The sequence below is a fragment of the Sphingopyxis sp. sgz302558 genome (genome assembly GCF_057220455.1).
Genome location: NZ_JBXPUZ010000001.1, coordinates 973,998 through 1,067,609, shown reverse-complemented (window position 1 = coordinate 1,067,609; position 93,612 = coordinate 973,998). Strand labels below are relative to the sequence as shown.

At 60.6% G+C, this 93,612-nt stretch carries 91 protein-coding genes (1 of these 91 cut by a window edge); 28 read left to right on the top strand and 63 right to left on the bottom strand.

Going from position 1 to position 93,612, the window contains the following annotated elements:
• Nucleotides 1-1,010: 1,010 nt before the first annotated feature.
• From AC2TC0_RS05320 to AC2TC0_RS05290, 7 genes are all read right to left on the bottom strand, one after another.
• Nucleotides 1,011-2,123 carry a GGDEF domain-containing protein gene (locus AC2TC0_RS05320; RefSeq protein WP_484716443.1) on the bottom strand — a complete coding sequence of 371 codons (1,113 nt, stop codon included), beginning with the start codon at nt 2,121-2,123 and terminating at the stop codon, nt 1,011-1,013.
• Nucleotides 2,124-2,175: 52 nt separating this feature from the next.
• Nucleotides 2,176-2,913 (bottom strand): sigma-70 family RNA polymerase sigma factor, encoded by a 738-nt coding sequence (locus AC2TC0_RS05315; protein WP_484716442.1) that lies wholly within the window; start codon nt 2,911-2,913, stop codon nt 2,176-2,178.
• Nucleotides 2,903-5,020 (bottom strand): flagellar biosynthesis protein FlhA, encoded by a 2,118-nt coding sequence (locus AC2TC0_RS05310; RefSeq protein ID WP_484716441.1) that lies wholly within the window; start codon nt 5,018-5,020, stop codon nt 2,903-2,905. Before AC2TC0_RS05310 ends, AC2TC0_RS05315 begins: the two co-directional genes overlap by 11 nt.
• Complete coding sequence (locus AC2TC0_RS05305) at nt 5,017-5,847, bottom strand: transglycosylase SLT domain-containing protein (RefSeq protein ID WP_484716440.1); 831 nt, start codon at nt 5,845-5,847, stop codon at nt 5,017-5,019. Before AC2TC0_RS05305 ends, AC2TC0_RS05310 begins: the two co-directional genes overlap by 4 nt.
• Nucleotides 5,848-5,927: 80 nt before the next feature.
• Nucleotides 5,928-6,230: a hypothetical protein gene (locus AC2TC0_RS05300; RefSeq protein ID WP_484716439.1), complete on the bottom strand. Its 303-nt coding sequence runs from the start codon at nt 6,228-6,230 to the stop codon at nt 5,928-5,930.
• Nucleotides 6,227-6,532 carry a flagellar biosynthesis anti-sigma factor FlgM gene (locus AC2TC0_RS05295; RefSeq protein WP_484716438.1) on the bottom strand — a complete coding sequence of 102 codons (306 nt, stop codon included), beginning with the start codon at nt 6,530-6,532 and terminating at the stop codon, nt 6,227-6,229. The genes AC2TC0_RS05300 and AC2TC0_RS05295 overlap by 4 nt, the downstream gene beginning before the upstream one ends.
• Nucleotides 6,533-6,652: 120 nt before the next feature.
• Entirely contained in the window at nt 6,653-7,144 is a 492-nt protein-coding gene (locus AC2TC0_RS05290; protein WP_484716437.1) for a flagella basal body P-ring formation protein FlgA, read from the bottom strand.
• Between the two features lie 299 nt (nt 7,145-7,443).
• Between AC2TC0_RS05290 and AC2TC0_RS05285 the strand changes: the two genes are divergently transcribed.
• The 14 genes from AC2TC0_RS05285 (at nt 7,444) to AC2TC0_RS05220 (ending at nt 18,220) form a co-directional block, all read left to right on the top strand.
• Nucleotides 7,444-7,782 (top strand): flagellar basal body rod protein FlgB, encoded by a 339-nt coding sequence (locus tag AC2TC0_RS05285; RefSeq protein WP_484716436.1) that lies wholly within the window; start codon nt 7,444-7,446, stop codon nt 7,780-7,782.
• Between the two features lie 2 nt (nt 7,783-7,784).
• On the top strand, nt 7,785-8,189 hold the full coding sequence (gene flgC / locus AC2TC0_RS05280; protein ID WP_484716435.1) for a flagellar basal body rod protein FlgC: 405 nt from the start codon (nt 7,785-7,787) through the stop codon (nt 8,187-8,189).
• A 1-nt stretch (nt 8,190) separates the two neighbouring features.
• Nucleotides 8,191-8,523, top strand: a complete 333-nt coding sequence (locus AC2TC0_RS05275) for a flagellar hook assembly protein FlgD (protein ID WP_484716434.1) — start codon at nt 8,191-8,193, stop codon at nt 8,521-8,523.
• Between the two features lie 4 nt (nt 8,524-8,527).
• Nucleotides 8,528-9,355, top strand: a complete 828-nt coding sequence (locus AC2TC0_RS05270; protein ID WP_484716433.1) for a flagellar hook-basal body complex protein — start codon at nt 8,528-8,530, stop codon at nt 9,353-9,355.
• 33 nt (nt 9,356-9,388) lie between these two features.
• Nucleotides 9,389-10,132: a flagellar basal body rod protein FlgF gene (locus AC2TC0_RS05265; RefSeq protein ID WP_484716432.1), complete on the top strand. Its 744-nt coding sequence runs from the start codon at nt 9,389-9,391 to the stop codon at nt 10,130-10,132.
• Between the two features lie 12 nt (nt 10,133-10,144).
• Complete coding sequence (gene flgG, locus AC2TC0_RS05260; RefSeq protein WP_484716431.1) at nt 10,145-10,933, top strand: flagellar basal-body rod protein FlgG; 789 nt, start codon at nt 10,145-10,147, stop codon at nt 10,931-10,933.
• Complete coding sequence (locus AC2TC0_RS05255) at nt 10,914-11,591, top strand: flagellar basal body L-ring protein FlgH (RefSeq protein WP_484716430.1); 678 nt, start codon at nt 10,914-10,916, stop codon at nt 11,589-11,591. The genes flgG and AC2TC0_RS05255 overlap by 20 nt, the downstream gene beginning before the upstream one ends.
• A gap of 13 nt (nt 11,592-11,604) precedes the next feature.
• Nucleotides 11,605-12,717, top strand: a complete 1,113-nt coding sequence (locus tag AC2TC0_RS05250) for a flagellar basal body P-ring protein FlgI (protein ID WP_484716429.1) — start codon at nt 11,605-11,607, stop codon at nt 12,715-12,717.
• Entirely contained in the window at nt 12,714-13,022 is a 309-nt protein-coding gene (locus tag AC2TC0_RS05245) for a rod-binding protein (RefSeq protein WP_484716428.1), read from the top strand. Before AC2TC0_RS05250 ends, AC2TC0_RS05245 begins: the two co-directional genes overlap by 4 nt.
• Nucleotides 13,019-14,347: a flagellar hook-associated protein FlgK gene (flgK, locus tag AC2TC0_RS05240; RefSeq protein WP_484716427.1), complete on the top strand. Its 1,329-nt coding sequence runs from the start codon at nt 13,019-13,021 to the stop codon at nt 14,345-14,347. Before AC2TC0_RS05245 ends, flgK begins: the two co-directional genes overlap by 4 nt.
• 11 nt (nt 14,348-14,358) lie before the next feature.
• Nucleotides 14,359-15,189 carry a flagellin gene (locus AC2TC0_RS05235; protein ID WP_484716426.1) on the top strand — a complete coding sequence of 277 codons (831 nt, stop codon included), beginning with the start codon at nt 14,359-14,361 and terminating at the stop codon, nt 15,187-15,189.
• 88 nt (nt 15,190-15,277) lie between these two features.
• Nucleotides 15,278-16,141 carry a flagellar motor stator protein MotA gene (gene motA / locus AC2TC0_RS05230; RefSeq protein ID WP_484716425.1) on the top strand — a complete coding sequence of 288 codons (864 nt, stop codon included), beginning with the start codon at nt 15,278-15,280 and terminating at the stop codon, nt 16,139-16,141.
• Nucleotides 16,141-17,004 (top strand): flagellar motor protein MotB, encoded by an 864-nt coding sequence (locus AC2TC0_RS05225; protein WP_484716424.1) that lies wholly within the window; start codon nt 16,141-16,143, stop codon nt 17,002-17,004. The genes motA and AC2TC0_RS05225 overlap by 1 nt, the downstream gene beginning before the upstream one ends.
• Before the next feature lie 151 nt (nt 17,005-17,155).
• Nucleotides 17,156-18,220: a sigma-54 interaction domain-containing protein gene (locus AC2TC0_RS05220; protein WP_484716423.1), complete on the top strand. Its 1,065-nt coding sequence runs from the start codon at nt 17,156-17,158 to the stop codon at nt 18,218-18,220.
• Nucleotides 18,221-18,232: 12 nt separating this feature from the next.
• Here AC2TC0_RS05220 and AC2TC0_RS05215 read toward each other — a convergent pair whose 3' ends face one another.
• From AC2TC0_RS05215 to fliE, 17 genes are read right to left on the bottom strand one after another with little or no spacing between them, the layout of a single operon-like run.
• Nucleotides 18,233-18,634, bottom strand: a complete 402-nt coding sequence (locus AC2TC0_RS05215) for a flagellar export chaperone FliS (protein WP_484716422.1) — start codon at nt 18,632-18,634, stop codon at nt 18,233-18,235.
• Nucleotides 18,635-18,646: 12 nt separating this feature from the next.
• The gene (gene fliD, locus AC2TC0_RS05210) at nt 18,647-20,017 is read right to left on the bottom strand and encodes a flagellar filament capping protein FliD (protein ID WP_484716421.1); all 1,371 of its coding nucleotides are present in this window, start codon (nt 20,015-20,017) and stop codon (nt 18,647-18,649) included.
• A gap of 43 nt (nt 20,018-20,060) precedes the next feature.
• Nucleotides 20,061-21,197 (bottom strand): EscU/YscU/HrcU family type III secretion system export apparatus switch protein, encoded by a 1,137-nt coding sequence (locus AC2TC0_RS05205; RefSeq protein ID WP_484716420.1) that lies wholly within the window; start codon nt 21,195-21,197, stop codon nt 20,061-20,063.
• A gap of 2 nt (nt 21,198-21,199) precedes the next feature.
• Nucleotides 21,200-21,979 carry a flagellar biosynthetic protein FliR gene (gene fliR / locus AC2TC0_RS05200; protein ID WP_484716419.1) on the bottom strand — a complete coding sequence of 260 codons (780 nt, stop codon included), beginning with the start codon at nt 21,977-21,979 and terminating at the stop codon, nt 21,200-21,202.
• Between the two features lie 8 nt (nt 21,980-21,987).
• Nucleotides 21,988-22,257, bottom strand: a complete 270-nt coding sequence (locus tag AC2TC0_RS05195) for a flagellar biosynthetic protein FliQ (RefSeq protein WP_484716418.1) — start codon at nt 22,255-22,257, stop codon at nt 21,988-21,990.
• 6 nt (nt 22,258-22,263) lie between these two features.
• Nucleotides 22,264-23,037, bottom strand: a complete 774-nt coding sequence (gene fliP / locus AC2TC0_RS05190; protein WP_484716417.1) for a flagellar type III secretion system pore protein FliP — start codon at nt 23,035-23,037, stop codon at nt 22,264-22,266.
• Nucleotides 23,027-23,302 (bottom strand): flagellar biosynthetic protein FliO, encoded by a 276-nt coding sequence (locus AC2TC0_RS05185; RefSeq protein WP_484716416.1) that lies wholly within the window; start codon nt 23,300-23,302, stop codon nt 23,027-23,029. Before AC2TC0_RS05185 ends, fliP begins: the two co-directional genes overlap by 11 nt.
• Complete coding sequence (gene fliN / locus AC2TC0_RS05180; protein WP_484716415.1) at nt 23,302-23,640, bottom strand: flagellar motor switch protein FliN; 339 nt, start codon at nt 23,638-23,640, stop codon at nt 23,302-23,304. Before fliN ends, AC2TC0_RS05185 begins: the two co-directional genes overlap by 1 nt.
• Nucleotides 23,640-24,557: a FliM/FliN family flagellar motor switch protein gene (locus AC2TC0_RS05175; protein WP_484716414.1), complete on the bottom strand. Its 918-nt coding sequence runs from the start codon at nt 24,555-24,557 to the stop codon at nt 23,640-23,642. The genes fliN and AC2TC0_RS05175 overlap by 1 nt, the downstream gene beginning before the upstream one ends.
• Nucleotides 24,558-24,562: 5 nt before the next feature.
• Nucleotides 24,563-25,168, bottom strand: coding sequence for a flagellar basal body-associated FliL family protein (locus AC2TC0_RS05170; protein ID WP_484716413.1), 606 nt, complete (start codon nt 25,166-25,168; stop codon nt 24,563-24,565).
• 15 nt (nt 25,169-25,183) lie between these two features.
• A complete protein-coding gene (locus AC2TC0_RS05165) occupies nt 25,184-26,533 on the bottom strand; it encodes a flagellar hook-length control protein FliK (protein ID WP_484716412.1) in 1,350 nt (449 codons plus the stop codon).
• Nucleotides 26,533-26,976 carry a hypothetical protein gene (locus tag AC2TC0_RS05160; protein WP_484716411.1) on the bottom strand — a complete coding sequence of 148 codons (444 nt, stop codon included), beginning with the start codon at nt 26,974-26,976 and terminating at the stop codon, nt 26,533-26,535. Before AC2TC0_RS05160 ends, AC2TC0_RS05165 begins: the two co-directional genes overlap by 1 nt.
• Complete coding sequence (locus tag AC2TC0_RS05155; protein WP_484716410.1) at nt 26,973-28,304, bottom strand: FliI/YscN family ATPase; 1,332 nt, start codon at nt 28,302-28,304, stop codon at nt 26,973-26,975. Before AC2TC0_RS05155 ends, AC2TC0_RS05160 begins: the two co-directional genes overlap by 4 nt.
• Nucleotides 28,301-28,894 (bottom strand): FliH/SctL family protein, encoded by a 594-nt coding sequence (locus tag AC2TC0_RS05150; protein ID WP_484716409.1) that lies wholly within the window; start codon nt 28,892-28,894, stop codon nt 28,301-28,303. Before AC2TC0_RS05150 ends, AC2TC0_RS05155 begins: the two co-directional genes overlap by 4 nt.
• Nucleotides 28,887-29,927 carry a flagellar motor switch protein FliG gene (fliG, locus tag AC2TC0_RS05145; RefSeq protein WP_484716408.1) on the bottom strand — a complete coding sequence of 347 codons (1,041 nt, stop codon included), beginning with the start codon at nt 29,925-29,927 and terminating at the stop codon, nt 28,887-28,889. The genes AC2TC0_RS05150 and fliG overlap by 8 nt, the downstream gene beginning before the upstream one ends.
• Nucleotides 29,920-31,563 (bottom strand): flagellar basal-body MS-ring/collar protein FliF, encoded by a 1,644-nt coding sequence (gene fliF, locus AC2TC0_RS05140; RefSeq protein ID WP_484716407.1) that lies wholly within the window; start codon nt 31,561-31,563, stop codon nt 29,920-29,922. Before fliF ends, fliG begins: the two co-directional genes overlap by 8 nt.
• A 22-nt stretch (nt 31,564-31,585) precedes the next feature.
• Nucleotides 31,586-31,927 carry a flagellar hook-basal body complex protein FliE gene (gene fliE, locus AC2TC0_RS05135; protein ID WP_484716406.1) on the bottom strand — a complete coding sequence of 114 codons (342 nt, stop codon included), beginning with the start codon at nt 31,925-31,927 and terminating at the stop codon, nt 31,586-31,588.
• Nucleotides 31,928-32,173: 246 nt separating this feature from the next.
• Between fliE and AC2TC0_RS05130 the strand changes: the two genes are divergently transcribed.
• Nucleotides 32,174-32,986, top strand: a complete 813-nt coding sequence (locus AC2TC0_RS05130) for a flagellin N-terminal helical domain-containing protein (RefSeq protein WP_484716405.1) — start codon at nt 32,174-32,176, stop codon at nt 32,984-32,986.
• A 273-nt stretch (nt 32,987-33,259) separates the two neighbouring features.
• On the opposite strand, the gene AC2TC0_RS05125 is transcribed toward AC2TC0_RS05130, so the two are convergent.
• From AC2TC0_RS05125 to AC2TC0_RS05090, 8 genes are all read right to left on the bottom strand, one after another.
• Nucleotides 33,260-33,418: a hypothetical protein gene (locus tag AC2TC0_RS05125; protein WP_484716404.1), complete on the bottom strand. Its 159-nt coding sequence runs from the start codon at nt 33,416-33,418 to the stop codon at nt 33,260-33,262.
• Nucleotides 33,419-33,420: 2 nt separating this feature from the next.
• Complete coding sequence (locus AC2TC0_RS05120) at nt 33,421-37,572, bottom strand: translocation/assembly module TamB domain-containing protein (protein ID WP_484716403.1); 4,152 nt, start codon at nt 37,570-37,572, stop codon at nt 33,421-33,423.
• Between the two features lie 8 nt (nt 37,573-37,580).
• On the bottom strand, nt 37,581-39,701 hold the full coding sequence (locus tag AC2TC0_RS05115; RefSeq protein ID WP_484716402.1) for an autotransporter assembly complex protein TamA: 2,121 nt from the start codon (nt 39,699-39,701) through the stop codon (nt 37,581-37,583).
• 189 nt (nt 39,702-39,890) lie between these two features.
• A complete protein-coding gene (gene rfbB / locus AC2TC0_RS05110; protein WP_484716401.1) occupies nt 39,891-40,943 on the bottom strand; it encodes a dTDP-glucose 4,6-dehydratase in 1,053 nt (350 codons plus the stop codon).
• Nucleotides 40,936-41,793, bottom strand: a complete 858-nt coding sequence (rfbD, locus tag AC2TC0_RS05105; protein WP_484716400.1) for a dTDP-4-dehydrorhamnose reductase — start codon at nt 41,791-41,793, stop codon at nt 40,936-40,938. Before rfbD ends, rfbB begins: the two co-directional genes overlap by 8 nt.
• A complete protein-coding gene (rfbC, locus tag AC2TC0_RS05100; RefSeq protein ID WP_484716399.1) occupies nt 41,790-42,335 on the bottom strand; it encodes a dTDP-4-dehydrorhamnose 3,5-epimerase in 546 nt (181 codons plus the stop codon). The genes rfbD and rfbC overlap by 4 nt, the downstream gene beginning before the upstream one ends.
• Nucleotides 42,332-43,204 carry a glucose-1-phosphate thymidylyltransferase RfbA gene (gene rfbA / locus AC2TC0_RS05095; protein WP_484716398.1) on the bottom strand — a complete coding sequence of 291 codons (873 nt, stop codon included), beginning with the start codon at nt 43,202-43,204 and terminating at the stop codon, nt 42,332-42,334. Before rfbA ends, rfbC begins: the two co-directional genes overlap by 4 nt.
• A gap of 9 nt (nt 43,205-43,213) precedes the next feature.
• Nucleotides 43,214-44,419 carry a nucleotide sugar dehydrogenase gene (locus AC2TC0_RS05090; RefSeq protein ID WP_484716397.1) on the bottom strand — a complete coding sequence of 402 codons (1,206 nt, stop codon included), beginning with the start codon at nt 44,417-44,419 and terminating at the stop codon, nt 43,214-43,216.
• Nucleotides 44,420-44,570: 151 nt separating this feature from the next.
• Between AC2TC0_RS05090 and galE the strand changes: the two genes are divergently transcribed.
• Both galE and AC2TC0_RS05080 read left to right on the top strand, forming a co-directional pair.
• Nucleotides 44,571-45,611: a UDP-glucose 4-epimerase GalE gene (galE, locus tag AC2TC0_RS05085; protein WP_484716396.1), complete on the top strand. Its 1,041-nt coding sequence runs from the start codon at nt 44,571-44,573 to the stop codon at nt 45,609-45,611.
• A gap of 321 nt (nt 45,612-45,932) precedes the next feature.
• Complete coding sequence (locus tag AC2TC0_RS05080) at nt 45,933-47,150, top strand: sugar transferase (RefSeq protein WP_484716395.1); 1,218 nt, start codon at nt 45,933-45,935, stop codon at nt 47,148-47,150.
• Between the two features lie 23 nt (nt 47,151-47,173).
• On the opposite strand, the gene AC2TC0_RS05075 is transcribed toward AC2TC0_RS05080, so the two are convergent.
• Nucleotides 47,174-48,661 carry a hypothetical protein gene (locus AC2TC0_RS05075; RefSeq protein WP_484716394.1) on the bottom strand — a complete coding sequence of 496 codons (1,488 nt, stop codon included), beginning with the start codon at nt 48,659-48,661 and terminating at the stop codon, nt 47,174-47,176.
• Between AC2TC0_RS05075 and AC2TC0_RS05070 the strand changes: the two genes are divergently transcribed.
• Nucleotides 48,650-49,804 (top strand): glycosyltransferase family 4 protein, encoded by a 1,155-nt coding sequence (locus AC2TC0_RS05070; protein WP_484716393.1) that lies wholly within the window; start codon nt 48,650-48,652, stop codon nt 49,802-49,804. The two genes, AC2TC0_RS05075 and AC2TC0_RS05070, sit on opposite strands and share 12 nt — an antisense overlap.
• Here AC2TC0_RS05070 and asnB read toward each other — a convergent pair.
• From asnB to AC2TC0_RS05055, 3 genes are read right to left on the bottom strand one after another with little or no spacing between them, the layout of a single operon-like run.
• Nucleotides 49,801-51,744, bottom strand: a complete 1,944-nt coding sequence (gene asnB, locus AC2TC0_RS05065; protein ID WP_484716392.1) for an asparagine synthase (glutamine-hydrolyzing) — start codon at nt 51,742-51,744, stop codon at nt 49,801-49,803. The genes AC2TC0_RS05070 and asnB overlap by 4 nt on opposite strands.
• 12 nt (nt 51,745-51,756) lie before the next feature.
• Nucleotides 51,757-52,881: a glycosyltransferase gene (locus AC2TC0_RS05060; protein ID WP_484716391.1), complete on the bottom strand. Its 1,125-nt coding sequence runs from the start codon at nt 52,879-52,881 to the stop codon at nt 51,757-51,759.
• Nucleotides 52,882-52,888: 7 nt separating this feature from the next.
• Entirely contained in the window at nt 52,889-53,917 is a 1,029-nt protein-coding gene (locus tag AC2TC0_RS05055; protein WP_484716390.1) for a hypothetical protein, read from the bottom strand.
• Between the two features lie 48 nt (nt 53,918-53,965).
• Here AC2TC0_RS05055 and AC2TC0_RS05050 point away from each other — a divergent pair, with 48 nt between their 5' ends.
• Nucleotides 53,966-55,102, top strand: coding sequence for a glycosyltransferase family 4 protein (locus tag AC2TC0_RS05050; RefSeq protein ID WP_484716389.1), 1,137 nt, complete (start codon nt 53,966-53,968; stop codon nt 55,100-55,102).
• Here AC2TC0_RS05050 and AC2TC0_RS05045 read toward each other — a convergent pair.
• From AC2TC0_RS05045 to AC2TC0_RS05005, 9 genes are all read right to left on the bottom strand, one after another.
• Nucleotides 55,072-56,001, bottom strand: coding sequence for a glycosyltransferase family 2 protein (locus AC2TC0_RS05045; RefSeq protein ID WP_484716388.1), 930 nt, complete (start codon nt 55,999-56,001; stop codon nt 55,072-55,074). The genes AC2TC0_RS05050 and AC2TC0_RS05045 overlap by 31 nt on opposite strands.
• Nucleotides 55,998-56,834 carry an FkbM family methyltransferase gene (locus tag AC2TC0_RS05040; protein WP_484716387.1) on the bottom strand — a complete coding sequence of 279 codons (837 nt, stop codon included), beginning with the start codon at nt 56,832-56,834 and terminating at the stop codon, nt 55,998-56,000. Before AC2TC0_RS05040 ends, AC2TC0_RS05045 begins: the two co-directional genes overlap by 4 nt.
• Nucleotides 56,834-58,162, bottom strand: coding sequence for a lipopolysaccharide biosynthesis protein (locus tag AC2TC0_RS05035; protein WP_484716386.1), 1,329 nt, complete (start codon nt 58,160-58,162; stop codon nt 56,834-56,836). Before AC2TC0_RS05035 ends, AC2TC0_RS05040 begins: the two co-directional genes overlap by 1 nt.
• A 30-nt stretch (nt 58,163-58,192) precedes the next feature.
• Nucleotides 58,193-59,491 (bottom strand): Vi polysaccharide biosynthesis UDP-N-acetylglucosamine C-6 dehydrogenase TviB, encoded by a 1,299-nt coding sequence (tviB, locus tag AC2TC0_RS05030; RefSeq protein ID WP_484716385.1) that lies wholly within the window; start codon nt 59,489-59,491, stop codon nt 58,193-58,195.
• The gene (locus tag AC2TC0_RS05025; RefSeq protein ID WP_484716384.1) at nt 59,488-60,510 is read right to left on the bottom strand and encodes an NAD-dependent epimerase/dehydratase family protein; all 1,023 of its coding nucleotides are present in this window, start codon (nt 60,508-60,510) and stop codon (nt 59,488-59,490) included. The genes tviB and AC2TC0_RS05025 overlap by 4 nt, the downstream gene beginning before the upstream one ends.
• Nucleotides 60,507-61,772: a tetratricopeptide repeat protein gene (locus AC2TC0_RS05020; protein ID WP_484716383.1), complete on the bottom strand. Its 1,266-nt coding sequence runs from the start codon at nt 61,770-61,772 to the stop codon at nt 60,507-60,509. The genes AC2TC0_RS05025 and AC2TC0_RS05020 overlap by 4 nt, the downstream gene beginning before the upstream one ends.
• Nucleotides 61,773-61,794: 22 nt before the next feature.
• Complete coding sequence (locus tag AC2TC0_RS05015) at nt 61,795-64,002, bottom strand: GumC family protein (RefSeq protein WP_484716382.1); 2,208 nt, start codon at nt 64,000-64,002, stop codon at nt 61,795-61,797.
• Between the two features lie 13 nt (nt 64,003-64,015).
• On the bottom strand, nt 64,016-64,756 hold the full coding sequence (locus AC2TC0_RS05010; RefSeq protein WP_484716381.1) for a polysaccharide biosynthesis/export family protein: 741 nt from the start codon (nt 64,754-64,756) through the stop codon (nt 64,016-64,018).
• Nucleotides 64,757-64,828: 72 nt separating this feature from the next.
• A complete protein-coding gene (locus tag AC2TC0_RS05005) occupies nt 64,829-66,283 on the bottom strand; it encodes an O-antigen ligase family protein (protein ID WP_484716380.1) in 1,455 nt (484 codons plus the stop codon).
• Nucleotides 66,284-66,475: 192 nt separating this feature from the next.
• On the opposite strand from AC2TC0_RS05005, the gene wecB reads away from it, so the two are divergent.
• Together wecB and wecC are read left to right on the top strand one after the other, a co-directional pair.
• Complete coding sequence (gene wecB / locus AC2TC0_RS05000; protein ID WP_484716379.1) at nt 66,476-67,603, top strand: non-hydrolyzing UDP-N-acetylglucosamine 2-epimerase; 1,128 nt, start codon at nt 66,476-66,478, stop codon at nt 67,601-67,603.
• Nucleotides 67,587-68,882 (top strand): UDP-N-acetyl-D-mannosamine dehydrogenase, encoded by a 1,296-nt coding sequence (gene wecC / locus AC2TC0_RS04995; RefSeq protein ID WP_484716378.1) that lies wholly within the window; start codon nt 67,587-67,589, stop codon nt 68,880-68,882. The genes wecB and wecC overlap by 17 nt, the downstream gene beginning before the upstream one ends.
• A 5-nt stretch (nt 68,883-68,887) precedes the next feature.
• Here the strand turns inward: wecC and AC2TC0_RS04990 are convergent, their stop codons facing one another.
• Genes AC2TC0_RS04990 through AC2TC0_RS04965 form a run of 6 tightly spaced genes read right to left on the bottom strand, consistent with a single transcriptional unit; the run spans nt 68,888 to nt 74,741 of the window.
• Nucleotides 68,888-69,646 carry a metallophosphoesterase gene (locus tag AC2TC0_RS04990; protein WP_484716377.1) on the bottom strand — a complete coding sequence of 253 codons (759 nt, stop codon included), beginning with the start codon at nt 69,644-69,646 and terminating at the stop codon, nt 68,888-68,890.
• A 4-nt stretch (nt 69,647-69,650) separates the two neighbouring features.
• Nucleotides 69,651-70,532: a 3-hydroxyisobutyrate dehydrogenase gene (mmsB, locus tag AC2TC0_RS04985; RefSeq protein WP_484716376.1), complete on the bottom strand. Its 882-nt coding sequence runs from the start codon at nt 70,530-70,532 to the stop codon at nt 69,651-69,653.
• Nucleotides 70,533-70,535: 3 nt separating this feature from the next.
• A complete protein-coding gene (locus AC2TC0_RS04980) occupies nt 70,536-71,318 on the bottom strand; it encodes an enoyl-CoA hydratase-related protein (protein WP_484716375.1) in 783 nt (260 codons plus the stop codon).
• Nucleotides 71,315-72,355 (bottom strand): enoyl-CoA hydratase/isomerase family protein, encoded by a 1,041-nt coding sequence (locus AC2TC0_RS04975; RefSeq protein WP_484716374.1) that lies wholly within the window; start codon nt 72,353-72,355, stop codon nt 71,315-71,317. The genes AC2TC0_RS04980 and AC2TC0_RS04975 overlap by 4 nt, the downstream gene beginning before the upstream one ends.
• Entirely contained in the window at nt 72,352-73,497 is a 1,146-nt protein-coding gene (locus AC2TC0_RS04970) for an acyl-CoA dehydrogenase family protein (protein ID WP_484716373.1), read from the bottom strand. The genes AC2TC0_RS04975 and AC2TC0_RS04970 overlap by 4 nt, the downstream gene beginning before the upstream one ends.
• Nucleotides 73,494-74,741: an NAD(P)/FAD-dependent oxidoreductase gene (locus AC2TC0_RS04965; protein ID WP_484716372.1), complete on the bottom strand. Its 1,248-nt coding sequence runs from the start codon at nt 74,739-74,741 to the stop codon at nt 73,494-73,496. Before AC2TC0_RS04965 ends, AC2TC0_RS04970 begins: the two co-directional genes overlap by 4 nt.
• A gap of 106 nt (nt 74,742-74,847) precedes the next feature.
• On the opposite strand from AC2TC0_RS04965, the gene pgmG reads away from it, so the two are divergent.
• From pgmG to AC2TC0_RS04950, 3 genes are read left to right on the top strand one after another with little or no spacing between them, the layout of a single operon-like run.
• Nucleotides 74,848-76,230: a phosphoglucomutase/phosphomannomutase PgmG gene (pgmG, locus tag AC2TC0_RS04960; protein ID WP_484716371.1), complete on the top strand. Its 1,383-nt coding sequence runs from the start codon at nt 74,848-74,850 to the stop codon at nt 76,228-76,230.
• Nucleotides 76,230-77,027 (top strand): class I mannose-6-phosphate isomerase, encoded by a 798-nt coding sequence (locus AC2TC0_RS04955; RefSeq protein ID WP_484716370.1) that lies wholly within the window; start codon nt 76,230-76,232, stop codon nt 77,025-77,027. The genes pgmG and AC2TC0_RS04955 overlap by 1 nt, the downstream gene beginning before the upstream one ends.
• 11 nt (nt 77,028-77,038) lie before the next feature.
• Nucleotides 77,039-78,100, top strand: a complete 1,062-nt coding sequence (locus AC2TC0_RS04950) for a mannose-1-phosphate guanylyltransferase/mannose-6-phosphate isomerase (protein WP_484716369.1) — start codon at nt 77,039-77,041, stop codon at nt 78,098-78,100.
• Nucleotides 78,101-78,312: 212 nt separating this feature from the next.
• On the opposite strand, the gene AC2TC0_RS04945 is transcribed toward AC2TC0_RS04950, so the two are convergent.
• From AC2TC0_RS04945 to AC2TC0_RS04920, 6 genes are all read right to left on the bottom strand, one after another.
• A complete protein-coding gene (locus tag AC2TC0_RS04945) occupies nt 78,313-78,696 on the bottom strand; it encodes a hypothetical protein (protein ID WP_484716368.1) in 384 nt (127 codons plus the stop codon).
• 69 nt (nt 78,697-78,765) lie between these two features.
• Complete coding sequence (locus tag AC2TC0_RS04940) at nt 78,766-79,059, bottom strand: helix-turn-helix domain-containing protein (protein WP_484716367.1); 294 nt, start codon at nt 79,057-79,059, stop codon at nt 78,766-78,768.
• On the bottom strand, nt 79,056-79,397 hold the full coding sequence (locus AC2TC0_RS04935) for a type II toxin-antitoxin system RelE/ParE family toxin (protein WP_484716366.1): 342 nt from the start codon (nt 79,395-79,397) through the stop codon (nt 79,056-79,058). Before AC2TC0_RS04935 ends, AC2TC0_RS04940 begins: the two co-directional genes overlap by 4 nt.
• Nucleotides 79,398-79,561: 164 nt before the next feature.
• Complete coding sequence (locus AC2TC0_RS04930; RefSeq protein WP_484716365.1) at nt 79,562-79,933, bottom strand: hypothetical protein; 372 nt, start codon at nt 79,931-79,933, stop codon at nt 79,562-79,564.
• Nucleotides 79,934-80,057: 124 nt separating this feature from the next.
• Nucleotides 80,058-81,557: a CoA-acylating methylmalonate-semialdehyde dehydrogenase gene (locus AC2TC0_RS04925; RefSeq protein ID WP_484716364.1), complete on the bottom strand. Its 1,500-nt coding sequence runs from the start codon at nt 81,555-81,557 to the stop codon at nt 80,058-80,060.
• A 57-nt stretch (nt 81,558-81,614) separates the two neighbouring features.
• Nucleotides 81,615-82,367, bottom strand: a complete 753-nt coding sequence (locus AC2TC0_RS04920; RefSeq protein WP_484716363.1) for a hypothetical protein — start codon at nt 82,365-82,367, stop codon at nt 81,615-81,617.
• 1,012 nt (nt 82,368-83,379) lie between these two features.
• On the opposite strand from AC2TC0_RS04920, the gene AC2TC0_RS04915 reads away from it, so the two are divergent.
• Both AC2TC0_RS04915 and AC2TC0_RS04910 read left to right on the top strand, forming a co-directional pair.
• The gene (locus AC2TC0_RS04915; RefSeq protein WP_484716362.1) at nt 83,380-84,291 is read left to right on the top strand and encodes a DUF1838 family protein; all 912 of its coding nucleotides are present in this window, start codon (nt 83,380-83,382) and stop codon (nt 84,289-84,291) included.
• A gap of 4 nt (nt 84,292-84,295) precedes the next feature.
• A complete protein-coding gene (locus AC2TC0_RS04910) occupies nt 84,296-85,708 on the top strand; it encodes a flavin monoamine oxidase family protein (RefSeq protein ID WP_484716361.1) in 1,413 nt (470 codons plus the stop codon).
• 163 nt (nt 85,709-85,871) lie between these two features.
• On the opposite strand, the gene AC2TC0_RS04905 is transcribed toward AC2TC0_RS04910, so the two are convergent.
• Nucleotides 85,872-88,448, bottom strand: a complete 2,577-nt coding sequence (locus AC2TC0_RS04905; RefSeq protein WP_484716360.1) for a TonB-dependent receptor — start codon at nt 88,446-88,448, stop codon at nt 85,872-85,874.
• A gap of 185 nt (nt 88,449-88,633) precedes the next feature.
• Between AC2TC0_RS04905 and AC2TC0_RS04900 the strand changes: the two genes are divergently transcribed.
• Together AC2TC0_RS04900 and AC2TC0_RS04895 are read left to right on the top strand one after the other, a co-directional pair.
• The gene (locus tag AC2TC0_RS04900) at nt 88,634-88,930 is read left to right on the top strand and encodes a DUF1330 domain-containing protein (protein WP_484716359.1); all 297 of its coding nucleotides are present in this window, start codon (nt 88,634-88,636) and stop codon (nt 88,928-88,930) included.
• A gap of 13 nt (nt 88,931-88,943) precedes the next feature.
• The gene (locus AC2TC0_RS04895; protein ID WP_484716358.1) at nt 88,944-89,918 is read left to right on the top strand and encodes a quinone oxidoreductase family protein; all 975 of its coding nucleotides are present in this window, start codon (nt 88,944-88,946) and stop codon (nt 89,916-89,918) included.
• Nucleotides 89,919-90,041: 123 nt separating this feature from the next.
• Here AC2TC0_RS04895 and AC2TC0_RS04890 read toward each other — a convergent pair whose 3' ends face one another.
• The 5 genes in view from AC2TC0_RS04890 to AC2TC0_RS04870 are tightly spaced (each overlapping or abutting the next) and all read right to left on the bottom strand, a layout consistent with a single transcriptional unit that may run on beyond the window.
• Entirely contained in the window at nt 90,042-90,938 is an 897-nt protein-coding gene (locus tag AC2TC0_RS04890; protein WP_484716357.1) for a VOC family protein, read from the bottom strand.
• Complete coding sequence (locus AC2TC0_RS04885) at nt 90,935-91,690, bottom strand: enoyl-CoA hydratase/isomerase family protein (RefSeq protein ID WP_484716356.1); 756 nt, start codon at nt 91,688-91,690, stop codon at nt 90,935-90,937. The genes AC2TC0_RS04890 and AC2TC0_RS04885 overlap by 4 nt, the downstream gene beginning before the upstream one ends.
• A complete protein-coding gene (locus tag AC2TC0_RS04880) occupies nt 91,687-92,553 on the bottom strand; it encodes a polysaccharide deacetylase family protein (protein WP_484716355.1) in 867 nt (288 codons plus the stop codon). The genes AC2TC0_RS04885 and AC2TC0_RS04880 overlap by 4 nt, the downstream gene beginning before the upstream one ends.
• The gene (locus tag AC2TC0_RS04875; RefSeq protein WP_484716354.1) at nt 92,553-93,347 is read right to left on the bottom strand and encodes an SDR family NAD(P)-dependent oxidoreductase; all 795 of its coding nucleotides are present in this window, start codon (nt 93,345-93,347) and stop codon (nt 92,553-92,555) included. Before AC2TC0_RS04875 ends, AC2TC0_RS04880 begins: the two co-directional genes overlap by 1 nt.
• Nucleotides 93,347-93,612, bottom strand: partial view of an REDY-like protein HapK gene (locus AC2TC0_RS04870; RefSeq protein ID WP_484716353.1) — the 3' portion only. It continues 40 nt past the right edge of the window; 266 of the gene's 306 nt are visible here — the last part of the coding sequence; its start codon lies off the right edge, out of view — the gene reads right to left on this strand; it ends in the stop codon at nt 93,347-93,349. The genes AC2TC0_RS04875 and AC2TC0_RS04870 overlap by 1 nt, the downstream gene beginning before the upstream one ends.

Below are 93,612 nucleotides of genomic sequence, written 5' to 3'. Positions count from 1 at the left end.
TGCAGAATCCCTGTACAACAGGGAAATGGCACACAGAGACCCGTGCGCCACGGACTGCGTGGCGCACCAGTCTTTCAGCAGGCAAATATAGCGGGTTAAGCGGAACGGCCATTCGGCCGGGAACGCCGCTTGGGTCCTGTTTGGGGCGGTTCGGGAACGGAAATGGGCTGGACCCCCTGCCCTCTCCCAGTCAAACGGCGTCACGTTACGTTTGGTCTGACAGCACCTTTTCAAGCTATAAAGTGATAGCCTGCTCACCCAGTTGCACTCTGATCCCGAGGTCGAGCAGCGTGTTCCCCGTCAGCACCATTCTATTGCGTGGTCTTACTGGCCAGCGCCTTTTGTATAACTGCCTGCAGTTTCTCACCGGCATCAGCAGCCACGGTCTGGACGGTTCGCTTGCCGGTTACCGGGTCGGTCATGGACATCCGCAACCTCTCCGGATGGTTGCGGACGACCGACTGAAATGCAAACTCGGCTGTCCGCCACCGGACCAATCGCAGCCCTGTCGGTGCAAACGAGATGCTGTACCTTGGCATTCTGCCTTGGCACCATTCTGCCTGGACGCTGCCAGTCAGCAGTCAGGCACAACAATGTGTTGAGGAGGCGTCAGCTTCGGGGTGGGAAGGGGACGGTCGTAAAGCTTATTTGTTGAGCCAATCTCTGATGATCAGCGCGGCACCGTAAAGAGGCACCCCGACAAGAATGAGTATGGCCAATCCGAAGAAGAAAAGAGCGAACCATCCGAAAGGACCTTCAGTTCCCATTGGTATCGCTTCCCCTGTTCACAGCCTCAACATCGCTCAGTGAAAAGGCGTCCGCAATGCGGTCGGTAACTGAAAGTCGGCTTTCCCAGCTTTCTCAGTTGAAAGCCGTCAGTCAGCAATCGATCTGTTATCAGCTATTCGCGTCAAGGCAGCCATGCACCTTTATGTCGGACATTCATTCTCGCCGCGCCGGCGGATCAGAATGCGGTCTTCGATTGTGTTGCTCGCCAAACGGCCGCATGGTCAGTTTAACGCATCACCACACAGGACTTGGTTTTTACCCGCGCGTTTGGCGAGGTACATCGCCTTGTCAGCGGCGCTGAGTGCATCGCGTGGGTTGGCGTAGCCCATTACGTCGACCACCCCAGCAGAAAACGTGATGCAGCCAATGCTTTCACCATTGGTTCGGTTGCAAAGCGGCGTTGAACCGAGGCGCGTCCGGACATCATCCAAGCGCTTCTTGGCAGCTGCGACATTCAACTGGGAAAAGAGAACAACGAATTCCTCGCCGCCGTGACGCGAAACGAAGCTGCTTGTCGAAGCAAGACTCGCCAGTTCCGAGCCAACCTTGCGCAGAACGCGATCACCTGCATCATGACCATGCACATCATTGACGCGCTTGAAGTTATCGATGTCGCAAAAGGCCACGCACAAGGGATATCCTCCCTTTCGCGCGCGCTGGATCTGGCGCCCAAAGTGTTCCTCGAACGCCCGTCGGTTCGGCAGGCCGGTCAACGTATCGGTTTCCGAGGCAAGCTTAGCCTGTTCGAGGCGCTGTTGCAGCCCCTGGGTATATTGTTCGCTGCTCTTCATGGTCAGCACGAGGTCGCGCGTCTGTTCAACCATCTGCTGGGCCAGGCGAGCCAAGCCTTCAGGCGACGTTGCCTTGCCATGTTTGCCCGCTGCCACATCGGTCAATTTGGTTTCATACCCCTCTGCAGCAAGCCGGGTGTCGCGCGCGTTGGTAGCGAACTGACCGACCTGACATTCGAATTCGGCCATTAATTGGTCAAGCTGCGAGCGATTTTGCTGGGCAAAATCAATGTCAATCTGGTCCAGCCACTGGTCATTTACGGGAAGGCCCGACTGTTTACGTTCGGCGTACCGATCATTTAGCCAACTATCGCGCCCATCGAGCAACTCATGCACCAACATCAGACGGCGACCATTGAGGTGCAGGTCGTGCGCCGAAAAAAAGCCGCTGATAGCTTCCAGCAACAATTGTCGAGCCTGTGCGGCCAGTCCGCTGCGATTGTTGGTTGGGTCGACCGCAACTGCAGTGCCGTCGGCATGACGTTGACCATGCCCGAACAGTCGCTTAGCACTTGTTATGAAAAAGGATTCTGCAGTTGACATTTTGCGGGTCGCCTTCTTTACAAAATTATGGTTCTGTCTGAGGCGTAGCGCGTCAACCTGCTGCGTCCATTTGGGCACTCAACTTGGTTAACGCGGCTGACTTGATCTGACAGACGCGAGCGGAGCTCACCCCAAGAACGGCTCCAATTTCGGCAAGATTAAGCTCTTCGTAAAAGAAAAGCTGGAGCACGAGCTGTTCGCGCGTGTTTAGCGCGGCTAGTGATTGTTCGAGCAGGGCAACCAAATCAGCTTTTTCCAAGCTGGCGTCGGCCCCAAGCTGATCCGTGTCAACAAGCTGTGCGGCCAGCCCATCGGTATCGTCGAGCGACGAGGGAGATGTGCGGCTGCCTAACTGTTCAAAAGCGAGGAAGTCGTGCGCTGTCATGCCCAATTCTTCGGCGATTTCGCTGGTCGCTGGCGCACGGTGCAACATCTGTTCCAGCCGTTGGCGCGCCAGTCCTAGACGCCGCGCCGCCGACACTGCCGCGCGTCCCACGGGCGTTTCGCGCCGCGCATGATCGACCATCGCCCCGCGCACCCGGATTGTGGCGTAGGTTGCAAAGCTGTGACCCTGGTCCTGATAGGTCCGGCTCGCCTCGATCAGCGCGATCATTCCGACTTGGATCAGATCGTCCAATTCAGCCGATCGAACCGCGCGGCCATGCACCAGCCAAGCTAGCTTGCGTACCAGCGCCCGATGCGTACGCACCAAGTCCTCCGCGCATGCGCCATATGCCGACCGTAGCCCGGCTTCGGCATGCCGATATTGTTCGGCAGTTTCATGTTTCATCATGCATGCTCCCGGCGTGCGAGGATTCTTGCGGCAGAAGATGACGCTCTGCCGTACCGATCGTCGCGACGATTTCGGTGGGTTTTGATGGCGGCAATTCGAGGTAGGAAAGCACCGTCACTTCGTGAAATGCGGACCGGACCAGCCGCGCCAATGCGGCCCGGCAAAGCGGCGACACCACCACCGCAAAGCTACCTGTGGACACCATCAAGGGCGCCACCGCTTGACCAATCTGGTCGATGATGCGGCGCGCGAGTTCAGGTTCGAACGGTGTTTCAGCGCCCGCATTGGTGCGCACTCCCTGAACCAGCAGCATTTCGAGTTCAGGCTGAAGCGTGACGACCGGCAGTGGCAAGCGCGAAGGCACGATCGTCTGTACAATCAAGGCCCCGATGCGTTGCCGCACCGCTTCCACCAGTTCGCCGTCGGCAAGGGGGACGCCTGCGACGGCAACCATAGCTTCGGCAATCTGGCGGAAATCGCGCAGCGGGACCCGTTCGGCGAGCAACGCACGACACAGGGCGGCGATGCGCGGCAAACTATAGGCTTGCGGCGTCAAGGCTTGGGCGAGTTGTGGATAAGAGGTTTTGAGATGATCAACCAGCGCCTGCGCATCGTCTATGCCGAAGAGTTCTTCAGCCGCACGGGTGATGCAATGGTTGAGGTGTGTGGCCACCACCGTTGCAGGATCGACCACCGTGTAGCCTGCCGCTATCGCCTCGCTCTGGGCGCTCCGCGCGATCCACAACGCGTCGATACCAAAGGTCGGATCCTTGCACGGCCGACCATCAATCGGGCCAGTTGCGGCACCAGAATCAAGTGCCAGCAGCTCGCCGGCAAAAACTTCATCTTCACCGATCACGACCCCGCCAACGGAAATGCGATAGCCGTTGCCCGGCAGCGCAAGATCATCAGCGACGCGTACTGGGGGCACCACGAAGCCAAGGGCTTTGGACAGTTGACGGCGAATGCCGGTCACGCGCGCCATCAATGGCGCACCCTTGCGCTCATCAATCAAAGGAACAAGTGCATAGCCAACGTCAAGCTGGCACGGAGCCGCCGCACTGACTTCGTCCCAAGCGATCAGATGCGGATTTTCGGGAGGCAAAACTTCTTCGGCCACCGGTTCGGGAGCGTTGGCCAGGCGGCGGCAATGCCAACCCAACGCCAGTGAGGTAGCGGCGGCAGGCAACATGACCGTTTGCGGCATCGCCGGGATCATGGCGAGCAGCAGGAAGATGCCCCCTACCGCGAACCACACTTGCGCCGACGCGAACTGGCGGCCGATCTGGCCACCAAGATCGAATGGCGAGGCCACGCGTGTTACAATAGATGCCGCCGCAATAGAGAGCAGCAACGCCGGGATCTGGGCCGCCAGCGCGTCGCCGATTGCCAGCGTGATGTAAGCACTGCCAGCTTCGGAAAGCGAAAGGCCGTGGCTGAAAATCCCAAGGAGCAAGCCGCCGATGATGTTGACGAACAATATCAGCACCCCAGCGATGGCATCGCCCTTCACAAATTTGGAAGCACCGTCCATCGACCCATAAAAATCGGCCTCAGTCGCGACGTCCTGGCGTCGCGCTTTGGCTTCGTCGGCCGTGAGCAGGCCTGCAGCAAGTTCGCTGTCGATCGCCATTTGCTTGCCTGGCAAGGCATCGAGCGTGAAGCGGGCAGACACTTCGGACACGCGCCCGGCGCCTTTGGCAATGACGATCAGATTGATGATCATCAGTACGAAGAACACGAACAGGCCGACAATGTAATCGCCGCCAATCAGCACTTCGCCAAAGGCCTCGATCACATGGCCCGCGGCTGCCGTGCCTTCATGCCCATGCATCAACACGACTCTGGTCGAGGCCACATTGAGAGCGAGACGGAACAAAGTCGCAAGCAACAGCACCGTTGGGAAGGCGGAGAAGTCGAGTGGACGTGCCGCCGACAACGCGACCATCAGCACCGCTAGGCTGATCATAATGTTGGCGACAAAACCGATATCCAAAATGGTCGGCGACACCGGCACGACCATCAGGCCGACCAAAAACAACATGGCGGCAGGCAACAGCAGCATGCTGGCCATGCGGCCGCCAGAGAGATCGGCGGGCATCATACCGAGCGACCCGTTGGGCCAAGCGCCGCCAACCGTCGGTACGTATCAGCGGCAAAGGCGAGCGACAGTTTTTCCGGCATCGGCCGCATTTCGAGCAGCGGGAGCGTTGCCCGGTCGTTGGCCGGCATGTTGCGACGTGCCGCGCTGTGGGCAAATGCCGGAGCCGACATCGCAGTCCCGCCCGGCAGGGATGCGGCGTTGCCGTCATCAAGTTTTTGGCGAAAAAGTTCACGGATTTCGCCCAGACTGCGCGGGACGCCGACGGCAGAATAGAAAATGCTGCGATTGGCCCCCGCTGCGTCGGGTAGCAAGGGCGCCGCTGCCTGGTCCGGATTGTCCTGCCATGCCTGGATGAATTTGACAGCACCCGCCCCCCCCAAAAAATGGGCGAGATAAAGATCGACGTTCTCTGGCGTGGTCCCGGTACGAGCCGTCAGTAGGTCACGGTTATCAGCCGTCAGCATGGCCGCCATGCTGGCGGAGGCTGCCGGGTCTCCGCGCAGAGCGAGGACCGACGCACGCATTGCAGGGTCTGCAATGTCGTAGCGACCTGCGGCATTGCGCTGAATGGAGTCGGCCGCCCAGCCATAGCCGTGGGCAGCTCCGTGCCGGTGCAGCGTCGCTAGCCAGGTCTGGTTGGTGAACTGATAGAGCCCGTGGGCCGAACTGGTCCGCGCTTGTGCAGATGGATCGAAATTGCTTTCCACGCGGGCAACATCGATCAGGAAGTCAAATTCGACGCCGGTGCGGCTCGCGACATCGGCTACAATCGAAGCGACCGGGGGGAGCCTGTTGGCAGAAGTAATGGGCAACGCAAGGTTCGACATTGATAGGTTTTCCACGGTTGTGGCAAACCACCAGCAATCATCGTGCCAAATCGCGCTCCATCACTTATTTGTTCATATTTTCAACAATATAGACCTGACTTGAGGTGACGCTGGCCCCGCAAATCGGCCAGACTGTCAATACGCTGACGCGTCCATTGGCTGTGAAGATTGACCTCCATCGAGAGGGTTTGCAGTCGCGCGATGAAATCGGCGAGCTTATCACGGTCAGGGCGGCCCAGCCGGTCTACGAAAGCGCCATCTATACCACTAACAGCAACCGCGAGGGCTTCGCTGGCGGCATGAATGGCCGGCGCATCAAATGTGCGAATAGCCGTGGCGAGCCCTTCCAACGCCGTTTCCATTGCCGGTAAGTGCGGGTTCATGCTTCGTCCGGATCTACGAGTACATTTGCAATTGCCAGCGCGGTGGCCGCAACCATGATGGAATAGTCACCATTGGCGATCTTTTCGCGCAGCGCCGCGACCCGAGCGGCATCGACTGGCGGTGCCTCACTGGCAATACTGGCTGCCATTGCCAGCACATCGGATTGCGGAACAGCGACTTCCTTCGTGTCGGCGGCCACGGCTGCGACGCGCGCGCCAGCCGCCAACGCCGGGGCGGCAGTTTGCCTTACCGTTCTGCCGACCGGGCTTAAAGCATCTATCCTGGCGTTCTTTTCCAACATCGCAGGCCTCCATCGCGTATGGGACGAACAAACGCCCATCATCATGGCAACCATTAACGACTTCTAAAGCGATTGATTAAGCGCTCGCGGTCAAAAATCTTTCCGGACGCGGGTGCAAGCCTATTCGGCCAGCATTGCTTGTCCCGGCCCGAGCAGCTTCACCTGCAGCATTGCCTTGCTGCCTTCAGCCCGGGCGAAGATCATGTCGCCGACCCGGCCGTTGGCCGCCGCCACCACATCATAGATCAGCACAAAGCCATCGCGCTGCACACGCAGACGCAGGGGATCTCCTCGTTTGATCACTGCCGCAGCCGGCGAGGCAACGGTGCGGTCCGGACCTTCAGCTGGAGCGAGCGCAATGCGCATGCGCCAGCCGAGCGGCAGGCAACGCGCGGCAATTGCATGGCGGTCCTGCGGTTCAATTATGGCCAACTCAGGACATCGCGGCAATTTTATGCGGTGATCTACTGCTATCGCCTGCTGGCCAAGCGTTGCTGCCAAAGTGGCCGCACGCTGGTTCAGCAAATCGAGATTTTCAAATTCCTGTCCATTTGCGGGAGTCGCAGTCAGCGCAAGCCCTATAAATAGACCCATCATGATGTCGGTTCGCATAGCCATGCCCCTACTCCGATTTCCCGGAAGCAGCTTTCGGCCACCGGGTCACCAAATCGCAAAGCAGGAACTGTGCCAATCGGCCGTTTCACAGGCGGTCCCGCGAGCCTGACTTTATCGGCGTCAAATTTTTGGCAGTGCGCCATTCCGTGAAGGACCTGCGCCAATCCAACCGTGTTAACGGTATGAATATAGACATTTTACTCCAAATGGCACGATAACTGCATCGCACACCCTGTCGTATGTTCAACCCGCCTGACGCTGCCGCCGGCATCGAGGACGGGAGAAAGGAGAGCGACATGGGATTTGACCGTGCTTTGGGCATTCATGCCACCGCATTGCAGCTGCGCAACCAGCGTATGATGCTGCTTGCCTCCAACATCGCCAATGCAGCAACGCCAGGATTCAAGGCGCGTGACCTCGATTTCTCGGCTGCACTTGCAGCAGCGGAAAGCGGTCGGCCGATCGAAGCAGCGGTTCGGTATCGCATTCCGGTTCAACCCTCGCTGGACGGAAACACGGTCGAAATGGGGACCGAGCAAACCGCCTATGCCGAGAACGCGATGGGGTACCGCGCCAGCCTGTCCTTCCTGAATGGCCGCATCAACACGCTGAGCCGCGCGATCAAGGGAGAATGAGGATGCAGGCCGGATACTCTGTTTTCGACATCAGTGGCCGCGCCATGGCGGCGCAGATGGTGCGATTGAACACCACCGCTTCCAACCTCGCCAACGCAGGTTCGGTTTCGGGCAGTGAAGCCAGCGCCTATCGCTCCATGAAGCCCGTGTTCCGGACGCTGGTGGACCAACAGGGCCGCGCAACCGTTGGCATTGATCAAGTAGTCCATTCGCGCATGGCCCCCTCCAAACGCCATGACCCCACCAGTCCGATGGCCGATGCCGAGGGCAATGTATGGGTCGCCGCAGTCGATACCGCCGCTGAACTCGTCGAGATGGTCGAAACGGCACAGCACTACCGCAGCAATGTCCAGGCGCTCGAAACCGCCAAGGGCTTGATCAACGAAACCTTGAGAATGGGACAGTGACATGGAACTTCGTTCATCCACCGCTATCAACCTTGCCACCGCGCCGCTGGCCACAAAAACCGAAGGCACACAGCTTGGCCAGGGAGATTTCCTGCGCCTCATGACTGCTCAGTTGGCGCAGCAGGACCCGTTCAACCCGGTCGATAATCAGGAAATGGTAGCCCAGATGGCACAGTTTTCCAGCCTCGCCGGCGTATCCGAAACCAACGACAAGTTGAGTGCCATCGGCGACCAGTTGCAGGCGCAGACCGACCTGCTCAAGCAGCTCAGCGAACTAGCCGCCAGCTTTGCCGCCGGAGCGGCCAAATCTACTTCCGACCAAGCGAAAGGATAAGATCATGACTTTCTACACTTCCCTATCGGGCCTGAAGGGCGCGCAGACCGACATGTCGGTCATTTCGAACAATATCGCGAACGCAGGCTCGACCGGCTTCAAGCGCAGCCGCGCCCAGTTTGGCGATCTGTTCGCCGCTTCGCCTACCCAGTCCACCAAGACGATCGCGGGACAGGGCCAGCGGCTGATCGGCATCAACCAACAGTTCACCCAAGGCACGCCTGAGGCGAGTGACCGCACATTGGACATGGCGATCGCCGGCGAAGGCATGTTCATCGTCAAGGGCGATCCGCCGCGCGATGCTGTGTCCTATACCCGCAACGGGTCCTTTTCCGTCAACCCGGCACGCGAGGTGCTCGATTCAACGGGCGCAAAGCTTCAGCTGCTGCCGGTCGATGCCAATGGCAATGTGACCGACCGGACGCTGGGCGGTATGTACGACCTGGTCCTGCCAGTCGCTTCGCCGACCGACCCCACTGCGGCCATGGTCAATATCTCGATCAATCTCGAAGGGCTGGTTGTCGCAACCTTTGCCGACGGAACCGATCAGACGTTGGGCAAGGTGGCGCTGGCCACCTTTCCCGCGATGGAAGGGCTGCGGCCGGTAGGCGATGCCCATTGGCAGTCGACTGGCGACAGCGGGCCTCCGACCATTGACGGTGCCACCAATGGCCCCATGGGCGCCATCCGGTCGGGCGCACTGGAGCGATCAAACGTGGACATAACGGAAGAGTTGGTCCTGCTGATCGCCGCCCAGCGCAATTTCCAGGCCAATGCCAAGGCGATCGAAAGCGCGTCGAACATTACCCAAAGCATCATCAACATTAACTGATGACGGGGTGCGACCGTTAACGAAAGGGTGATCATGGACCGCCTTATCTATACCAGTCTGACGGCAATGCGCGGCAGCATGGCGCGCCAAACCGCCGTCGCCAACAATTTGGCCAATGCCCAAACCACCGGTTTCCGCAGCGAAATCGCGCGGGCACAAGCGTTGTGGCTGGATGGTACCGGATTGGACAGCCGCGCCTTTGGCGTCGAGGAAGTGGTCGGTGCCGACATGCGCCCTGGTACCGTGACAGCCACTGGACGGGAACTGGACATCGCGCTGCGGGGCGATGCACTGCTGGCGGTGCAGGCACCTGACGGATCCGATGCCTACACGCGGCGCGGCGACCTCCAGCTATCGCCAAGCGGCCTGCTCACCACGGGCGACGGCCACCCGGTTCAGGGGGATGGCGGTCCTATCACTCTGCCCCCGGCCGACAGCATATCGATCGAGGCCGATGGCCGCATTCTGGTCGTTCCGACCGGCGGCGATCCATCGCAGCCGCAGGAAGCGGCTCGCCTGCGATTGGTGAGCGGGGCGGGGCTGGAGATTTTGAAGGGGTTGGATGGCCTGTTTCGCGCTGGCGGGGGCGGCGTGTTGCCCGATGACCCCGATGCCCGGCTGGTCGCGCGATCGTTGGAAGGATCCAACGTCAACCCAACGTCGGCGCTGGTCGAAATGATCGAGGCCAGCAAAGCGTGGGACACGCAGTTGAAACTGATCGGCAGCGCGCGCGACCTCGATAACGCCAGCGCCAGCCTGATGCAGCTGCCAAGTTAAAGGAGCAAAATCATGACCTTCGGAGCATTGCACGTCGCACGCACCGGGCTCGATGCCCAAAATTTCCGCATGCAGGTGATTGCCAACAATCTGGCCAACGTGAACACCACAGGATTCAAGCGGGACCGCGCGAGTTTCGAGACGCTGGGCTATCAGTTGATGACCCAGCCCGGTGCGTCGGCATCGGCCGAAAACCGCTATGCCACTGGTCTGAACCTCGGAACCGGGGTGCGAATTGCCGGCACATCGCGCATCGAAACCCAAGGGACGATCAATCCCACCGGCAGCGCATTGGACCTAGCCATCGATGGCGCCGGATTTTTCCAAGTGCAGCTGCCTGACGGCCGTATCGGTTATACCCGTGCTGGCAATTTCAGTCGTTCGGCCGAAGGCGTGATGGTGACCGGTGACGGCAAGCCGCTGGAGCCTGCGATCCAGATCCCCGACGACGCCACCAATGTATCCATCGCGCCGGACGGCACGGTTTCGGTGACGGTGGCGGGCCAGGCCGAGGCGACCGAAGCGGGCCGGATCGAGCTGGCGCGTTTCACCAACCCGTCGGGTTTGCTGGCAGTCGGCGACAATATCCTCGTCGAAACCGCCGCTTCAGGCGCGCCGCAAGTTGGCGTCGCCGGCGAGGAGGGCCGCGGATTGCTGCGTTCCGGGATGCTTGAAGGATCGAACGTCAATGTCGTCGAAGAGCTGGTCGACATGATCGAGACGCAGCGCGCCTACGAAGTGAACAGCAAGATGATTCAGGCCGCAGACGAGATGATGAGCAATGCGACACAGACGCTCTGACGCGGCCGGCGGGGCCATTGCTGCGCTGGCCGCACTGGCGCTGTCTGCTGCACCCGCAGCGGCGAAGGACAAGGTCGCTCCGGATGCTTTCGCGCCAAGCGCGCCGCCGCTGCCAACCGCCGCGCCGGCCAGTGGCAGCATTTTCAGTGGCAGTTACACGCCGCTGACTTCGGGCGGCCGTGCCAGTCAGGTCGGCGACATATTGACCATCCAGCTGGTCGAGCGCACCGCTGCAAGCAAAAGCAGCGGGTCGGCAACCCAGCGCGAAGGCGATATCAGCCTGACGCCGCCTGCCACGGGCCCACTGTCCTTTTTCAACCCGTCCGACATTGGCATGGGCGGCGGACAGCAATTCAATGGCCAAGGCAACGCCGCCCAGGCCAACAGCCTGTCGGGCGAAATTACGGTCACCGTGGCCGCCGTATATCCCAATGGCACGATGCTGGTGCGCGGCGAAAAGCAACTGACGCTGAATCGCGGCGACGAGTGGGTGCAGATTTCGGGACTGGTCCGCGCCATCGATATTGGCCCCGACAACCGCATTGCTTCGACCCGCATCGCCGATGCCACCATCCGCTTCACTGGTAAGGGCGATGTTGCCCGCGCCAGCCGACCAGGCTGGTTGCAGCGCTTTTTCTCCATGATCAGCCCGTTTTGAACGGAATTTTGCCATGAACCGCTTTGTCCTGTTTCGCCTGTGCCTGATACTGCTGCTGGGATTAACCTGGGTCCCGTCGTCGGCCAATGCCGCGCGCATCAAAGACATGGGGCAAATCGAGGGGATCAGAACCAACCAGCTGACCGGCTATGGCCTGGTGGTCGGTCTGGCCGGAACCGGCGACGATAGTCTGGACTATTCAACATTGGGTATGCGCGGCGCCATATCCCGCTTTGGATTGACGCTTCCCCCGGGCGTTAATCCCTCGCTCAAAAACGCTGCGGCCGTGCTGATCACTGCCGAGCTGCCACCGTTCGCAAAGCCCGGGCAACGGCTGGACATAACGGTATCGGCGATTGGAAAAGCGAAATCGCTGCGCGGCGGCACATTGGTGCTGGCCCCGCTTTATGGAGCGGATGGCCAGATCTATGCGATGGCGCAGGGCAACCTAGCGATCGGCGGATTGGGCGTCGATGCTGCCGATGGCTCAAAGCTGACCGTCAATGTCCCGTCAAGCGGCCGGATCGCTGGGGGAGCTACGGTGGAGCGGGCTGTCAGCAATGGTCTGGCATCGGCCAGCGAGTTGATGTTCAACCTGCACCAGTTCGATGTTACCAATGCACAGCGCGTTGCCGATACGATTAATCGGTCCGTTGCCCCCGGCCTCGCCCGCATGGTCGATGGCACCAGCATCGCAATTCAGGTGAGCGGCGATAGCGATACACGCATGCGATTGCTGTCGCGCATCGAGAACCTGGAAATCCAGCGCGCCGACCCACCCGCGCGGGTGGTCGTCAACGCGCGCACCGGCACGGTGGTCATTAATGGCAAAGTGCAGGTGGGTGCTGCGGCTATCACTCAAGGCAAGCTGACGGTTTCCATCAAGGAAAGCGAGACCATCGTCCAGCCAGCGCCCTTCAGTCGCGGCGAAACGGCAGTGGAACGCGATAGCAGCATCGCCGTCGATGAAGCTCAGGCGCAGGTCGCGCTGGTCAAGCCGACCGCATCGCTGGCCGAGTTGGTCGATGCGATCAACCGGCTTGGCGTACCGCCTGGTGACCTGGTCGCGATTCTGGAGGCCCTGCATCAGGCAGGAGCGCTGACTGCAGAGTTGGTGGTGATATGACGCCCGCCCTGCCCCCGGTCACCGCAGCCACGGCCCCGCCGCTCGCGCCATCGACAGCGGCAACGGCAAATGATGCCCAAGTGCGAGAGGCCGCAGAGGCATTTGAGGCAATTATCCTGCGTCAGATGCTCGCCGCAGTCCGGCAAGGCCGGCTTGCCGACGATGTGTTCGGTTCCAGCGCGACCGACAATTTCCGCGAGGTGGCCGATGCCAGGCTTGCCGACACTTTGGCCGCGCGGCGTAGCTTCGGGATTGCCGATATGGTCGAGCGCCAGTTGCGTACTGGCCAAGGGAGCAAGCCATGAGCGACATTCTAGGCATCGGCGCCAGCGGTCTGCGGGCCTATTCTCGGGCGCTGGCAACCGTGGGCGACAACATCGCCAACGCCCAGACCCCCGGCTATGCGCGGCGCACTTTGGCGCTGCAGGAAACGATTGGCGCGGGCGACACTTTGCTGACGCGCAGCCATGTTCGTCCCGGCGGGGTCGAAGTGGTGGGCGTGGTACGCGCTACCGACCAATGGCTGGCCGAAGAGGCCCGACTGGCGACATCCGATGGTGAACGCAGCCGACTGGTGTTTGATGCCATGCAGGGCATCGAAACGGCACTTGCCGATAGCAACAATGGTGTCGCAACGGCAATAACCGCGCTGCTTGGCACCGCCGATGCCCTGACCATAGACCCCGCGAATCCAGCTCTACGCAGTCAGTTTCTGGATAATGTTGGCGCCGTCGCCGGGGGATTTCGGACAGCGGGCGAACAGCTTGAACGGGTGGGCAGCGCCAATCTTGCGGCTGCCAATGACGATGTCAGCCAGTTTAACACGGACCTGCAGGCGCTGGAAAAGGCAAATGCGGGGCTGCGCCGGGCGCGCCCGGGGTCGAGCAACGAAGCCGCGTTATTGGATGAACGCGACCGGTTGTTGGAGCAACTAGCATCACGTCTGGATATCGCCGCCAGCTTTGGCAATCGCGGCACCGTGACACTGCGCGCGGCAAGCAGCGGTGATCTGTTGGTCGGTGGCGGGGCCTTTCAAACGGTCAGCATGACCGCCGATGCCAATGGCCGCATATCCTATACGGTGGCAGGACAAGCATTGGTGGCGGGCAGCGGGGCCTTGGCTGGCCGCGCCGATGCCGCCGACCGCATCGCCAGCGAACGGACTGCCCTAGATACCGCGGCCACGACCATTGCAGGCACCCTCAACACCACCCATCAGGCCGGCTTCGACGCGAATGGCGCGGCGGGCAGCGCGCTGTTTACCGGAACGGCACGCGCCATCACCTTGACTGCGGCGCCGCTGACGCCTGACGCCGTAGCGGCCGCCGATGGGACCGGGTCCAGCGGCAACATGATTCGCTTTGGCCAATTGCGTACCAGTGCAGGCCCCGAAGCCATCTGGGCCGATTTGCAATCGCGGCAAGGGCAAGCAACGGCAAGCGCCAAGGCGCAGAGCATTGCCGGATCGTCACGCCGCGAAGCCGCGCTCGCCGCGCGTGACGCGGTCAGCGAAGTCGATCTTGATCGCGAGGCGGCCGACCTGTTGCGGTTCCAACAGGCCTATACGGCTGCCGCGCAAACCATTCAGGTGGCGCGCGAAACGATGCAAGCCCTGTTCAACGCGATTTAGGGGAGCATGACATGATCAATGCAGTCGGCAACCGGCTATCCCGTGAAATTAATCGCCAGTCGCGACTGGCCGATCAATTGGAGCAAACCCAAATCCAGGTTTCAACCGGCCAGCGTATCCAGCGCCGTTCGGACGACCCTTCCGGTTTTGCGCGGGCGTCACGCCTTGAACAGGAAAAAACGGCCGTTGCAGTATGGAACCGGAATGTGGACCAGGCGATGTCGCGCGTGGCCCAAGCCGATAGCGTGATGGAATCCTCAAGCGATTTGTTGGCGCGCGTTGGTGAACTTGTTCTGGCGGCCGGTGGCCCCGTCAACGCCGCTGATCGCAATACGATTGCAAACGAGATCAGTGCGATAGCGGACGAGCTGGCCAGTCTGGGTGCAACGACCGCTCCCAATGGCGAACCGCTGTTTCTGCCAGGCAGCAACGGCCGCATGGCGCGGTTCGGCAGTGATACAGTTTTTGCGGCGCTGCCAGGACGCGATACGGCCATGGCCGTCGGCGGGCGCAGTATCGCAGTGATTGTGGCTGATGCCGCCGCTGCGGTCCGCGGCGGCGACGCTGCGCTCATCGCCGCTGCAGGCAATGAGGCCAACGGGGCGATCGCCCACCTTGCCGATCAGCGCGCCCAGCTGGGCCTTGCTGGCGCGCGGCTCGAACGGATCGGCGAGGCGCTTGCCACGCGCGATATCGAACTGGCGGCGGAACGATCTGAGCTGATGGACACGAATTTGTCCGAAGCGATTGCCCGGTTGAATGCGCAAACATTGACGCTGGAAGCGGCGCAAGCAGCCTTCGCCCGGATTAACCGGCAGACCTTGTTCGATTTATTGCGCTAACGCCCCTTTAGGCATCGCGCTGTGGACCGTTAATCATACTGCATGGGCAGCGCGGTGCCCCACTGCCAAAAAAGTGAGACACTAACGCATGCTGCCGGTTATCGGAATCATCCTGCTGATCGTTTTGGTGTTCGGGGGCTTTGCGCTGACCGGCGGCAATCTTGAGCCCGTCTTGCATGCCATGCCGCACGAAATGCTCATCATCGGCGGTGCGGCGCTGGGTTCGCTGGTGATCGGCAATTCGGTCAGCGAACTCAAATCGCTCGGCGGCGGAATGAGCAAGGTGTTCAAGGGCCCGTCCTATGGCAAGCAGGATTATCTGGATTGCATCGTGTTGGTGTCGACCTTGATGAAAATCATGCGCACCGACGGGCCGGTGGCGCTTGAGCCACATATTGAACAGCCCGAGAGCTCGGCGCTGTTCCAGCAATATCCGAAGCTGCTGAAGGACCAAACGCTGGTTCACCTGATTTGCGACACGCTGCGCCTGGTCGTGGTATCGTCGGGAACGCTTGACCCGCATGCGGTGGAAGAGGTGATGGATAATGCCGTCAAAACCCACCATCATCACGCCATCAAGCCCGCCGAGGGCTTGCAGGGGCTCGCCGATGCGTTGCCGGCACTGGGCATCGTCGCGGCCGTGCTGGGGGTCGTCAAAACGATGGGGTCGATTGACAAGCCCCCCGAAATTTTGGGCGGGATGATTGGTTCGGCACTGGTCGGGACATTCCTGGGCGTTTTGCTGGCCTATGGTCTGGTCGGGCCGTTCGCCAACCGCGCCAAACAGATCGCCGAGGCGGACGGGGCGATTTACCACACGGTTAAACAATTGATCATCGCATCGTTGCACGGCCATCCCCAGCCGCTGGTCATCGAGGCAGCGCGTTCAGGCATTGCGCACAGCAACCAGCCGAGCTTTTCGGAAGTCTTTGATGCAGCGAGAGGCCGCTGATGGCGCAACTGTCAAACCAGCCGGTTCGCCCCATCATCGTCAAAAAGATCACCGTCGCCGGACATGGTGGTCACCATGGCGGCGCGTGGAAAGTCGCCTATGCCGACTTTGTCACGGCCATGATGGCGTTTTTCCTGCTCATGTGGCTGCTGGGTGCCACCACCGAAAAACAGCGCAAGGCACTGGCGGACTATTTCGCCCCGACGATCGTCAAAACGAAACAGGAAAGCGCTGGGTCGAATGGGATGTTTGGCGGCGATTCTATCGTGTCAGCCGACAATTATCCGCACCGGGCCGGTCAAACCGGCACGCGGTCAATCACCATTCCGCGCGACGTGACGGGGGGACCAAAAGAAGCGTCGGGCCGCGAGCGCGAAATGGAACGCGAAAAATTCAGGATTGTTGCCAAAAACATGGTGGCGAGTGTCGGCAAGCGCGACGAGCTGCGCCGACTTGCCCGTAACCTGCGCTTTACCGAGACCAGCGAAGGACTGCGAATCGATATCGTTGATGACGCCGAGTTTGCCATGTTCACCAGCGGCAGCAGCCAGTTGACCGCCAGCGGCGCGCGCCTGTTCCAAACTGTCGCCGAAGTGGTTGCGCAGGTTCCCAACCAGATCATCATCCGCGGCCACACCGATGCCACGCCCTTTTCAACGGCGTCAGGAACAAATAATTGGCGCTTGTCCGCCGAACGCGCCGAAGTCACCCGGGCGCTGCTCGAATATCGCGGCATAGCGCCGCGCCGGTTCCAGCGCATCGAGGGTGCGGCAGAACTTGAACCTTTTGTACCGGGGGACAAATTCGACCCGCGCAATCGGCGAATGTCGATCACATTGGGTTGGCAATATTCTGGGAATTGACCCCGCGATCGCGGCGGCTGACTGGCGGTTCCTTTTGCGCGTTCTGCGGTCTAGCCCTTAGGGCTTTCACTTACCCTTGCCTTATCCGCCATTTACCATCCTTGCCCGATATCTGCTGGCGTTCGGGTATGGAAACCAGCAGGGGCCGGAAATGCAAAGTTCGTCGATCAGCGATGTGGATGTGCGGGTGGAGGCAGCTCTGATTGGCCAAAGTGAAGCAATGCAACGCTTGCGCTCAATGATTGTGCGGGTGGCGCGGACCAATGCCTCGGTGTTGCTGACCGGACCTTCGGGGTCGGGCAAGGAATTGGTGGCGCGTGCCATCCATGATGCCAGCTCCAGAGCAAAGAATAATTTCTCTGCTGTCAATTGTGGCGCAATTCCCGCCGAGCTGATTGAATCCGAGTTATTTGGACATGAAAAGGGCGCGTTTACCGGCGCCATTGCCCGCCGCACCGGTCATTTCGAAGCCAGCAATGGGGGCAGCATCTTTCTAGATGAGATCGGTGACATGCGTTATGACATGCAGGTCAAACTGCTGCGCGTGCTAGAGGAACGCCATATCACACGCGTCGGCAGCAGCGAAACGCGCGCAGTTGATGTGCGGGTGATCTCGGCCACGCATCAGGATTTGCCTGATGCCATTGCTGCTGGCCGGTTTCGCGAGGATCTGTTTTTCCGTCTTGCCGTCGTTGTGCTCCGGGTACCTGCGCTAGCAAGCCGCATTTCGGACATCCCCGCGCTGATCCGCCATTTTCAGCGCAATGTCGACCCGGCGGCCAAATGCCGCTTCGCCCCCGACGCTATGGAGTTGCTGATGGAGCACGACTGGCCAGGCAATGTGCGCGAGCTGCGCAATCTGGTCGAACGCGCCAATACCCTGCATCCCGGCGAGACTATCGGCCCGCGCGACACCCGCATCCTGCTCAATCCGGCGGCCTCACTGGCCGAAGAATTTGCCGATGATTGTGCACAAATCGAAGACAACGCCGTCTCCGCGCGCACCGAGCGGTCAACGGGCCCTGCACGCACGCCACAGCCGGGCCGGCCAATTGACCTGAAGCGCGAGATTGAAGCCATCGAACTGGAACAAATCCATGCAGCGCTCGACCTTGCCGACGGAATCATTGCCGACGCGGCGCGGCTGCTAACGCTGAAGCGCACGACTCTCATCGAAAAAATGCGCAAATATGGTCTGCAGCAGCAGGCCGCCTGACCAAGAAACGGCTCAGCCAGCGGGGCGCCCAATTTGATCCCACGCGGCGCGAAGCGACGCGACGCCATCGGCAATTTCGGTAAGGCCGGCGATATCATTGATGGCGGCAACGGCATCAAAACGACGGCGCATGCTGTTGTAGATCTGTGATAGCGACTGTGCCAACGTGCCGCCGGCGGCATGATCCAGCCCCGCGTCCAACGCAATAAGCACCATCCGCACACGGTGCGCCGGATCGGTCGTCGCGATCGGCTGGCGTTGCTTGGCAAGGACCAGAAGCACGCCCAGTGCGGTTTCCAGTTCCTCATACAACATTGCCACCAATTCCACTGGATCGGCCGCAGCAGCACGGCTTTCATGCTGGACTTGGCGATAGGCGCTGGAGGCGCGCACAGAGACAGCGTTCAGGGGCATGGATGGTCAGGATCAATTGCTGTTGTTGTTGTTCCAGATGTCGATTTGCTGCTCCAGATAGGCTTGGGTTGCCCGGAACGCGCCCACCTGAATGTCCAGTCTGGCATATTGCCGTTCGAGCCGCGCAGCGTAGGCGGCCTCGCGCTCTTCGACCCGCGCCAGACTTTCTTCCAGCTGTCTGCGACGGTTTTCGAGCGATTTCGCCACGCGGTCGATCGCCCCGTCAGTGCCAACGGCGCGGTCCCGCAATGCATCCATTACCCCAGCCAAGCCAGGATCGGTCGATGCGGTTTGGGTGGCGCTGCGCGGCGGGTTGAACAGTGCCTCGACAGCTTCCGGATCAAGCGCGATGGCGGCTTCCAGTTTGGCATTGTCGAGCAGCAATGTGCCGTCGCGCGTGGTGCTGATGCCAACGTCGCTCAGCCGGTTGATGGTGGGGTGGCTGGTCAGTGCGGTCCCGGCAATTGCCTGAAGTTGGCTGCCCAGCTGACGCAGGTCTGAACCGGTTCCCGATAACCGCGCGGCCGCCGTGACGTTGTTCTTTAGCTGATTGAATACCGAAACAAAGTCGCCCAGCGCTTGGCGAATGGCGGCCGTCGGGCGGCTAGCACCGATGCCGACATTTTCGCCTGCCGCCGCCTTTTTGAGGTTCAAGGTGATACCGGGCAGGATATCGGTGATTGTGTTGCTGGCGCGCGCAAAGGTAACCCCGTCGATCCGCACACTGGCGTCGCTGGCTGTTTGGGCAATGGCAAGTCCGCCACCCGTGGTAAAGGCCGCCAAAGCTGGATCGGCGCCTGCGCCTAGCGCAACGGTGAAGCTGTTGGCCGCACCGGTTTCGCCCTTTACGATGAGGCGAAAACCGCCGGCGTCGCCGACAATTGACGCGCGCAAGCCGCGGCCCGCAGCATTGATTGCAGTGGCCAGGCCATCAAGGCTGTCATTGGTTGCATCGATGGTCACTGCAAAACTGGTCGCGCCGACGACGATGTCGAGCGTACCCTGCCCGACGGGTGCGGTGCGCGACGCAACTACCCCCGATGCCGCGCTTTGTGCGCGCGCCAGTTCGATGACTTCGACCGTCGCTGCAAATGCAGATGCGCTGGTACCTGGGCTGGCCACGGCATCCAATATGCTGGTGTTGGACACCGTCGGAGCGCTACGCAGCGTTCCGTCGCTGACAATTTCGGCGAGCGAGTTGGCAAGACCGTCGAGATCGGAACGCGCCTGGGCGACCGCACTGATGCGCGCCTGATTCTGTTCGGCTAACGCCGTAATGCGACCTACCTTGGGTTCGCGCGATGCCGCCGCAAGATCGCGCACGAGTTGCGGCACGTTGAGGCCGGACCCAGCGCCCAAACTGGAGACGATGTTATTTTGCATATTGGCTCCGATCCCTGTTCATAACGGTCGCGATTGAGCGACTTTAAGCCTCGCGCCGCCCATGAGCGTCAAACCGATGCGACGGCGGAACATCGACCGGCGGCGGTGACGCGTCGGCAGCTTGCGCATCCAGCCGGAAGACGAACGCCAGTACCATCGCCACGGCAACGAAAAGCTCCTCAGGAATCGTCCGTCCTGCCCGTACGCTGAAGTAGAGCGCGCGGGCCAGTTGGGGATATTCCAGCACGGTAACATTGGCATGCGCCGCAAGCTGACGGATCGCCAGCGCAGTTTCGCCGCGACCGCGGGCAACAACAAGCGGAACCGCATCAATCCCCGGGCGATAGCGCAGTGCCACGGCGAAATGGGTCGGGTTGGTGAGCACCACGGCGGCCTCGGACACTGCCCGCCGCGCCGATCCGGTCAAAATCTCGCGCTGCCGGGCGCGCTGGTGCCCCTTCACTTCAGGGGAGCCGTCGTTCTCGCGCGTTTCCCGGCGTAGCTCATCGACGGTCATCATCAGGCGGCGACGGCGTTGCTGCCACTGCGCGGGCACGTCGATCAACGCAATGGCCACCAGTCCGACCGATAGAGCAAACAGGGCATTGATAACGGCCGTCCCGGCCATGCGGCTGGCACCGACGACGTCAGCGGCCGCCAAGCCCATAATCGCCGGCAACTGGCCGGCCAAAAAGACATAGCCAATCGTGCCGAGTAACAGGACCTTAGCCACTGCCTTGCCCAGTTCCACCCAGGCGTGCGTTCCGAACATGCGCTTGACGCCTGCCACCGGGCTCAACCGGTTGGCCTTGAACTGAAATGCCTTGTTCCGCCAGCCGAGCGAGCCCAGCGCTGCCGTGCCGAGGATGCTGACCAACAGCGTGGCGCAGAACAACAACAGCATCGGGAGGCCCAGCTCGGCCAATTCGCGGGTCAACGCACTTGCCGGGGCAAACTCTTCGATGTCGGGGCGAGAGAAATTCAACCCCTTGAGCAGCAATTGGCGGCATGCATGGATAAGCCAGCTGCCCGCCCCAGCCAACCAGAAGGCACCGGCGAGCACCGCCAGCGCCGTCATAAGCTCACGCGACAACAGCACGTCACCTTCCTCGACCGCCTTGGCAATTTTTTGGGCAGTCGGTTGCTGGGTTTTCTGGCTCTGGTCGCTGTCCTGCGCCATGGTCAGGGGACCGCTACCGAGCGAGCGAGTGCAAGGGCATCACCCAAGATCAAGGCAATGGCATCAGCCATCGTAGGAACCGCCATGGCCATCAGCACCGTGCCAAACAGCAAGGTAGCGGGCAAGCCGACGGAAAACAGGTTAAGTGCCGGTGCCGACCGGCCAATGACCCCCATCACCAGCTGGACCAGCACAAGCGCAAAACCGACGGGCAAAGCGATGGCAAGGCCCGCTTGAAACATGGCGCTGCCAAAGGCGATGATCGCGCCTATGGCATCGCGGGCAGGCCAGGCATTGCCCACGGGAAAGGCCGTGTAGCTCTGAGCAATGGAAGCGATGAGCATCAAGTGTCCGTCTGCGGCAAGGAAAAGCGCCGTAGCCAACAGCGCCAGAAACTGGCCAACGGCGGTATTCATGCGCCCACTGTATGGATCGACCATCATCGCAAAACCGAGGCCCATGGTGTTGCTGATCGTTTCTCCGGCGATCAGCGCCGCACCGAGCGCCATTTGCAGCGTGAAGCCGATGGCGAGGCCCAGCACAATTTCACCGCCAATCAGGAAGAAGCCCGTCCAGCTGATCAGGCCGTCGGCGGGCAGCCCCACCGTCCCGGTGCCGGTCATCGGCAGGCCGATGGCCACTGCGAGCAGGAGGCGCAACTGAACCGGGATATTGGCCGATCCGAACACCGGCGCAGCGAGAAGCGCAGCACCGGGTCGCAGCGCTGCCAGCAGTACGAGCTGCAACATGGCCTCGACATTGGGCGGGACGAGCGTGTCCATGCGCCGGCTCAACGCACCAGCAGCGGGATTTGGGCAAACAGGTCGCGGGTGAAATCCGTCAGCAAAACCAGCATGCTGGTGCCAAACAGTGCCAGGCACACCGCCGCAATCACCAGTTTAGGCACAAAAGTTAGCGTCTGTTCATTAATTGAGGTTGCGGCCTGGACCATGCCAAGCAGCACGCCGGTTACGAGTATGGGCAGCAGGATCGGGGCTGCAGCTAGGCATAACACCCACAAGCCGCTTTGCGCGATGCCAATAAAGAAATCCGCCTCCATGACCGCCTATCCTGCAAAAGAGGCGGCAAGCGAGCCCATCGCCAGTGCCCAGCCGTCAACAAGCACGAACAGCAACAATTTGAATGGCATAGAAATGATCGTCGGCGACAGCATCATCATGCCCAGCGACATCAATGCGGACGCTATAATCAAATCGATAATCAGAAACGGCAGAAAGATCAGGAATCCAATCTGGAAGGCCGTCTTGAGCTCGCTCGTCACAAATGCTGGCAACAAGATGGAAAAGGGCGTGTCCTGCGGCCTCGCGATCGGCGGCGCCTTGGCGATTTCTGCAAACATGGCCAGATCGGATTTGCGCGTCTGTTTCAACATGAAACCGTGCATGACGACACCAGCGCGTTCGACCGCTTCCGTCAGTTCAATTTGTTCGCTGCCATAGGGTTCGACGGCAACCCGGTTAATTTCAGTCAGCGCGGGTTGCATCACGAACAGTGACAAAAACAGGCTAAGGCCCACCAGCACCTGGTTGGGCGGGGTTTGTTGCAGCCCTAGCGCATGGCGCAAGATCGATAGGACAATGATTATCCGGGTAAAGCTGGTCATCATCAGCAGCAGCGACGGCAAAACCGTCAGCAAGCTCATCATCAGCAATATCTGTAGCGAAAGCGACAAGGGCTGACCGGAGCCGCCCAGTTCGCCGAGCGCCCGATCGAGCCCTCCACCAGTTTGCGCCGCCACCGCCGGGGCAATGCCAAGCGCCAGCACCATCGCAACAGAAGCTACCGCGAGGCGCCGCACGGCGCGCCGTTCAATCAACATGGAACTCTCCCTGTGCATCGGAGGCGATCCGGCTGATGCCCTGGCGCGAAACGGCGACCAGAATTTGTTGTCCGGCAAATTCGACAACCGCCAGCTTGGCAGCTGGCCCGAGCGGCAGGACGCTGACCAGATCGACTGCGCGCGGCCGTTTGGGACCAACGAGCGGTGTGCCTTCCTGAAGACGCTTCCAGAACCACAGGCTGCCCCAAGCCATGGCGCCAAGCAGCGGCAACAGAATGAACAGGCGGAGGATATATTCGCCCATCACGCCCTCCGCTCAAGGCCAGCAAGACGGCGTTCGGCGGCAACGATTTCGGCAATCTTGATACCATAATTGTCACCCACGCTGACCACTTCGCCGCGCGCGACCAAAGTACCGTTGGCCAATATGTCGAACAGGTCAGAGACGTTGCGATCGAGCTCGACGACCGACCCTTCGCCCAGCGTCAACAGTTCGGCGAGCGGCAGCGCGGTCGTGCCAACCTCCACCGAAACCCGCATGGGCACGTTCGCAAGCAGGTCAAAATTGGGGGTGGTGCGCAAATCGGTTTCCGGACCGGCCTGCCGCGGCGCGCCCTTTGGCATGTTGCTCATATCACTCATCACATATTCCTTTGCCCAAGAGTTTCGATGTTGATGGCGACGCGGCCATCGACCTCGCCAAGCGTTCCGGTGGCCAGCGTCCGGCCGGCCACAACCACCGGCACCTGGCGCGGTAAGGTGAAGGGGATGATGTCACCGACGGACAGCGTCAGCATACGACCGACGCTAATTTCGGGGCGGGCTAGCACCGACGAAACGGGCAACGACACATTGCCCAGCGCATGGTGCAGCGCGTTAAGCCAGCGCCGGTCCATTGGCGGTGACGCTGGTTCAGAGGCATTTTCGCTGGTTCCGGTACCGTCCGTCATGCAGTCGGAATGACAGGCAAGCAACAGCGTCGCATTTCCGAACGGCGCGCCGGAAAGCACCAGCGGCTGCACCAGTACACCGCTATCGCCGTCGGATGCGAGCGGATTGCGCGCAACCAGAAATTGCGACGTCAGCGGCGCCGCAGTCTGCGCTGCGTCGCGCCATGCAAAGGCGAGCAACTTTGCCAGCTCTTCGCCATAGCGGTGGGCAAAGCGGTCTTCTGCGAAGGACAATTCCTTGTTCATTTGGACGCGCGCGCCCGTTCCGCCATAAAAAATGTCCACCAGCTGGCCCAGCAGCGCGGGCACCATAGCCAGCGCCATTGGCGATGATCGTCCAACGTGCGAAAACTTCCACAAGAGGTGGCCTCCAGCAGCCTCGCCCCAGCCCAGCGAGGTCATCGCATCCACTGGCTTGGCGGAAACATTGCACTGTGCGGCGCCCATCTGGCGCAGATGTTTCTGCAAATCGGCGGCCAGGCGTAGGCCGATGCCTTGCAGCAATGCAGCCGCTTTACCGTCATTGGCGCTGCGCAGCAGCAATGGACCATCGACGGATGGCACCGACGCATCAGTTGCGGCCATTTTGGGCGGGTCCGACGCGTTCATCACAGTCACTGGATCACCAGGCTGGTGAAGTAGACATTGTCGATGCCGCCGAAGCCCTCCTTGCTGCGCAACACATCGTTAATTGCAGCGGTCAATTGGCTTTGCAGCCGCTGCTTGCCCTGCGAAGTGGACAAATAGGCCGGGTCCTGCTCGGCCAGAACCATCAGTACAGCCGAACGGATCGGCACGGATTGCCGCTTGATGTTGGTGATGACCTGGTCATCATAATAGGTTGAAAGGCTGATCCCGACCTGAAGGAAGCCGGATCCGTCGGCCAAATTGGTGGTGAAGTTTTCGCCAATGGCATGATAGGCCACCGCATATTTTTTCGGATCGGGTTTCAGCCGGTCATTGGGGACACTCACCGTTCCGACACGGGGCGCCTCCTTGCCCTCTTCACCTTCGCTGTCCTCTGCACCCTCGGAACGCAGAACGAGCTTGGGGTTGTGATTTTGCTCCTTGGGCTCAGCGCCCATCACGTTGACGCCAAAATAGAGCCCCGCACCGGCACCACCGCCGACCAGCACCAACATAAGGCCGCCGAACACCATCAAGCGTTTCAGCTTCGAGGGTTTTTTGGCCTCCTCGACGGGTTGTTTTTCCTTGGTCATCGCTTAGCTCCTGTTTCAGGCTAGTCGGTCCGTGCCCGACCCACGGGTGCGCAACGGCACCGGGTCGGCCGCATGGCCGGTTTCAACAAAACTCCACCGCTGGTCTGGATGTGACCGGTCGTTATCGCGGCGATCATTGGTCCAGCCCTGGGCCTGCATGCCGACTTCAGCCGCAGCAATCCGCACCCCATTATTGCGCAGATCATCAACGAGACGAGCCTGGGCACCCGCCAGCATCGACTGCGCTGCAGCACTCTCCGCAGCGACGCGAACCGATATACCTTCGCTGCCAGTCTGCACCGACACTTCGAGCCGGCCCAAATGACGCGGCAGCAGCTGGAACCGCAGCAAGCCATCTTCGTCCTGCAGGGCGGCAATATCCTTTGCCAGTGAAGCGATCCAACGGTCGTCAGCGCCAAGATCAATTAACCTAAGCGGCACATCGCCAGCCAAAGAGGCGGACTGGGTTGTCATCACGGGCGAGGATGACAGGGCCGCCGATGCCTGCGGAAGCATCAATTCCGTAGTCCCTCCGGCCTGGTCGACACCCGTGCTGTCGGAGACCAGCAAGGGGCTGGTCAAGGGCACCGCCGCAATCGGGGCTTCGACTGCTTTTGTCGGTGCGAGATCGTCGGGCGACGCGGCAAGGTTGCGCCGCAGCGCGGGATGATCTGCAGACACGGCAGCCGCGGCAGCTGTGATCACGGCCGGTGGGCGCGCCGCGATTGCAACATCGGAAACATCGGCCGTAGCGGCGCGTGCTGCATCCAAAGCCGCGGGAACCGGCGTGTCGGGTTGCGTTGTTTGTAACGCGGCGACATCCAGCACTGGCTGGTCAATCTGGCCCAACGCTGCGGCGTCCCCGGCGGCTGGACCAGCCGCAGCGGAATCGAGTCGGACGTCGGTCGGCGCGGCCGCGGGCAGCATGACATGACCTGGCGCGTCGGCTGGCGTAGCTTTGCCTGACCAGGAAGCGCGCGACGGAAGCCGGGCGGCGGTCGGCACAGAGGAGGTGTCCAGCGCCACCGGGGGCGTAGCGAGAACGGCCGCTGATGTCACGGCAGGCGCCGCAGCAATGACCGGCGCGCCGCCATTCGGCATCGGCAGCGGAACCGACGCCGCGCCAGCCAACTGTCCTGGGACCGAGGGCATCAGGGTCATGTCACCCTGGCCGGTCGTTGCCGTCGTCGCCGTCGCCGACGGCAACAGCGAGGGGACGGCGGCAGCCCCTTCCGCGGCGACCTCCGGGGCAAGGCTTGAGGCGTCCAGAAGCCCGGCGAACTCGGTCGGCGTTACGGTCGGCGATAGCAGCGGCAACGGCCGCGCCAGCCCGCGCATGTCGTTCAGCCCGGATGCCGCGGTCATCATTGCGCACCCCCGGCAATCAAGCGCAGCCGCATACCGGCGGGGCGGTGGATGCGGTTGGCGTCGCGAAATTGCTCCGCCGCGCTCGCGGCCTGTTGTTCCTCCAGAGCGAGTTGGCGTGTGGCAGCATCTTCGCGCGCGGCCGCAATTCCAGTGTCCCGCGCCAGCATTGCGTGCAAATCTGCGGCCGCCTGCACCGGTTGCTCCAGCGCCGCACGGGCGAGATCGAGCCGATCTGCCATTTCACCAACCATCCTGAAATCACTGCCCACTGCCTGATGTTCGGAGACGGCAAGTTCCCGGCGCAACCGGTCCAGACGCGCGGACAGGTCGATCAGCCGCGACAGGTCGGATTGCGCCTGCGCCAACCGCGCTTGGGTGCGCCGATGCTCGCAGCCGCGCAGCCGAACGAGTTGCTGTTTTCGGCTTATCCGGTTTGTCATGCGCTGAATCCTTGCTGAAGTTCGTCAATCGAGTTGGTGAGCGGTACCAAAGCGTCGGCGGCTTGGCCGATGAACGCCCGCTGTTCAGGGTGCCGGGCTATCGCTTCGTCAATTTCGGCGTCGTTGCCGGGCACATAGGCACCCATCAGCATCAGATCGCGATTTTCCTCGTAAAGCGACCAGAGCCGCCGAAAGCGGGTTGCGGCTTTGCGATGTTCTGGCGTCGCACAATCCGTCATGGTGCGCGACAGCGAGCGCGAAAGGTCAATGGCCGGAAAGACACCTTGTTCGGCCATCGACCGCGCCAGAATGATATGGCCATCGACGATGGCCCGTGCGGCATCGACCACCGGGTCGTTCATATCGCCGCCATCGGCCAACACCGTGTACAGAGCTGTAATCGATCCGCCTGTCGTGCGGTCAATGCCAGCCCGTTCGACCAATGCAGGGATGAGGCCGAAAACCGACGGCGGATAGCCTTTCATCGTTGGCGGTTCACCCAACGCCAGCCCAATTTCGCGCTGGGCATGCGCCACGCGGGTCAGGCTGTCGATCAGCAGTAGAACGCGGCGACCCTCGGCGCGGAAAGCCTCGGCAATGGCCGTGGCGCGGCGGGCGGCACGCAGCCGCAGGACCGGAGCATGATCGCCCGGAACCGCGACGACCACGGCCTTGCGCCGGACCGCGGCCGGGAGGCGGGTTTCGACAAAATCCGACACCTCGCGGCTGCGCTCGCCGATTAGGCCTACGACGATGACATCGCATTCGGCCCCCGCCATCATTTGGCCCATCAGGACCGATTTGCCGACGCCCGACCCGGCGACAATGGCGACGCGCTGGCCCTCGCCAATTGTCAGAAGCGCGTTAATCGCACGCACGCCAACATCGAACGGCCGCGTGACCCGGCCGCGCGTTAGGGGATTAGCAGGCTTTCCTCCCAGCGGCCAATGGCGGCTGGCTGTAGCCGCTGGCCCGCCGTCGAGTGGATCGCCGTTGGCATCAATGATCCTGCCGAGCAGTTGCTCGCCAACGGCGACCTGGTTGGTGTCGGCTTTGGGGCGAACTGGTGCGCCGGTCGCCAGAGAGGCGTCGTTGGCAAAAGGCAGCACCAAACAGCGATTGTCGCGGAATCCGACCACTTCGCCGGCCATAGCGCTGCCATGCGCCAAATCGATGCTGACCCCTGCACCTACCGCGAGCGGTGGCCCGGAAACTTCCAGCATCAAACCCTCGCTGGCAATAACTTTACCCAACTGGCGCGGCGCGATTTGCGCCAGCGCTGCATTGCCAAGCACGGCTTCGGCCGTTGCCAAGAGTCGGTTGCTCATGCTGCACCGCCCACCGGATTCAAGGCCTGGTGCAGCGCGTCGAGATAAACGGGCCGACCGTGCTCAACCCAACCTTCGCCAGCCGCAATGCGCAAGCCACCGCGCGGGATTTGCGGGTCGCTGCGTAGCTTCATGCCAAGATCCACGCCCGCGATGCTGGCGAGGTCGGCGGGGTTCAAAAACAGAATGCGATCGCGGTCGGCATCAGCCAGAATGGCGCTCGCTTCGGTTACCCGAAGTTGTAACCACGCCGGGTCGACCGGAACGTCGCCAACAATTTGACGGACCAGATTCTCGACGGTTGTCGAAATCAGCTGACCGAGCTGCGGACACGGTTCAGCCTGCAGCACCTCGGCGCTTGCTAACAGCCGCAACAGGGCCTGGCGTTCGGTATCGAAGCTGATCCGGGCCAGTCTCTCGCCCTCGGCAAGACCCCGCTCATAGGCCGTTTCGACCGATTCACCGGCAATTGCAGCCGAATGACTTCGGCCAGCATTGACCGGCAAGTGCGGACGAAAGGCCGTGTCGCGCTGCATTGCTGTGGCGAGGTCAACATGCTTGGCTGTCCGTGGCTCAGCTGTGTCAAACATATTCGCCGCTCCCACCGGCGGTCGCGATTTCGCCGCTCGCCACCATGCGCCGAACGACCAGCATGATGCTGCGCTGTGCCTCTTCGACGTCGCTGCGTTTGACGCGCTGCATTTCGGCCATTTCGTCGGCAATGGTCTCCGCCGCACGCTTCGACATGGTCCCAAGGCACATCTGCACCATATCCTCGTCGGCACCTTTCAGCGCCAAGCCCAGCGTCTGTGCGTCAACGCTGCGCAACACATTACCAAGCGTACGCGCATCGAGTTCGCGCAGATTTTCGAAGACAAACATTTCTTCCTCGATCGCATCGGCAAGCCGTTTGTCCATTTTGCGCAGTGCGCGGATGGTCTGTTCCGAAAGCGGTTTGGGCATTAACTTGATAATCTTGGCAACTTCACCCGGGCCACCAAGGGCGTGGCGGGGCGTTTGCGGCGCGGCCAAGGTTGCGGCCGCCAGCACCGCTTCCAGGTCCTCAATGGCCGCCGCCGCAACACCGTCCAACTGCGCGGCGCGCATCATCAGATCAGCCTGTTTCCGGCTCTCCAGCGGGGCTACCGCTTCGGCAGCGACCTCCGGGACCAGAACCGACAGGATCAGAGCGCTCACCTGAGGATGTTCCGTCACCAGAATTTCGCTGATCTGGGCGACGTCCATCCACCGTAAAATGGCGAGCGACGTCGCGCTCTTTTGCGGGGCCAGTTCCGCGAGAATATTGTCGGCACGGACATTGCCGAGCGCCTGATGCATAACGGTGCGTATGCGCGCATCCGCGCCCACCGCCAGTGCGCTAACGTTGCGGCTTTGGCCGACGAATTGTTCGAGCGCCATTTCCACGGCGTGCTCGTCGGCATCTGCGGCACCGTACATCGCTTTCGCCAGCCTGCGCACCTCATCCTGGTCCAGATCGCGGACGACCGCAGCGGCGTCGGCCTCATCCAGCAGCATCAGCAGGATCGCGGCAGCGTCAGCACCGTCGGGCTGGCGAAAGCTGCGCACCGGACTTGTTGTTTCGGGAACCGTCGCATCAGCCATTGGTGCGTTCCTGCATCAACTGGCGGATGACCAGTGTGGCACGGGCCGGGTCCTGACGGACGAAATCGCGGACAAGATTGGCGCGGGCTTCGTAGCTGGGGGCCGCCTCGATCATATCGATGGTTATCGGGCCGTAAGCGGCGGGACGCGGCCGACCCGCGCCGTCGCCGGTCACCGCGAGCAATTCTTCTGTTAGTGCTTCTTCGCGCGCAGCGCGGGCCGCCGCGCGCGCTTTGGCTGCGCGGATCAGCGGCCGCCCAATAAACAGGAACGCCAGCAGTGCCGCGAGCAGTCCGCCTACTTGCTGTGCGAGCGGTAGGAACCACGGCTGTTCCCAGAAAGCCAGCTCGGCCTGCTCGGGTTTGGCGAACGGTCTCTGGCTGATCGCAACCTGATCACCGCGTTCGACGTTGAAGCCAATGGCGCCTTTAACCAGCCCTTCAAATTTGGCGAGGTCGGCTTGGGTAAACGCTTTCTTGCCCTGATTGAGCGCGACTGCAACTGACACGCGGCGCAGCGAACCTTGCGGCTGGTGCGTGACAGAGATTTCACGGCCAATTTCATAGGACCGGGTCATGTTTTCGTTGCTCTGGCTCGCGCCAGCCGACGGCGCGCCCGGCACCGGTGTTGGCGCGGTGTTGGTCACTACGGCGGGTGCGGGCGGCGTGTTGGAAGTTGCTCCGGGAATGCCGGCGGCAGCAGGGCTGCCAGCCTGTCCACTGGTCGAGCGTTCCACTTGTTCGCTGCGCAGGGCGCGGTCGGCTTCGGGAAAGCTCTCCCGTGTAGCCTGCGATTCGGACATATCCACGTCCGCGCGGACCTCGACCGTATAGTTGCCCTGACCAAGCATCGGACTGATGAGGCGATCAATCGACGCGCGCAGTCGATCTTCGATGCGCGACTGGAGCTGGAATATCGCCAGATCGGCATCGGCAGCTGTTTCGGACAGCAAGGCACCACGCTGGTCGATAACCGAAACATTTGCCGCATCGAGTCCGGGGACCGACGACGCAACCAGAAAGCGGATCGCCTGGACTTGCCCGTCGGTCAGGCTGCGACCGCCTTCCAGCGTCAGCATGACGGATGCGGTTGCTGGTCGGCTTTCCTGGACAAAGGGCGACGGTTCTGGCGTGCCAACATGCACTTTGGCAACCTGAACAGCATCAATGGCTTCAATGGTCCGGGCAAGCTCGGTTTCACGAACGGCGCGCAGCGTTTCTCCTTCAACCGCGCGACTGGCTCCCATCGGCAGTTCGGCCATCAGCGAATTTCCGCTTGGCTGGGCTTTGGGCAGTCCTTGTCCGGCCAGAGCGATCCGCGCCTGGTGCACCTGATCCTGCGCTACGTTTATTGATCCGCTTTGCGGATCTATCGAATAGGCAATACCTGCAGCCTGCAAAGCCTCACTGATCGCTGCCTTGTCGGTCTCGGCCAAGCCGGCGTAGAGCGGCGTTTGGGCGGGACTGCTGAAAACCATGTAAGTGCCGCCAGCTAGTGCCAGCGCAGCTATGATGGCCAGCGCCGGCATCGCGCGCTGGACCGCCGGCTGCTGCAGCACACCGCCAAGGTTGGCGACGCGGTCGCGCAGCGGCGTGACACCGGTGGCGGGGTGCGGATCCGTCGCTGGTACGGTCAAGGCTCGGCTATCGGCCATCGGATCAAACCGGCATGTTCATGATGTCGCGGTAGGCGGTCAGCAGTTTGTTGCGGACCTGCAGCGTCATTTCGAAGCCCAGCGACGCTTTCTGCCGCTCGATCATTACGCTGACGATGTCATGCGTTTCGCCGCGCTCATAGGCCTCGCTCCCTGCGCTGGCCTTGGCCTGCTGCGCGCTGACCTGTTGCAATGCCGACTGGATAGCCGCCGTGAAGTCTGTCGCGCCATGCGGCGTGGATGTCAGCGAGTCCGCTGATCGCCCGGCTGCGCGCTGCAGCGCCTGATTCTGGTCGACGATCGCACTGCGCATTTCCAGCAACCGGTTCTGACTGATCGTGTTCATTGCGGCATACCCTGTTCAGCAACATGTCATTTGTTGTCGTCGCAGGAAGTTCAGCAAAGACCGTGCCAAAATCATATGCTATTGTTTTATATAGAATTATCCTCCGTTCGCCGTGGTCATTGAACCGATCCGCCAAGTTTCTGACGCATCTTTGCTTAATCCAGCTGCGCGACGGTCGTTAACGATGTCGTGGCCGCTCGCCGTGCCATCCCAAGTCACAGGCCGGTTGGCCGGAAAGGATTGAAAATGACTGTTATCAACACCAATGTGAGCGCGCTTCGCGCCCAGAACAGCTCGCGCACTGCCAACAAGATGCAGGCCATGGCGATGGAACGCCTTGCCAGCGGCAAGCGCATCAACTCCGCCAAAGACGATGCCGCCGGCCTGGCCATTGCCACCCGCATGGATGCCAAGGTGCGCGGCTTGAACCAAGCCGTTCGCAATGCCAACGACGGTCTGTCGCTTGCGCAGACCGCTGAAGGCGCGATGGGCGAAATCTCGAACATTCTGGTGCGGATGCGCGAACTGGCCGTCCAGTCGGCCAACGGCACCAACGCAGCGTCGGATCGCACTGCGATCCAGACCGAAGTCACGGCGCTGATTGGTCAGATTAACGACATCGCCGGTCGCACCGACTTTAACGGCGTGAACCTGTTTGACGCAGCAACGACGTTTTCGATCCAGACGGGCGTTGATACCGGCCAGACCGTTTCCATCGCCTTCACGTCGCTCAACGCAACGGGCCTTTCGGTCGGCACCGTCGATCTGTCGACCGCAGCAGGCGCATCGAGCGCGCTGGCGGTGGTCAGCACCGCAATTGACACGGTTGCAACGCAGCGCGCCAACGTTGGTGCGGCGCAGAGCCGCCTGGAAGCCACGGTCAACAATCTGACGTCGACTGCTACCAATTTGTCGGAAGCCAAGTCGCGCATCCAGGATGCTGACTTCTCGGCGGAATCGACCAAGCTTGCGGCGGCCCAGATCCTGTCGCAGGCCTCGACCGCGATGCTCGCCCAGGCCAACCAGAGCCAGCAGGGCGTTCTGAACCTGCTGCGTTAAGCAGTCCGAGTGGTGGCTACCAACGCCGCCACTTGCGCCGCGCGGCAACACCGATTGCCCCGGTCGAACGGTCGACCGGGGCAATCTTTCTGTATGGCGTTGGTAGAGCGGATGCACTGCGCGTAAATGGGGTGGTCCACAACAAGGGCTTCAACCAATTGCAGTGGCAACGCATAACCCGGGCCCTGCCCCCAAGGTGACGATCAATGGCGAGAGCGGCCACCGGTGTTCGTTCGCTCGATGCCGGGAGACCTAGCCATCATCCTTGGCAGATCAATCCGCGCCCGGCTCCTTTGCGGCCTCGGCCGCCATTTCGCGGTCCAGCCGCTCGGCATCGGCCTTCAGCTGCTTTTCGGTATCGGCATATTGCTCGTCAAAGCTGGGCGCACAGGCGGCCAGCGCAAAGATCAGCAGCAGCGAAATGGAGCGCATAGTCAATAATCCTTGCGGTAGCGCACGTTGAAGTTCGACCCGCCCAGTGAGCTGACTTGGCTAAGCAGTGACAACGCCGGCGTCAGGCTGATTTCGATCTGGCTAGCGGTATAGCCGCGCGCGTCCGTGATAATTTCAACATAGACATCGTTGGTGATATATTCGCCAAGCGCTACGGCAATCCCACGCCCATTGTCCTCGTCCGCGCCAAGGACACGCAGCCGGTCGATTCCGGCCGCCGATTGCAGCACGCCGACCGGATCGAGCCCGCCAGCGCCGCCGCGCAGGCTGTTCAGTGATGCGGCCAGTTGCACCGCCTGGAGCGCCGATAGTTCAGCCACCGAATTGCCGAAAAGGATCCTCGCCAGAATTTCGTCCTGCGGCAGCGCGGGGGTGGAGGCAAAGGTGACTTCGGGTCGCTCGCCCGTCCCTTCGAGCAGCACGCGGACGGTGGTTCCGTCAACGACGCTTGCCGCCGCGATGCGGAGTGAGGGGTTGGTCGTTGCACCGCCGTTGAAATTCAGCCGCCCGCTTTCCAGCGCGAAAGATCGACCGGCAAACCCCAACGTACCGCGCACCAGCACCATGTCGCCTGAAATCCGCGGCGCACTCGAGGTGCCGGTAATACGCAGATCGGCACGCCATTCAGACTCCAACCCCATGCCGCTGACATATAGCTCGTCGTCGGCCTGCAACCGGATGTCGAGCTTCCAATTGCTCGGCAGCGTGTTGATTGGGTCGGCATCGCCGGTTTCGCGCGGCCGCCCCGCCGGGCTTTTGCGCCGCACCCCGGTCAGCGTCCTGACCTCTACCGCTTGCTGGCGGATCAGCTTGAAACGTGTCCGCGGCAGTTGCAGCGTTCCGCTGACCACCGCATCGCCGCCGGGAGTGTTGGTTACGCTGATCTGCCCGGTCGCGGCGGTGTCGATCATCTCGCTGCGGGCAATGCGCGCGCGATCGAGATCAAGATTGAGCTGCACTGGAAAGCCCCTGGCCGAGCTCAAATTGACGAAGCCGCTGCCGCTGATGGTCCCGTCGCCTGCGCGCGCAGTCATTTCGCTGACATCGAGGTGATCGTTGGTAAACTGGCCGCGCAGCCGGATCTGAGTCAACCGCGTGCCGTATTTTTCATTCTCATAAATCAGGTCGTTGGCGCGCACCACGCCGGTAAGCTGCGGACTGTCGAGTCGTCCGGCAAAGTCGGCCGCCACCCCGATATTTCCCGTCAGGCTCTGGTCGGGCAGCGCTGCCAGCGAAAACAGCATTTCAGCGGGACCATTATAGCGCAGACCACCTGACAGCGGCGCGCCCATCAACCGCTCGGTCCAGTTCGCCGCGCCCGGCGGTAGCGGTTTCAGCTCAACCTGCAGCCGCCCCAACGTTGCCCCGCGCCGCTGCACCACCGCGCGCACGCTGCCACCTTCGGGCAACAGGCGCCCGACGAGGCTGACATCGACCGGCTGCGACATTTGCCCCACGCTGGTGCGGGTAAAGCGCGTTATGCTGAGCCGCGCTTCGGCGCGCGGAAGTGCAGCCAACGACGGCTGCTCCCAATCCAGACTGCCGCTGGCGCGCCCGCCTAGCCCCAGCCCCGGCAGCAGTGGGTTCAGCACCGCCAGATTGACCCGGTTGAGGCGCGTTTCCAGGGTGAGCCCTTCGCCATAGCGGCCCGCCAGCTGCACCCGGCCATCGGCCACCGCGATTGCGCCCGGCATTATCTGATAGCCCGCCTGCTCTGGCACGATGCGCAGCGGCTCGACAGTGGCAAAATCAATGCCATTGGCGCGACCGCGCGCGGTGAAGCGCCACAACGCTGGCGTCAGCGCGCCGCTGGCTGCCACGCGGAACGGTGTGTCTGCGGCGCGACCCTCGGCCAACAGCTGCACCGTGCCGTTGCCCCCGCGGTAAGCAATTTTGCCGCGTCCGGCGACAATCTCGGTCGTCGCCAGCAGAGCATTTTCCAGCTGCACATCGGCGGTTATCTGCGGCTCGTCGAACAGGATGATGTCGGCATCAACGATGCCACGTCCGACCGCCAGCCGCTGGTTGCCCTCCAATACCATATTGGTGGCGGTCGCCGCGACGATAGCGCGCTGATATTGCCCTTCTGCCGACAGCGCGATCGTGCCGTTGAACCCGGCCCCATCCGCTTTCAGTGTCCCGGCAAAGGGCCCGGCCGCCGCCTGCCGCACGCGTCCGGCAACGCCGATACCGGCCATGTCGCCGCGCAAAATGTCGATGGTGAGCGGCCCGTCGCCCGCCAATATGTCAAGGTCTCCGCGCACCGGGCCGTAATCGGTCTCGCCGGTAAAGCCCACGGCATAGCCAGTGCGGCTGCGCCGGACGTCCGCGATAACATTGGCGAGGCCGACACCAAAGCCGGGCCGCGCGGCGGTGATACGCGCGCGGGGTTGGTCAAGGCTGCCCGTCAGCGCGACTGTCAGCGGGCCATAGGCATTCGAAAAGCCGCTGCCGTCGAACACCACCCGCCCGCTGCCCAGGACATAGGTGCCGCTACCGCGGTTCAGCCGGAACTGCGACGCGACGACATCGGCGTTGCGAATGCGCAGCACGCCGTCGGTGCCATAGGTGATAGCAGCGGTCGCAAACAACTGCCCGCCCAGGAAATTCTTTACCCCCGGGCTAAACAAGCGGGTTGATCGGCCCCGCACCGTCCCGTCCAGCACGAAGCCGCGCGACTGCGACCTGAGTGCAACGTCGGCGTCGATATTGAACAGCCCGACCGATTCGACGCGGTACGCCCCGACACGTCCCTTTAAGCCGCCGGAATACACCCCGGTAGAAAAATCACCGACCAACACTGCCGTCGCGTCGATACGGTCCGATTTGACTTTCAGATTGTCCGACAGCACTCGACCATTTGCATAAGCGAGATCTCCATTGAGCCGCACATTTGTGAGCAGCTCGCCAAAGGCGGAATTTATGCCGGATACCCGGCGCGCGCGCGCGTTTACCGGAATGATCATGCGGTCAGCACGGCTGCGCGTTTTGCCGCTCGCCTCCAGTCCCTCCAGGATCGTCGCGTCAAAGGCGAGGCGCGCGGCGTTCAGATTATAGCGCACCACTGGAGCGGAGAAATCGCCATTGAGCAGCAGCCGCGCCCGCACGTCGCGGCCACTGACATTGGGTGCCAGCACGGCGGGCCGCGCGACACGCATATCCAGCGCCAGATCGCCAAACCGGCCCTTGCCCAGATCAATGACCCCGTCAGCGCCCACGACGAAGACGGACGAAGCGAGGCTGCCTTTGACATCGGCCACGCGTCCCGCCAGCGCGGCGGTCAAATCAATGTCGGTGCGCGCGCCGAACATCCGCACGCCCGCCCCCTCTGCCATGATCGGTGCCGCCGTGACAAAACCCTTCGCCGAAAACTGCCCGGTGCGCGCAGTAAGCGCGACATCGGCTATCGGCTCAGTTCCCGCACGTCCGGTCAGCCGCCCGTCCCAGCGCTGCCAGGTGCCGTTGCCACTCAACTGCGCCGTCATCGGCACCGCGCGCCCGCTCAGCCCTGCAATCAGGCCGTCGGCTGGGGCGTTGACGGCAAGGGCCAGGTCGAATTGATCATCGTCGGGTACCGCGTCGAGCTTTAGCAATAAGCGGTCGCCGCGATCGGACAGCAGCGCAGCATCGACCACCGCGCGCCGGTCGGCAAGATGCGCTGTCCCCGTCAGCCGCGCGACGCGCTCTTCGCCTGCTATACCCGCAGCCAACACAATGCGCTCGATGGCAAGCTCGCCGATGCGGATATCGAGATCAGGGAGCAATGGCTCGCCACGGTCGGGCACAATCCTGAGTTCGGGCAGCCGCTGAACGCGCATCTCGCGCGCCGTCAGCCGGTTTACTGCGACAATGCCGCGCAAATAGCGCAGCGGATGCCAGTCAAGCTCAACCTCTGGAAGCCGGGCAAACACACCCTGTGGATCGCGGATGCGCACATCCTTTAGCGTTGCTGCGCGGTAGAGGGACCCGTCGATCCGCCCCACCTCAAAGCGCAGACCATTTTCCAGCTCATAACCGCTGATCTGCCGCGCCACAAATGCCCGGCCAGAGGTGCTGTCGAGCCACATATAGGCCGCGCCGAGCAGCATCAACACTGTCGCTGCGAGCGCCGTGACCCATTTGATAAGGCGCACAGATACGCTCAAAAGGCCTGGCCCAACGAGACATAGACGGTGAAGCGCGATTCGCCTGGTTGGCGGTTGATCGGCGTCGCCACATCAAGCCGCATCGGCCCAAAATTGGTGTAAAAGCGGCCACCAACGCCGACGCCAAAGCGCCAATTGTCAAAGCGCGGCAGGCTGCTGGCATAAACCTGCCCGGCATCGACAAAGCCCGCGACACCAAAATTGCCGAAGCGATAGCGCACCTCGGCGGCCGCCTCGTTCAGGCTGCGTCCGCCAAGCGGATTGCCCTCGATATCGCGCGGACCCAGCTGCTGATAGCCAAAACCACGCACCGATCCGCCGCCGCCGCCATAGTAGCGGCGCGATGGCGGCAGCGACGCGCGCGTTGTCCCGCTGATGGCCCCGACCCGCGCTCGACCTGCCAGTACGATATTGTCACCAATGGGCTGATAATAGCTGCCTTCCATCAGCCCGCGCAGATAAAAGCGCGAACCGTCGCCAAGCGCGGTTTCGGGCGACAGGCGCAGCGTCAGACGATAACCGCGCTTGGGATCAAGCAGATCGTCAGAGGTATCAAAGCCCCCTTGCAACGGAAGCGCCGCGACATAGTAAAGTTGGCGGTCGCGTGCCGCCCGCTGCACATCGAACCGCGTCTCCGATGATGCGAGCAATTCAAAGCCATAGGCATAGGTGATGCGCTTCTGCCAGATGGGCGTCGAAACCCGCGAAATCATGCCACTAAGTCGCCCGGTGTAGGCGTTGAAGGCATCAAAATCGCTCCGCTCGGCGGCCAAAGTCAGCTCGACAATGCGGTCGCGGCTGCCGGCATTGTTGCGCCGGAAGGTGCCCGACAGCGACTGTTCCTGTGTGCCGACCACCATCGCTGCCGTCAGCGCGCCTTCGGGCGGAAACAGGTTGCGGTGCGTCCAGCTCCCTTCCAGCCGCAACCCCTGCCCGGTACTGTATCCCGCGCTCGCCGCCAGCGTGCGCGGCGGCCCGGCCTCCTGCCGCACGCGAAGGTCAGCATAGGGTGTGCCGTCGGGCGCAACGCGACTGCTCGGGACTGGCTCGACCGATGCTGACGACAACAGCCCGGTGGCGATCATCGCCGCGCGCAGATCATCAATCTTGCGCGCATCATAGAGCTCGCCGGTGCGGAAGCGGCGCAACAGCGCGACATGTTCGGTATCGAACGCCAGATTGCCCTCGGCTATAATCTCGCCGAAATAACTGCGCGGCCCTGTGTTGACCGGCAACATATAATCACCAAGCCCGGTGGCTTCGTCGAGTTCGATATCGCGCTCGCCTACCGCCGCAAAGGGATAGCCATTTTCAGGCAGCCTCAGCGAAAGATTGGCTTCCGCCGCGATCACATCGTCGGCGATGATCGGATCGCCCGATGCCAGCGGAAAATGGCGCCGGATGAGGTCACTCGGTATGGTCGACGCGGCAATGAAGGCAATTTCGCCGAGGAAATAACGCCGCCCGGGCACGGCCGCCAACACAATGTCGATTGTCTCGCCGGCCGCCGCGTCACGGTTGAAGCGCACCTCAACGCCCGCATCGAAAAACCCCTCGCTGATCAGCACGTCGATGAGCAGTTGGCGATCACCGCGGGTCGCCCCGGCCAGATCGGCACGGCTTTCGGCACGGCCGTTGCGATTACTCAATGCGGACAGGGCTCGGAACCGGCGCTGCACCCGCCCCAGCGCGTTGCCGGTGTCACCCTCGCCGGACAGCCCTTCAACCCGAAACGAAAAGCGGACCTGCTGCGCCGCCGCGTCAACGCTGTCGTCGGCGCTGGCCGGGGGTGGTTCAACATTAAACTCGCCGATGGGCGGAAGCGGTTGTTCCAGCAATGGGTCGAGTGCCGGCGCATCGGTCAGCCGGTTTGTGGCGTCGGGCGTCGGCAGCGCGGCATCGCGTGCATCCTCGGCAGCCGTCCAGTCGGCGATGCTTTCCAGCGGCGGCGCGTCGAGCGACGGCACTTCGCGGGCAAATTCTTCGTCGGTGATGATCGATTCGCCGGCTGCCGGCGAGGCAGATCCGCTAGCTGGCAGCTCTTGTGCCAGCGCGGGTTGTGCAGTCAGGACACAGACCGGCAGAACAGCAAAGATGCACATAAACCGCAACGTCATACAATCGGCATAACCAAGCGCGCGCGCTATTGCTCCAAGATAATGGATAGCCTGCGGTTGAACGTTCCGGCGTTACGGCGAGGGCAGTGGCTACTCCCAATAAGCAGGAGACGGTTAAGCCACGGCGTCCAGTAAGTGGGGAATCTGACAATGGCGAACCACGCTGGCTCTGCCAAGCTCCGCTTACCATCAACCCTTCATCAATGGTCGCCACCAGCCCTCGTTCGCCAAATACCAGGCGAGCGTTTGCGCAAAGCCTTCGGTGAAGTTGCGTGTGGGCGCATAGCCCAGCTCTTCGCGCGACTTGGTTTCGTCGATGGCGTAGCGGCGGTCATGGCCCTTGCGGTCTTCGACAAAGGTTTTGAGAGATGCCGTGGGCTGGCCTTTAGCAGCAGGCGCGTCGGGATAGCGCTGCGCCAAGTCTGGGTCAGCGGCGAAGGCGGCGTCGACGCCCTTGCAGATCTCTTCAATGACCATAAGGTTGGGCAGCTCTTGCCCGCCGCCGATATTATAGGTCTCACCCGCGCGGCCGCGCGCGATGACGGCTTCGATCCCGCAGCAATGATCCTCGACATGCAACCAATCGCGCACGTTCATGCCGTCGCCGTAAATCGGAAGCGCCTTGCCCGACAGGGCGTTGATCAAAAACAGCGGGATCAGCTTTTCAGGATATTGATAGGGCCCATAATTGTTTGAACAATTGCTGGTCGTGACGTTGAGCCCAAAGGTGTGGTGATAGGCGCGGACCAAATGGTCCGACCCTGCCTTTGAGGCCGAATAGGGGCTGTTGGGGGCGTAAGCGGTGGTTTCGCTGAACGCCGGATCATTGGGGCCCAGCGAGCCATAGACCTCATCGGTCGAAACATGGTGGAAGCGGTGCGACCGCCCCGACCCATCAAGCCACACGCTCCGCGCCGCCTTGAGCAAGCTGTGGGTGCCCACGACATTGGTTTCGATAAAGGCATCTGGGGCGCTAATCGAGCGGTCGACATGGCTTTCGGCAGCGAAGTGGACGAGGGTATCGATGTCGTGTTCGCGCAGTAGCCGCTCAACCAGCGGCGTATCGCAAATGTTGCCAACGACCAGCTCAACCCCTTGTACTTCGGCAATGGTCGACCGGTTGCCCGCGTAAGTGAGCGCATCGAGTATAATCAACCGGTCGCCCGGATGACGTGCCCGCCAATAGTGCATAAAATTGCCGCCGATAAAGCCAGCGCCCCCGGTCACGAGCAAATTAGCCAAGCGTCTGTTCCTCTTTCAGCATGGTGCGGAGATTGACGCGCCAGTGCGGCGGCGCGTCGCCCAATAGCGCGCGCGTCGCACTATCGTCGAGGAGTGAAAAGGCCGGGCGCCGTGCCGGAACGGGATAAGCGCTCGATGGGATTGGGCAGATGGGAATGGCGCGGGTCAGCATTCCCAGCGCTAGGGCCTCTTCCTGGATGGCGACGGCAAAGTCATACCAGCTCGCCACCCCGGCATCGCGGTGGTGGAAAATGCCCGTCGCTCCCTGCCCCGCAAGCGCCCAGATGGCCGCGGCCAGCCCGCTGGCCAGCGTCGGCGCGCCAATCTGGTCGTGCACGACATTCAGCGCATCGCGCTCGCGCATCAGCCGCAGCATGGTACGGACGAAATTGCTGCCGCCCGCCGCATAAACCCAGCTGGTGCGGACGATGAGCGCGCCATCGCCGGCCGCGTCCTCACCTGCCGCTTTGCTAAGGCCATAGGTCGACAGCGGATTGCGCCGCGCGTCGGGGGCATAGGCGCGGCTGGCATTACCATCGAACACAAAGTCGGTGGAGATTTGGACGAGGCGGCCGCCTTGCCTTGCCAGGGCCTCGCGCATCACCATCAGGGCTTCGCCATTTACCCGCATCGCGAGATCAACTTCGGCCTCGGCGCGGTCAACCGCGGTATAGGCGGCGGCGTTGATAAGCAGGTCAGGACGGTGGGCAGTGACCGCCGCAGTGATGGCGGCGGGGTCGCTAAGGTCGCATTCGATTCGGCTCAGCGCGGCTACTTGTGCATCAGCGGGCGCAGCAGTGACCAGAGCCCGGCCCAGCTGTCCCCCTGCCCCGGTGATGACCACCTTCATGCAAAGGCCCCGACTTCGCCCAATCGCACGCCCGCCACATCTTTGGCCGACAGTATCGGCGCGATCCCATCCAGCGGCCAAACAATTCCGACATCGGGATCGTCCCAGGCGAGCGCCTGTTCATACTCGGGCGCATAGCGGCTGGTGCATTTGTAGAGGAAATCGGTGCCGTCCTCGAGCGTTAGAAATCCATGGGCAAAGCCTTCGGGTACCCAGAACATGCGCCTGTTGGCCGCAGAAAGTTCAACCCCGACCCAGTTTCCGAAATGCGGCGAGGTGCGACGCAGATCGACCACGACATCGTACACCGCGCCGCTGACCACGCGCACCAGCTTGCCCTGTGGTTCGGGGTTCTGGAAGTGCAACCCGCGCAGCACCCCGCGCTGCGAGCGGCTGTGGTTATCCTGAACAAAATTGAAGTCGAGTCCCGCCGCACGAAATGTGGCCGCATTCCAGCTTTCCATGAAAAAGCCGCGATCATCGCCAAAGACCTTGGGCTCGATAATCAGTGGCCCGGGAATCGCGCATTCGATGATATTCATGCGCGCTCCAGCAGCCGCATCAGATAATCGCCATAGCCCGATTTGACGAGCGGCGCGGCGATGCGTTCCAATCCGACATCATCAATAAAGCCCTGCCGCCAGGCAATTTCTTCGGGGCAGCAGATTTTCAGACCCTGTCTTTCCTCGGTAATGCGGACATAGGTGCCCGCATCAAGCAGCGAGCCATGGGTTCCGGTATCGAGCCAGGCAAATCCGCGCCCCATCATCTCGACGCCAAGCGCGCCGTCATCGAGATAGAGCCGGTTGAGATCCGTAATTTCGAGCTCTCCGCGCGCTGAGGGCTTGAGGTCGCGGGCTCGCTCCACCACCGTCTCATCATAGAAATAAAGGCCGGTGACCGCATAGTTGGAGCGCGGCACCTTGGGCTTTTCTTCCAGCGTCTCGGCTCGGCCCTGCGCGTCAAAGGATACCACGCCATAGTCGCCCGGGTTGCGCACCTGATAGGCAAAAACCGTGGCGCCGCTTTGGCGCGCATCTGCGCTAATGAGTAGTTCGGGTAAGCCGTGCCCGTAAAAGATGTTATCGCCCAGTATCAGCGCGCTAGGTCCACCGCGTACGAAATCGGCGCCAATGTGAAAGGCTTGTGCCAGACCATCCGGATTGGGCTGTACCGCATAATCGAGATGCATGCCCCAGTCCGCTCCGTCGCCCAGCACCGCTTGGAAGGCCGCCTGATCCTGCGGCGTGGTGATGATCAGCACCTCGCGGATGCCCGCCAACATCAGCGTAGCCAGCGGGTAATAGATCATCGGCTTGTCGTAGACGGGCATTAGCTGTTTCGAAACCCCGCGCGTCAGCGGGTAGAGCCGCGTGCCCGAGCCGCCGGCCAATATGATCCCCTTGCGCATGATTTGCCCCTAACCATCCCCGCCAAAAAGATCGCGGGTGTATACCTTGTCCGCAACATCGGCGATCTCATCCGACATGCGGTTAGCAATGATGACATCGGCCTCGGCCTTGAACGCGGCAAGGTCGCGGATCACGCGCGAACGGAACAATTCTTCGTCCGCTATACCGGGTTCATAGACGATAACTTCGATCCCTTTGGCCTTCACCCGCTTCATAATGCCCAGGATACTGCTGGCGCGGAAATTGTCCGACCCTGCCTTCATGGCCAGCCGGTGGATGCCGACCACGCGCGGATTGCGCTTGACGATTTCAGAGGCGACGAAATCCTTGCGCGTCGTGTTCGATTCCACAATCGCGTGGATCAGATTTTGCGGTACGTCGCGGTAATTCGCCAGCATCTGCTTGGTATCTTTGGGCAAGCAATAGCCGCCATAACCGAAGGACGGATTATTATAGAAATGGCCGATGCGCGGGTCGAGGCACACACCTTCGATAATCGGTTTGGGGTCGATGCCGTGCGTGGCGGCATAGGTGTCTAGTTCATTGAAATAGGCCACCCGCATGGCAAGGAAGGTGTTTGCGAACAGCTTGATCGCCTCCGCCTCGGTATTGCCGGTTAGCAGCACCTGCACCTCTGGCTTCAGCGAACCCGCCACGAGCAACGCCGCGAAGTCCGCAGCGTGGGGGTGGGTGTTGCCGACAACAATGCGCGAGGGATGTAAATTGTCGGCAAGCGCGCGCCCTTCGCGCAAGAATTCGGGCGAGAACACAATATTATTGCTGCCATGTTCGGCGCGCATGCGGTCGGTGAAACCCACCGGTACGGTCGATTTGACCACGATCAGCGCATCGGGAGCCAGCACAAGGGCATCGGCAATCACCGATTCGACGCTACGCGTGTCGAAATAATTGGTGTCGGGATCATAATCGGTCGGCGTCGCCACCAGCACAAATTCGGCCCCAGCATAGGAAGCCGTCTTGTCCGTTGTCGCCGTCAGCATCAGCGGTCGGTTGGCCAGATAATCCTGAACTTCGGCGTCTTCGATCGGTGACTGGCGACTATTCAGCTTGGCGACCTTCGCCGGATCAATGTCCAGCGCCACCACCTGATTGTGCTGCGCCATCAGAACAGCGTTGGAAATGCCGACATATCCGGTGCCAACCACTGTAATGCGGCGGGCTTTGGTCGATGTGGCAAGTGCGGAATCGGTCACGCAGAAACTCGCTGAACAGCACGGGGTCGCCGCCCCCTAGCAATGCATGTCGGCGCGAACAAGGCAGACGCACTCGGTCCCCGCGCCCGCCGCTGGCAATTCTGGGATTAGTTCATCGACCTGCAACCCTTTTGGCGCTAGGCGTCCGGCAATGGGACAAGAAAGCGGCATGCGGGTGCTCGTCACCGGAGGAGCAGGCTACATAGGTAGCCACACCGTGCTCAAATTGCTGGCTGCCGGGCACGACGTTTGCGTATTCGACAATTTCGTCAACAGCTCGCCTATCGCGCTCGATCGTGTTCGCGCGCTATCCAATCGCGATCTGCGCTCAGTCACTGGAGACATCCGCAGCCAGCCTGATCTCGAGCGCGTGTTTGCCGATTTCCGCCCCGACGCGGTCATTCACTTTGCCGGGCTTAAGGCAGTGGGCGAATCGAGCGAAAAGCCGCTGCTCTACTACGACGTCAATGTCGCCGGATCAGCGCGCTTGCTGGAAGCAATGGACCAAGCCGGCTGCCGCCGCATCGTCTTTTCATCGTCCGCGACCGTTTACGGCGAGCCTCAATATCTGCCCTTTGACGAGGCGCATCCAATCGCGCCCACCAACCCCTATGGCCGCACCAAGGCGATGGTCGAGGCGATGATTGCTGACTGGTGTGCTGCAACGCCGGGTACGTCAGCGGTGTTGCTGCGCTATTTCAACCCGGTCGGCGCGAATGATTCAGGGCAGATCGGCGAAGACCCACGCGGCGTGCCCAACAATCTCATGCCCTTTGTGGCGCAGGTCGCTGTTGGGCGTCGGCCCAAACTGGCGATCTATGGCGACGACTATCCGACACGCGATGGCACCGGCGAGCGCGACTATATCCACGTCGAGGATCTGGCTGCGGCGCACCTCGCCGCGCTGGACTTTTCAGCGGCAAACAACGGCTGCGAAGCAATCAATGTCGGCACCGGCGCCGGAACGACCGTGAAGGAATTGGTCGCCGCCTTTGAGCGCGCGAGCGGACGGACGATCCCTGCTGAAATTGTGGCGCGCCGCCCAGGCGATGTCGCCAGCAGCTATGCCGCCACCGACAAGGCAGCCAAGCTGCTGGGATGGACCGCGCGATTGAACATTGACGCCATGTGCGCATCAAGCTGGGCGTGGCAGAGCGCCAATCCGGAGGGATATTGCCAAGTGTCCGGATGATGCAAACACTTGCACAACGCCATAAACAGGAAAATAGGCTCAAATGACGCGTTCATATGTTAGCCCGTAGGGAAATGATCATCGACAAGGTTGCAATATCACATGGCCGACCTATTGACGTCATCCACAGCAGTATCGGACAGCGCGGATTGGCAGATTCGATGTCACCTCCGCTGACTGCGACAGATTATTTTAGAGTTAAACATAATCGATTTGTAATCGGAAGCGCTGGGAAAATAACTGGAGATGCTTCAGGCAAGATCAGCGAGCACTGGCTATAGCGCTGGCATAGCCGTAGAATCCGCATGGGTGCAATTTTTCGTGACGCTGGTTTTTGGTATTGGTCTGCCAACTGTAACAGCTCATTTCCTGACCGAGCATGTCAACATTTTCAATCAGAATGAACAGAATTCGCTCACTGCAGCTGTAGTAGCCCTTGCGTCAGGGACCTATCTCTTGGTGCGCATGGTAAGCTACCCTGGCGTTAATCGGGCGGCAACAATCCTGCCTGTCTTCGCATCAACTTTCGGCTTGACGGTAGCATTCATTCTCTTGATCCGCACTGAATATAGCAACTCAACGTTTATTCTGGCTTTTCTCGGAACGATCGCCATGCAGTTTATGATTGCTTCGCGGTTGGCAGATAGGGACGAGCGTCTGCATTATCTGGTGCCGGGCGGAAGGATCGAACAGTTGATCCCCGCGCTGCGCAACAAGTTTTCGCTGTGGCTAAACCCCAATACCCCGCTGACGCCCAATGCCATAGTCGTGGCCGACTTGCACCATGATCATAGCCTTGAATGGGAAAGGCGCCTCGCCGAAGCTGTGCTGGAGGGGATCCCGGTCTACCATTACAAACAGGTCAAACAGAGCCTCACAGGCCGGGTGGAGATCGACCATCTTTCCGAGAATGATTTTGGTTCACTGCTCCCCAGCTTTTCATACGCCCGCCTAAAGAGGATGATTGATTTAACGGCAGCTTTTTTGCTGTCGCCCCTTTTGGTGCCACTGTTTGTTGTCACGGCCATCGCGGTAAAACTGGACTCTCCAGGGCCGGTGTTCTTCACGCAATGGCGGGTCGGATTTCGCGGACATGCCTTCAAGGTCGTGAAGTTCCGAACGATGGCTCACTGCACCGGCGCTCAAGATTCAGCCTGCCGTGCGGCGTCGATGACTGGGCAGGATGACCCCCGCATCACGCGCGTAGGCCGATTTTTGAGGCGCAGTCGGATAGATGAACTGCCGCAGGTCTATAACATCATCCGCGGCGAAATGAGCTGGATCGGGCCACGCCCTGAAGCGATGCCTTTGTCTGAGTGGTACGCAAAGGAAATCCCTTTTTACGCTTATCGGCACATCGTCCGCCCCGGGATTACCGGATGGGCACAGGTCAATCAGGGCCATGTCACCGATCTCGGCGATATCAACACCAAGCTGCAGTTCGATTTTTTCTACATCCGCAATTTTTCATACTGGATCGACGCAATTGTGGCGTTTCGGACAATTGGGGTCATGATTAGTGGGTTTGGTTCAAAGTAACGCATCGAACAAGCCGTGGTTCGCTAAGCTGCCCTCTCCTGAGCGATAGGGGCGCCATCTGGCCAGCTTAGTCCAAAATGTGCCGCTACGCGGGATGGCAAATTCCGCAGCTCAACACGGCGGCGCGAACTTGAAGCTTTTTCGTCGGTATCGATTAAGTAGCCGATACCGTCATGTTCGCCATTTTTGAGCGCGACAAATGCAACGTGCTGCCTCAGTCCTGGAAAATGTTCATTGCCGATCTGAACGGAAGCCTCATTTCCAATATCATTGGGGTACACGAACATAACGAACAGGTCGCAGCCGCGGTTGTCGACTTCAAACAGCGATATACCATCGGAGCAGCGTGCTGCAGCCAGACGCTTCGCGATTGCTGCGGCATTGGCAACAGAACCGGTCTCCACGACGAAGTCGCGGGACATGCGCGGCGAGACCTTAAAATCTTCGCATCCGATCATCTTCAAAAAAGCAGAGTGGTCCTTGAGTCGCCAATAGTAACATTGGAAAGGATAAGGGTTCTGGTGCAACCCAGTGGCAATAACCAAACGATATTGAGGCAGATTCGACAATATCTGAGCAGCAATCATGTCATACTGACGGTAGACATCAAGCACCGGGTCCGCACCACGGTCGATTAGCCACGATGGATTGCAATGCGGTCCATTATAGACCCCTGCATTGAACATGTAATGATGCTGAATATGGGCGCCAGCATTCAGAAACAGCGACACGAAATCAGGACGTTTTGCCAATGTTTCGTGCAGTGTCACGGCCCATAGCAGCTCTTCGAGTATCATCGGCCTTGACCAGGATTTGCCGGATGCTGCTTGCGCGCCCAGCATGGCTATCCGCAACCAGCTTGATGTTCTGCCATAACGCAATGCCCCACGCGCCAATGCGGTCGCGGACTTGGGCGTTAGCCGTGCAGTGGCGTTTTCATTCACAGCTTGCGAAACGGCGTAAGCTAACGCCTTGATTGTCGCGTTGCCAGTAACAGCCGTGTCCGTCCAAGGGTCGGGCACAAAAAATGCTGCATCCTTCGTTCGGTTGCTTGCGTTCATTGGGCTGGTTGCTGCCACAGTTATCCCGCGTTGTTCCAGCCATTCCCAGATTTGCTCGTAATCATGTTCAATGATGTCGCCCAACCGGAACACGCCATGTTGTGCAAAGGTGAGGCCAGTGTGGGCCGTCACCCACTGAATCCACGGCTCCAGCTCTTCATAGCGCTCTTCGGACGTGGTCTCGTTCAGTCCATGCTTACGGATGAGCGCGTTGAGCGTTGGTAGCTGTCCTTGCCGACCATATTGTTCGACGAAATCGAAATTGATCTCGTTAAGCTCCAGCAAAAAAAATTTTTGGCGGGCAGACATCGGGTAATCCTCGTGCGCAATTGCAGCGGGCTTGCAGCATGGCAATGGCAGGCGAAACATTGCTTGCCAACGGCTTGGATGAGGGTAGTTAGCCCGCTCTAACCATCGCTTCAAGGTAATGAAATCCGCATGCTCAACCATGACGCCCGCGTCACACCCGGTCCTGTCGTGTTCATCACAAGCTACGCTGAATCGCTTCACAACTTCCGTGGAGATCTAATCCGCGAGATACTGGCCCGTGGCCACCCGGTTTGGGCACTCGCGCCTGATTATTCTCCTGCCAGCCGTGCGGCGGTTGAGGCGCTCGGAGCGGTGCCCATCGACATTGGTATGGAGCGAAACGGGGTCAGCATCGTCGCAGATCTGCGGACGATATTTCAGCTGCGGTCGTTGCTCAAAAGCATCAAGCCTTCAATATCATTCAGCTATTTCATGAAGCCAGTGATCTATGGGACGATTGCAGCCTGGCTAGCGCGCGTCCCAATGCGCTTGGCGGTGATTGAAGGTCTAGGTTATGTCTTTACCGAGTCCGCCGAAGAACTCAGCCCTTTTCGAAAGCTGATCAAGGCAATTGTCCTCAGTCTGTACAGCATTGCGTTCCGGCTGAGCCAGCAGGTCGTAGTTATCAACCGAGATGACCGGGAATATCTGTTCCATAACAGCAGTCTCAACCCAAAAAAGACCGAACTTGTCGATGGTTGCGGCGTGAACTTGGAACGCTTCACGCCTAATTCGGAAAATCTTCCCAGGCCGCTGACGTTCATTTGGACCGGGCGGCTGCTCAAAGAAAAGGGACTGTTCGAGCTGGTTGAGGCCGCCCGCATCGTGCAAGCTGAACATCCGGAAATACGCGTGCTCATTCTTGGCGGGGTCGATGCCAACCCGGGGTCGCTCGACGAAGACCAGATGCGACGGTGGGTGGATGAAGGAGTCATCCAATGGCCGGGTAAGGTGGCCAACGTGCGTCCCTATTTGGCCGCTGCAGATGTTTTCATCCTGCCATCCTATCGTGAAGGCATTCCGCGTAGCACGCAGGAAGCGATGGCAATGGGGCTGGCCGTCATCACCACGGATGTGCCGGGGTGCCGCGAGACAGTTGAAGAGGGCCGGAACGGGTTCATGGTGCCAGCCCGTTCAGTTCCGGAACTGGCGCAGGCAATGCTGCGCTATGCGCGCAATCCCGCGCTGGCGCGCAGCCACGGGCAAACCAGCCGCAGTATGGCAGAATCGCGTTTCGACGTACGCGTTATCAATGCGAAGATGCTTGAGTTAATGCGGCTTTAGTGCCGCGTGCCTTGGGCATCAAGCCAAGCTTGAAACATCAAAATGTCCCAGACATGATAGTGCCAGCGCCGCGCGCCTGACCGTGTTTCCTGCCATAGCATCTGTACTGCTTCGACGGCGAAGTAGCCTTCGCGGCGCAGCCTGTCAGCCGAGAGCAGATCGTCTGCCCAATCACGAAGCGGGCCTTTCAGCCAGGACTCTATCGGGACTCCGAAGCCCATCTTCGGCCGTTCAATCAATGCACGCGGAACATGCCGAAACAGCAACTGGCGCAATACCCACTTGGATTGACCGTCCCGCAGTTTGTAGCGCAACGGCAATGCCAAGGCCTGTTCAACGACGCGATGATCGAGCAACGGAACGCGCGACTCTAAGCTGACTGCCATGCTCGCGCGGTCAACCTTGACCAGAATATCGTCGGGCAAATAGGTCAACATATCAAGGAACATCATTTTGTCCCTGACATCACTGAATATGCCGTCCCCGCTCCCGTCGGTCAGCGCGGTCGGCGGTTCGCTACCGCCAAGCACCAATTGTTCCGGCCACTTTGCGTGCGAGACAAATCCACGGTAAAAATCGCTTTCGGACTGGCTGGCCATAAGATCCGCAAACTTATGCGCGCGGTCACCGACTGCCATCGTGCGCAAGCTCGAAGGGCCAAGCCCCGCCACCGCGTCAAATACCGACGGGGGTACTGCCCGAACGAGCGCGCCAAGACCCGAGCGAACGGGGCGCGGAACAGAGCCAAGACGCCGCCATAGCGCCTCTGCCTGCATATAGCGCGTGTACCCGCAAAAAAGTTCATCGCCGCCATCGCCCGACAGGCTGACCGTCACCCCCGACCGCGCGAGCTTGCTGACCAGATAGGTGGGAATCTGAGACGAATCCGCAAAAGGCTCGTCCCAGATTTGCGGCAATTGCGGAATTACGGCCAGCGCGTCAGCAGGTGTAACATAAAGCTCGCTATGGTCGGTTCCGAGATGATCGGCGACACGCTTTGCATGTTCCGCCTCGTTAAATGCGTCTTCGGAAAAGCCGATTGAGTATGTTTTCACCGGCCTTGGCGACTGGCTTTGCATCAACGCAACCACAGCGCTGGAATCGACCCCGCCGGACAGGAAGGCACCAAGCGGAACATCGGCGGCCATGCGGATTTTCACCGCATCCTTCAGTAGCGCTTCGAGTGCGTCGATCGCTTCCGAAGGGGAGCCCGCAAAGGGAGATGCCTGACCCGCACGCGCCTTGGCGGCAATATCCCAATAGACCGTGGGGTTACCGACCGTTTGCCCGCCGTTTTCAATGACCAGATAATGCGCTGGCAGCAGCTTGGCGACGCCATCATAGATGGAATGACTGCCCGGCACATAATTATGCCTGAGAAACAGGGTAAGCGCATCGCGATTGATGCGCCCCTGCCAAGCCGGATGCGCGGTCAGTGCCTTCAGTTCCGACCCAAACACAAAGGCGCCGCCTTGTCGGCCAAAATAGAGCGGCTTTTCCCCCATGCGATCGCGAGCAAGATAAAGTTTGCGGTCAGCTTGATCCCACAGGGCGATCGCGAACATGCCGTTCAACCGCTCCAACGTGGCCACGAAACCCCACTGGCTGAAGGCAGCAAGCAATGTTTCGGTATCGGAATGGCCGCGCCATTCCGACCAGCCGCTGGCCGCAAGCTCTGTACGGAGGTCGAGGTGGTTATAAATTTCGCCGTTATAGCTCAGGACGTATCGCCCGTCGCGACTGACCATTGGCTGCTGCCCCGCGGGCGATAGGTCGATGATGGCAAGGCGGCGGTGGCCAAGGGCGATCCCGGTCTCTGCATCAAGCCAAAATCCATCGCTGTCGGGCCCCCGATGCGCAATGCGATCCGTCATGGCCGTAATGACAGCTTCGGCCTTTGAAAAATTCGTGCCGTCCCAGAAGCCTACAATACCGCACATACAAAATCTCGTTCAAGTTAGGGAGGTGTAGAGCGCCCGATAGGAATCGATGGTCGCTGTCATACTATATTGCTGCTGGATCCGGCTGCGTGCCGCCGCACCCAGCGTCCATCTGGCGGCATCAGGCGATCGAACCATCGCGAGCAATTCATCGGCCAATGCCTGTGTTTCGCCCGGCGGTACAATGCTGCCACATCCATCCAGCAGCAGTCGGCAATCGCCTACATCGGTGGCAACACATGGCAGCCCGCATGCCATCGCCTCGCCCAGCACATTGGGAAAGGCTTCGCTGTCTGACGACAATGCAAAAATGTCAAAGGCCGGCATCACCGCCTCGATATCCTTGCGCTGGCCCAACAGGTGCGCACGGCCCTTTGGCAAGGCAGCGATCAGGGAAGCAAGTTCACGATTCGACGGCAAAATCCCCTCGCCAGCGACCATTAAATGGGCGCGCGGTTCCTGTTCCAGAACAATTCGGACAGCGGACAGGAGGCTGGGAACGTTCTTGATCGGGTGATAACGGCCAACATAGCCGATTACTATGGCGTCGTCGGCGATGGCGAATTGCTGGCGCAGCGCTGCGCGCGCATTGCTATCGGGCCGCCACCGGTTCGTGTCGAAGCCATTGGGAACAACATGGCCGACGCCGACCGGGAACCCGAACAATTCATGCGCAGCGCGGGCGCGATGACTGTTATAAATGATCGCGCGGGGCCTGCCGGGTATCCAGGGCAGCGCGCGAATGACCATTCGGGTACCACGCTTTTCACGATCCAGTTCCGTCAAAGTATGGCGGATGTTCCATGCCAATGCCGGTCGGCGGTGCACCCGCAGCGTGACCGCTGACGCTGCCAGGCTGCCGTGATACATCCAGCCATGAACGATCGAAGGGGAAATTTCGTTCACCAGACGCCGCAGCCGGACATAAGCCGTGCGCAGACCCTGACCAGTGCCGATATTGAGCGCTGTCACGGGGATAGCGGCATCCATCAATTCGGGACCATATCTTCCTAGCCCGGCGAGCGAGACAATGTGGTGGCGGAACTGGCCCGACCGTTCCATCAGGGCCAGATTGGCAAGCGAACGCTCCGCCCCTCCGGTCTCAAGGCCGGTGATGATGTGAAGGATATTCGTCAATGCCGGTTCAAACGCTAGTCAAGTTCATTATTGAATACCACCACTGAGCCAGCGCATAAAGTACAAAAACACTCAATATAAAGTATTTACGAGAGGTGTTGTAATTATAGATCGCCACAATGATAAATGGCATCGACAATGCTATCAAGCGAATTGAGTAAGCAGAGCTGAATACATTAACAAATAGAATAGATAGCATGAATATCGAAAAACAACCTTCCAACGAATTAACCGTGTAGCGAAAATTAATCAGCATGAAGCCCAATAGTGCGACCCAAAATGACAGGTAAAGAAAGGAGCTGGACAAATCTGCATATTCGGCACGCCGATCGCCAACGGCGGACAAGACTGCCTCGCGCAATGGCCCGATCAGGATGCCGACAAATAGGCCAGCACCAACAACAGCCAGCGCCTTGGCAGCTGGCGAAAAACGCGAAAACATTGACTCCGGACTGGAGAGCAGCTGTGCGAGGATATAGCCGGCAATCAAAATGATCGATGCGGTATGAATTGAGCATGCGATAACCAACCCAAGCAAGACCCAAAGATTCACCCGGCGGGCCGTAAGATACAGCAGATTAAGAATAACTAGGGCCAAAGCTGATCGGAGCTGAGAGTAGAGGAGATCCAAAATAATTGGATTGAAGAGCAATATAAATGAAAAATAGCTGCGGGTTCTGGCGACTACTAGCGCCATGCTCACAAGACAAGAAGTTGTTATTATTTGAAAAAACTGCTCATAATCCAGTGGAATGAAATTATTTGATAGACTCCATTGCGACAATTCCCATACATACTCATTCGAAAAGAATGAAACTACGGAATCTAAATATCCATAATTCAACCAATGATTGTTTGTAACAATTTTTTCAATATAGACTTCCCTATCCCAGAAAACATCTCTGAAATAGTCCCAATATATGTCTGGCCACGGAATGAAAGAAACTGCAAAGGCAGTAATTGCAAACAATAAGCAACGAATGAAGTCTGAGTTAAAATATGTTCTTTTTTTTGGGAGGCTGACCGTTTTGTACATTATATTTCAAACTCTAAACAAATGGCCAAGTTGCACTGATTGTTAGTCATGCGAATTCTATTTCTAGTTTCCTCAATGGCGGGCGGGGGTGCCGAGCGGATCGCGTCGCTGCTATGCAACAGGTGGGCGCACGAGGGCCACGATGTTCGCTTGATTCCCACATTTTCACAGCGCGGCACCGTCGCTTATCCGCTGGCCGAGCGGGTTGAATTGCGATTCCTGTCGGACCAAGTCGGCGTCAATGCAAGCAGAATTTCCCGCCTGCGCGGCCTGCGGCAACAGGTTCGCGATTGGGAGCCGGGCGTCATGATATCCTTTCTGCCGCATGTGAACGTGGCGGCAATCGCGGCCGCGAGCGGCACAGCTGTGCCGGTGATCGTGAGTGAACGGATCCACCCACCCCTAATGGCTCTACCGCTTGGTTACCGCATCCAACGGCGCATCGTCTATCCCTTTGCCGATACAATCGTCGCCCAGACCGAAACGACGGCATCGTGGCTGCGGGCGCGATCCGGCGGCGCACCGGTCATCGTAATTCCCAACCCGGTTGATTATCCGCTCGTCGCCGCCGAACCGATTGTCGATCCCGCTCGCTTCGTCGCGCCAGCACAGAAGCTGTTGCTATGGGCTGGCCGGCTCGACCCGCAAAAGCGCCCGGATATCATGATCGACAGCTTTGCCCAGATGGCGTCGGCATTCCCCGACTGGGATCTGGCGATGATTGGCGAAGGCGCTCTGCGCGCTGAACTGGAGTTGCGAATTGCCGCACACGGGCTGTCCAGCCGCATCCATTTGCCCGGCTTTGCAGGCAATTTGGGGGATTGGTATGCCCGCGCCGATATCTATGTGATGACATCGGCCTTTGAAGGTTTTCCCAACACTTTGCTGGAAGCGATGGCGCACGGCGTGGCGTGCGTGGCGTTTGACGTGCCGACCGGGCCGGCGGAACTTGGCCAAAGTGGTGGCCGGCTTTGCCTGTTGCCAGACCACGACCATGTGCCGGTTTTGTCGGCAGAACTTGCAAAGCTAATGCGCAATCCGCGAAGCCGCGAGTTACTTGCGCAGGGCGGCCTGGCCGTGCGCGACGATTATGCACTGCCTGTCATCGCTGCGCGTTGGACTGACGCCATGGAGGAAGCCATTGCACGAAAGCATCAGCGCCGGGGAAAGAAACATTCGTCGTAAAGGATTGCGGCGAGCGCGAGCGGCGCGAACAATAGTTTCAATGTCCACCCGGGCAAGGTCTGTGGGTTGTGACGGACCGCGCGGCCACTACGCCGCAGATGCCAAGCAAAGCGGGTATGGTTCGCAGCAATTTTGGCAACCGCAACTGGCGCGGTGCCCAACCAGCGCCAATCATGATCGAGAAAATCGGCGCAGGCATAGCATTGGCCCTCTGCCACGCCGCGCATCTTCGCCACCGTCTTGCGGCTATGGATGATCGAGTCGGTTTCCACAAAGTAGACGCGCACCACATCATTCACATATCGCGTCCGATACTTCCGGGCGATGCGGTTCCAGATCAGGCCTTCGCCGACCAGTCCGTCGATGAATTCAGGAAAGGGAAAGTCGCGCAGCACGGCCGTGCGCTGGAACCCCCATTTTTCTCCGCCGATCCCGTTGCGCAACGTTGAGCTGAGTGTATCGCTGTCATAGGGGCTGGTCGGGTAGCGATCGCCTACAGTCATCCCCCTTTCGTCCACACACAAGCCGGTCACCCCAACATAAGCGCCGTGCTGCTCTTCGGGAATGGCGAGCCAGTGATCGCGGAAAATCTGCAGGGCGTTCGCCGGTGCGGTATCATCGCTGTCCCAGCATAGAAACAACTCACCTCGCGCCTCGCGCACGCCGCGGTTGAAAGCTGTTTTTTTGTGCCCGTTGGGTTGATAGAAATAGCGAATAGGGAAGTCAGCTTGGGCCATCCACCCCTGCACCAGCGCAGCCGTATTGTCGGTCGAACCGTCATCAACCACCACCCATTCGAAATCGCGAAAAGTTTGCGCCGCAATGCTGGCGTAAACACGCGGTAGAGTATGAGCGCGATTGTAGCTGGGCGTAAAAATGGTGAAGAGGGGGGGCGTCATTGTGACAGAATAAAGGATGGAAGGTCGCCTTCTCGAGCGGCAACGATGTTCTGGACTTTTGAAAACAATCGCGAGCGATCGTCCACACGGCTCCAGCGCTGGCCCGTATCTGAACCATCCTGCGCAAAAATTGCAAATCCATGTGAGGTCAACAGATCATGTACATCCGCATAGCGATAACCGAACTGCTCAAAGTGCACGTCACCAACTTCGATGAACAAGAAACGAGTGCGGTCCATGACAGTTTCCAGACCCTGTAAGACAAACAGCTCAAAGCCCTCCACGTCGACCTTGACCAGGTCGATCTCATTCGGTGGCAACAGCCTGTCCGCGGGAATCGTAGGAACGACGATCTCTCCCATACCAATTTTGTTCATATCGTCGGAACGCTCATCGCTGAATCGAGCCCAACCAAATGTCGCTCCGCAGGCTGCATTGACGGGGTAAATGTTACTCAGTGCATTCAACTGGAGATTCTCTCTCATGAGAGCAAAAATTCGTGGGTGCGCCTCAAAAGCAAAAACTTTGCCGGTCGCCCCAACGGCCACCGCCCCGGCGAGCGCCAAATCGCCGATGTTGGCCCCAATATCCACATAGGTGCCGCCTTCCCGCAGCATCGCACTGATGATTTCCACGTCGTCCGATCGCTCATTTGCATTGAGCCAAAGCGTCATAGACATCGCAGTGTTGAAAAATCGAAGATCATAGCCCCTGCGCCTGATTTTCAGACCAAGGCGCTCCGCTATCCCCGAACGTGCGAGCAGGCGCGACGCGACGAACCGCAGCGGCTTTTCCTCCTCGGCTATTCTAGCAAACATGTGGCCAATCTTCATCACCGATCCGTAACATTATCTATTGAAGCACCTGACGATGCGGGTAACGTTCGCGACCATATTGCGCAGTTCACACCCAACGCTTGTCGAACCGCGCGATAGGCAAGAAATCGATAAATAATGAGCGCCACTGACGCCGCTATGGCCGCGCCAGACGGCCCCAATAATGGCACCAGCGCGAAGCTCAGCACCATTGACACGAGGAGGCCGATCATTGCCAACAATGTAACGCGATTATGGTGGCCGGTCATGTTGAGCAAGAATACAGGATCGCCGAACAAGAAAGTAACGAGATGACCTGCCGCAAGTATCGACAATGCAGCTGAAGCACCAGAAAATTCGTTTCCAAATACAAAAACAATAATAGATTCGGAGAATATAATTAATGGAAATGCCGTTATCGCTCCAGCCAACATTATCATTCGACTGGATTGGCAAACAAGCTCTTGGAGGGCAGCACGGTCGTTTGTCGCATTCAGACGCGCATATTCCGGAGCAAGGACAACTGTCGCGGCGCCATAGGCGAAAGCGACAAGGAGCCCGCCTTCCACAGCGACGCGATAGAGGCCTATCGTCTCGTCACTTGAAAAAGCCCCCAGCACCAACAGATCGACCCGCATAAGTGCCATGTAGACGAAGGCGTTAATCATGAAGGTAAAGCCTTGTCCAATGAGTTGACCCGATCTCACCTCGCTTTTGCCGCCGCCTACGATCATTTCTCTCAACAAGCTCAGTAGATGCAGACAGGCGATTAGGAGGACCAACCCCACTGCTGCCATACGCAGCTGAATGGAGATAACGGCATCAAATCGTTGCATGATGAGCATCCCTGCCAGCCCGATACCAAGCGTGAGCAGCGATAAAAGCAAAGTACCATATAGCTGGAATGTCGACGTTCGGCCGAGGCCTCTTAGCGCGCCAAGGGCTAAATCAAGCAGTGCGACGGGGATAATCAGCCACAACCCTAGCTGCAATGCGGTCGTCAATTTATTCTCTGGAAGCCATTGGAGAATCGCCTGAGCCGCTGCAACGATGGTCAAGGCCGCCGCAAAAATTAGAAACGCACTCTTCCACAGCTGACCACTGAAATCGTTGATAGACCCGTTACTGCGGGATGCAGCAAGATCTCGCGTCACAAGCTCTGGCAAACCCAAACGGGCTGGAAGCATGAGCAAACCGACAAGCGCAATGACATACGAGTAGATACCGAACTCACTGGCCCCGAGCCACCGAGCAAAGACTATGCCGGTTGCCACGGCAACCGCACGATCAACCAGACTGATAGCCCCAACGCTTGCTACTTGTCGGAGGAAGGTCCTTGGCTGCATGAGTTTGATTGGAACGCGCGTCAGCTCGGGTCAGAGCCGCAGGTCGCTGTCGGACTTCGGCAATACGCCCTTAACGTCGACCAATATTGCCCCTTGGCGCCCATAGCTGCGGAGGGCCGCACCCCCGGCCTCAACAAATTCCCGGTGCGATACCGCAAATATGATTGCATCGTAGCTATTCCGTGTGGGACTGACCATGGCAATGTCATATTCGCGCATTGCCTCGGCCGCGTCGACCCATGGGTCATAAACGTCCACCTGTGCTCCATATTCACGCAAGGCCGAGATCACATCTACCACACGCGTGTTGCGCAGGTCGGGACAATTTTCCTTGAACGCCAGGCCCAACATCAAAACCTTGGCCCCCTGAATCGACAAGCCGCGCCGGATCATCAACCGCACGGTCTGACTCGCGATATATTGCCCCATGCCGTCGTTGACCCGCCGTCCAGCCAGTATCACTTCTGGATGATAGCCAACCGCCTGCGCCTTGTGGGTCAGATAGTAGGGATCGACACCAATGCAGTGCCCCCCCACCAGTCCCGGCGTGAACTTCAGGAAATTCCATTTGGTTCCCGCTGCAGCAAGGACACTGTGGGTATCGATGCCCATCCGCCCAAAAATTATGCACAATTCGTTCATGAGAGCGATGTTGAGATCGCGCTGCGTATTCTCGATAACCTTTGCCGCTTCGGCAACCTTGATGCTGTCCGCCTTGAACGTCCCGGCCGTAATAATCTGGCCATAAAATGCATCGACCCAGTTGGCTACGTCCGGCGTAGAGCCGCTTGTAACTTTCAGGATCATTGGCAGGCGGTGATCCTTATCGCCAGGATTGATCCGCTCCGGACTGTATCCACAGAAGAAATCATGGTTGAAGCGAAGGCCACTGGCCCGCTCGAGCACGGGCACACAATCCTCCTCGGTACACCCGGGATAGACAGTGCTTTCATAAATCACGATGTCGCCGCGCTTCAAGACACATCCGACTGTTTGCGACGCCATGAGCAGCGGCCTGAGGTCTGGACGTTTATACTGGTCAATGGGAGTCGGTACGGTGACAATGAAAACCCGGGCGTGCGCAAGGTCGGCGGCATCGTGGGTGAAATGCAATTGCGAAGCCGCGGCAAGTTCCTCTGCTGACGTTTCGAGCGTCTCATCAAGGCCACTGCGCAGCGCTTCAATTCGCGCAGTGCTTATATCAAAGCCTGTTACTTGCCTGCGCCTTCCAAATTCAACGGCCAAAGGAAGGCCAACATAGCCCAAGCCAATGACCGCGACCGGCGCGACGTCGAGGTCGGGCAACTGAGCAAGGCCGACCGCCGTCATTTCTGGTAATACTCTCTATACCAAGCCACAAATTGTCCAACGCCGACTCTGAAATCGGTAATGGGTTTGTATCCCGTCAGGCGTTCAAGCAAATCGGCGTTGGCCCAGGTAGCGGGCACGTCGCCCATTTGCATTGGCAACAAATTGCGTCTGGCTTGTTTGCCAAGCACCTCTTCAATAGCTGAAACGAAATCCAGCAGACTGACTTTGTTGTTGTTGCCGATGTTGACCACGCGAAACGGAGCGACAGGTGACAAGCTGTCTCCCTGTGCGATGGCCGACGCATTTTCAGGTCGCTGTGGCACTGCATCGATCAACAGTCGGACCGCCCTGACCAGATCGTCGACATAAGTGAAATCGCGATACATATCTCCGCTATTGTAGAGATCGATAGGCCGGTCAGACAGGATTGCATCAACGAACTTATAAAGGGCCATGTCCGGGCGCCCCCACGGGCCATAAACAGTAAAGAAGCGAAACATTGTGGTCGGCAAATTCCACAAATGAGCGTGGGCATGCGCCATCGACTCGGTGGCCTTTTTGGTCGCTGCGTAAATCGTCAGCTGCGTGTCTGCCTTTTCAGTTTCCAAAAATGGCATTTCGTCGTTGGCGCCATAAACCGATGACGTTGATGCCATGAGCAGGTGGCTCACCCCGTTGCGGCGAGCAGCTTCCATAACATTGAAGGTGCCAACGACATTGGAGGAGATATAGGCGTGCGGATTCTCTAGCGAATAGCGTACCCCGGCCTGAGCAGCGAGATGGACGATGACATCGGGCTGAAACGCATTGATAGCATCATCAATTGTCTCCCGAGCCTCAAGCATTGCCTCAATGGCACGAAAATATTGGTTTTGCAGCAGAATTTGATGGCGCTGTCGCTTAAGATTGACGTCGTAATAGTCTGTCATCCCGTCGAGACCGACGACTTCAAAGCCCTCCGCCAAAAGCAGCCGCGCCAGATGAAATCCGATGAACCCTGCAGTCCCGGTAACGAATACCCTGCGGCGATTACTCATCTTTCGATAACCGCATTGCTAGGAGACGGATTGGCTCCTTCAGTCCGCCTCCCAATCGAAGCAAGACTCAGTTTCCTGACAACCAAATCAATGCCACTGCTGCGCTGCTGCGTGTCCACTTCCAGTGAAGCCCAATACCAGCGGCAGGGTGACCTCGATACTGCCAACTCGGCAGTGGTCGTACCGGCGCCAAGTCCAACAGGAGCAGGCGATGCGCCCCCCATCCCAGACTGGGCGCAGCGCAGCCGAAACCGCAAAGGCGACGCTTCGCCTGAAAATTCGCCGTCCAGCGTAGAGACCAAACGATACCGGCCCGCAGGCAGCGAGATTAACTGCTGCGCCACGGTGCCGCTCGCATTCGGGAGGGAAGAGATCAGCAACCTACGACCTTTAGGCTCGATAAATGCGCCGAATTCGCCCGTCGAGATCAACTGCCAGTCAAAGGGAGCAAAGCGTGGATTGCGTGAAAAAGCCCCGTTTGTCAGCAAATCACTGCTGCTGCTTTCTCTACCCAATAGAAAAGCAAGATCATTGGCAAGATCAAATTCTCGGATTTCCGCGAGCTTCAAAATGAGCGAAAAGTCCGTCTCTGTTGGCAAGCGCTGGTTCCATGGCGGCCCAGCAAGAGCCGCACGGAGGCGCGCGCCTTCTACATGCGCCGAGCTTGCCTGCAAGACCTCCGACCAATAGCTTGGTGCCCATTCTGGGTTGCGGCCCAGCAAAGGGGCCAGTGCCCGACCTGCTTCTGGGCGAGCTGTCGCAACAGCAAGCTGTCGCATGTAAATAGACCGCGTATCGTTGCTGATGGAAACTGCCCGTCCGAGCGCGACAATGGCGGCATCTTCGTCGCCCTGACGCAGGTGCTGCTCGATCAACATTGAGTTCATCATGACATTGCGGCGGCTTAATTCTGCCGCTGTCAGCTGAAGCGCCTGAGCTTTTTTGTTCAGCTGGTCGCCAGACAGGCTACGGGCGATCACTGGCAATGCCGCTATAGCGAGCGGCTCAACCGCAACCGCTTCGCGTGCGAGCCTAACCATCTTTGCTGTCGGCTTTGCGTTTGGGGCACGCGCCAATTGAGCAGCAAATTGATTTTGAGCAAATGCTGCTTTTGCCCAGCCCTGGGGATATAGACCCAAGGCAAGCGAACGTGAGGGCGCCCGAGTCTGGTTGACGATCCCAAACGATGCCAATGCCACAAGAATTGCGAGCGCGATACTGGCAACCGCGATAATCCATGTGCGGATGGTGAGTTTAAACATGGGTGTTTACCAACCGCCAAGCTTAGGCTTGGTCGGCTCCTTCCCGACCATAGCCATATCCATAGCCATAGCCATAGCCATAGCCATAGCCATATATCTCATTTCTTCGGCCGACCTTGGTCACGATGGCTCCAAACAGATGCGAATCGGATTGGCGAAGGCGTGCAATTGCATTGGTGATTGCTCGGGCGCTGTTGCTCGACGCATCAATGGCAAAAATAACTCCTTCCACCTTGCGGGCAAGGAGGGGGGAATCTGCCAGCCCCAAGACAGGCGGTGCGTCAATGACCACATGGTCATAATCGCGCAGCAGCCGCTCTATCAATCGCGACATTCGGTCGGATCCGAATAGCTCCGCAGCATTTGGCGGGGTCGGCCCGGCCAATACATAGGAAAAGCCAAATTCGCTCGAGAGATTAACCAACTGCTCCAGATCATCGGCGCCGGCGAGGAAGTTGCTTAGTCCCGGTGCGTTAGGGATCCCGAGCATCACGTTGAGCGACGGGCTGCGAATGTCTGCATCGACAAGCACAGTTCGCTTGCCCATCGCCGCAAATACCGTGGCCAGACTGAGAGCTGAGCTGCTCTTGCCTTCTGCTGGCCGTGTCGAAGTCAGAAGCATGCTGCGAGGCGCCCCATGCTCTGTGAGGAAGGTCAGATTTGACTGGGTTGCCAGGTAGGCCTCATAAACTTGAGATTTTTTGTCGAGCAAAAGGTCGAAGAACTCCTCAGGTTCGACCTCGGGTATCGAACCAAGCAACGGCAAGCCAAAACGTGTGGATACTTCGTTTGGATCACGGATCGAATGGTCAAGCTGTTCTAGCGTGAAGACGATCGCTGCCGACGCAATCGAGCCGGCAATCAACGCCAAAAGCAGATTGAGCACGACGCGCGGGCTTGATGGAGCTTCGGCAGGGATCGCTGCGTCAACGATCGAAATATTGTTCGTGCCTACCCCTGCAACCCCAATCTCTTTATAGCGCTGAAGCAACCCGTCATAGAGTTGACGATTTGTATCAACCTCGCGCTGCAATATTGCATATTCAATCGAGCGTCTTTGCTGGTCGTTGTATTCGGCTGTCTTACGGCTGAGCTCCGCCCTCAGCACACGCTCACGGTTGGCGGCACTCTCAACCGCCTCGCGGTTGACGCTCGAGGCAAAGCGCGTTTCGCTCGAAATGTCCCGATCGAGCGACGCAAGCTGCTCGCGCTTGGCGATCAGCGCAGGGTAATCCTCACCAAAATTCGCTCGCAACTGAGCAATTTCGGCCGCAAGTTCGGCACGACGTTGCCTCATGCTGGCGCGCGCCGAGGTTCCAACAAGATCCAGCTGCGAAGTGCTGTTACGAAGCTGGCTTTCGGCAATTATGCGGGCTTCCCGGGCTTTGGCAACGCCCAGCACCAATTCCTCGATATCAGCAGAGACCAACGTCCTCTCGGCCCGGGTTCGGCCATCAGCGTCCACCTGCTTTGACAGAGTAATGATATCGTTCGCGGTGCCGTAAGTGATCAGGGCACGCTCAGAGTCTTCCAGGTTAGTGCGCAAGGTTTCGATACGCTTTTCTAGGAACTGCCTGGCATCGGTTGTTGCAGCAAAACGGCGATCCAAGCTCGCAGCAACAAACTGTCGTACCCACAAATTGGTCAATCGCGCAGAAAGATTGGCAGATGGAGTAGATAACCTTACGTCAATGAGGCTGGACGTTCGAACCGGTGCGATTTCCACGGCATCGAGAAGAATCTTCACGGCCTGATCATTTGCTCGCTGTTTGGCATTGCTGCTCAGCGCCGGACCCTCACTGGATTCATCTAAACCATAAACTTCAACAAACTCTCGATCATTTAGCAGATTTCCAGCGCGAACCACGCGTTCGGCCAATGACCGCGATGCCAAAAGGCTATACTGTGTGTTGAAAAAGGCGACCTCGTTGGTCACCAATTTCTCTCGAGCTCCTTCCACCGTTGTTTCTACCGGCGACTCTGGCAGCACTTCTATTCTTGCCGAGCTGGTAAAGTGCGGGGTCATAAGAAAATTGACCATTACACCGAGAATAAGTGAAACAAGTAATGTGCCTATTACCCAATTGCGGTGATTAAGCAGGGCATAAAATGCTTTCTCTAGCAGATGCATGTCGAACAAACCGCGATCGGTATGATGTTCAGACGCATGATCGCCCAAAGGCTGGAGCGATGTATCGCGATCGGCACGCGCAGAAAACGGCAGATTCATAAAACTACGCCGATCAAATGTTGTTGCCGAGGATGATGAGAGGCGTCGTCAAGAGCGGCGATGCCTGCAGAATATCCTTGAACCGGCGACGCGCCGGACTGTCGCCAACGATAACCACATCGTTGGGATAAACTTCGGGATCGGCATAGTTACCACGCCGAATAGCTCCAAGGTTATACATCCCTACGTATTGCTGGCCCGCCACCCTGCGAAAAATGAGGACATCATCCTGTTTCGCAAACTCGGTCAGCCCGCCAGCCAGCGCAACGGCACGCATCAATGTCACCTTGCCCACTACCGGATATTGACCGGCCCGCAGCACTTCACCATCGACAGCAACCGCTTGGGACTGAAGCAACAAGGGTGACTCCGAGGCCTTGAAATTCGCCGTCACATTGGGATTCTTGACAAATCTGCCGCGCAGACGTTCTTCAATCTCGGTTGCGATTTCCTCTGGCGTTCGACCCGCAGCCTTGACTACGCCGATCAGGGGATAAGCAAAATCCCCTTGCCCATCGGTCAATATTTCTCGGGACAAATCCGGTATGCCGAACACTTCGACGGCTAACTCGGTGAACGGCCCAATAAAGGAAGCGCGCGCGCCCTGTTGCACGTCGATACCGGTAGGTGCGGGAAGTTCGTTCAATTTCGTCACGCCGCTGGCCGGGTTTATGCCAACCGGTTGCAGCTTACCGCCGCAGCTCGCCAAGGAAATCGCGAGGAAGCACACACTGATTGTTCCAATTAATCTCATTCACCGATAACCTGTCGATCTTAGCTGCTATGCCTGCCGAATAGAGGGCGTTCGCCCTCTCTACAAGTTATGTTATGGCTTCGACGGCACGCTATCATAGCTATTGCTGTCGCGATCATTTACGGTCTGCAGCATGACTGCCAAAAGCACGGCGACCATCGCAAGTGATGGCGTGCGCAAAGGGTAATCCACCGCACTGGCAAGAACGAACACCAAAAGGCCGGCGGCAATTGTCCTGCGCTCGGCGGTTTGGAAAATGTTCGGAGCAGCAGAGTGGCCCCGGTGCCTCACGAACGTCCACACCAACCAAGCCAAGCCTGCTAAAAGTAAAAGTACCGCCGGAACCCCGCCTTCAATGGGAAACTGGAGCCAGTCATTGTGCGCATGGTTGAGGTAGGTGGGGCTTAGCATCGAATCAGGCTCCACAATCTGAAAAATTCGTGGGAAGGTTCCGAAACCGGCTCCCAGAAACCCATATGTCGTCAACAAATCCAGGATTTGTGGCAAAGCCTGCAAACGCACTTCGTCGTCAGCCTTTTCGTTGACGAGGCGGCTCAGCGAATTCGCGCGCTCTGAAAAATAAAACATAATAGTCAATAAGGTGAGCATGATGACGGGCAGCCCAGCTCGCAGTAGCAGCGGGCTACCGCCAGAGGTTAGCTGACGTTTGGGTGGTGGCAGAGCTTTGGTCGTCTGGCGCGGCCGCTTTGGCGGACGCCGTTCATATCCGGCCATGAAGAGCGCATATCCCACGAAAAATCCAACGATACCGCAGATAAAGCCCAAGCGGGATCCGATCGCTAGAATGATCAACAAGAATGTTAGCACGCTGGCAGCCAAGGCAAACAAAACTCCAGTTCGCCGTTTAGGTGACTGTAACTCGACAAAAGCCAGCCAGCCACTGGACATGAGGGCAATGGACAGCAGTACGGCGTTATGGTTGCGGTTGGAGAACAGACCAACCAAGGACGTACCGTTGGTAATCCGGTACAGATAGGCGGCGCTGCCTGGCCCTGCGACAAACTGCATCAAGCTGAGCACAGCCGATGCAATCCCGAAAAACCAGATGATCCACCAGAACATCTTGCGCTGCGGCACAGGCACCGTCACCGCCGTTAGCAAAGCTGCAATCGGCACTACCAGCGCAAACATGCTGTTGGCGGTATGCGACGGGGCCAGACTTATCGAACGCCACTGGTCAACCATTCCCAGCCGCTGGTCCAGCGCCTGAATCAGCTCGCGCCCGGCGAGACTTTGCCACACCGCAGGAGGCATCGGCAATTGCTGGATCGCCATCCATCCGGCAAGCAAAAGGAATATCAACAATGGAAGCCGATACGGGCGCAAAGCGGCAGGCGGCATGGTAGCGAGGGCGAAGCCTGCGAAAACAACTGCCAATCCCCGAAGCAACGGCAAAGAACTGATATCGCTTCGAGAGCCACCACCCATGAGCGCCACAATCGCGACAAATAGAGCAAAGCACAGAATGCCGACGTTGATCTCTCGGGCCGGAGCCTTTCTGGCCAATCGCGTTGATCTCATGCGCGTGTAAAACCTGTGTTGGGCGGCAGCACCGCCTTTGATGGCGAGTGCGCATATGCGCGCCGCTGGTCAATAACAAGTCAGTCAGTCACAATATGCGTTAAACAGAGTGAAAGCAGGGCAGGCTAATACATCTCATCACTCGTGCGACCGAAAAGCCACATGCCCCAAACCGCCATGCCAACCAACATCGCCATCATCTTCGGTACCCGCCCGGAAGCCATCAAAATGTTTCCCGTCGTCCACGCCCTGCGCGCAACTCCTAATGTCGAAACGCGCGTCATCGTCACGGCGCAGCATCGCGAAATGCTTGACCAAGTTCTCGCCATCGCGGGCATCACGCCCGACATCGACCTCGACGTCATGACGCCGAACCAGTCGCTCGACGCGCTACTCGCGCGGCTGGTGACAGGGCTGGGCGAAGTGTTTGATCGCGACCGGCCAGCGCGGGTGCTCGTCCACGGCGACACGCTGACCACCATGGCGGCGACGCTGGCCGCCTATTTTCGCAAGATTCCGGTCGGGCATGTCGAGGCGGGATTGCGCAGCGGCAATATCTACCACCCCTGGCCCGAAGAGGTGAATCGCAAAGTCGCGGGCGCAGTGGCCGATCTGCATTTTGCTCCGACCGAAACGGCGGCGGCGGCCTTGCGGGCAGAAAATGTGCCTGACGAACGAATCTATGTCACCGGCAATACGGTGATCGACGCGTTGCTCGCCACGACCGCGCGCCTGAAGGACGAACCCGCGCTTGCCGCCGGGCTCGATTCCTTGGCCGCGCGCTTTGCGGGTAAGCGCATCATCGCCGTCACTTCGCACCGGCGCGAAAATTTTGGCGGCGGGATGGAGGCGATTGCCGCCGCGATCGCGGCTATCGCCGCGCGCGAGGATGTTGCCGTGATCTTCCCCGTCCACCCCAACCCGCAGGTGCGCGCGGCGATGGAGCCCGTGTTGGGCGATCTCGCCAACGTCGCCCTCATTGACCCGCTTGATTACCCCCACTTCGTCCGGCTGCTGGGCATGAGCACGCTAGTGCTGACCGACAGCGGCGGGGTGCAGGAAGAGGCGCCTTCGCTGGGCAAACCGGTACTGGTGATGCGCGAGACGACCGAACGGCCCGAGGGGATCGAGGCGGGCACGGCGCGGCTCGTCGGCACCGACCGCGCACGTATCGTTACCGAAATTTTCAGCCTTTTGGACGACAAGAGCGCCTACGAAGCCATGGCGCGCGCCCATAATCCCTTTGGCGACGGCACGGCTGCCCAACGGATTGCGGAGATTGTCGCGCGTGCCCACCGATGTTGAACAGCGGGTTGCTGTCCTTGGCCTTGGCTATATCGGCCTGCCGACCGCTGCGCTGATCGCGCGATCGGGCTGCCGCGTCACCGGCGTCGATGTCAGCCAGAGCGTCGTCGACACCGTCAACAGCGGCAAGGTGCATATTGAAGAGGTCGACCTCGACGGGTTGGTGCAGGGTGTGGTTGCCCGCGGGACGTTGACGGCGTCGACCAATGTCGCGCCTGCCGATTGCTTTGTCATTGCCGTCCCGACACCACACGATGCCGAGCATCGGCCCGATATCAGCCACGTTCTGGCCGCCGCGCGCGCGATTGCGCCGGTGTTGGCTGCGGGCAATCTGGTGATCCTCGAATCCACCTCGCCCGTGGGCACGACCGAAAAAGTGGCGGCACTGCTCGCTGAGTTGCGCCCCGACCTCAAAGTCCCTGGCCATTGTGCCGGGGCCGCCGATATTTTCGTCGCCTATTGCCCCGAACGCGTTTTGCCGGGGCGCATTTTGGTCGAGTTGGTCGACAATGACCGCTGCATCGGGGGCATCACCCCCCGCTGTGCGCGCCGTGCCATGACATTCTACCGCCAGTTTGTGCGCGGGGCATGCGTCACCACCACCGCGCGCGCGGCCGAAATGGTGAAGCTGGTCGAGAACAGCTACCGCGACGTCAACATTGCCTTTGCCAACGAGCTGTCGATGATTGCCGACGAAATGAAGGTCGATGTGTGGGACGTCATCGCGCTCGCCAACCGCCACCCGCGCGTGAATATTCTCCAGCCCGGCCCAGGCGTCGGTGGCCATTGCATTGCAGTCGACCCCTGGTTCCTAGTGCATGGCGCGCCCCAGCAGAGCCGTTTGATCCGCACTGCGCGGGAAGTGAATCTGTCCAAAACGGCGCACGTCATCGCCGCAGCGGAGGCATTGGTCGCCGCCCACCCCGGCGCGGCGGTCGCCTGTCTGGGCCTCGCCTTCAAACCCAATATCGATGATTTCCGCGAAAGCCCTGCCGTCGAGGTTGCTGCTGCACTGGCTCGCAAGTTTGGGCCGCAGATCCGTGTTGTGGAACCCTATGCTCGGGGGCTGCCGATGGAATTTGCCGGGACGGGCGCGGCGCTGGTCGATCTTGATACTGCGCTTACCGAATGCGAAATTCTGATCGTGTTGGTCGATCACGAGCTATTCAAATCGATCCCGCTGGACGAGCGCGCCGACAAGCGCGTCTATGACACGCGCGGACTATGGCCCGACCAGCCCGCACCAGCGAACGGCCCGGCGCTGATCCGCGCCGCATAACCTGCTCAGGTCGTAAGATACCAGCGACTGGTCCCTTCCAGCCCGATGGCCGTCAGCCGACCCGAGGCATAAGCGCCCGTATCGATACCGATGCGGTTGGGATGTTCGTCGACGGCTTCGGTGATGGTGTGACCGTGAATGACCATCGCGCCGTGCCAGCGCGGGTCCAACAGGAATGGTTCGCGAATCCAGCGCAGGTCTGATGGCTTTTGTGCACCCAACTCTACGCCGGGTTTGATCCCAGCGTGGACAAACAGATAATCGCCGATCTCCACAAATTCCTCGGCCCCCTCCAACAGCGCGCGGTGGTGCTCGGGTACCGCGGCTTGCAGCGCGGGCATGAGTTCCTCGAACGACATGGCGCGATAGGCATCACCCCTGATGCCATAGCTCCAAATGGTCTCCTCGCCGCCAATGCGGCAGAAAAGGCGCAAGGATTCGAGACTTCCGCCCAAAGCCTTCAAGAACACTTCCTCATGGTTGGCGGTGAGCAGCCGGATCTTGCGGTGCCGGGCGAGCGCGTGCGCGCGCTCGACGACTGCTGCTGAATCGGGGCCGCGATCGATCAAATCGCCCAGCAGCACGATGGTCGTATCCGCATCGCCTCGGGCAACGTCATCGGCTTCAATCCGCTCGATTAGCGTCGCAAACAAATTGTCACAGCCGTGGATATCGCCGATCGCATAGACGCGCTGGCCCTCCGGCACGGCGGGGACGGGATATTTGGGGGCAGGAGCACCCCGGCGGAGCAAAGCACGCAGCATGGGTTCAGTCCAAGGCGTCCAGCGCCAGAATGATCGCTGAAAAATCATGGCCGTCGATATCGGCAGCGACATACGCCTCATACAATTCGCGCGCGCGGTTGCCCATCGGCACATTGGCATCGACGCTGGCGGCGGCTTCCATTGCGAGGCGCAGATCCTTAAGCATCAACGCGGCAGCAAATCCGCCCCTGTAATCATTGTCGGCGGGCGAGGTCGGCCCGACTCCCGGCAGCGGGCAATAGCTGGTCAGCGACCAATTCTGCCCCGAGCTGACCGAGGCAATGTCGTAAAATCGCTGCGGGTCGAGGCCGAGTTTCTGCGCCAGCGCAAGTGTTTCGCAGGTCGCGACCATCGACGCGCCAAGCAGCATATTGTTGCAAATCTTGGCCGCCTGCCCCGCCCCGCTGTCGCCTGCGTGGATGACAGCCTTGCCCATCGCGGCGAGGATCGGCTCGGCACGTGCGAACGCTGCCTCGCTACCGCCGACCATGAAGGTTAGCGTGCCCGCGTTTGCCGCCGCAATGCCGCCCGACACGGGGGCATCCACTGCCACCAGCCCCTGCGCTGCTGCTGCGCTGGCGTTGCTGCGCGCGGTGGCGACGTCGATGGTCGAACAGTCGATCAGCAGCGTATCGGGCGCGGCGTTGCCGAACACATCATCGGTATAAACCGCCGCCACATGCTTGCCTGCGGGCAGCATGGTGACGACCACCTCTGCTCCGCCAACGGCTTCGGAGGCGCTGGCCGCGCGCGCGCAGCCGGCGGCTTCGGCACGGTCGAGCGCCTCGTCGCTGAGGTCGAAAGCACGAACCTCATGCCCGGCCTTCGCCAGATTGGCAGCCATCCCGCCGCCCATATTGCCAAGACCGATGAAGGCGATTTTCATGGCTTACCGTCCTGTCCAGACGCTAGGGCGCTTCTCGATAAACGCCGCCATCCCTTCGGCCTTGTCCGCCGTTGCAGTCAGCACTTGGAAGATGCGCCGTTCCATCATCAGCCCTTGATCGAGCGTCGTTTCAAAGGCGGCGTTGACCATTTCCTTGTTCGCGATCGCCGCAAGCGGCGGCATGGCGGCGATATCGGTCGCGGTCTTGATCGCTTCGTCCACCAACGAGGCCAGCGGGACGACGCGCACGACAAGGCCGCTACGTTCGGCTTCTTCCGCGCCCATCATCCGCCCAGTCAGGCACATTTCCATCGCTTTCGCCTTGCCGATGGCGCGGGTCAGGCGCTGCGATCCGCCCATGCCGGGGGCGACGCCCAGCTTGATTTCGGGCTGGCCGAAACGCGCGCTGTCCGCCGCAATGATAAAATCGGCCATCATCGCAAGCTCGCACCCGCCGCCCAGCGCAAAGCCGTTAACGGCCGCAATCCACGGCTTTCGCACCGCCTTCACCAAATGGCTGGTCCAGCGGCTGAAGAAATCATCGGCGTAGAAATCGGACGTCGGCTTGTCGGCCATTTCCTTGATATCGGCGCCCGCCGCAAAGGCCTTTTCACCCGCACCGGTCAACACCGCGCAGCGCTGGCCGGGGTCAGCCTCGAAAGCCGCAAAGGCGCTGATGAGTTCTTCGAGGACGTGGCTATTGAGCGCGTTCAGCGATTGGGGTCGGTTGAGCGTAATCAGCGTCACCGCGCCGCGCGTTTCGGTGAGGATGGTTTCGTAGGTCACAGGGGCTTCCATTCTTCGTTGTCGGGCAGCGGCGCAAAGATGGCGTCGAGCAGTTCGTCGGTCACACCCTCTGCCGTAGCCGGATTCCATTGCGGCGCATTGTCCTTGTCGACAATCACCGCGCGCACGCCTTCGGCGAAATCGGGCCGAGTGAGGACGCGCGAAGCAATCCGATACTCCATCGCCATATTGGCGGCAAAGTCGGACAGACCCACGCTGGTCGCCAACTGGCGCAGTGCGACCTTGCAAGTCTGCGGGCTCTTGGTGCGCAAGGTTGCCAGCTCTTTGGTGGCCCATTCGCCGCCATTGGCTTCCAGTGCAGCGAAGATGTCCTCCAGCTGGTCACTGGCAAACAGGCGGTCGATGTCCGCGCGATTGGACAGGATGCGCGCGGGCGGCGGTTCCACTACCATATTGTCCAGCACTGCCCCCACTTGCTCACCAGCGGCAATGCGCGCCTTGGCATCCGCCAGCGCGGCGGAAGGCAAATAATGAGTGGCGAGGCCCACAGCGAAACATTCGGCGCCATCAAGCCGCGCGCCGGTCAGCGCCAGAAATGCACCAATCCGTCCCGGCATCCGCGAGAGATACCAACCGCCGCCGACATCAGGGAACAGTCCGATCCCTGTTTCAGGCATGGCGAGCCGGGTGTTTTCGGTGGCCACACGGAATCGCGCGGGCTGCGAAATGCCAACCCCGCCGCCCATGGTGATGCCATCCATGAAGGCGACCACCGGCTTGGGATAGGTGAACAGCAGATGGTTGAGCTGATATTCGTCGTGGAAGAATTTGCGGCCTGACGCGCCGCCGTCGTTCAGCGCGCTCCTGCGCAGGAAAGCAATATCGCCGCCCGCGCAGAATCCGCGTCCCTCGGCGTGGTCAATGACGATGGTCTGAACCGATGCGTCGTTGCGCCATCCAAGCAACGCGGCAGTCATGGCGTGGACCATGTCGAGGTTGAGGGCATGGAGCGCGCTCGGACGGTTCAGGCTGATGTGGCCCGCCACGCCGTCTACGCGAGTCAGAATTTCGGTCATTGACGCAGCAAATCCCGGCCCACGATCATCCGCATCACCTGATTGGTGCCTTCCAATATCGAATGTACGCGAAGGTCGCGCCAAAAGCGTTCGATTGGATAATCCTTCAGATAGCCGTAGCCGCCAAACAGCTGCAGCGCCTTATTGACCACCTCGCTGCCGTTGTCGGTCGAAAGGCGCTTGGCCATCGCCGAAAAGCGCGATTTGTCGGGCGCATTCGCATTGACCTTGGCTGCAGCGAGGTAAAGCAGCGCGCGGGCCGCCTCTAGATCGGTAGCCATGTCGGCGAGCATGAACTGGGTGTTCTGGAAATCGGCAACCGGCTGGCCGAATTGCTGGCGTTCCTTGGTGTACTTGATTGCCTCATCGAGGCAGCGCTGCGCTCCCCCCAGACTGCACGCGCCGATGTTGAGGCGGCCACCATCTAGGCCAGCCATGGCAAAGCGGAAGCCGTCGCCCTCTGCGCCGACCCGGTTGGCCACCGGCACGCGACAGTCCTCGAAAATCACTTGCGCGGTGGGCGACGCGTTCCAGCCAAGCTTCTTTTCGGGCGCGCCGAACGACAGGCCGGGTGTGCCCTTTTCAACAACCAGGCAACTGATGCCCTTTGCCCCCGCATCGCCGGTGCGCACCATCACGACATAGACGTCGTTCACCCCGGCGCCCGAGATAAACTGTTTGGTGCCGTTCAAAACATAGTCGTCACCATCGCGCCGCGCGGTCGTTTTGAGCGCGGCGGCGTCGGAGCCCGAACCGGGTTCGGTCAGGCAATAGCTGGCGATTTTTTCCATGCTGACCAGACTGGGCAGGAAACGCGCCTTGAGTTCGGCCGAGCCGAAGCAATCGATCATCCACGCCGCCATATTGTGGATGGAAATATAGGAAGAGGTGGCGGGGCAACCATAGGCCATGGCTTCCATGATCAATGCCGCCTCCAGCCGCCCTAGCCCGATGCCACCGCTGGCTTCGCTCACATAAATGGAGCCGAACCCGAGCTGGCCCGCCGCCTTCCAAACATCTACGGGGTAGTGGCTTTTTTCGTCCCACTCGCCGGCAAAAGGCGTGATGCGATCAGCAGTGAACTTGCGCGCCATATCCTGAATGGCGAGCTGATCGTCGGTCAGGGCGAACTGGTCGGTCATTGCTTGTCCTCGGCCATTGCGGCCATCAATTCTTTGAGCGGTACGCTGGCGTCGGCCAAGCGAGCGGGATCGATTCGCGCCCGCGCCAGCACCAGCGCGCGGCCCTGCACATAATCTTTTGTTGCGTTGACGCAATCGAGCGCCATCACCCGACCCTGCTTCAAATAGACTACCGAAAAGCTGCGCGTTGCCGGATCGCCGCGCATGATGCAATCGTCGAAGCCCGCCGACAGGCCGACCGTTTGCAGTTTCAAATCATATTGGTTCGACCAGAACCATGGCACGGCGTCATAGGCGGCGCTCTCCACCCCTACGATATGTTTCGCCGCCACTGTCGCCTGATCATTAGCGTTCTGCACCGATTCGAGCCGGACCGCAGCACCGCCCACAAAATTGTTATGGTGCAGCGCACAATCACCGACCGCATAGATATCGGGCAGGTTGGTGCGCTGCTGGGCGTCAACCAGGACGCCATTGTCCCCTTGGGCGCCCGCCGTACGAAGTGGCTCCACCGCCGGGGAAATACCTATGCCGACGATGACAAGGTCGACTGGGATCATGCTGCCATCATCAAGACGCACGCCGGTCACGCGCTCGTCGCCTTCAATCGCGGCAATCCGCACACCCAGGCGCAAATCGACCCCGTGGGCGCGATGCTCGGCCTCGAAAAAGCGTGACAACGGTTCGCCCGCCACGCGGGCCAGGACGCGGTCCAGCGCTTCGAGCAGCACTACGGGCTTGCCCGCTTTGCGCAGCACTGCTGCCGCCTCCAGCCCGATATAGCCACCGCCGATTACGACAATATTCCGCGCCGTAGCCGCTGCTGCGATCATCGCGTCGGCATCAGCACGCGTGCGTACGCCCTGAACCCCAGGTAAATCGCCGCCGGGCAACGGCAGCGCGCGCGCATGCCCGCCCGCTGCCCAAATCAGCTTGCCATAATGGATGGTGACGCCGCGGCTGGTGCTGACGGTGTGCGCCGCCGGGTCCACCGCGTCGACGCGCTCGCCCAGTCGCATGGCAACTGCGCGATCGTCCCAGAAATGGGGTGGGCGCAGCAGCAAACGAGCAAAGTCCTTTTCGCCGGCGAAATATTCCTTGGACAGCGGGGGGCGTTCATAGGGCAGTTCGGATTCTTCGCTCACAATCGCGATGGTGCCGTCAAATTTTGCCATCCTGAGTGCAATGGCCGCCTGCGCCCCGGCATGACCACCGCCGACAATCAGGACATCGAAGGATTCCATGAATTAACCCCTGCCAACCGTCATACTTCCGCTATAGACGCGGCGCGCGCAGAGCCGCCATAGCGGCATTGCGGAACAATGCCATTTTCAGGAACGTTTACCCACCATGCATCAATTTCATTCCACGTCGCTCCGGGAATATGACATCCGTGGGATTGTCGGCGATACGCTTGGCGAGGCCGACGCCTATGCCATTGGGCGCGGCTTTGCGACGCTGATCGGGCGGGCGGGCGGCAATACAGTCGCAGTGGGCTATGACGGGCGGGTAAGTTCGCCAAGCCTTGCCGAGGCCTTGGTGCGCGGGTTGAACGACAGTGGCTGTAATGCCGTCATCATCGGCATGGGGCCAACGCCGATGCTTTATTATGCCGAAGCAGTGATGGACGAAGTCGACGGCGGCATCATGATTACCGGCAGCCACAACCCCGCCAATTACAATGGCTTTAAAATGGTGTTTCAGGGGCGGCCCTTCTTTGGTGCTGACATCCGCAAGCTGGGCGACATGGCGGCGGAAGGCGACTGGACGCAGGGCAATGGGACGTCGCGGACAATCGACATCATGGATCGCTATATCGACCGGCTGGTCGAGGATTTTGGCGGCACTGCTGCCCGTGTCGGCTGGGACTGCGGCAATGGCGCAGCGGGCGAGGTGGTGGCGCGGCTGGTCAAGCGGTTGCCAGGCGAGCATTTCGTGTTGTTCCCGGAAATTGACGGGAATTTCCCCAATCACCACCCCGATCCGACCGAGGAAAAGAATCTTGCCGACCTGAAGGCGCTGGTCGCCGAGAAGAACCTGGATTTCGGCGTCGCGTTCGATGGCGACGGCGACCGGATCGGCGCAATCGACGGCAAGGGCCGAGTGATCTGGGGCGACCAGCTGTTGCAAATCTATGCTGCTTGCGTGCTGAAAGATCTGCCTGGAGCCACGATCATTGCCGACGTTAAGGCTAGCCAAGCCCTGTTCGACCGCGTCGCCGAACTGGGCGGTCAGCCGTTGATGTGGAAAACCGGGCACAGCCTGATCAAGGCGAAGATGAAGGACACGGGATCGCCGCTCGCGGGCGAGATGAGCGGGCATGTGTTTTTCAAGCACCGTTATTTTGGCTTTGACGATGCCATCTATGCCGCGCTGCGCTTGATCGAGGCCCAGACGGTGCTGGGCCAGAGCGTGACGGCATTGCGCAGCGGCATGGCGGAGATGATCAACACCCCCGAAATGCGCTTTCAGGTCGACGAAAGCCGCAAATTTGCGGTGGTTGAAGAGATCCTCGAACGGCTGGCCGCCGAGGGCGCCGACGTCAACGCCACTGACGGGGCCCGGGTGAACACGCCCGATGGCTGGTGGCTGCTGCGGGCGTCGAACACGCAGGATGTGCTGGTCGCACGCGCCGAAGCGTCGAGCGATGCGGGGCTGGCGCGGCTGATGGACCAGATTGACGCGCAGCTCGCTCTTTCGGGCCTGAAGCGCGGCGAAAGCGTGGGCCATTGATGGGCGCGCGCCTGCTTGGGGTCCGGCAGGTCGCCAAGCCTTGGGGGCGCACGGAGCTGCCTGCGCCGTTCAGCAACGACGGGCACGAACCGGTAGGCGAAATCTGGTTTGCAGATGAAGACGCCGCGCCCCTGCCCCTGCTCGCCAAATATCTCTTCACGTCCGAAAAGCTGTCGATCCAGCTGCACCCCAATGACGCCCAGGCGCGCTCGCGCGGCCTCGACAGCGGCAAGGAAGAGTGCTGGTTGGTGATCGATGCTGGTCCGGACGCGGTGTTGGGCATCGGCACGCTGCACCCCCTGTCTGCCGACGAACTGCGCCGCGCCGCGCTAGATGGCAGCATCGAGGCGCTGATGGACTGGAAGCCCGTGCAACGCGGCGATTTTTTCTATGTGCCGGCGGGCACCGTGCACGCCATTGGCGCGGGCGTCAGCCTGATCGAGGTGCAACAAAACGCCGATGTCACCTATCGCCTTTATGATTATGGACGTCCGCGCGAATTGCATCTGGACGATGGCGTCGCGGTGGCCGATGCGCGGCCTTATGCCGATCCGCGCGCCACGCGGGTCGATTTTGCCGAGGACCGTTTGCTGGTCGATGGCCCGGTTTTCCGCGTCATGCTGGGCGGCGACCAGTGCGATCTGGCGGGCAGCGGCGCGACCCTGATCCTGCCGCTGGCGGGCCGCGCCTTTGCGGGCGCGACCAGTGCGGGCGCGGGCGACTGTCTGGCGGTTGACGAAGGCACGGCATGGCATGCCGATCCGGATGCGCGCTTGCTGATCGCGCGGATGGTGTGAGAACAAAGCGCATGACCAAAATCACCCCCGTCATCTTGTCCGGCGGATCGGGCACGCGGCTCTGGCCGCTGTCGACCGAGGCGCGGCCCAAGCAATTCCTGCCGCTCGCCGGGCCGGAGACGATGTTTGCTGCGACGCTGGCGCGGTGCGATGATGGCGCACGCTTTACGGCGCCGATGATTGTCGGGGCGGAGCGACATGCCGAGTTGCTGGCCGCAGAAGCTCCGGCGAACGCGCGGGTCATTCTCGAGCCGGTGGCGCGCAACACTGCACCAGCGATCGCGCTCGCTGCGCTCGCGGCGGGCGAGAAGGCTATGCTGCTGGTGATGCCGAGCGACCATGTGATTGCTGACCTGCCCGCCTTTCTGGCTGCCATTGATATCGCATTGCCCGCGGCAGAGGCCGGGTGGCTCGTCACTTTCGGGATTACTCCGACGGGACCCGAGACCGGCTTTGGCTATATCGCCATGGGCGATGCCCTGCCCGACGCCGCCGGGGTGCGGCGCGCGGCGCGCTTCATCGAAAAGCCCGCGCAAGACCGCGCCGAGGCGATGCTGGCGGCGGGCGACCATGTGTGGAACGCGGGCATTTTCCTGCTGCGCGCTGACCGGCTGCTGGCCGAGCTGGACCAGCATGCCCCGGCCATGCGCGCGGCGTGCGAGGCCGCCATGGCAGGCGCGGTGCATGACGGCGCGCTGGTACGGCCCGACGCGGCGGCCTTTGCCGATTGCCCCAGCGACAGCATCGATTATGCCGTGATGGAGCGCGCGGCCCAGGTGGTGGTGGTGCCGGTCAGCTGCGGCTGGAGCGACGTCGGCAGCTGGGACGCGCTGGCCGAACTGGGGCCACATGACGAAGGCGGCAACCGGCTGGGCGGCGATGTGATCGCGCTCGACAGCGCGGACAATCTGGTGCTGGCCGACGGGGTCAGGGTGACGCTGAGCGGCGTCGCGAACATGATCGTGGTGGCGACGGCGGGCGAAGTGATGATCGTGCCGCGCGGACGCGCCCAAGATGTGAAACGCATCGTCGAGGCGGTGAAGGCGCGGGCAGCGGCGTCCAAATTTCAGTAAACTTCACCGATAAGTCCAACTTTCGCAGCATGGGTGGCGGGGCGGCCGCGCGGTCGGCGCTGCGCGAAAGCCGCAGAAAACTGCGCAACTTCACACTATATTGCATGCGCGCGCGGGGCGCGGACGGGGTGAGAGATTGACTGCTGCTCATCCGACAGGGTGAAGCAAATTGGCGGCTTGTAGGAAAGCAAAAAGCCCCCCGCGCCGCGCGCTTAGCGGCAGGGGTATTTCTTGATGAACATGTCGGCGAACGCGGTTTTCATGCTGATCGATGGGCGCTGCGCCGCCGGATAGCTGCGCAGGTGCGCGAGCAGCTGGTCCGAATCGACCTTGGTGCCCTTGGGCGGGCAGCTGCTGGGATTGCCCGCGGCGCGTTCGCGGTCGAGCCGGGCGCGATAGGCCTTGCCGGCGGCCTGCCCTTCGGCCTTCAGCACTTTTAAGTCAGACGAAAACATCGCCATCGCGCCCTTGGCCTTGAGCGCATCGGCCTTGGCGAGGAAGGCCGCAACACTCATGTCGCCAGCGGCCGCAAGCGCCGGGGCGGCGAGCGTGAGGGCGGCGAGAGCGGCGGTAAGGGTTAGGGTTTTGGGGGGCATAGGGATTCCTGTTAAATTGGCTTGGACGCCATAGAGTAAGTCAGCACCGCACCTTGGGATGGATGCGCACTATTGCTGCAACAGCTCGCTAACCACCGACGGCTTGCGCGCTATCATGGCGAGCAGCACTTGCGCAGGGCCAGTGGGATGGCGGCGACCATGTTCCCAGTTGAGCAATGTGCCCTTCGCGACGCCGATACTCTTGGCAAAAGCGCTTTGTGAGAGGCCGGTCTGCGCGCGGACCTTGGCGACGTCGATAACCGGGACTGCGATCTGGTGCACGCGCGCGCCGGTATCCTTGCCCTTAGCGTGGGCGATGGCTTCGTTGAGGCCTTCGATCAGGCTGTCATAGACTTCGCTCATTCGCTTTCCCCGTAACTTGCGACCAATATTTTGCTGAGCTGGACAGCGTGCGCCAGTTCGGCCTTGGTCAAATTATCCTTCTCATTCTTGGCGAACACCGTCACCAGGATGACCGGCATGTGGGTGCCGCCGAACACATAAATTGTCCGGTAACCACCACTCTTGCCACCGCCCGCGCGCGGCACGCGAACCTTACGCAATCCGCCGCCAAGCGCCACTCCGGCTTCTGGATTAGCCGCCAGATAGGCGACGATCTCCATGCGTTCGTCATCCGACATGATCGCCTTTGCGCGCTTCAAAAAAGTGTCGAGTTCGATCACGGTTTGAAGTCGCGTCATCAGGCTTTATTATACGCCAATGGCGTATATGTCAATGGCACACATCAGGTGGAGTCTGTGCGACGACGCGCAGCCGGGCCTGGTCCACTCCAACGCATCGCCCCGCCTTTGAGGTGGGACTTGACCTCATTGAACTGTGTCACAGAATCAAGCCCAACCCCTTGTCAAGCACGGGGTGAAGAAGGGACTTGAAGATCCCGTCCAGCGTTACTGTGTCTCCATTGACTAGCGGAGCCAACTGCAAGTCCGTAAGTGGCTGCCAGCAAGTTCGCGGCCATCCATGTAAAATAGCCTGGCAGAAATACCACATGACCGTAGAATTGCGGTTGGAGCGCTAGATCGAACGTTGCCAGACTGCACAAGACCAGCAGCACCGAATTCACAGTATGAAAACGGCGGCCAATCGAGGTTGACGTAGCACCGAGCAAGACGCCGATCAGAAAGATATTGGCAAACCAACCGGGCTGAAAATGGGCGAGCGCAACAAAGCCGGACAAAAGAATTTGACCCCCAAACAGCGTGATGGGCTCGTTCAACGGAACAAACACTGTACGTAAAGCAGGGAGAGCAAGGCTCAAAAGCCACAATGCCGCCAATGCCCCTGCTACCGCGAACCGCGCTTTGGGTGTTGCCAATCGGTCAAGCACCGCCTGCACGGTGCTAGCCCATCGTCGGAATGACAAACGCATTGGCTCCATCACCGACCCCGCCATCGGGCCATTTGGCGGTCACCGTTTTCACCTTGGTCCAGAATTTGACGCCTTCCATCCCGTGCTGGTTGGTGTCGCCGAAGGCTGAGCGTTTCCAGCCGCCGAAGCTGTGATAGGCGACCGGTACCGGGATCGGCACGTTGATGCCGACCATGCCGACGTTGACGCGCGCGGCGAATTCGCGCGCGGCGTGGCCGTTGCGCGTGAAGATGGCGACGCCGTTGCCATATTGGTGGCGGCTGGGCAGCGCGAGCGCCTCTTCAAAGTCCTTCGCGCGGACGATTTGTAGGACAGGGCCGAAGATTTCTTCCTTATAGCTCGTCATGTCGGTGGTGACATGGTCGAACAGCGTGGGGCCGATGAAGGCGCCTTCCTCATGCCCCTGCAAGCGGAACCCGCGGCCGTCGATGACCAGCTCGGCGCCTTCGTCAACGCAGGTCTGGATCCAGCCTTCGACCCGCGCCTTGTGCGCATGGTTGATAACGGGGCCGTAATGGGCATCGGGATCGGTCGACACGCCGACGCGCAGCGCTGCGATAGCGGGGATCAGCTTGGCCTTGAGCCGTTCGGCGGTGTCTTCGCCCACCGGCACGACCACCGGGAGCGCCATGCAGCGTTCGCCCGCGCTGCCGAAGGCGGCTCCGGACAGGTCGGCGACCACCTGATCAAGATCGGCATCGGGCATGACGATGCCGTGGTTCTTGGCCCCGCCCATCGCCTGCACACGCTTGCCCGCCGCGACTCCGCGCTGATAGACATAGTGAGCAATGTCGCTGCTGCCGACGAAGCTGACCGCGCTGATCGCGGGGTGATCGAGGATCGCATCCACCATCATCTTGTCGCCGTGGACGACCTGAAAAATCCCGGCGGGCATACCGGCTTCGAGCATCAGTTCGGCGAGGCGGCCCGGCAGGCTGGGGTCGCGTTCGCTGGGCTTCAGGATGAAAGCATTGCCGACGGAAGTGCACACCGCGCCCATCCACAGCGGGATCATCGCGGGGAAATTGAAGGGCGTGATGCCGACGCCGATGCCGAGCGGCTGGCGCATCGAGAAAACGTCGATGCCGGGGCCGGCACCTTGCGTATATTCGCCCTTCAAGAGGTGCGGGATGCCGCAGCAGAATTCGACCACCTCCAGCCCGCGCTGGATGTCGCCCTTCGAATCGGCGATCACCTTGCCATGTTCGATGCTGAGCATGTGCGCGAGCTCGTCCATATGCGCTTCGACCAGCGCCTTGAAATTGAACATCACGCGCGCGCGGCGCTGGGGGTTGGTGGCGGCCCATGCCGGCTGCGCGGCTTGGGCTGCGGCGACGGCGGCCTCGAGAACAGCGGCATCGCCCAAGGCCACGCGCGCCTGCACGCCGCCATTGTTGGGATCGAATACGTCGCCAAAGCGCGTCGCGGGGCCGGGCGCGCCGCCGGCGATGAAATGGTCGATGGTGCGCATGTGAAAGCTCCCGCTGCGGCGTTGTAATATAATTGCGAGGCTAGCGGGAAATTGGCGTCAGGGAAAGGGCGGCGCGAAGAGTTTGTCGTCGATGGGCTGGTTCACTTTCACTTGGCGCCAGTGAATCTCGTTCTGCTTGAGGCCGTTATAGGTGAGTGTGACCTTGCCCGCCTGGAGCCACCAGGGCGCTTCGGCGGGCCGGAAGAAATTGTCGTAAGTGCGTACATGCCAGCCGCGCGGGGTGGCGAATCCAACCATACGGACGGCGGAGGTCTTCTGGTCGATGCCGAAAAGGCTGTCGCTGCCCGCCGGATCGGTCAGGCGCACCATATAGACGGGGTGGCCATCGACATTGCTGTCGGCGAGGCGGGTGGCGGTAAAGCCGGGTTTCAGCGCGTGGCGGATGATGCCGAAGCCGAAATTGCTGGCCCAATAGGCGTCGGCCTCGGCCTTGGGGACGACACCCTTGTCGTTCCATGTGGTTTCGCCATCGAACCCGACCGTGAAAACGGACCGGCCCTTGTCGGTGACTTCGATGCGCAGCTTGCCCTCTGCCCCGTGCGCGGCGGTGCGATCGGGATCGAATGCGCGGTGCATGACATAGCTGTCGGGCGCGGAAGTGGGCGCGGCACCGCTTTTGCCCCAGAACACCGCGCTGCCGTGGAGTTCCAGCGTGCGCACCTGCGCCCAGCGTTCGCCGCCATGCGCCTCGGTCGCGCGCGCGAGGACGGTGCGGCCGTCGGGGTCATCCTGTGCCAATGCGGGGGCGGTGAGGAGCAGCGCAAGTATAGTGAGCAGGTAACGGAGCATGACGAGGTCCTAACGCAGCTGATTTGTCCGGACAACTTGCGATTCGCGGTAGGGTAGGTTAGCTCCTTGCCAAAGGCATCGTCATCCTGAACTAGTTTCAGGATACCGAGCGATGGCCCGTTGTGCTGAAACAAGTTCAGCACGACGAAAGCGGGGGAAGTGGGTTGCGCCAGATATCTGCTTTAGCCGGATTATCCCTGCTTGCCTTGGCAACGCCGCTCGGCGCACAGGACGCCCCCGCCGCCGCCACGCTGATCTATTCGAACGAAGAGCAGGTGTATTTCGCCAAGGAGGCGAAGCGCGACGCGCCGAACCTGGTCTATCTGAAGGTCGAAAAATATCCGGGGGGCAAGGACGAGGTGGCGGTGGCCGCCATGGACGCCTTTGGCGCGCCGACCAGCGCCGACAGCGCAATGCTCGAGGAAGCGACGCGGTCGCTGTATTTTGCCAAGGAGCGCGACATCGCGGCCTTTACGGCGCAGGGTGCCAGTGGCCTGAAATATGAGCTGCGCCGCGCCCGGCCTGTGACCTGCTGGGTTGCGATACTAAAGGACAAGCCCAAGGCCGACGGGGCGCCCGACTGGCACTTTGTGCAGAATGTGAAATTGCACGATCAAGGTGGGCGCGCGCTGGTCGGCGATGATGTGGCCGACACGCAGCCGCTGGTCATCCGCATGCGCAATGTTGTGTGGCCCAACAATGCCGACGGCACGCCCAATCGTAACAAGCCCAGCATCGTCCTGTATGTCCACCGCACTGACAAGCCAGACAGCGCGGAAAGCTATGCCTGGGCCGACCCCGGAGCGGCGCGCGTGGGCATGAATCTGCGCTGGATGCAGGNTCCACCGCACTGACAAGCCAGACAGCGCGGAAAGCTATGCCTGGGCCGACCCCGGAGCGGCGCGCGTGGGCATGAATCTGCGCTGGATGCAGGCCAGCTGCGGCATCGACGGGATGGAGCAATCATCGGCGGTGGCCGCCGCCAGTTTTCGCGGATGAGGGAGAAAATGGAATGAAGCGTTTGATGTTGACCGTGGCCGCATTGGCCATCGCCGGGGCCGCGCAAGCCAAGGAAAAGCCGCGCATGCTTGATGTAAGCAAGCCCGAAGATGCACTGGAGGTGGCCAAGCGTGCGCAGTGCGGCGCGGCCGATGGCGTGCCCGCCGTCTATCACTGGGCGGGCAATGTCTATTCGCGCGTTACCGGCGAACCCGACCGCCTGTTGTTCAAGGGCGAGGGGATGAACATCCGCACCTGTGTGACCATCGAGGATCCCAAGCGCGGCAAGGGATGGCGGCTGGTGAGCCGCGAGATCATGCTCTACCTCGACCCCAAGACCGGCGAAGTGCTGCGCACCTGGGACAATCCCTGGACCGGCGAGAAGGTGAATGTGATGCACATCGCCAATGATCCGGTGAACCAGCGCCCGCAATTCGCCTATGGTGCCGATGGCAGCCCGTACCAGTTCCGCGGTCGCCGTGAGGGACGCTGGATTTTCGCGCCGTTCGAGGCACCGCTGTTTTACCACAATGTGCTGGCGGGCGAGTATCAGGACTATGTCGGCGGCAAATATCACGCGATGGAAATTTTCGATTTCGCCTATGATGCCGAGGAAATCCTGAACACCAAGAACCCGACGGCCTATCCAATCGTCAGCTGGGTGCGCATTTCGGACTGGATGCCGTGGATGAAGATGCGCGGCCGCCAGGGGCAGATGGTGTTCAACGCGATGGGCAACAAGCTGAAGAGCTTTGACGAGCTGCCCAAGGTGCTGAAGGACGAAATCGCGCTCAACTATCCCGCCTATACGACGCCCCCGCCCGGCGATGATGCGCGGCCGAACGAAACGACCTGGACGGTGTTCAAGAAGATGGTCGATGCCGAGCGGGCAAAGTCGGGCGAGAAGCCTGCAACGGGGCATTGACGCCATGACGCCGACGCGGCGCGGGTTTCTGGCCGGGGGCGGCAGCGCCGCGATCCTGGCCGGAGCCGCGCCGCGCCGAGCCTGGGGACGCACCAGCCATGATGTCATTATCATTGGCGCGGGGCTGGCGGGGCTGGCGGCGACGAAACGGCTGGAAGATGCCGGCCTCAAATGCATGATCGTCGAGGGCGAAGGGCGCGTTGGCGGTCGGCTGCACACGCTGAAGGACTTGCCCGGCGCGCCCGAGGCGGGGGGGATTCAGGTCGGGCGCGGGTATAAGCTGCTGCGCGGCATTGCCGACACGCTGAAAGTGCCAATTATCGAAGGTGGCGGCGCGGGCGCGGGGGCGGCGGAAAGCCGCAGCGCACTGTTCCACATCAGCGGCCAGACGGTGCGCGCAGCCGACTGGGCGACGTCGCCCGCGAACCGGCTGGGCGAGGGCGAGCGCGGCGTGCTACCGCTGGCGCTGGCCATGCACCATGCGCGGGCCTTGCCCCAATTGGCGTCGCCCGAAGCTTGGCTCGACGCGCCTCGCGCGTGGGACGTCAGCTACGCCGCCGCTTTGCGCGAGCATGGCGCGAGTGAAGAGGCGCTGCGGCTGATCGAGGCCAATGTGAACGGCAACACGCTGGCGGGCATGTCGGCGCTGTCGATCGCGCGCACCATTGCGATTTTCCGCGCCGGACCGGGGCCGACCGCAACCATCGGCGGCGGGTCGCAAGCGCTTCCGCAAGCGATGTGGAAGTCGCTCGATACCGCCGTGCTGTTCGACAACCGCGTCGTCGCGATTTCGGAAGAGGCCGACGGCGTCAGTGTGTGGACCAACCGCCTGAAACTGCGCGCGCGCCAGGTGCTGTGCACCATCCCCTTTGCGGCGCTGCGCGAGACGCCAGTGATGGGCCCACTCGCGCCGAGCATCGCGACGCTGATCCCTAGCCTTGCCTATACGCGTGCCAGTTTTGCCTATCTGTCGGCGACGACACCCTTTTGGAAGGAGGATGGCGCGCCCGAAACTTTGTGGACCGATGATCCGCTGATCGGGCGCGTCTTTGTGCTGGGCGACGACCCGCCGATGCTGAAGCTGTGGACTGTGGGCGCAGGCGCCGACCTGCTCGACCGGATGAGCCCCGCTGCCGCCAGCGCGACCATTATTGCGCGGATCGAGGCGATGCGCCCCGCCGCCAAGGGCAAGCTGAAGGTTGAGCGCCTTTTCAGTTGGCAGAAACAAAGCGGGGCGCGCGGTATCTATCATCATATCGGTACCGGCCAGGCCGCGACCTTGGCCGCCGCGACGCGGCATGTGGGGTCGCGCCTGCATTTCGCGGGCGAGCACCTGGCGCAGGCCAGTTCAGGGATGGAAGGTGCGCTCGAAAGCGGGCTACGGGCCGCCGAACACATCATGGCACGGGCCACCTAGAACCCCCGTCATCGTCGTCCCGGACTTGATCCGGGACAACGAGCGCACGGTAGTTTGTTGTCCCGGATCAAGTCCGGGACGACGAAATTGCAGTTCATGGGCCGCAAAGAAAAAAGGGGGCCGGTCGCCCAGCCCCCCTTCTTAGTTTCACCAATGTTGCCGTTCAGAAGTTGAACGTGCCTTCGATGCCGAAGGTCCGGCCCTTGCGCAGATTGGCAAAGAAGCCGCGCGGGCTGCCCGTTTCGATCTGCGCCGGGCGACCATCGAAGGTAACACCGGCGGCCGGCGGCAGGCCGGTGGTGCCCGCGCCATAGCGCAGGTCGAACCAGCGCGTCGCCAGCGTGATCGAATCTTCGTCGGTCAGGTTGCGGCCGAACAGCGCGACCGACCAATTGTCGTGCCGGAAACCAAGGCGCGCGTTGACCAAGAAGGTGTCGCCGGTTTCCGCCAGATTGTCGACCTGGACATATTTGGATGCTTCGTAGCTGAAGTTACCGATGGCAAAGGCCTTGATGCCCCCCATGCCGGTGTCGGCTTCCCAGTTGGCGGTGCCGTTGACCAGCCAGGGGCTGCCCAGCGGCAGGCGGCGGCCTTCGATGTTGCACAGCGCGAGCCCCGCCGGGGTCGGATTGCGCGTGTCGAAATTGGGCCGCAGCCCGCCCGAATTGAGGATGAATTCATCCGCATCGCAGCCGCGCGTGAATTTGGCGTCGACATAGGAGACGCCCAGATTGAGCGTAAGGTCGTCAACCGGTGCGGCGGTGAGTTCGAGTTCAAACCCTTTGGTTTCGGCATCACCCGACGTGGTGACGACCGAGGTCAGTGCGCCCGTGCCATTGGGGTTGGGAATGGCCGACGTCAGCTGGACATTGGTGAGTTCATTGTAAAAGCCCGTCAGGGCCACGCGTACGCGGCGGTCGAGCGCGTCGAACTTCACGCCGATTTCGCCGCCCTTTGACTTTTCGGGCAAGTAATTGATGAAATCCTGACCCGTCTGCTGCGTCGCGGTGACCCCGGCAGTGCCATTGAAGCCGCCCGGTTTGCGACCGGTAGCGAACACGCCGTAAATCAGCATACCCCCGTCGGTGGTATAATTTATTGTGATGCGCGGATCGGTGCCGGTGAATTTTCCAGCGGCTTGGCAGGGGACCGTGGTTCCGGCGGGAAGGCCGCCGCTGAACTGGGCGATCCGGCCGGATTCGCCGGCGCAGAAAATGCCCGTTGCAACGCCAGCCGCCACCGCCGCGCTGGCGCGGTCAATGGTCGTTTTGGTCTCCTCGGCGTGGCGCACCTCGGCGGTGATGTTGAGCTGGTCGGTGATGTCCCATTCGACCATGCCGAACACCGCCTGGTTTTCGATGGTGGCATATTGCGAGGTGTTGGTGCCCAGCGCGAGGCCGGCGGTGCCGCTGCCAAAGGTGATGTCGACCGACTGGAATTTCTGTTTGAAGAAGTAACCGCCGGCGAGAATGCGGATGGGTTTGTCGCGCGGGCTGCTGATCCGGGCCTCGACGCTCAGATCCTCCTGATCGTCGCGGTTGGTATTAGCAAAGGCCGGTTCGGTGCCCAGCGTCGAAGCTGCGGTTCCGGCGAAATAGACAAAGGCGTCGCTATGGTCGCTGTCGGTGCCGAACAGATTGACATTGTCGCGCCAGCCGACGGCGGCGTGGAATACCCAGCCCGAACCCCCAATATCCCAGTCGAAGATATTGTTGACCGAGGTTTGCGTGTTGCGCACCCCGTCAAAGGCGGTGCCGTCGCGCAAACCCAGCGTCGGATTGATGTTCAGCCCTTCGGTGTTCAACCGAACACCATTTGGCTGTGGCCGGATCACCCCGCAATAAAATTGATTGTTGTTGGTCGACACCAAGGTCGCCGGTGACAGCGGCACAAAGGGCGAACCCGTGCGGAAGCGAGCCGAACGGAAGCCTGGTTTGCAATTGTTATCAACCGCACCCTGCAGGAACAAAGGCAGCGGGCCATCATCATCGCGCTGCCAGCTGATGCGGGTGCGCAGCTTGAGCTGGTCCGAGGGTTCGAGCTGAAGCGTCAGATAGGCCGATGCCGATTCTTCGTCACCGACGCGTTTGCCCGTGAGCTGATTGCGATATTGACCGCCATATTCATAATAGCGCGCGCCCGCACGGAAGCCCAGAATGTCACCGAAAAGCGGACCGCTGATCGATGCCGCCGCTTCGCGCTCGGCATATTCAGCAAGGCGGGCGCGGCCCGACACTTCAATCTCGTCGCTCGGATCCTTGGTGATATAGTTGATCGCGCCGGCATAGGTGTTGCGGCCATAGAGCGCCGATTGCGGCCCTTTGATAATTTCCACGCGCTCGATGGCGTTGGGGTCAAACCCCTGAATATCGCCCTGATAGTAAATGCCATCGACGAAATAGGCAGCGCCGGTTTCCACCCCCGCCTGCACCCCGGCGAGCACGTTGGATTGGCCGCGGATCACCGGGCGGTCGGTCGAACGGCCAAAGGCCTGGCTGAAGCTGATGCCCGTGGCATTGCGGGCGAAATCGTCGATCGAATTGAGCCCCAGCTGCTCAATCTGCTGCGCGCCGACGACGGATACCGACACGGGCGCATCGGACAGCGATTCCGCCGTCTTGCGCGCGGTGACCACGATTTCGGCGAGCGGCCCCTCGCTCTCTGTCGCGTCCTGCGCAAATGCCGCAACCGGCGTCAAAGCGGTGACCATCAGCGCGGCCATTTTGACAGAAAATTTCATTCAAACCCCCCAAGGTTGGCAAGACTGTTACAAAGCTGCTTGTGCCACCATCCACTTTGCGTCAAATTTGTCCAGACAAATTCTGCGCCGTACCGATGAGCGGTTGCCAGTGTCGCATAATCGCAACACAGATGGATAAGCGCCCACATGCCGCCACACTCAGGAAGCGTCTTATGCCAGCCTATATGATCATCACCGCCCAGGTTTCCGATCGCGCGGCGTTTATGGCGGGCTATGCCCCCACAGCCGCAAAACTGGTCGCGCAATTTGGCGGCAAATACGTGCTGCGTGCCCCCGGTGCGCAGCTGCTGGAAGGCGATTTCGGCGACGCAGCATCGGTGGTTATCAGCGAGTGGCCCGACCGAGACGCCGCGCTCGCCTTTTGGCACTCGCCCGAATATGCCGAAGCGAAGACGTTACGCGAAGGCATAGCCGAGGTGCAGCTTCTGTTGGTCGAAGCACCGCCAATCAGCGGCGCATGAAAGGGTATCATTTATGACATTGACGGCGCGCATCACCGCCCATGGCGGCCCCGAGGTGATCGAATGGGACGAGGTCGACCTGCCCTCGCCCGGACCGGGCGAGGTCCGGATGCGGAGCACGGCCGTAGGCCTGAACTTCATCGACACCTATCACCGGCGCGGCATCTATCCGATCGCCTTGCCAAGCGGGCTGGGAATGGAGGCAGCGGGCATCGTCGAGGCCATTGGCGAGGGCGTGACTGACTTCGCCGTCGGCCAGCGTGTCTGCACCTTTGGTCCGCTGATCGGCGCCTATGCGGCTGCGCGCAACATCCCCGCGGCGATGCTGTTCGCAACCCCCGACGACATCAGCGACGAAGTCGCGGCGGCGGCGCTGCTGAAGGCATGCACAACCGAATTTCTGGTCGAGCGCTGCGCGCGCGTCGAGGCGGGGTGGCCGGTGCTGGTCCACGCGGCCGCAGGCGGGGTCGGATTGCTGCTGGTACAATGGTTGAAGCATGTTGGCGCGACGGTGATCGGCACCGTCAGCACCGAGGCCAAAGCCGAGGCCGCGCGCGGCGCCGGGGCGGACCATATCATCCTGTACACTAGCGAGCCGGTTGCGCCGCGGGTGCGCGAACTGACCGATGGCAAAGGTGTGCGCGTGACCTTTGACGGCGTTGGCATGGCCACATGGGAAGCCAGTCTCGATTCGACGGGTCGTCGGGGATTGATCGTCAATTATGGCAATGCTGACGCGCCGGTCGGCGGCGTGAATCTGGGCATTTTGGCCCAGAAAGGGTCGCTTTATAATACCCGCCCGACGCTGTTCGATTATTATGCCGAAGCCGCTGAACGATCGGCGGGTGTGGCAAGGATGTGGCAGCTCATCCGCTCAGGCGTGCTGAGTGTGACCATTGGCCAGCGCTATGCGCTGAAGGATGCCGCGCAGGCGCATGCCGATCTGGAAGGGCGCAAGACACAGGGATCGACAGTGTTGGTGGTTTGAAAACGCACTAAAAACTCCGCCTACCCCTGAGCTTGTCGAAGGGCTGTCCTTTTCTGATCACCATCGAAGGAAAGAACAGTCCTTCGACAAGCTCGGGACAGACGGGTAAGGGGGAAAGGGCAGTTACCCTACTTCCACCAATTCCAGCAGCTCGCCCGCCGGCCCGCGCAGCGTGCCGACGCGGCGGCCGCCGTAGAGCGGGCCTTGGCGCACCACCGGCGGCACAATCCAGTCGAGACCCGGCCGATCGAGCTTATCAACCGCCAGCGTCACCAGAGCATTGCCCGGCGGCAGCGTGCCCGGCGGGTGCACGCGCTGCGTGGCTGCGGCGGGATAGGCGTCAACCTCGGCGATAGGCGTGCGACCGGCCTGCACCATGGTCAGCGTGTGCTGGGTGCCGCCGGGCAGCGCGAACGCCTTGTTCAGCATCGTATATTCGATGGTGTAGGTACCGCCTTCGTCCAGCGCCAAGGTTTGCATATACCAAGCGACGGTGCCGGGCAGATCGGGGGTCGCGAGGATACAGATGAAGATTTTGTCGACCGGCGAGGTCGCCTTGGGCAGGTCAGACGAGGGCGTGTTTTCGCGCACTTCGTTCAAATAGAGCATTTCGCGCCCGCGCCCGGTGACCTGCATGGGGATGAAATAGGGCAGGCCTTCAATCTCCTTGGGCGGGCCAACGATTTCAAAGCCGCTGCCCGCAAGGCGATCGGGCCAGCCATAGACGTCCTGCACGCTGAATTCATAAGCGGCCCAGCCAAAGGTGCGCGTGGGGCGGAAATCGGCCGGCATCGCTTGTTCAACCAGCCGCAGGAAACAGGGTGCGCCGCTGCCAGGTTGCAGCACCGCCATCGGTGCGCCCGCGTTGGCGGGGCAGCCCCAGCTAGCGGCAAGTTCGGCAGTGAGCGCGCCCTGTTCGATCAGGGTCAGTCCCAAGGTTCCGCGGTAATCGGCAAGCGCGGCGTCGAGATCGGGCGTGGTGACAAGGCCCCCGATGATGGTGCCATGGGGGATGGTCATGTTTTGAACTCCGGCTTGCGCTTCTGCACAAACGCCTGCGTCCCTTCCAGAAAATCTGGACCGGTGAAGGCCTGCGCAAACACAGCCAGCGTGTCGCCATCGTCATCGACCTGACCATCCAATATCCGCCGGACAAAGACTTTTATTTCGCGGCAGCTGTGCGGCGAGGCGGCGGCAATATTGTCAGCCATTTCATTGGGACCATCACCGATCACATCGACCAGCCCAATCCGAAGCGCCTCATCTGCGTCCAGCAATGCGCCGGTGAAAAGCATGCGTTTGGCCTGTCCCGGTCCAACCAGATCGACGAGCAACTTGGTATCGTGCAGCGGATAGACAAGACCCAGTTTCGCCGGGGTAATCCCCAGCCGCGCGCGCGGCGTGGCGATGCGGATGTCGCACGCCAGCGCCAGCCCGCAGCCGCCGCCGACACAGTCCCCGTCAATGAAGGCCATGGTCGGTTTGGCGGCGCGCGCGAGGACGTGCTGGGCGCGGTTGATCGCGGTCTGATTGGCGGCGCGCCAGGCGGCATCGTCCTTGTTGGCGAGCAATTCGCCAATGTCGGCGCCCGCGCAGAAAATGCCGTCGGCGCCCGATTGCAGGATGATGAGCCGCACCGCGGGATCGGCGACGGCTTGTGTGATCAGGGCGGGCAGTGCGTCCCACATCGCCTGGTTGAAAGCGTTTCGCTTGTCGGGGCGGTTGATCGCGAGGCGCGCGATAGGACCGCAGGTGGTTAGCGAGAGGGTCATGCTGGATGCGTGCCCGCAAAATGCTCGGCAATCGCGCGCCGCGTGGTCACCCACACCCCGTCGTGCGCGCGGACGTGGCGGAAAAACTCCTCAAGCGCCCAGATGCGGCCCGGGCGGCCAATGATCCGCAGATGGAGGCCAAGGCTCATCATCTTCGGGTTGCCTTCCACGCCCTCGCAATACACCTGATCAAAGTTGCGCTTTGCATAAGCGAGCCATTGTTCGGGGGTCATCGCCGGGTCGGTCCACATTTTCATGTCATTGTTGTCGAGCTGATAGGGGACGATGACCATCGGTTTACCGGGCACCGTATCGCGATCCCAGAAAGGCACATCGCCCGAATAATCATCCATATGGTAGGTGAAGCCCTCCTCGATCAGCAAGCGGCGGGTGTTGTCGGTGAGCATATAGCGCGACAGCCAGCCATAGGGGCGCACCCCGCAGGTCGCCTCGATGCTGGAGACGGCTTTGCGGATGAATTCGCGTTCCTGCACTTCGTCAAACTTGAACTGATGGACCCAGCGCCAGCCGTGGCTCACGGGTTCATGGCCAAGGTCAACAATCGCACGCGCGATTTCGGGATGATTTTCAAGGCTGAGCGCGGCGACGGTCCAGCTCGCTTTAATGTCGAATTCGCGCAGCAATTTGACGATGCGTGGCGCACCCGCCTTTATGCCATAAAGATAGTTGCTCTCGTTGGCATAGTTGCGGATCGGCGCCTTGATGAAGATGCCGAGCTCGTCAACCGGCTCCATCCCCCGGTCACCGCGCGCGATGCTCTGTTCACTGCCTTCCTCGACATTGACGACGACCGACAGCGCCATTTTGGCACCATTCGGCCAGTCGATGCGTTCCTGCTGCATCAGTGCATTTCCTCCCCGCCGCTGACATTCAGCGCCTCGCCGGTCACGTAAAAGGCATCGTCCGAAGCCAGCCAAGCGCAGGCCGCGGCCGTGTCCGATGGCAGCCCGGGACGCCCCATCGGGTTTTTAGCGGCCATATTGTTGAGATAGGCCTCGACGCTGTCGAACCCCAGCAATTTCGAGAAATAGTCATTCTGCTGCGCGCCCAGCCCGGTGGTCACATGGTTGGGGCAGACCGCGTTGACGGTGATGCCATGCGCGCCGAGTTCGACGGCGCTGGCGCGCGTCAAACCGATCATGCCGTGCTTCGACGACACATAAGCGGGCAGGTGCGGAAAGCCGGTCTTGGCCGCTTGGCTGGCGATGTTGATGATCCGCCCGCCGTGGCCAGCCGCAATCATCGCCTTGGCGGCAGCTTGGGTACAATAAAAAGCACCCGACAGGTTGACTGCGATCACCGTCGCCCAGTCCTGCGGATCGACCTCCAGCAGCGGCTTCATCATGAAACCGATGCCGGCGTTGTTGACAAAAATATCAAGGCGGCCCGTGGCAGCGACCGTTTGCTCGACCAGCGCGGAGCATTGCGCGGCGTCGGACACGTCGCAGGGAATGCTATGCACCGCCGCGCCGCGCGCGCGCAATTCGTCCGCCACTGCCTTGGCTTCAGCATCGATGGTCAGGTCCGAGACAACGCAGGTCGCACCTTCGTCGGCGAAGCGCTGGAGGATGCCCTGCCCCAGCCCCTTTTGCTTGCCCGAGCCGGTGACGACGATGGTTTTGCCCGCAAAGCGCATCACAAATCCTCGGTCAGGATGAAGGTCGGATTGTTGGTGAACTCGCCGAACGCCGCCGCGACCTTTTGAAATTCGGGATCGGTCACATCGGCGACAAAGGCGTCCATGCCATGAATGTCGATGACCTCGATATAGTCATAGGGTGGCTTGGCATCGCTGCCGAACAGGCCAGTGGCGCGGTGGACGGTGAAGGCCCGAACCGAACCCAGCGCGTTGACGCCCGGAATGTCAGTGCCGCGTGCCCAGGCCTCATAGGCCTCGGCGC

Coding starts and splice junctions, on each gene's coding strand:
- AC2TC0_RS05265 (WP_484716432.1), top strand. CDS start 9,389: ATGGACCGCCTTATCTATACCAGTCTGACGGCAATGCGCGGCAGCATG.
- AC2TC0_RS05015 (WP_484716382.1), bottom strand. CDS start 64,002: ATGAATCTGCCGTTTTCTGCGCGTGCCGATCGCGATACATCGCTCCAG.
- fliG (WP_484716408.1), bottom strand. CDS start 29,927: ATGGCTGATGCGACGGTTCCCGAAACAACAAGTCCGGTGCGCAGCTTT.
- AC2TC0_RS04940 (WP_484716367.1), bottom strand. CDS start 79,059: ATGAGCGAAGTCTATGACAGCCTGATCGAAGGCCTCAACGAAGCCATC.
- AC2TC0_RS05320 (WP_484716443.1), bottom strand. CDS start 2,123: ATGTCAACTGCAGAATCCTTTTTCATAACAAGTGCTAAGCGACTGTTC.
- AC2TC0_RS05150 (WP_484716409.1), bottom strand. CDS start 28,894: ATGTTTGACACAGCTGAGCCACGGACAGCCAAGCATGTTGACCTCGCC.
- AC2TC0_RS05305 (WP_484716440.1), bottom strand. CDS start 5,847: ATGTCGAACCTTGCGTTGCCCATTACTTCTGCCAACAGGCTCCCCCCG.
- AC2TC0_RS05255 (WP_484716430.1), top strand. CDS start 10,914: ATGCGACACAGACGCTCTGACGCGGCCGGCGGGGCCATTGCTGCGCTG.
- AC2TC0_RS05040 (WP_484716387.1), bottom strand. CDS start 56,834: ATGAAGATTGGCCACATGTTTGCTAGAATAGCCGAGGAGGAAAAGCCG.
- AC2TC0_RS05220 (WP_484716423.1), top strand. CDS start 17,156: ATGCAAAGTTCGTCGATCAGCGATGTGGATGTGCGGGTGGAGGCAGCT.
- AC2TC0_RS04895 (WP_484716358.1), top strand. CDS start 88,944: ATGACATTGACGGCGCGCATCACCGCCCATGGCGGCCCCGAGGTGATC.
- AC2TC0_RS04950 (WP_484716369.1), top strand. CDS start 77,039: ATGACCAAAATCACCCCCGTCATCTTGTCCGGCGGATCGGGCACGCGG.
- AC2TC0_RS04905 (WP_484716360.1), bottom strand. CDS start 88,448: ATGAAATTTTCTGTCAAAATGGCCGCGCTGATGGTCACCGCTTTGACG.
- AC2TC0_RS05175 (WP_484716414.1), bottom strand. CDS start 24,557: ATGAACGCGTCGGACCCGCCCAAAATGGCCGCAACTGATGCGTCGGTG.
- AC2TC0_RS05130 (WP_484716405.1), top strand. CDS start 32,174: ATGACTGTTATCAACACCAATGTGAGCGCGCTTCGCGCCCAGAACAGC.
- fliE (WP_484716406.1), bottom strand. CDS start 31,927: ATGAACACGATCAGTCAGAACCGGTTGCTGGAAATGCGCAGTGCGATC.
- AC2TC0_RS05010 (WP_484716381.1), bottom strand. CDS start 64,756: ATGAGATTAATTGGAACAATCAGTGTGTGCTTCCTCGCGATTTCCTTG.
- AC2TC0_RS04935 (WP_484716366.1), bottom strand. CDS start 79,397: ATGACGCGACTTCAAACCGTGATCGAACTCGACACTTTTTTGAAGCGC.
- AC2TC0_RS04975 (WP_484716374.1), bottom strand. CDS start 72,355: ATGACCGAAATTCTGACTCGCGTAGACGGCGTGGCGGGCCACATCAGC.
- fliR (WP_484716419.1), bottom strand. CDS start 21,979: ATGGACACGCTCGTCCCGCCCAATGTCGAGGCCATGTTGCAGCTCGTA.
- AC2TC0_RS04945 (WP_484716368.1), bottom strand. CDS start 78,696: ATGCCCCCCAAAACCCTAACCCTTACCGCCGCTCTCGCCGCCCTCACG.
- flgC (WP_484716435.1), top strand. CDS start 7,785: ATGCAGGCCGGATACTCTGTTTTCGACATCAGTGGCCGCGCCATGGCG.
- AC2TC0_RS05125 (WP_484716404.1), bottom strand. CDS start 33,418: ATGCGCTCCATTTCGCTGCTGCTGATCTTTGCGCTGGCCGCCTGTGCG.
- AC2TC0_RS05075 (WP_484716394.1), bottom strand. CDS start 48,661: ATGGTTGAGCATGCGGATTTCATTACCTTGAAGCGATGGTTAGAGCGG.
- AC2TC0_RS05185 (WP_484716416.1), bottom strand. CDS start 23,302: ATGGGCGAATATATCCTCCGCCTGTTCATTCTGTTGCCGCTGCTTGGC.
- AC2TC0_RS05285 (WP_484716436.1), top strand. CDS start 7,444: ATGGGATTTGACCGTGCTTTGGGCATTCATGCCACCGCATTGCAGCTG.
- galE (WP_484716396.1), top strand. CDS start 44,571: ATGGGACAAGAAAGCGGCATGCGGGTGCTCGTCACCGGAGGAGCAGGC.
- AC2TC0_RS05160 (WP_484716411.1), bottom strand. CDS start 26,976: ATGACAAACCGGATAAGCCGAAAACAGCAACTCGTTCGGCTGCGCGGC.
- AC2TC0_RS05290 (WP_484716437.1), bottom strand. CDS start 7,144: ATGCGAACCGACATCATGATGGGTCTATTTATAGGGCTTGCGCTGACT.
- AC2TC0_RS05205 (WP_484716420.1), bottom strand. CDS start 21,197: ATGGCGCAGGACAGCGACCAGAGCCAGAAAACCCAGCAACCGACTGCC.
- AC2TC0_RS05165 (WP_484716412.1), bottom strand. CDS start 26,533: ATGACCGCGGCATCCGGGCTGAACGACATGCGCGGGCTGGCGCGGCCG.
- AC2TC0_RS05295 (WP_484716438.1), bottom strand. CDS start 6,532: ATGTTGGAAAAGAACGCCAGGATAGATGCTTTAAGCCCGGTCGGCAGA.
- AC2TC0_RS04970 (WP_484716373.1), bottom strand. CDS start 73,497: ATGACCGACCAGTTCGCCCTGACCGACGATCAGCTCGCCATTCAGGAT.
- AC2TC0_RS05245 (WP_484716428.1), top strand. CDS start 12,714: ATGACGCCCGCCCTGCCCCCGGTCACCGCAGCCACGGCCCCGCCGCTC.
- fliN (WP_484716415.1), bottom strand. CDS start 23,640: ATGAGTGATATGAGCAACATGCCAAAGGGCGCGCCGCGGCAGGCCGGT.
- AC2TC0_RS05300 (WP_484716439.1), bottom strand. CDS start 6,230: ATGAACCCGCACTTACCGGCAATGGAAACGGCGTTGGAAGGGCTCGCC.
- AC2TC0_RS05235 (WP_484716426.1), top strand. CDS start 14,359: ATGATCAATGCAGTCGGCAACCGGCTATCCCGTGAAATTAATCGCCAG.
- AC2TC0_RS04990 (WP_484716377.1), bottom strand. CDS start 69,646: ATGCTGCGTGCTTTGCTCCGCCGGGGTGCTCCTGCCCCCAAATATCCC.
- AC2TC0_RS04880 (WP_484716355.1), bottom strand. CDS start 92,553: ATGCAGCAGGAACGCATCGACTGGCCGAATGGTGCCAAAATGGCGCTG.
- AC2TC0_RS04900 (WP_484716359.1), top strand. CDS start 88,634: ATGATCATCACCGCCCAGGTTTCCGATCGCGCGGCGTTTATGGCGGGC.
- AC2TC0_RS05195 (WP_484716418.1), bottom strand. CDS start 22,257: ATGGAGGCGGATTTCTTTATTGGCATCGCGCAAAGCGGCTTGTGGGTG.
- AC2TC0_RS04910 (WP_484716361.1), top strand. CDS start 84,296: ATGACGCCGACGCGGCGCGGGTTTCTGGCCGGGGGCGGCAGCGCCGCG.
- AC2TC0_RS05170 (WP_484716413.1), bottom strand. CDS start 25,168: ATGACCAAGGAAAAACAACCCGTCGAGGAGGCCAAAAAACCCTCGAAG.
- AC2TC0_RS04955 (WP_484716370.1), top strand. CDS start 76,230: ATGGGCGCGCGCCTGCTTGGGGTCCGGCAGGTCGCCAAGCCTTGGGGG.
- AC2TC0_RS05035 (WP_484716386.1), bottom strand. CDS start 58,162: ATGCAGCCAAGGACCTTCCTCCGACAAGTAGCAAGCGTTGGGGCTATC.
- AC2TC0_RS05025 (WP_484716384.1), bottom strand. CDS start 60,510: ATGAGTAATCGCCGCAGGGTATTCGTTACCGGGACTGCAGGGTTCATC.
- AC2TC0_RS05020 (WP_484716383.1), bottom strand. CDS start 61,772: ATGTTTAAACTCACCATCCGCACATGGATTATCGCGGTTGCCAGTATC.
- AC2TC0_RS05155 (WP_484716410.1), bottom strand. CDS start 28,304: ATGAGCAACCGACTCTTGGCAACGGCCGAAGCCGTGCTTGGCAATGCA.
- AC2TC0_RS05275 (WP_484716434.1), top strand. CDS start 8,191: ATGGAACTTCGTTCATCCACCGCTATCAACCTTGCCACCGCGCCGCTG.
- pgmG (WP_484716371.1), top strand. CDS start 74,848: ATGCATCAATTTCATTCCACGTCGCTCCGGGAATATGACATCCGTGGG.
- AC2TC0_RS05225 (WP_484716424.1), top strand. CDS start 16,141: ATGGCGCAACTGTCAAACCAGCCGGTTCGCCCCATCATCGTCAAAAAG.
- flgG (WP_484716431.1), top strand. CDS start 10,145: ATGACCTTCGGAGCATTGCACGTCGCACGCACCGGGCTCGATGCCCAA.
- AC2TC0_RS05270 (WP_484716433.1), top strand. CDS start 8,528: ATGACTTTCTACACTTCCCTATCGGGCCTGAAGGGCGCGCAGACCGAC.
- AC2TC0_RS05250 (WP_484716429.1), top strand. CDS start 11,605: ATGAACCGCTTTGTCCTGTTTCGCCTGTGCCTGATACTGCTGCTGGGA.
- tviB (WP_484716385.1), bottom strand. CDS start 59,491: ATGACGGCGGTCGGCCTTGCTCAGTTGCCCGACCTCGACGTCGCGCCG.
- wecB (WP_484716379.1), top strand. CDS start 66,476: ATGCCAACCAACATCGCCATCATCTTCGGTACCCGCCCGGAAGCCATC.
- AC2TC0_RS04925 (WP_484716364.1), bottom strand. CDS start 81,557: ATGCGCACCATCGACCATTTCATCGCCGGCGGCGCGCCCGGCCCCGCG.
- motA (WP_484716425.1), top strand. CDS start 15,278: ATGCTGCCGGTTATCGGAATCATCCTGCTGATCGTTTTGGTGTTCGGG.
- AC2TC0_RS04920 (WP_484716363.1), bottom strand. CDS start 82,367: ATGCTCCGTTACCTGCTCACTATACTTGCGCTGCTCCTCACCGCCCCC.
- AC2TC0_RS05215 (WP_484716422.1), bottom strand. CDS start 18,634: ATGCCCCTGAACGCTGTCTCTGTGCGCGCCTCCAGCGCCTATCGCCAA.
- AC2TC0_RS04965 (WP_484716372.1), bottom strand. CDS start 74,741: ATGGAATCCTTCGATGTCCTGATTGTCGGCGGTGGTCATGCCGGGGCG.
- AC2TC0_RS05310 (WP_484716441.1), bottom strand. CDS start 5,020: ATGATGCCCGCCGATCTCTCTGGCGGCCGCATGGCCAGCATGCTGCTG.
- fliP (WP_484716417.1), bottom strand. CDS start 23,037: ATGTTGATTGAACGGCGCGCCGTGCGGCGCCTCGCGGTAGCTTCTGTT.
- AC2TC0_RS04890 (WP_484716357.1), bottom strand. CDS start 90,938: ATGACCATCCCCCATGGCACCATCATCGGGGGCCTTGTCACCACGCCC.
- AC2TC0_RS04875 (WP_484716354.1), bottom strand. CDS start 93,347: ATGCGCTTTGCGGGCAAAACCATCGTCGTCACCGGCTCGGGCAAGCAA.
- mmsB (WP_484716376.1), bottom strand. CDS start 70,532: ATGAAAATCGCCTTCATCGGTCTTGGCAATATGGGCGGCGGGATGGCT.
- AC2TC0_RS05050 (WP_484716389.1), top strand. CDS start 53,966: ATGCGAATTCTATTTCTAGTTTCCTCAATGGCGGGCGGGGGTGCCGAG.
- AC2TC0_RS04885 (WP_484716356.1), bottom strand. CDS start 91,690: ATGACCCTCTCGCTAACCACCTGCGGTCCTATCGCGCGCCTCGCGATC.
- asnB (WP_484716392.1), bottom strand. CDS start 51,744: ATGTGCGGTATTGTAGGCTTCTGGGACGGCACGAATTTTTCAAAGGCC.
- rfbC (WP_484716399.1), bottom strand. CDS start 42,335: ATGAATATCATCGAATGCGCGATTCCCGGGCCACTGATTATCGAGCCC.
- rfbA (WP_484716398.1), bottom strand. CDS start 43,204: ATGCGCAAGGGGATCATATTGGCCGGCGGCTCGGGCACGCGGCTCTAC.
- AC2TC0_RS05055 (WP_484716390.1), bottom strand. CDS start 53,917: ATGTACAAAACGGTCAGCCTCCCAAAAAAAAGAACATATTTTAACTCA.
- flgK (WP_484716427.1), top strand. CDS start 13,019: ATGAGCGACATTCTAGGCATCGGCGCCAGCGGTCTGCGGGCCTATTCT.
- fliD (WP_484716421.1), bottom strand. CDS start 20,017: ATGCAAAATAACATCGTCTCCAGTTTGGGCGCTGGGTCCGGCCTCAAC.
- AC2TC0_RS05045 (WP_484716388.1), bottom strand. CDS start 56,001: ATGACGCCCCCCCTCTTCACCATTTTTACGCCCAGCTACAATCGCGCT.
- AC2TC0_RS05315 (WP_484716442.1), bottom strand. CDS start 2,913: ATGAAACATGAAACTGCCGAACAATATCGGCATGCCGAAGCCGGGCTA.
- AC2TC0_RS04915 (WP_484716362.1), top strand. CDS start 83,380: ATGAAGCGTTTGATGTTGACCGTGGCCGCATTGGCCATCGCCGGGGCC.
- AC2TC0_RS05115 (WP_484716402.1), bottom strand. CDS start 39,701: ATGACGTTGCGGTTTATGTGCATCTTTGCTGTTCTGCCGGTCTGTGTC.
- rfbD (WP_484716400.1), bottom strand. CDS start 41,793: ATGAAGGTGGTCATCACCGGGGCAGGGGGACAGCTGGGCCGGGCTCTG.
- AC2TC0_RS05070 (WP_484716393.1), top strand. CDS start 48,650: ATGCTCAACCATGACGCCCGCGTCACACCCGGTCCTGTCGTGTTCATC.